The following is a 113,926-nucleotide window of genomic DNA, read 5'->3' on the forward strand; positions in this document are numbered from 1 at the left end:
CTCCAGCGCAAACAGCACTTCCTTCGTGCGGCCCCAGTTGCCCGCGCCCGCGCATTTCAGGTGGGACACCACCACCGGCACGCGGGCGTGCTGGGCGATGTCGAAGGCTTCCTGCATGGCGTCAAGAATGGCCGCGAATTCAGAGCGCAGATGCGTTGTGTACAGCGCGCCGAATTCGTCCAGCGCTTCGGCCAGCAGCTTGACCTCGTCCGTGTCCGCCTCGATGGCGGAGGCGTAGGCCAGGCCCGTGCTCAGGCCGATGGCGCCATGTGCCAGCGCCTCGCGCAGTTGCTCGCGCATGGCCAGCACTTCGTCGCGGGTGGCGACCCGGTCCAGGCGGTCCATGTGATTGCTGCGCAGCGCGGTATGGCCCACCAGCGCGGCCACGTTGACCGCGGGCCGGGCCGCTTCGATGGCGCGCGTGTAGTCGCTAAAGCTGGGGTAGGCAAAGTCCTCGCGGCTACCCAGCAGGTTCATCGGGTCTGGCGGTTCGGCGCGCAGCGACACGGGCGACGCGCTGATGCCGCAGTTGCCCACCACCACGGTCGTCACGCCCTGCGACAGCTTGGGCAGCATGCCCGGCGTGCGGATGACGTTGGTGTCGTCGTGCGTATGCACGTCGATAAATCCGGGGGCCAGGGCCAGGTCGGTGCCGTCGATGATCTGGCGGGCTTGCGCGCCGGGCAGGGCGCCAATGGCTTTGATGCGGCCATCGGCCAGGGCAACGCTGGCGCGGTATTCGGGGCCGCCCGTGCCGTCCAGGACACGGACGTTGCCGATAAGGGTGTCGTACATCTTGGGTTCCAGGTTCAATCGCCCAGCGGTAAACGGTTGGGACCGCCGCGATGCTCGTCCAGCGCCAGCTTGATGCGGCGCAGCCGTTCGCGGTTTTCCTCTTGGTTCAGCATGGCCAGTTCGGTCGATAGCAGGTCAATGGCCAGCATCATCGCGTAGCGCGATGCCGAGGGTTTGTAGATGAAGTCGGTTTCGTCCGTGCGGATGGGCAGCACCACGTCGGCCAGCTTGGCCAGCTCGGACGTGGCGTCGGTAATGGCGACGATGCGGGCGCGGTACTGCTTCACGATGCGCGCCGCCCCGATGATTTCCGGCGTCAGGCCCGATGCCGACAACACCAGCACGGCGTCGCGCTCGTCCAGCGTGGCGGCCACCATGCGCAGCAGCACGGCGTCGCTGTACACCGCGATGGGGTAGCCCAGCCGCACCAGCCGCGATTGCACTTCCTGCGCCAGCACGGCGGACGCGCCGCCCATGCCGAACACGTAGATCATCCGTGCGCCATCCACGATGGCGGCCGCCTGTTCGAAAAGCTGCTCGGTAAACGTGGGCAAATGCGCGCGCAGCGTGCTTTCGATGTCGGCGTAGATGCGCGCGTAGAAGGTGCTTTCCTCGGCCGGCGCGCTGGGGTCAAGAAAGCGGCTGCCCACCGTGCTGGCCTGCGCCAGTTTCATTTTCAGGTCGCGGGTGTCGTCGCAGCCCACCGTGCGCGCAAAGCGGGAAATCGTGGCGATGCTGACGCCGGCCTTGGTGGCCAGTTGGTCCACGGTGGCGCTGGCGCTCCAGATGATGTCGTCAAGAATGGCGTCGGCCACCTTGCGTTCGGTCACGCTCAATGCGTCCCGCCGACTGCGTATCTGGAAGACGATGTCGCGGATGATGTTCATGTGGGGTTCCTGGGTCGGATCGTTTGGTGCAGTGGCTAGGCTGCCAGCTCGGGGGCGTCAAGGCGCGTACAGGCCACAAAGTGGCCCGGACCCACTTCCACCGCTTGCGCCTCGATGGTGGCGCAGGCGTCGGTGGCGTGGGGGCAACGTGTGCGGAACACGCAGCCGGACGGCGGATTGATCGGGCTGGGGATGTCGCCCTTGAGCAGAATACGCGAACGCGGCGCACGCGGATCCGGTACGGGCGCGGCCGACAGCAGCGCGCGAGTATAGGGGTGGCGCGGGCGTGCGTAGACTTCGCTGGTGGGGCCGCGTTCCATGACACGGCCCAAGTACATCACGACCACTTCGTCGCACAGGTAGTCCACCACGGCCAGGTCATGGGCTACGAACAGCATCGTCAGGCCCAGGTCGCGTTGCAGGTCTTGCAGCAGGTTCAGCACCTGCGCCTGCACCGACACATCCAGCGCCGACACGGGTTCGTCCGCCACGATGAAGTCGGGCTCAACCGCCAGGGCGCGTGCAATGCCGATGCGCTGGCGCTGGCCGCCCGAGAATTCATGCGGATAGCGGCGACTGTGGTCCGCGTTCAGGCCCACGCGCTCAAGCAGTTCGCCGATGCGGGCCGAACGGCGGTGTTGCGCCAGCTTGTGCGTGTCCAGCGCCTCGCCCAGGATCTCGGCCACCGTCATGCGGGGGTTGAGGCTGGCGTAGGGGTCCTGGAACACAATCTGCATGCGGCGGCGCCACGGCAGCATCTGCTTTTCGTTCAGATGCGTGATGTCCTGGCCGTCGAACAGCAGGCGGCCGGCGGTGGGCTTGAACAGGCGCAGCAAGGCGCGTCCCGTCGTGGTCTTGCCCGAGCCGGATTCACCGACCAGGCCAACGATGGTGTTGCGGGGCACGTCAAAGCTGACGCCGTCCACCGCGCGCACGACGGGCGCATGACGCGCTTGCGACGTGGGGAAGTGGACTTTCAGATCTTCAATGCGGACCAGCGGGTCTTCGGCCCGCACGGTGGCTTGGGGGCTAGTCATATCGGGTTCACCTTGATGCAGCGCGCGCGGTGTTCAGCCTGCACGGCCACCAAATCGGGCACGGCGGCGCGGCAATCGTCGGCTGCCATGTCGCAGCGCGGCGCGAACGTGCAGCCGGCCGGTAGCGACAGCACGCTGGGCACGTTGCCCGGGATGGCGCGCAGGCGCTCACCGGAAGCCAGCAGCGCCGCCGTGGGCAGACAGGACAAGAGGCCGCGGGTATACGGATGCGTGGGCTTTTCGAACAGGTCGTACACGCCCGCGTCTTCCACCACGCGCCCGGCGTACATGACCGCCACGCGATGCGCGATTTCCGCCACCACACCCAGGTTGTGCGTGATGAACAGAATGCTCATGTTCATCTCTTTTTGCAGCCGGCGCAGCAGGTCAAGAATCTGCGCCTGCACGGTGACGTCCAGCGCGGTGGTGGGTTCATCGGCGATCAGCACCGCCGGGTTGCAGGCCAGTGCCAGTGCAATCATCACGCGCTGGCGCATGCCGCCCGACATCTGGTGCGGGTATTCATTGACGCGCCGGTCGGCGGCGGGAATCTCCACGCGTTCCAGCATTTCGCGGGCGCGCTTGATGGCTGCCGCGTAGGATCCGCCTTCGTGCTGCAACACGGCTTCGGCGATCTGGTCGCCCACCGTGTACAGCGGGTTCAGGCTGGTCATGGGCTCCTGGAAGATCATGGCGATTTCCGCGCCGCGTATCTTTTGCAGGGTGGCGGACGACGCATGGGCCAGATCATGCTGCACGCCCTGGCGGTCGCGGAACAGGATCTTGCCCGCTTCGATGCGGCCCGCCGGCTTGGGCAACAGGCCCATGATGGACAGGCTGGTCACGGATTTGCCGGATCCGGATTCGCCCACGATGGCTAGCGTTTCACCGCGGGCCAGGTCGAAGGTGACGCCGTCCACGGACTTGGCGATACCGTCGCGGCTGTGGAACCAGGTCTTGAGCCCTTCCACGGACAGCACGACGTCTCGGGTGCTTGCCGTCATGATTACAGCTCCTTGCGCAGGCGCGGGTCGAGTACGTCGCGTAGTCCGTCGCCCACCAATTGCAGCGACAGCACGGACAGCACAATGGCAATGCCGGGAAAAACCATGATCCAGTCGGCCGAGCCCATGTATTGCTGGCCGGCGTTGATCATGGTGCCCCAGGTGGGAATGTCGGGCGAAACGCCCACGCCCAGGAACGACAGGCCGGCTTCGGCCAGAATCGCGTAGGCGAAGATGAACGTGCCTTGCACCAGAATGGGCGACACCAGGTTGCGCAACACGTGCACGGTGACGATGCGCCAGGTGGGCACGCCCAGCGCGCGGGCGGCTTCCACGAAAGGCAGTTCGCGGATCACCAGCGTCGAGGCGCGCACGATGCGGGCCAGGCGCGGCGTGTAGACGATGCCCAGCGCAATCACCACGTTGATCAGCGACGGCCCCAGCGCGGCCACCAGCGAGATCGCCAGCAGGATGTCCGGGAAGGCCATCATGGCGTCGATCAGGCGCGACACGAACTTGTCGGCCGAGCGGAAGAAGCCGGCGATGAGGCCCAGTGCAATGCCCAGCACGCTGGACACGATCACCACCGAAAAACCCACCATCAGCGACAGGCGGCCGCCGTAGATGACGCGGCTGAACACATCGCGGCCGAAGTCGTCGGTGCCGAACCAGTGCGCGGCGCCCGGCGCTTTCAGCCGGTTCATGATGGACAGCTTGAACGGGTCGTACGGGCTGACCCACGGCGCCAGCAGCGCGGCGGCCACCAGCACGATGATCACGATCAGGCTCAACAGCACGGTCTTGCGCGATACCAACAGGCGCAGCACCTGCCAGCGGTCGGCGCCGCCCGAGGATTGGGGAGAAGTTGCAATAGCCATATCAGTAGCGCACCCGTGGGTCGACCAGCAGGTAGAGCAGGTCGATGATCAGATTGATCAGGACGTAGATGGCCGCGATGATCAGCAGCGCTCCCTGGATGACGGGATAGTCGCGGCGCAGCACGGCGGACACCACCAGGCTGCCCACGCCGGGCAGGCCGAACACGGTTTCGGTTACGACGGCGCCGCTGATCAAGAGCGCGGTGGTAAGCCCCAGCACGGTCAGGATGGGGATCAGCGCGTTGCGTACGGCGTGCTTCAAGATGACCTTGCTTTCCGGCAGGCCCTTGGCTCGCGCGGTACGCACGTAATCGTCGCGCAGCACGTCCAGCATGCTGGCGCGGATGAAGCGAGTGATCAGCGCGGAATTCACCAGCCCCAGCACCACGGCGGGCAGGATCAAATGCGACAGGCGCGTGGCCAGCGATGCGTCCGGACCGCCATAGCCCGACACCGGCAGCCAGCCCAGCTTGACCGAGAAAATCTGCATCAGCAGCAAGCCCAGCCAGAAGCTGGGCACGCTGGAGGTAAACATCGAAAACGACAGCACCGACTGGTCCAGCGTGGTGCCGCGCTTGACCGCGGACAGAATACCCACGGGCAGCGCGATGGCGCTGGCGATCAGCAGCGACATCAAGGTCAGCAGTATCGTGGGTTCGGCGCGGTCGGCCAGCGCCGACAGCACGGGCTTGTTCATGAAGATGGACTGGCCCAGGTCACCCTGCACCAGCTTGCCCAGCCACGACACATATTGCAGCGCCATGGGCTGGTCCAGCCCCAACTGCGCGCGCAGCGCCGCGATGTCCTGCTGGCTGGCCTGCGGCCCCAGCATCACCGCGGCCGGGTCACCGGGCGTGACGCGAATAATGACGAACACAATGGTCGCGACGATAAACATCACAGCCACCAGCCCGACCAAGCGGTTTAAAAGATAACGCAACACGATAAAGTCCTAAAAAGCGTCATTCGACACGGCGACTGGTTCGGCACGGCGGCTCGTAGGATGGGTGGAGCGCGGCAGGCCGGTAATCAGAACAACGACGTCCATCGCGCGTAACCCATCAAGCAGCGGTGATGTTGTGGCCAAAGCCGTTAAGAACCCACCGCTGCTTGATGGGTTGCGCGCGGCAGGCAATCGGGTTCTTGCCCAGGGCATGCCGCGCTTCATCCATCCTACTTGGGGCTTTTCCAGGCGTTCCAGAAGAACGGCCAGGGGGCGGGCTTGGTGCCTTGCAGCGACGGCGAGCGTGCGGACTGGGCGTTGAAGTCACCGACCTTCACGAACGGCACCTCCTCATACACGGCTTGCTGCACGTCGGCCCAGCGCTTGATGCGTTCTTCCTGCGTGCGGGCCTGGTTGAAAGCGTCCATGACCTGGGCGCGACGCGGCGTATCCCACCAGCCCGGCGCATCTTTCGACGGGAAGTCGATCAGCGCGGGTTCCGGCAGGAACACGCTGTGGGTGATGAAGATGTCCCACACGGCGGGGTCTTGGCGGCGCTGCGTCAGCGTGGCCCAGTCCACCACCTGCATGTCCACCGTGAAGCCGGCGGCCTTCAGGTATTCCGCGGCCACCAGCGCCATCTTGTAATGGAACTCGTACTGCTGGCTGGTCAGGATGCGGATCTTCTTGTCGGCTACGTTGGCGCCGTCCAGCAGCTTCTTGGCAGCGGCGGAATCGGCCTTGTTGTAGACCTTGCCGCCCAGCGACGTGGCCCACGGATAGCCTTCCGGATACAGGTCGCCGTTCAGCTTGTAGAAGTCCTTGTTGCCGAAGGCGGCGTACAGCATGTCTTCTTCGTTCAGCGCCAACTGCACGGCCTGGCGCACGGCCAGGTTGGACATGATGCCTTGCTTGGTGTTGAGCACCAGACGCGGCCAGCCGAAGGGCTTCAACATCACCGGATCAGAACGGCCCCCCTTGAGCTTTTCCAGCGCTTCCACGGGCAGCGAATCGACGTAGTCGAACTGGCCGGCGGCAGCGGCTTCGGAACGGGTGTTGGCGTTGCTGACCGGCACGAAGCGGATTTCGTCCAGGTACTGCTTGCGCGCGCCGCCATAACCGTCGGGCTCGCCCTCGCGTTGCTTGTAGCCGTCGAAGCGCACCAGCTGGATGTATTGGTCCGGCATGCGGGCCTTCAACTGGTAAGGCCCCGTGCCGACGAATTCGGTCAGCACCGGCGCGATCTTGCTCTTGGGCATGATGACGGCCGCGGCGTTGTTCAGGGCCAGCAGGGCGGTCAGCGGCGCATAGGGTTGCTTCAGCGTGATGCGGATGGTGTTGGCGTCAGGCGCTTCAATGCTGCTGATGACCTTGGCCGCGCCCTTGCCGCGCGTGGCGGTTTCGGTCCAGCGCTTCAGAGACGCCAGCACGTCTGACGAATCCATCTTCGAACCATCATGGAAGGTGATGCCCTGGCGCAGCGGGATCGTGTAGACCAGGCCGTCGGGGGTGACGTCCGGCATCTTCTCGGCCAGCAGCGGTGTCAGGTTCCACTTGGCGTCGAAGGTGTAGAGCGTTTCAAAGAAATGCTGCGTCAGGATCCCCACCAGGTCGGCGGTGCTGCTCATCGGGTCCAGCGTGGGGGGTTCACCGATGGTGGCGACGGATATCGTGCCCCCCTTGACCGGCGTGGCACTCAGGGCGGGGGAGGTCAATGCGGTCAAGCCAATAGCGCCGGCCGCGAGCAGGCTGGTCAGCCCACTGCCTCGCCGGGAGGGTCGGAAGTTCATGATTCTCTCTCCAGAGGGTCAAAAACAGGTTGTCGCGTGATTGGGTATGCGCCGGGATCCCGGTGTGTTTGCAGCAGCCCCCTCGGGCCAGGCGCGGTGCGGCGTGCGGGGGCGTTCTAGAAAAAGGTTTCAGCGACGTCGGTGACGCGGTATTGCTCGTCCACCAGCAGCACCTGGCGCCACTTGTCGAATGTCAGGCAGGGGTGGGAAATGTCGAAGGCGATCATGTCGCCGACCTGGATGTCGTCGCCGTCGGCGATCTGCATGAAGGCATGCTGGTCCATCATGGCGGTCAGCTTCCACGCTTGCGGCGCCGCGCTGGGCGTGTCTTGGTCGGGCCGCGTCAGGTCGGGCCGCGTCAGGCCGGGCCGCGTCAGGTCGGGTCGGAAGTGCAGGGCGGGCGTGGGCAGGCCGGCGTCAAACGCGGCGTCGCGCTTGCCCAGGGCAATGATGGCGCGGCCGGGTTCGGGCAGTGATTGCACATAGGCCCAGACCTGCAAGGCGGGCAAGAGGCCCGGTTCCATCTTTTGCGCCACGGGGTTGTGGGCGTTGATGCGTTCAGCCGCCGAGCGGTAGACGCCCACGTCGTGCGACAGGTAGCAACCGGGGCGCAGCACCACTTCCAGCGGCGCGCCGATATCCAGTTGCGAGAATTCCTCGGCCACCACGTCGAACCAGGCCGAACCCGCGCCAGAGATGAGGGCAGGGCCGTTCTTGCGCAGGCGGCCGGCGGTGGCCAGCCCGCGCAGGGCATCGGTGGCGCGGCGCAGGAAGGCGCGGATGGCGCTTTCTTCCTGCAATACGCCTTCATAGACTTCAATGCCGGCCAGTGCCAGGGCGGGCCAGCGGCCGATTTCTTCAACCACGGCCTGCAACTGTGCGTCGTCGCGCACGCCGGTGCGTCCGCCCGTGGGACCGAGTTCGATCAGCACCGGCAGGGTCAGGCCCTGTTCACCGAAGAACTTGCCCAACTGGGCGGCGTTGGCGGGCGAATCGACAATGCAGAAGAAGGTGAACGCGGGGTCTTGCAGCAGGCGCGCAATGATGGCCATGTTGGCGCGGCCCACCAATTGGTTGGCCATCAGCACGCGGCGGATGCCGTGTTGATACGCGGCCAGCACTTGCGGCGCGGTGGCCAGTGTGATGCCCCACGCGCCGTTGTCGATCTGGCGCTTGAACAGGGCGGGGCTCATCGTGGTCTTGCCGTGGGGCGCCAGCTTGACGTGGTACGCCTCCATGAACTGCTGCATCCATTGCAGGTTGTGGCGCACGCGCGCTTCGTACAACACCGCCACGGGCAGGCTGACGTCTTCGTTCAGCAGGTTCCAGTTCAGCGCGGCCACACCGGCCGTCGTACAGGACTCGGGGAACGCGCCCAGGCCTTTGCCGTTCACATCCAACAAGGCGGCGGGGGAAGATGAATTCGTCATGGCGGGCGCTCGGGTCTGGAAAATATTTACGTGAAAGTTTGTTTTTTTCATTATCGTGAAAGAAATTTACAAGCGGCAGCTAGGGCTTACCCGTAGGCTGCGTCAGGGGCAGGTTGGCGCGACAATAAGCAGTTCGCGAAATCACCGCGCTCCATGAAGGAAAAGCCATGTTGAAAGTCGCTTTGGGCCAGTTCGCCGTGAGCCGGGTCTGGGAAGAAAACGCGCAGGTCTGCATTGACCTGATGGAGCGCGCCCGCGCAGGCGGCGCGGGGCTTTTGGTCTTGCCCGAAGGCATCCTGGCCCGCGACATTACCGACCCGCAAATCGTGCTGAAAGCGGCTCAGCCGCTGGACGGCCCTTTCATGACCCGGCTGCTTGAAGCCAGCCGTGGTTCGTCGCTTGCCACCATGATGTGCGTGCACGTTCCAACAGGCGAAGGGCGGGTCTGGAATACTTTGGTTACCGTCCAGGACGGCCGCATCGTGTCGCAATACCGCAAGTTGCACCTGTATGACGCCTTCACGATGAAGGAATCCACCAACGTCACGGCCGGCACCGAGCTTCCGCCGTTGCTGGACATCGCCGGCCTGCGCGTGGGGCTCATGACCTGCTACGACGTGCGCTTCCCTGAATTGGCGCGCCGCCTGGCGCTGGACGGGGCCGACCTGCTGGTGCTGCCGGCGGCCTGGGTGCGCGGCCCGCTGAAGGAAATGCATTGGGAAGTGCTGGTTACGGCACGCGCGCTGGAAAACACCTGCTACGTGGCGGCCACCGGGGAATGCGGTGAACGCAATATCGGCTGCAGCATGGTGGTGGACCCGCTTGGCGTGGTGACGGCGCGCGCGGGCGAGGCGCCGGCGCTGGTGTTTGCCGATATCGACCCGGAACGCCTGGCACATGCGCGCAAGGTGCTGCCGGTGCTGGCCAACCGCCGCTTCGCACCGCCCGAACTGGCTTAGGCACGGCCGCTTGCTTCCCGGGGCAAAGGCGGCGGTCATGGTGTAATGCTGACTTGTATTTCTTGCCGTCTTCCCCCATCTGCTGCCAATGAGCAACGATCTCTTCGCGGCCGATCCTGCGCATCGGCCCTATGTGCCCCTGGCCGAGCGCCTGCGCCCGCGTTCCTTGTCCGATGTGGTCGGGCAGTCGCACCTGCTGGGTCCTGACAAGCCGCTGCGCGTGGCGTTTGAGTCCGGCCGTCCGCATTCCATGATTTTCTGGGGGCCGCCCGGCGTGGGCAAGACCACGCTGGCGCGCCTGATGGCTGATGGCTTCGATGCGCAGTTCATCGCCATTTCGGCGGTGCTGGGCGGTGTCAAGGACATCCGCGAAGCCGTCACGGTGGCGCAGGTGGCGCAAGGCCAGGGCCGCCGCACCATTCTGTTCGTGGACGAGGTGCATCGCTTCAACAAGGCGCAGCAGGACGCTTTTTTGCCTTATGTGGAAAGCGGGCTGTTCACCTTCATCGGCGCCACCACCGAAAACCCGTCCTTCGAAGTCAATTCGGCGCTGTTGTCGCGGGCCCGGGTGTACGTGCTGCAATCGCTATCGCCCGAGGAATTGCAGCAGTTGGTCGACCGCGCGGTACACGCGCTGAACGAAGGGCTGGATGACGGCGAAGCCATCCGCATCGAGCCCGACGCGCGCGAGCAATTGGCCGCCTGGGCCGACGGCGACGCGCGGCGCTTGATCAGCGCGGTGGAAGTCGTGGCGGAATCCGCGCAGTCGGCGGGCCGCGACACCGTGGATGCGGCCTGGCTGGAAATATCGCTGTCGCAGAACCTGCGCCGTTTCGACAAGGGCGGCGACGCTTTCTACGACCAGATCAGCGCGCTGCACAAATCGGTGCGCGGCTCCAATCCCGACGCCGCGCTGTATTGGTTCTGCCGCATGATCGACGGCGGGGCCGATCCCAAATACCTGTCGCGCCGCCTGGTTCGCATGGCGGTGGAAGACATCGGCCTGGCCGACCCGCGCGCCACCGACCTGGCCGTGAACGGCGCCGACATCTATGAGCGCCTGGGTTCGCCCGAAGGCGAGCTCGCCCTGGCGCAAGCGGTGGTCTACATGGCGTGTGCCGCCAAGTCCAATGCCGTCTACAACGCCTACAACCAGGCGCGCCAGTTCGCGGCTGAACACGGCAGCGCGCCGGTGCCCATCCACCTGCGCAACGCGCCCACCAAATTGATGAAGCAGTTGGGCCATGGCAAGGCCTACCGCTATGCTCACGACGAGCCGCACGGCTACGCCGCTGGCGAACAATATTTCCCTGATGGACTCAAGCCTTCCTTCTATCGGCCGACCGATCGCGGCCTGGAGGCTAAAATCCAGCAAAAGTTGGCATTCCTGCGCGAGCTGGACGCACAGGAACGCGCCAAGAACCGGTAACGGGCCCTGCCTGTTGCCTTCACTAGAACCTCAACCGACATCAACATGCTAGACCCGATACTGCTGCGCAAAGACCTGCAAACCGTCGTCGACCGCCTCAAGAGCCGTGGCGTGTCCTTCGACACGGAACGGTTCAACGACCTGGAGTCTCGCCGCAAGGCCGTCCAGACCGAAACCGAGTCCCTGCAAGCCCGCCGCAACGCGCTGGCCAAGCAGATCGGTCAGTTGAAGGCCAAGGGTGAAGACGCCAGCGCCGTCATGGCGGAATCGCAGGCGGTGCCTGTCCGCCTGAAGCAGCTGGAAGAAGAGCTGGCTGCCTTGCAGGCGCCGCTTAACGACCTGCTGATGTCGGTGCCGAACTTGCCGCACGCCAGTGTGCCCTTGGGCGAATCCGCCGACGACAACGTCGAGGTCCGTCGCTGGCTGCCGGGCGAAGCGGGTGCCGACGGCAACCCGCCCGCGCTGGCGTTCGAGGCGCGTGACCACGTCGCCATCGGCGAACCGCTGGGCCTGGATTTCGACATGGCCGCCAAGCTGTCGGGCGCGCGCTTCTCGTTCATGCGCGGCCCCATTGCCCGCCTGCACCGCGCGCTGTCCCAGTTCATGCTGGACCTGCAAACGGGTACGCACGGCTACACCGAGTGCTATACGCCTTACATCGTCAACGCATCCACCTTGTATGGAACGGGCCAGTTGCCCAAGTTCAAGGACGACATGTTCGCCGTGTCCAAGGGCGGCGGCGATGACGACCCCAAGGTTGATGCCGCGGGCAACCCTTACGTGCGTGAAGACCAATACCTGATCTCCACGTCGGAAATCACGCTGACCAGCGTGGCGCGCGATACCATCCAGGCCGCCGCCGACCTGCCGCTGAAGCTCACCGCGCATACGCCGTGCTTCCGTTCCGAAGCCGGCAGCGGCGGCCGCGACACTCGCGGCATGATCCGCCAGCATCAGTTCGACAAGGTCGAAATGGTGCAGATCACGCAGCCGGACCAGTCCTACGAAGCGTTGGAAGACATGGTCGGCCATGCCGAGCGCGTCCTGCAATTGCTGGGCCTGCCGTACCGCGTCATGCTGCTGTGCACCGGCGACATGGGCTTTGGCTCGGCCAAGACCTATGACCTGGAAGTGTGGCTGCCTGCGCAAAATACCTGGCGCGAAATTTCGTCGGTGTCCAATTGCGAAACTTTCCAGGCCCGTCGCATGCAGGCGCGTTTCCGTAATGCCCAAGGTAAACCGGAATTCGTCCACACGCTGAATGGATCGGGTTTGGCCGTTGGTCGGGCGTTGGTCGCCGTGCTGGAAAATCATCAGCAGCCTGACGGCAGCGTATTGGTTCCCGAGGCGTTGCAGCCTTATATGGGCGGTTTGACGGTGCTGAAACCCTGACGTGCGCCGCGTCTATCGGCCATATGGCTGATAAGAAAACGGAGCCTTTGGGCTCCGTTTTTTTTTATCATGTCGACATATTGCTGTCGTTTTTGCTCATTATGCTACGCGGGTAAGTGCATGATTTTGATGTGAGCAATTGTGTATTTTTAATAAAAGGGCCGGATAGATGCGGCACAATACACCCGCGTTCTACACGCTTCATTCACTTATATAACAAGGAGTTGTCCATGACTTCAAGAATGATTGGAGATTTTCGTGTGAGATGCTCTGTGGCTCGTGAAGACGAACAGGGCTACCGCGTGCAGATATGGACCCGCCGAGTAGGCGGAACCGCGCCGGAAAAATGCTGGACAGTGCCGGGACAGGCACCGTTCTCAGACTTGCACGAAGCAGAACAGGAAAGCCGTCAATTGTTCCAAGAAATCAATGGTGTGCGTTTTAACGGTGAACCGGAGTTTGCCCATGCGTCCGCATAATGGTTGGTGGCGGGCGTCCAGTGCGCCCCGCAGATGGATTGATCTTGTTCAGGAATCACCGCGTTGGGCGGATGCCAAGCCCAATCAGGTGTCTCAAAAATCCGCCGTTGCGGTGGAGAAGCCGGTACGGGCCCCCGCGGCCTGATAGTCGATCCAATGGGGCACCGGACAATGCCCTAACGGAAAAAGGCCACTCGTAAGAGTGGCCTTTGCTTTTTAACGGCGCCAGTCGCCGTGTCCCTTTCCATGGCCATGGCCACGGTAATGGCCGGGGCCGGGGCCGTAATAACGCGGGGGCGGGCCGCCGCGCCAGTGGGGACCGCCACGGTAATAGACCGGGGCGGGGTAAACCACCGGAGGCGCCACATAGACGGGCGCGGGACGGTAGTACACGGGAGGGGGAGGCGCCACGTAAACAGGAGCGGGCGCCACGTACACCGGGGCGGGGTACACCACGCCGGGCAGGCCGATGGAAATTCCCACATCCACTCGGGCGAAGGCCAGGCTGGAAATCAGCAGACCCGCGGCACCGGCACCAGCAATAAGCCATTTTTTCATGTTGCACCTGCCTGCTGCGCGACACAGCATAGTTGAGTATTCGACGTGCCTATTTTCGGGCTTTTCGGTCAAGGATTCGTAAGCGGCGCACCCTCAATAGCGACAATCCGCAACCGTCCCCTGCCGACAGGCTGGCTTTCTGCTGCGGCGCAAGATAGTGCTTGCGCTCTGGTAGAAGCACACCTGAAATCGATTGAAATGGAGTGGAATCAGATGAAGTCAGGTAGAGACGTTACAGTCAGTCACTATCACGGCGGGTAATGTGGCGCGGTCGCGTCAAATTGCCTGAGCTCCACGGAATTCCACGACCCAGACCCAAGGGTTTGCCGCCCAGGCGTGCGAACCGTAGCGTTCGCACCACATCAACGCAAACGCTGTTTGAAGGGGAACGCCCGGTAATAACGCCGAGGATTGGTACATGGCTTCCGTGCCCTCGGCGCGCGCGTCGGCTTCGGTCAGGCTTTGCAGGCGCTGAATGCGTACCCCCACAATAAGCGCCGTTGCGAATCCATTACCCGCCTCGTCGGTCAGGATAATGCTTTCGCCGATTTTTCCGTAAGGGCACCTGACCCAGCTGGACGTTTTGCGTAATTCGCAGGGGTTATCGCGATTAGGACCCATTGCCACCCAGCGGCCGGAATCGGCGGCGTCCGCATACCAAACCGTCGTGGGTTTGGAGGGTTGGGGCTTCAGAATGCGGCGACTCTGCACTTTCAAGCCAGCCAGGACGGCTTGCTTGAGCGGTTCGCTGAATTGAAGTGACTGCCTTTTCATGGGCCCGCTGTTCTCCTCTCGGTCGGCGTCCGCATACAACGTCCGCGTACTGCGTTTGGCTTTCAACCGATGTGTGACAAATGCACCAGCTAATTCAGATCAGGAGCAGGCAGTATGACGTGTCGAGTTCATGCTGTCAGGCAGGCTGTGTATTTATGTTGTCTTTTTGTACCGCCAGTGTTGTTTGTATACTCGAGCAATGACTACAGACCTGCATAATCTCAAGCCCGGTTACTACTGGTACACGATGGCCAATGACCCGCTGGCCGTTATCCACATCCATGAAGACGGCGGCGCATCGCTGATGGGCTCGGACTACCGCATCGGCGCCGAGGGCGTAGCGGATATGGTCCGCCAAGGCGAACGCTTCTTCTGGATCGAACCGCCACAAGTCTGAACCTTTGGGCTGATACGTGGCCGGCCTTTCGGGCCGGCCGCTTTCGTTCGTCCGGGAAAAATCCATGACCGACCTGCTGTTGAAAAACGTCCGCGTTGTGGCGAACAATGCCGCCGATGTTGTCGATGTGTTGGTGCGCGGTGGGCGCATCCTGCAAATCCAATCGGGTATCCAGGCGCCAGCCGACCTTCCTGTTGAGGATGGCGGCGGCGCCTTGCTGTTGCCGGGGCTGGTTGAAGGCCATACCCACCTGGACAAGACCAACTGGGATTCGCCTTGGTATGTGAATGCGGTTGGCCCCGCCCTGACCGACCGCATAGAAAACGAACGCACCTGGCGAGCCAGTACCGGCCACGACGCGGCCAGCCATGCGCGCGCGTTGGCGCTGGCTTTCCTGCGCGAAGGCACCACCCGCATCCGCAGCCATGTTGACGTGGACACCGACGCGGGCCTGCGCCATTTGGATGGCGTGCATGCCACCCGCGAAGCCTTGGCGGGCCGCGTGGAAATCCAGACCGTGGCCTTTCCGCAATCGGGCTTGTTGGTGCGCCCCGGCACGGCCGACCTGTTGGACCAGGCGCTGGCGCAAGGCGCTGATGTGTTGGGCGGACTGGACCCGTCGGCCATCGACCGCGACCCCGCCCAATCCCTGGATGTGCTGTTCGGCCTGGCCGACAAGCATGGCAAGCCGGTCGACATCCATCTGCACGAGCCCGGCGAACTGGGTGCTTTCACGCTGGATCTGATTTTGGATCGCGTCCAGGCGTTGGGCATGCAAGGCAAGGTGGTCATCAGCCATGCTTTCTGTCTGGGCGGCATTGACGCCAAGCGGCTGGAGGGACTGCTCAAACGGCTGGCGACGCTGGACGTTGCGGTGTTGACCACGGCCCCACCGTCGCGGCCGGTGCCAAGCGTGCGAGCTTGCCGCGAGGCAGGCGTGACGATCTTCGGCGGCAATGACGGCATCCGCGATACCTGGACGCCGTATGGCAGCCCCGACATGCTGGCGCGCGCCATGATGATCGGCCTGCGCAACGATCTGCGCCGCGACGACGAAGTGGAATGGGCGTTTGATTGCGTCACCGGCGCCGCCGCGCGCGCCTGTGGCTTTGCGGACTACGGCCTGATGCCGGGCGCGCGGGCTGATCTGGTGCTGGTCGACGCCAGTTGCGTGGCCGAAGCCGTGGTCACGCGCAAGCCGCGCCGTCTGGTCGTGACCCACGGCGTGGTGGCCGCCCGTAATGGCCAGGACGCCATCGCCTAAGCCTGATCGCGCGTCAAACCCAGCTGCGATTCGGTCAATGCGACGAACGCCCGCATCAGTTCCGAACGCACACCGGCGCGCTGCCAGATCGCGCCCACCGTGCGCACCGGGCAGGGCACCGGCAAGGGCCAGCGCTTCACTCGCGCGGTCGGTTCGCCCATGACGGCCCAGTCGGGCAGCACCGCCACCCCCAGCCCCTCGGCCACCAGTTTCGCAATGGAATCGATGCCGTCCAGCTCGAAGCGCACGTGTGGCCGCAGGTTGTGCGTGCGCAGATAGTCGTCGGCCATCTTGCCGCCCACCACGCTGCGGTCATAGCGGATATAGGGCTCGCGCGCGATGACGGCCAGCGGGTCGCGCACTTTCATGTCGGCGGGCGTCACCAGCACCAGAGGTTCGTGGCGCAGGTCGCGCCAGTCGCAGGTCTTGGGTAATGCAAACAGCGGGTGCACCAGCAGCGCGCCATCCAGCTCGCCGGACAGCACCTTGCTGTAGAGCAGGGTGGTGGGCGCGGGCTCGATGTAGATCTCGATATGGGGATGGCGGGCCACCCAGGTGCGCAGCACGGGCGGCATGATGCCGGTCAGCGCGGTGGGCGTGGCGCCCAGGCGCAAGGGGCCGGCCGGAAGCTCGGTGTCGCTGGCCGCCGAGCGCAGGTCGCGCACATCTCGCAGGATATGGCGGGCGCGCTCAAGAATGCGGATGCCGGCAGGCGTGGGCTTGACCGTGCGGCCAGACCGGGCGATCAGGGCGCTGCCCACGTCGCCCTCCAGCGCGCGCAGTCGCTGCTGCACGGTGGCGGGGGTCAAGCCCTGATGGCGCGCGGCCTGGGCGATGGAGCCTAGCTCCACCACATGCACATAGGTTTGAAGAAAGCGGGAGTCCACGGCGCTTGCCCTTGGTGAAGATGTTTTTTTCGTATTCTAAAGATGGGTGAAGATAATTGTTGTTTTCTTTGGCGGCGGGAAGAATACGTCCAGAGCGATCCGCCCGCGCACGCTGCGCCGGCGTCGCCCGTTGGAATCCCGCCATCAAGGAGCTTGCCGTGCCCATTATTGAATCCATCGACGTTTGCGCCGCCGCGGTGCCCCTGGACAAAGTCACGTCGTTTTCGAACCGCAGCGTGTCCACCCGCCACTACGGCCTGGTCAAGGTCCGTTCCAGCGACGGCGTGGAAGGCATCGGCTTTTGCTACGTGGGCAGTGCCGGCGGCGCCATCTTCGAAGCGGCCGTCCAAAGCCTGTTGGCGCCGGTGCTGCTGGGCCGCGATTCACACGCCGTCGAAGGCCTGTGGCAAGCCATGTACCAAGAGGCGTTGTTGCAAGGCCGCCAGGGCACCGTGATGCGCGCATTGAGCGCGCTGGACATTGCGCTGTGGGACCTGAACGCCAAGACGGCCAGCCTGCCGCTGCACAAATTCCTGGGCGCGGTCGAACTGGAAACCGTGCCTGCTTACGCCAGCGGCGGCTACTACCTGGACGGCAAGACGCCGCAGCACCTGGGCGAGGAAATGGCCAGCTATGTGGACAAGGGCTTTCGCGCCGTCAAGATGAAGACCGGCCGCCTGTCCCCGCGCGAGGAAGAGGCGCGCTTGAAGGCGGCGCGCGAGGCCGTGGGCCCCGACGTCGAGCTGATGATGGACTGCAACAACGCCTGGCAGGACGTGACCCAGGCCATGCAGTACATCCGCCGCTTTGAGCAGTACGAGCCCTATTTCATCGAAGAGCCCTTCGGGCCGGACGATATCGACAGCCACGCCAAGCTGGCGCGGCTGACGCATCTGCCGATCGCCACGGCCGAAATCGGCTATGGCCGCTGGTATCACAAGGAACTGCTCGACAAGGGCGCGGCCGGCATCCTGCAGACCGATGCGGCGGTGTGCGGCGGCATCACCGAGTGGAAGCGCATTGCGGCCACCGCCGCCAGCTACGGCGTGGTGGTCTGCCCGCATTGGTTCCACGACGTGCACGCGCCCTTGGTCGCGGCGACGCCGAACGCGCGATACGTCGAATTTTTCTGGGATGACCAGGTGTTGAATTTCCGCAAGCTGATTGATCGGCAACTGACTCACAAGCAGGGCCGCGTGGTCTTGCACCAAGAGCCAGGGTTGGGCTTCAGCTTCGAAGAGGGCATGGTCGAAAAGTTTGGCAAGTGGGTCCGCATCAGTCGTTGAACACCGGCCGCGGCAAGCGGCGCCTTTTCAAAACAAGCAGCCGGCCTTCGAGGCCGGCGCGAGGAGACAAGCATGCAACGCAGGCAATTCATGACCGGCGCCGCGGCGCTGGGGGCGGCGCTTGTGCTGCCCACGGCGGCAAGGGCGCAGCAGGACATGCCGTCGGGTCCGGTGAAAATCGTGGTGGGCTTTCCGGCGGGCGGCGGCACCGACGTGCTGGCGCGCCTGTTGGGGCAAAAGCTGGGCGTGATGTGGAACATTCCCGTCATTGTGGAAAACCGCGCCGGGGCGGCGGGCGTCATCGCGGCCGAGCAGGTGGCGCGCCAGCCCAATGATGGCAACACGCTGTTGATGGCGCATGTGAACAGCCACGGCATTGCGCCAGGCTTGCAGCCCAAGCTGGCCTATGCGGTGGACCAGGATTTTTCGCCCATCGCCTTGGTGGGCAAGACGCCCACCATCCTGATCGGCGGCGCGTCGCAGCCCGCCAAGACGCTGCCTGACTTGGTCAAGCTGTGTCGCGCGCAGCCAGGGAAGATCGTGTTCGGGTCGGCGGGGGCAGGGTCGGCCCAGCATCTGGCGCTGGAAATTTTCAAGGCGCGCGCCGGCATCGACGTGCTGCATGTGCCGTACAAGGGCTCGGCGCCGTTGATGAACGATCTGCTGGGCGGCCACGTGCAGTATTGCTTTGAAGGCATGACGACGGCCACGCCGCTGGTGCAGTCCGGCAAGGTGATCGCGTTGGCGCAGACCTTGCAGCAGCGCTCAAAGAGCCACCCCACTGTGCCGACGGTGGCGGAACAAGGCTACCCGGGATTTGAGGCCAGCATCTGGTTCGGCATGGTGGGTCCGGGCAAGATGCCCGACGCCATGGTCCAGCGCATGAACCGCGATATCGATCAGGTCTTGGCGATGGCGGACGTGCAGGAAAAGCTGGCGCAAGTGGGCGCGGAAGACGGCGGCGGCAGCGTGCAGCGCTTTGCCGACTTCATGGTTCAGGAACAGCGCAAATACGCCAAGACCATCAAAGACGCGAAGATCATCGTGGAAAGCTGATGCGCGCGCGCTCGTAGCCCGGCAGCGCCGCGCACGGGCGGTCAGCACCGCCGTAGCCCGCCGGACGCGACGCGCGTCAGCCCTCGCGTGCGGTCGCGTTCGGCTCCGACCCTTCCCACCCCGCCATCGCCGAGATCGACCGCGCTTTTTCGCGCAGCAGGCGCGCGGTGTCGGAATCCAGGTCGTCGTCGATGGCGCCCACCGGCCCCATCAAGGTGATGGCCGCCGTCATCTCGCCCAGCATGTCGAAGATGGGCGCGGACAGCGACGTGAAGTGCGGCAGCAGCGCATGGCGGCAGCGGCTGATGTGGTGCTTTTGCACCTCGTCGCGGATGGCCTGCACGTCTTTCGCCGTATAGGAATTGCCGGGGGCGCCGCCCTGGCTTTCGGGAATGGACGAGGCCATCTCGCGGTCCAGCAGGTCGCGGGTCAGGGCGTCCGGCAAATGCGCCAGGAAGTTGCGGCCCAGCGCTGACGACAGTAGCGGCATCACCGTGCCCACGCGCAATTCCAGCAAGGGCCGGCTGCGGCTGCCTTCCACTCGGTACACGATGGTCGGCCCCTTGTTGCCCCACACCCCCAGAAACACGGTATGCCCGGTCACCGCCGCCACCTCGGCCATGATGGGCCGCGCCGTGGTGAACACATCGAACTGCTCCAAGGCCGCCAGCCCCAGCCGCAGTGCGTACGGACCCAAGCCGTAGTGGCCCGTGTCCGCATGCTGCTGCACCACGCCCACCTTCTGAAAACTGACCAGGTAGTAGTGCACGTTGGGCACGGTCAGCTCACAGGCGTCGGCAATTTCCTTCAGCGGTAACGGCCGGCCCGTCTTGCGGATCAGGTCCAGGATGCGAAAGCCCACTTCAATGGATTGAATCCCCCTGCGCGCTGCGGTCGGCGTCTTTTCCGTGTTCTTTTCTACCTTGCCGGCGGGCCTTGCCATTGCTGCCTCCACTGTGTGTTTGGCGGCAGTGTAGCAGCGGCCAACAGGGGCTTGCGGCCGCTTGCCGGACCCGGTTTCGGGTTTCCCCCAGCTTTGTCCAGGCCGGTTTTAAGTTTGATAATAGTTAATGCATACAGCAGTATCAATCTAAAAACACAGGGGAAAGCAAGCATGGAAGCAAATGTGGCAGCCGTGGGGCGCATCGGCGACGCGCCGACGCTAAGCAGGAAAGAGGAACGTCAGGTGGTGGTGGCGTCCACCTTGGGCACCTTGTTCGAGTGGTACGACTTTTTCATCTACGGGACCCTGGCGGTGTTCATGAGCCAGGTGTTGTTCCCGCAGGACAACCCCACGGTGGCGCTGCTGGCCGCCTTGGGCGCGCTGGCTGTGGGCTTCATCATTCGCCCCTTGGGCGCCGTGATGTTCGGCTACCTGGGCGACAAGTGGGGCCGCAAATACACGTTTCTGATCACGGTCGTGATGATGGGCGGGGCCACCGTGCTGATCGGCTGCCTGCCCACCTATGAATCCGCCGGCCATTTGTCGTGGATTCTGCTGCTGACGTTGCGCGTCGTGCAGGGCCTGGCCGTGGGCGGCGAGTACGGCGGCGCGGTGATCTACGTGGCCGAGCATTGCGAGCCCAAGCGCCGTGGCTTGCTGACCGGGTGGATCCAGATCACCTCGTCGGCCGGCTTGATCCTGTCGCTGGTCGTCATCCTGTGCACCCAGGCGTCCATGAGCGCCGAGGACTTCCGCCAATGGGGATGGCGTCTGCCGTTCATTCTGTCGATCGTGATGCTGGCCATTTCGATCTACGTGCGCGCCAAGCTGCATGAATCGCCCGTCTTCACGCGCATGAAGCAGCAGAACCGCCTGTCGAAGAATCCCATCAAGGAAACGTTCGGCCAATGGTCCAGCCTGCGCCTGGTGCTGCTGGCGCTGATCGGCGTCACCGCCGGCCAGGGCGCCACCTACTTCACGGGCCAGTTCTACGTGATGATCTTCCTGCAACAAGCCGTGCAGTTGGACCAGACCAGCGTCTACACGCTGATCCTGATCGGCTTCATCATCGGCGCGCCCACGTTCGTGCTGTTCGGCTGGCTGTCCGACCGTATCGGCCGCAAATGGATCATGATGGCGGGTCTGTTCATCGCCGCCATCGGCTACCACTCGATGTTCGAGGTGCTGTTGAAAGCCGGCAACCCCGCGCTGGCCCAGGCCATGCAGAGCACGCCGGTGCTGGTGCATGCCGATACCAGCGGCGGCGCGTGCGACTTCGGTTTGCAGGCCGCGATGGTCGGCAGCCATGCCGACCACAAGAAAGTGTGCGTGCAGGCCAAGAAATTCCTGGTCGGCAAGGGCATCAACTTTGAATACGCCGCGCCCCTGCCGGGCCAGACCATTGCCATGAGCGTGGGCGGCGTTACCGTCAACGGTTTTGACCGCGCGGGCTATGCCCAGGCCTTGAGCGCGGCGGGCTACCCCGATCGCGCTGACCCCGCCCGCGTCGACCGCGCCACCATCATCCTGATCCTGGTGCTGATGACCGCCGTGGTTGCGATGGTTTATGGACCGGTTGCGTCCTACCTGGTTGAACTGTTCCCGGCCCGCATCCGCTACACCGCGCTATCCTTCCCGTACCACATCGGCGCGGGCATCTTCGGCGGCATCGTGCCCTTTACCGCCACCTACCTGGCGCAGGCCAGTGGCAATATCTTTGGCGGCTTGATGTATCCGGTTGTCGTGATGGTGGTGGTGGGCATCATCGGCAGCTTGTTCCTGCCGAACACCCGCGCCCAAGCCATCGACGAAGACCCCATCCACTAAAAAAGCGAGGAGAAACATGTCCGTGCAAGCGAGTTTCAAGGCCGCCGTCATCCAGGCGGCGTCCATCCCCACCGACAGCGTCGCCTGCGCCAACAAGGCCGCGTCGCTGATCCGGCAGGCGGCCGAGCAGGGTGCCCGGGTGCTGGTGTTTCCCGAAGCCTTCCTGGGGGGCTACCCCAAGGGCAATTCCTTTGGCGCCCCCATCGGCGTGCGCAAGCCCGAAGGCCGCGACGCCTTCGCCAGCTATCACCGGCAGGCCGTGCGGCTGGATGGCGAAGAAGTCGCCATCGTGGCGCAGGCCGCAGCCGACACCGATAGCTTCGTCGTCATGGGCTGCATTGAAGCCGACGGCGGCACGCTGTACTGCACCGTGCTGTACTTCAATGGCCAGCAAGGCCTGGTCGGCAAACACCGCAAGCTGATGCCGACGGCGGGCGAACGGCTGATCTGGGGCTTTGGCGACGGCTCGACGATGCCCGTTTTCGATACGCCCTACGGCAAGATCGGCGCGGTCATCTGCTGGGAAAACTACATGCCCATGTTGCGCATGTACATGTACAGCCAGGGCGTGGCCTTGTACTGCGCGCCCACGGCCGACGACCGCGATAGCTGGATTCCCAGCATGCGCCACATTGCGCTGGAAGGCCGCTGCTATGTGCTGACCGCCTGCCAGCACCTGCGCCGCGACGCCTATCCTGAAGACTTCGAATGCTCGCTGGGCGATGCGCCCGACACGGTGTTGATGCGGGGCGGCAGCGCCATCATCGACCCCTTGGGCGAAGTGCTGGCCGGCCCGGATTTTTCCGACGAAACCATTCTGTACGCCGACATCAACCCCAACCAGATCCTGCGCGGCAAGTACGACTTTGACGTGTCCGGCCATTACGCGCGGCCGGACGTGTTCCAGCTTCAGGTCGACACCCGCGAAAAGCGGGCGGTTTCCGCCGTGTCCACGGCGGTTGCTGGCGGTGTCCAGGAGCCCTGAAACATGCATTTTGATTTCAGCGCCTTGCCTTCGCAGACGGTCTACAAGCTGCTGACCTCGACCGTCACCCCCCGCCCGATCGCGTGGGTCACCACGATATCGGGCGACGGGTGCGTCAATGCGGCGCCGTTCAGCTTTTTCAACGTCATGGGGCACCAACCTCCCACGGTTGCCATCGGCCTGATGCGCCGCGCCAACGGTGAACTGAAAGACACCAGCGCCAACATCATCGAAAACGGCGAGTTCGTGGTGAACCTGGTGCCCGAAGCCCTGATGCAGCAGATGAACCAGACCTGCGCGGACTACCCGCCTGGGGTGGATGAACTGAGCAAGGCGGGGCTGACGGCGCTGCCCGCCGCGCACGTGCGTCCGCCCTTGATCCAGGGCAGCCCGGTGTCTTTGGAATGCGTCAGCCAGGCCACCATCGTGACCGGCCCGCACCAGGTCGTCGTGATCGGCCGGGTGCTGGGCGCGCATGTGGCCGATGCCTATGTGCAGGACGCCGAGCGCGGCTACGTGAACACCGCCGAAATGGGGCTGGTTGCGCGCATGCACGGCAGCGGGTGGTACGCTCGCAGCACGGATTTGTTCCAGTTGGCGAGGCCCACCGAACCCTAGCCGCATGACAGAAAGGAGAAAAGATGATTGCTCGTTGGCGCTGGGCGCTTAAGCAATTGACCAGGCGCCTGTGGTTCAGGGCCAGTCTTTTCTCCTTGCTGGGCGTGGCGACCGCCTTGCTTGCCGTCATCTTCAAGGGCGCCATTCCCGAGACCTTGCCCGCCCGCATCGGCGCCGACGCGGTGGACAAGATCCTGGGCATCATCGCGTCCAGCATGTTGGCGGTAACCACCTTTTCGCTCAGCACCATGGTGGCGGCCTACGGTGCGGCAAGCAGTGGCGTGACGCCGCGCGCAACCACGCTTGTGATGCAGGACACCACCACCCAGAACGCCCTGGCGACCTTCATCGGCTCGTTTCTGTTCAGCCTGGTGGGCATCATCGCGCTGAGCACGGGCGCCTATGGCGCGCAAGGGCGGGTCCTGCTGTTCGCGGTGACGATCGCGGTAGTGATCCTGATCGTCTACACACTGCTGCGCTGGATCGATCATCTGTCGAAGCTCGGGCGCGTCGGCGAAACCATCGACCGCGTTGAAACCGCGACTATCGACGCTATCCGGCACCGCGTTCAGTGGCCTTGCCTGGGCGCAAGCCCGTATCCCGCGTCGGGGCAGCGCCCCGGTTCGGCGCAGGCTGTGGCAAGTGGGCAGACGGGCTACGTCCAGCACATCGACGTGCAGGCGCTGGGCCAGATCGCGCGGGAAAATCAGACCTTGATCTACCTGGATGTTTTGCCCGGCGCCTTCGCCCATGTCGGGATGGTGCTGGCGTGGACGGTGCCCGAGTCCGGCAGCGAACCGGCCGCGCGCGACGCGCTCGACCACGACATCATGGGCGCCATCACCCTGGGCACGTATCGCACGTTCGAGCACGACCCCCGCTTTGGCCTGTCGGTGCTTTCCGAAATTGCGTCCCGCGCCTTGTCGCCCGCCGTCAATGACCCCGGAACGGCGATAGACGTCATCGGCAGGGGCGTCCGAAGCCTGACCTGCTGGGCGCAGCCACCGGCCGAGCAAGAGGAGGTCGAACCCGACTGCCAGCGGGTCTACGTGCAAAGCCTGGACGTGGACGATCTGTTCGACGACTTTTTCGGCCCTATCGCCCGAGACGGCGCGGGCTTGCTGGAAGTCGACATGCGCATGACCAAGGCGCTGTTGAGCCTGGCGGAGATCAACCCGACGCTATTCAAGCCGGCCGCTTCCCGGCATGTCGCGCGTTTGCTCGGGTACGCAGAGAACGCGTTGGGCTTGGATGAAGACAAGCGGCGGCTACGCGAGCTGGCCCTGCCGCTGCTGCGCTAGGGCGCGGCTCGCCGGGCGAGATGGCCCCGTTTTTCGGCGCTCCAGGTGGGCGCAATCTCGCGGTCCGGACCCGATTTAGCAAAGGGACGAGCTTGTGCCAATTCGTTCTCCAGTTCCCGGGATGCGGCGCAAATCGCCGCTGCTAGCATCTGCTCAACCTCGGTGAGAACCCTCGGTTTCGACTTCCCCGCTGGCATCTTTCATCCCTTTGAGCACCATGAATAATCTGAAGCTTGGAACCCGCTTGGCGGGTGGATTCGGCATTTTGCTGGCCATGATCACCGTCATGTGCCTGGTCGGGCTTATCAGCCTGGCCAACATCAATGAATCGGTTGAAACCGTAACCCAACGTTCCCTGATCAAGGAGCGCCTGATCAGCGATTGGGCCCGCAATATCCAGGCCGGCGTTACCCGCACCACCGCCATTGCAAAAAGCACCGACGCCAGCCTGGCGGCGTTCTTCACGGACGAAGCCGCCGCCTCGTCGCGGAATTCCTCGGCGTTGCAGCAGCAGATTGAACCGCTGATCCAGACCTCCGAAGAAAAGCAATTGTGGCAAGGTGTGGGCAAATCGCGCGGCGATTACCTGCGCACGCGCGACGCCATCTTCAAGGCCAAGCAGAGTGGTGACGTGAACACGGCCAACCGCGTCTTCACCCAGGAATTCCTGCCGGCCACGCGCCAGTTCATTGACCAGATCACCAAGCTGTCCGCCTTGCAACGCGCCGAGATCGATGCGCGAGCGGCCGACATTCAAAGCGCGTATCGCACGGCTAATTTCTGGATGATCGTCATTGGCTCGGTAGCGCTGATCAGTGGCTTGCTGCTGGCGGTGCTGCTGACGCGCGGTATTACCCGCCCGCTGTCCGCGGCCGTGCGCGTAGCGCGCACCGTTGCCGCCAATGACCTGACCAGTACCGTCATCGTGAAATCACGCGACGAGATCGGCCAATTGATGCAGGCCCTGGCGTCCATGAACGCCAACCTGGCGGACACCGTCGCGCGCATCCGAACCGGCGTGGACAGCATGGCGTCTGCCTCGGGCGAAATCGCGGCTGGCAACGCGGACCTGTCCTCGCGCACCGAACAGCAGGCCGCGTCCCTGGAAGAAACCGCGGCGTCCATGGAGCAGTTGTCGTCCACGGTGAAACTGAACGCCGACAGCGCGCGGCAGGCCAACCAGTTGGCCGCCACCGCCTCGGACACCGCGTCGCGCGGTGGTGCCACCGTGTCCGAGGTGGTCAGCACCATGAGCGCTATTTCGTCCAGCTCGGTCAAGATCGCCGACATCGTGTCGGTGATCGACGGCATTGCCTTTCAGACCAACATCCTGGCGCTGAACGCCGCAGTGGAAGCCGCGCGGGCGGGTGAGCAGGGCAAGGGTTTTGCCGTGGTGGCGGCCGAAGTCCGCACGCTGGCGCAACGCAGCGCGCAGGCTGCCAAGGAAATCAAGACGCTAATCGAAGACACGGTGCACAAGATCAGCCAGGGTTCCATCAGCGCCGAGCGCGCCGGCGCCACGATGCAGGAAATCGTCAGCTCGGTGCAGCGCGTGACGGACATCATGGGCGAAATCGCCGCGGCATCGGCCGAGCAGGCCGACGGCATCGAACAAGTCAACCGCGCGGTGTCGCAAATGGACGAGGTAACGCAGCAGAACGCGGCGCTGGTCGAAGAGGCCGCCGCCGCGGCCGGTTCAATGCAGGACCAGACCGCCGACCTGACGCGCGCGGTCAGTGCGTTCAAGCTGCCGGGGAGTGGGGCGGTGGCGGTTGAGCGGGTCGCGGGCGGTCGAGCCCTGGCAATGACCGGGGCGGTGGCGCTTCGGGCTTGATCCTAATCCCAGTCAGTAGCGGATGCCTTGCCGAACGAGGCGCGCTAGGCTATTCGCGTTGCCGTTGTAGGCGTCGATTGACGCCCGGATCATTTCGGCCTGGCTAATGCCAGTCCAGTCGATGTCGTAGCCTGCGTTGCGCGCCAGTTGCCCGATAAACTCACGCTGAGTTCGTCCATTGCCTTCGCGAAAGGGATGCAGCACGTTGATTTCGCCAAGGTAGTAGGCCGCGCGCTGGCTGAATTTTTCGACGTCGAGATCTTGCAAGTGACGCTCTTTCGCAAGTTGCTGAAATAAACGCCGGCCGGCGCTGTCGATCATCAAGTGACGAGCAAACATCGTGTCGCCCTTTTGAATCTCGCCTTGTCGGATTTCACCTGCCCAGTCGTAGACGTCTCCAAACAAGCGCCGGTGGATTTGCCGCAGGTGCGACAGGTCGAACTTGCCGTCAACGGGCTGCTCACGCAATTTGGCGGCCTGCAAAAAAGACAGGCTGGACTCGGCCTTGTCGAGTGCAGCCTGATCTTGGATGCCCAGAAGGTTGCGGAGTATGCCTGTCCCTTTGTCCAGGTACGGGTCTCCGTCCTGCCCGGTGTATTTCATCTTGTCGACTGATTCAGGCCGAGCCGCGCCTTGTATTCGGCGATGGCGTCATCAAGGGATTTTTCGCCCGACGCCCACATCTCGGCGTCTTTGATGACCTGCGCGTCCGGTTCCAGGCCTTCCATGCGTTGGCTGGCCAGTGCGCTGTTCACGACGGCGCGGCGGGCAACGACTTCCTGCTCTGCAATCATGGCTAGTCCTGTGATAAATGAATGCGCTATTTTACGCCGTGGTGCAAAGCGTGGGTGTGTGTTCAGAGGCATGATGGTGTCTCTGCTCAAGGTGCTTGGTGTGTGGAGTGAAAACTACTGTCAAACATTGAGCAAGGACAAGGCGATCCGTCGACTTTTAACGATTGTGGCGGTCGTATGGCTGATTACAGCCCCTGCTGCGGATTTAATGCGAGAGACCGAAGCCGAGTATTTGAACCAGTGCGCGCATAGTCTGAGATAGTTGTTATCGATGGGAGAGAGCGTCTAGGAGCGGATGGCAGACTGCATCGCGCTTCGTAAATATGTGGTGGACCTAAGGTTGCTGGGCGTTGGTCCGGCTTACGCTTAGCCCTTTTACGACAGGATTTCCAGGAATGGATTCTTGTCCACGATGGCCGCTTGCAACTTCTTCTTTAGAAGCTCGACAAGATCACCTTGGCGTTGCAATAGCATTACAAACTCTTGCAACGAACAGAGGAACATCGTTTTTTGGGAAAGTGCGTTCCTGCATTCCGCCACTACAGAGGTCGCATAACCATTCGTTGCGATGAAAATTCCATGAGCGTTTGCGCGCATGAACAAGCGGCTTAGGTGCGGTGAAAATTCCCCTATGCCTACTGGTGCGTTAAGCCACTTCATTTCGACAAGGTGAAGTTGTCCGTTCAACTCGATTACACCATCGATTTGTTCGACGACCACGGAGGTGTCGGGGTCTCTGCGGCGAAAGTCTTCGCGAACATGAATACCGTAGACGCGAAATAGGTCATTCAAAACTGCTTCAAGCAGCTTCCCTCGTTCCTGCGGCTTTTCGTCCATTCCAAATAATGCGAAAAGTCGCTGGCTAACGCCTTCAAGCTTTGTTCGCTTTTCTGCGGTCGCGGCGCGTTCTGCTTGTTGCTTAGCCACGCGCGCTTCGCGTTCGGCATCCCGTTCCTGTTTCATCCGGGTGAACGAGTCTTTGGCATCGACGGCCTCGCGAACGCTCGCTACCAGCCCTTTGGCCTTGTATTGGTCCGCAGGCCAACATGTCTCGAAGCTTTCAAACTCTACGACGCGTTTAACGATTTCACGGCGAACGCGTAGCCCGCTATCGCCGCGCGTGTTTACTTTTGCCAGAATGTTCCTGACGATTTCGTATTTGTTGACTGAGCTTGGGGCGGTCCGGACGGCGTCATCCATTTCCCGTAAGTCTGCTTCATCGACTCCGGCGCTTCGAAGAAATAGGACCACCTGTTTTTTGCCTCGGCATAAAAGCGGGATGGTATCGACAAGAAGGGTCAGCAGGTCATGCGGGTAGTGGAACGCCTCAGCCATCTCTTGTCCTTTGTCAGTCCTAGTCGCCGATGCCTCATTATCGCGGGCTTTTTTCGTTACGTTGCCCGAACGGGTAAAAACACGGGTAGTCTGACCAAGAAAAGCAAAAGGCCCCTTTCGGGGCCTCTGCAAAGCACGTAAGTGCTTGAATACTTGGCGGAGAGGGTGGGATTCGAACCCACGGTACGGGGATACCGTACGCCTGATTTCGAGTCAGGTACATTCGACCACTCTGCCACCTCTCCGTGGCTGGGTTCCAAAACGGTGATGTCTACATTGGCGATTTCTCGGCCTCTGTGTTCAGTCACTTCAAGATCCCTGGTCGGAAGGATCTTCGTTGTTGGAGCAGCGAAGCCCGCAATTCTACAGGAATTTTTTCCTGTGTGTAAAGGGGGTGAAAAAAATTATTGAAAGGGTGCATCCCGCACTTCCGGCGGCGTCGATCTTTGCCCAGAATTCGCCCATCCGGGCTTCGCGCTTCCTGGCCTACCCCCTTTCAACGCGGCATTCTTGCTTCATGGACCTGATCCTTATCCTCTTGCTTGCCGCCGTGCTGTGCGTGCCCATCACGCAGCGGCTGGGGCTGGGCGCCATTCCCGGTTACCTGATCGCAGGGGTGCTGATCGGGCCGTCCTGCCTGAAGCTGGTGACCAATGTCGACACCATGATCAACGTGTCGCAATGGGGCGTGGTGATGATGTTGTTCATCATCGGGCTGGAGCTGTCGCCCAGGCGGCTATGGGCCATGCGCAACGAGGTCTTCCTGGTTGGAAGCCTGCAGATGCTGGTCTGCGGCTTGTTGCTGGGCTTGGTGTTTGGCGCGGCGCTCAGGCATCTGGCCGGGATGGAATGGCAGGCGGCGGTGTTGTGCGGGCTGTCGCTGGCCTTGTCTTCGACGGCGGTGGCGTTGCGGCTGTTGGATGAGCGCGGCTTGACCCGCACGCCGCTGGGCCGTTCGGCCTTGGGCGTGCTGCTGTTTCAGGACATGGCGGCCATTCCGATGCTGGTGGCGGCGGGCTTGCTGGGGTCTGAGGGCACGTCCGCCCCGTCTTTCAAGGAAGCGCTGATCGCCGTGGCGGTGGTGGCGCTGGCTTACCGGCTGCGGCTCTTGGGCTGGGCCGCCAAGGCGCAGTTGAATGAACTTTTTACCGCGGCGGCCTTGCTCATGGTGGTGGGCGCCGCGCAATTGTTCGACTACGCGGGCCTGTCGGCGGGCTTGGGCGGTTTTCTGGTCGGGGTGTTGATGGCGGAGTCCCGCTATCGGCACGACCTGGAAAAGGCCATCGACCCGTTCAAAGGGCTATTGCTGGGCCTGTTCTTCCTGGCGATCGGCATGTCCGTCAACCTGAAGGTGGTGGCTAACCACTGGACGTTCATCATCGGCTGCGTGGCCGCCTTGCTGGCGATCAAGGCGCTGGTCCTGTATGGATTTGCGCGCTTCATGGGCCTGCCGCGCTACCACCGGCTGCTGTTCGCCATGGTGCTGGCGCAGGGGGGAGAATTCAGTTTCGCCATCTTCAACGAAGCCTGGGACAACCACTTGATCAGCCTGGAACATCGTGACGTGCTGTCGGTGGTGGTCGCCATATCCATGGGCGTGGTGCCGGTGTTGATCAAGTTGTTGGAACGCGTGCCGGAGAGCCGTGGCGGCATGGCGGATCTGCCTTCGGCCACGGATGCCGGGTCTGGCTCGGACTCGTCCGACAAACCACCAAGCGCTTGACCCCGCTGCCCGTGGGGTCATGACAAGATTACCGTCAGGTCGGGCGGCTACACTTGACCTCGTTTCGCTTTTCGTCCCTATGCCAGACCACAGGAGAATGCTCATGCTCAAAGGAAAAGTTGCCCTTGTCACCGGTTCCACCAGCGGTATCGGCCTGGGGATCGCCACCGCCTTCGCCCAGCAAGGCGCTGATATCGTCCTGAATGGTTTTGGCGACGCCGCCGCGATCGAAAAAGAGCGCGCGGGTTTGGCCGAGAAGTACGGCGTGAAGGTGATCTACGACGGCGCCGATCTGTCCAAGGGCGATGCTGTCCGTGGGCTGGTTGAAAACGCGGTGCGCCAGTTGGGCCGTATCGACATCCTGGTCAACAACGCCGGCATCCAGCACACCGCGCTGATCGAAGACTTTCCGGTTGAAAAGTGGGACGCCATCTTGGCGCTGAACCTGTCGGCCGTGTTCCATGGCACGGCGGCCGCGCTGCCGCACATGAAGAAGCAGGGCTTTGGCCGCATTATCAACATTGCCTCGGCGCACGGCCTGGTGGCCTCGGCCAACAAGTCGGCCTATGTGGCGGCCAAGCATGGCGTGGTGGGCTTCACCAAGGTCACGGCGCTGGAAACGGCCGGACAGGGCATCACCGCCAACGCCATCTGCCCGGGCTGGGTCCGCACCCCGCTGGTGGAAAAGCAGATCACCGCCATGGCTGAAAAGAACGGCGTTGACCAGGAAACCGCCGCGCGCGAACTGCTCAGCGAAAAGCAGCCGTCGCTGCAATTCGTGACCCCGGAACAGCTTGGCGGTACCGCCGTGTTCCTGGCATCCGACGCCGCGGCGCAAATTACCGGCACGTCGGTTTCGGTCGATGGTGGCTGGACGGCGCGTTAATAAAGGAACTCTGGAATGTTGTTTTTGCTTTCCCCCGCCAAGAAGCTGGACTACGACTCGCCCCTGCATATCGAGACGCACACCCAGCCGCTGTTCGTGGATCAGGCCGCCGGCCTGATCAAGGTGCTGAAGACCAAGTCGGCGGAAGACATCGCTGAATTGATGAGCCTGAGTCCGGCGCTGTCCGAGCTGAATGCGCAGCGTTACGCGCATTGGAAGCGCAGCTTCACCCAAGCGAATTCCCGTCAGGCCGTGTTGGCGTTCAACGGCGATGTGTACGAAGGGCTGGATGCGTCCAGCCTGTCGGCCAAGCAACTGGATTGGGCGCAAGAGCACGTGGCCATCCTCAGTGGCTTGTACGGCGTGCTGCGCCCGTTGGACTTGATGCAGCCGTATCGCCTGGAAATGGGTACGCGTCTGGAGACGTCCAAAGGCAAGAACCTGTATGAGTATTGGGGTTCGACGATTGCCGATTATCTGAATGAGCGTCAGGCGGGCAGGAAGGCGCCGGTGATCGTCAATCTGGCGTCCGAGGAATATTTCAAGTCGGTCGACTTGAAAACGCTGAAGGCGCGCGTGGTGCAATGCGTGTTCCAGGACTGGAAGAACGGCGCCTGGAAAATCATCAGCTTCCACGCCAAGCGCGCGCGCGGGCTGATGGCGCGCTACGCCATCCAGCATAAGGTTGCCAAGCCGGAAGGCTTGCAAGGCTTTGATCTGGAAGGCTACGCCTATGACGCATCGGTTTCAACGGAAGACAAGCTGGTGTTTCGGCGTAAGGTGGGGTGAGTGTGATGGGTTTCGCGCGATCGGCGGTGTGTTCTTGCCGGGGCCGATCCGCGCTGCACCCATCCTACGTTTCGGGGCAAACTGGGGCGGTCGTGATGGGTTCCGCGCGATTGGTGGTGAGTTTCTTGGTTGGCGCTAACTCGCGCTGCACCCATCCTACGTTCCGGGCAAATTGGCATGATCGTAGGATGGGTGTGGCGCGAGATTGTCTAAAAAAGAAAGAAACCGCTCAACGCGCGAACCCATCAAGCAGCGCTGAATTCTTAACAGGATCAGCCACAAGCTTACGGTTGTCTGATGGGTTCCGCGCGATCGGCGGCATCTTCTTGCGCACGCCAACGCGCGCTGCACCCATCCTACCTATTCAACCGCATCATTCACGCTGCCGCCGCCACGGGCGGGGCATGCGTGGGGTCGGCCAGCGCTTGTAGCTCCTGGCGGATCATGTGTGCTGCTTTCAGCATCTGTTTCAGTGGATAGGCCAATGCCGCCTGTTCGCCTGCCGTGTCGAATTGCGTGGGCAGGGTCGTGGCGATCTGGGGGCGCTTTTCGTCCAGCAGGTCGACCATGCCGTTCAGCGCCAACTGCACCGCTTCAGGTGTTTTGGGTAGCGCCGCCAGAATGGGTATCGCCGCCGTGATCTGCGAGGCCAGAACGTGGTTCTGGATCAGCAGGTTATTCAATTCCGGCACGCTGAGCTGATGCGATTTGGGTTCGCTCATCATGCGGTAGAACGCTTCGGCGAAATTGCTGAATGCAATGTGCACGTTCTTGCGCGCCAGGCGCCAGGCCAGATCGGCATCGATGACGGCGGGGGTGTCGGCGGCGGTGGTGGCGTTTGTTGCGCCGTTCGCGGCTGTATTCGTACTCGCAGTCGCGCCCGCATTCATGGCAGGCGCCGCATTCGTCTGCATGGCTTCTACGTAGCGCAGCCCGGCCAGCAAGTATTCCCGGTTGGCGCGGGTGGCGGCGGCGGCCAGCGGTTTCAGATAACGTGCTTCCCACCACGGCAGGATGTAGCTGCAGATCAGCGCCAGCGCGCAGCCCAGCAATGTGTCGATGGCGCGTTCGCCAATCACCGCCATCGACACCGTGCCCGGCGACACGAAGTGGAACACCAGCACCACGAAGAGCGTGTTGAAAATGGCGCTGGCCATGTAGTTCAGTTGCACCAGGCTGTTGCCCATGATGCAGGCGCCCAGCAGCACGGCGAACAGGATCTCGGGGCTGTCGGTCAGGTTGAACAGCAGCAGCGCGCAGATGCAGCCGATCAAAGTACCGCCCAACCGCCAGCCATTGCGCTGCCGCGTCAGCGCGAAGCCGGGCTTCATGATGATGACGATGGTCAGCATGATCCAGTAGTTGTGCGCGGAAAATTCCGGCGACAGCCAGCGGCTGGCCAGCGTCATGGCAATGGCGGCGGCCGCCGTCACGCGCAGCGCATAACGGAAGTGCGGCGAATCCAGCCGCAGGTTGCTGGTCAACAGCCCAAAGCGGAATTCCTGGCGCGAGATAAAGCGCGTCAACGACTTGTTGATGCGCAGCACGTCGGTGGGCTTGGCGTCCGGCGATGCCGCCGTGTGGTCGGCCAGGCGGTCGACAATGCGGGCCGAATTGCGCAGGCGGCGCAGCACCTGGATGATCAGCGCCAGCATCTCGGGTTCGCGCTCGCCCAGACCTTGCTGCTTGAGCTGTTCAATTTCGTATTCGATGGCGCGCAGCTCCGCCTTGGCGCTGCTGCGGTACTGCACCTGGCGACCACGCGACACGTCCAGTGCAATGCGGTTGAGTTCCAACGACATCTTCACCAGCGCGTCGCGCATGAACATCAGGCAGTCGTTGCCGGCCAGCGTGCGGCGCAGCGCGGCGTAGTCGGTGTGGGTGGCGACCAGCGTGTCCAGCAGTTGCAGCATGTCGACGAACATGTTCCAGATCATCACGCGCTGACGGTCGCCCACGCCCTTGCCTCGGGGCAGGGCGCGCAGCACCATGTCGCGCGCGGCCTGGTGTTTTTCCGTCATGACAGACTGGCGTTGGATCAGGGTGCGATAGGCCTCGTCCAGGTCGGCCGTCTCGTCGTAGAAGGCGGCGCGGGCGGCCACGTAGTCGGCCGTGGCGAACAGCGCCACCGACATGGCCTGCTGTTCCTCGCGCAGCCAGAACAAGCGCGAAAATCCCAGGCTGAACACTACATAGAAAAGCGCCCCGCCCAAGGTGGCGACCGCGTGCGCGAAGACTTCGTGCGGCTGTAGCGGCGAATGCATCGTCAAGGTCATCAGCAGCAGGCCGGCAAAGCCGATCAGCCCGCCGCGCTTGCCGAACACGGTGAACATCGAATAGACGAAGCACTGTGCAATCACCACCAGCCAGATCAGGATGGGGTTCGTGGATGCGAGCCCCGTGATGATGACGGTAACGGTGCCCAGCGCGGCCCCGCCCAGCATTTCGTTGGTGCGATGACGCTGCGGGCCGCCCGGTTGGTCGATGATGGCCAGGCACTGCGCGCCAAAGGTCGCGACCAGCCCGGTGGTGTAGTTACCGAACAGCCCGCCCAGCACCAGCACGGGCAACAGCATGCCAACCCCCTGGCGCACCCCTCCGAAGAAGTAGTGGCTGTAGAGGAAACGGCGAATGCTGGCAATGCGCAAATCCATGGGACGGAACTGGGTTCGGGACGACGCAACAAGTATAGAGACGCTGGTGGAATTTTTGGGGTCGGATGGTTACAGGACTTTCCCTGTCAGACCGGCTGCATCGCGCGCGCAACGGTCGTTTCACGTCGATTTGCTACCTTTGACGCAACGCGGTAAATTCCACCTCTTGCGCCGGTCTGCCTATCCGATACCGGCGCGTTGAGGCGGATGGTACGGGTCACCTCCCCAGCCATCCTGCCGCAGTGATACTTGCTGTTGGCCGCGCCACAAGCGTGTGTTGCCAAAGCTTCCATTTCGACCTCCAGCGTCCCCAAGGGGCGTTTGCACTGCGTTCTGTCGAGCGTGTGCCGGGTCGGCAGGGTGTCCGGGTGGCGTGGCTCCGTGAGCCGCTAAGCGCCGGATCATGTTGTCGTAGCCGGTATGGGTTCCGTTGCCGCCGTATCCGGGCGAGCAGCAGTCAGGGTTGCAGGGCCGGTACTGAAAGGAAATAAACATGGAAATGAATGGCGCCGATATCGTCGTGCGCTGCCTGGCCGATGAGGGCGTGGAACACGTTTTCGGCTACCCCGGCGGCGCAGTGCTTTACATCTACGACGCGATCTTCAAGCAAGACAAATTTCAGCATATCCTGGTTCGTCACGAGCAAGCCGCCGTGCACGCCGCCGATGCCTATTCGCGCTCGTCGCAAAAGGTTGGCGTCTGCCTCGTGACCAGCGGCCCGGGCGTGACCAATGCCGTCACCGGCATCGCCACCGCCTATATGGATTCCATCCCCATGGTCATCATCAGCGGGCAAGTGCCCACTGCGGCCATCGGCGAAGATGCGTTCCAGGAATGCGACACCGTCGGCATCACGCGCCCCTGCGTCAAGCACAACTTCCTGGTGCGTGACGTCAAGGACCTGGCCGAAACCATGCGCCGCGCGTTCTACATCGCGCGCACGGGCCGTCCCGGCCCGGTGCTGGTGGATATCCCCAAGGACATCACCGTCGCGCAGTGCAAGTACACGCCGCCCAAGGGCGAGATCTCGATGCGTTCCTACGCGCCCGTCAACAAGGGCCACCAGGGGCAAATCAAGAAAGCCGTGCAGATGCTGCTGACCGCCGAACGGCCCATGATCTACACGGGCGGCGGCGTCATCCTGTCGAACGCCGCGCCCGAGTTGAACAAGCTGGTGTCGCAACTGGGCGCGCCGTGCACCAGCACCCTGATGGGTCTGGGCGGCTACCCGGCCAGCAGCGGCCAGTTCGTGGGCATGCCCGGCATGCACGGCACCTACGAAGCCAATATGGCGATGCAGCACTGCGACGTGCTGCTGGCCATTGGCGCGCGTTTCGATGACCGCGTGATCGGCAACCCCAAGCACTTCGCGCAGAACGCCCGCAAGATCATCCATATCGATATTGATCCGTCGTCGATCTCCAAGCGCGTGCGCGTGGACGTCCCGATCGTGGGTAACGTCAAGGATGTGCTGGCTGACCTGTCCGCCCAATACGAAGTGGCGGCCGCCGAGCACAAGCCCGCGTCCATCACCAAGTGGTGGGAGCAGGTCGAGACCTGGCGCGGCAAGGAATGCCTGAAGTTCGCCAACTCGGACGAAGTCATCAAGCCGCAATACGTGGTGGAAAAGCTCTGGGAAGTGACGGGTGGCGACGCCTTCGTCACGTCCGACGTGGGCCAGCACCAGATGTGGGCGGCCCAGTACTACAAGTTCGACAAGCCGCGCCGCTGGATCAACTCCGGCGGCCTGGGCACCATGGGTGTGGGGCTGCCGTACGCAATGGGCGTGCAGATGGCCAACCCTGGGCACGACGTCGCCGTCATCACCGGCGAAGCGTCAATCCAGATGAACATCCAGGAACTGTCGACCTGCCACCAATACCGCCTGACGCCCAAGATCGTCTGCCTGAACAACCGTTTTCTGGGCATGGTCCGGCAATGGCAGCAGATCGATTACGGCTCGCGCTATTCCGAGTCCTACATGGATTCGCTGCCCGACTTCGTCAAGGTGGCCGAGGCCTATGGCCACGTGGGTCTGCGTATCGAGCGTCCGGCGGATGTCGAACCCGCGCTGCGCGAAGCCTTTGGCAAGCACAAGGAACGCCTGGTTTTCCTGGACTTCATCACCGACCGCACCGAAAACGTGTGGCCGATGGTCAAGGCCGGCCGTGGGCTGACCGAAATGCTGCTTGGCTCTGAAGACCTGTAAGGAGGCCACCATGAAGCACGTGATTTCCGTCCTCCTCGAAAACGAACCCGGCGCGCTGTCGCGCGTGGTGGGTCTGTTTTCCGCGCGGGGCTACAACATTGAAACCCTGACCGTGGCGCCCACCGAGGACGCCACGCTGTCGCGCATGACCATCGTGACCACCGGTTCCGATGACGTGATCGAACAGATCACCAAGCACCTGAACCGCCTGGTGGATGTCGTTAAAGTGGTGGACCTGACCGAAGGCGCGCACATCGAGCGCGAGCTGATGCTCGTGAAGGTGCGCGCCGTGGGCAAGGAACGCGAAGAGATGAAGCGCATGGCGGATATTTTCCGCGGCCGCATCATCGACGTGACCGACAAGTCCTACACCATCGAATTGACCGGGGTGCAGGAAAAAGTACAGGCCTTCCTGGAGGCCCTGGACCGCAGTGCCATCCTTGAAACCGTACGCACCGGCGTGTCCGGCATCGGACGCGGTGAACGGATTTTGAAGATTTGACCGGCCTTCCAGGCCACGCCACACCCTACATCTGAATTAATCGAATATCCAAAATACTGGAATCTGGAGCACAACCATGAAAGTTTTCTACGACAAAGACTGCGATCTGTCCCTCATCAAAGGCAAGACCGTTGCCATCATCGGCTACGGTTCGCAAGGCCACGCGCACGCGCAAAACCTGCATGAATCGGGCGTGAAGGTCATCGTCGGCCTGCGCAAGGACGGCGCTTCGTGGAACAAGGCCGCCAACGCTGGCCTGGAAGTCAAGGAAGTGGCTGACGCCGTGAAGGCCGCCGACATCGTCATGATGTTGCTGCCCGACGAGAACATCGCCTCGGTCTACAACAAGGAAGTGCACGGCAACATCAAGGCCGGCGCCGCCCTGGCTTTCGCCCACGGCTTCAACGTCCACTACGGCCAGGTCGTGCCGCGTGAAGACATCGACGTCATCATGATCGCCCCGAAGGCCCCCGGCCACACGGTGCGCAACACGTACAAGCAAGGTGGTGGCGTGCCCCACCTGGTGGCCGTGTACCAGGACAAGTCGGGCGCCGCGCGTGACGTGGCCCTGTCGTACGCCAGCGCCAACGGCGGCGGCCGTGCCGGCATCATCGAAACCAACTTCCGCGAAGAAACCGAAACCGACCTGTTCGGCGAACAGGCCGTGCTGTGCGGCGGTACCGTCGAACTGATCAAGGCCGGTTTCGACACGCTGGTGGAAGCCGGCTACGCGCCCGAAATGGCGTACTTCGAATGCCTGCACGAACTGAAGCTGATCGTTGACCTGATCTATGAAGGCGGCATCGCCAACATGAACTACTCGATCTCGAACAACGCCGAATTCGGCGAGTACGAAACGGGTCCGAAGATCGTCACCGACGAAACCCGCAAGGCCATGCGCCAGTGCCTGACGGACATCCAGACCGGCGAATACGCCAAGAAGTTCATCCTGGAAAACACCGCCGGCGCCCCGACGCTGACCTCGCGCCGCCGCATCAACGCGGAATCGCAGATCGAGCAAGTGGGTGGCAAGCTGCGCGCCATGATGCCCTGGATCGCCGCCAACAAGCTGGTGGACAAGTCCAAGAACTGATCGGCGCCCGGCGCGGGCTGGTCCCGCGCCCCGTCCGGCAAGACGGCATGCCTCCAAAGGGCATGCCGTTTTTTATTGCCTTTTCCCCAGGCACGGCACTTGCTCTGTCCCGCAAGCGGGGCCATATGAGTTAACCTTTCACAGTCCGTTGTAAGTTATTGAGACCATGCCCAATTTTTCCATGCGCGATTCCGAGAACCGCCACCGAAGTATCTACTTGCTGCCCAACGCATTCACCACCGCTGCGCTGTTTGCGGGGTTCTATGCCGTGGTGCAGGCAATGAATGATCGCTTCGAAGTTGCCGCCATCGCCATTTTCGTGGCCATGGTGCTGGATGGCATGGATGGCCGGGTGGCTCGCCTGACCAACACGCAGTCGGCATTCGGTGAACAATATGACTCCTTGTCCGACATGACGTCCTTCGGCGTGGCGCCCGCGCTGGTCATGTACGAATGGATTCTGAATGATTTGGGCCGCTGGGGCTGGCTGGCCGCCTTTGTCTATGTGGCAGGCGCCGCGCTGCGCCTGGCGCGGTTCAACACCAATATCGCCGTCGTCGACAAACGTTATTTCCAAGGCTTGCCCAGCCCGGCCGCTGCCGCGCTGGTGGCGGGTTTTGTCTGGCTGGCGGTGGACAACAAGCTGCCCATTCACGACAGCCTGATGGCCTGGGTGGCGTTCACGCTGACCATGTACGCGGGCATCACCATGGTGTCCAACGCCCCGTTCTTCAGCGGCAAGAGCTTTGCGCTGGGTCGCAGCGTGCCGTTCTGGGGCATCTTGCTGGTGGTGGCGGTATTCGTGTTCGTCTCCAGCGACCCCCCGGTTGTGCTGTTCGGCCTGTTCGTGCTGTATGGCTTGTCGGGTTGGGTCATGTGGGGCTGGCGCTGGAACAAGGCGCGCCGCCTCACGCAAGAGCGCCGCAGCCATTCGTCCTGATCCGCTGACCGCTGCTTCAAATCGCAGCCGAAAAAAAAACCCGCCAAGTAAATATTGGCGGGTTTTTTGTTGGTGGCGAATTCAGCGCCACATGAACCTGTCGTCGTCGTACATGGGGTCGGGGCCGGGATGGAAGTGCGTCACCTTGCTGCCGTCGCGGCTCATGTAGACGTACATCAGCGAATTCCACACGCCGTTTTCCTTGTACCGATACGACCACACGACTTCGCGCTTCTCGCCCAGGCCCGTGACATCGATTTGGGCGGGCGGCCCGAATTCGCAGCGCACGCGGTCGGGGCCCCAGTCGCCGGTTTCCAGCACTTTGAAGTGCGCATCCGTCAGCAGCGGCAGCACCTGGCCCACGCGACCGTCCGTGCCCACGTTGGTGCCCCAGGCGTATTGCCCCATGGGTTGTTGCGTCCAGATCACCCGGCGCCCGCCGCCGGCTTGCGGGCATTCGAAGTTGGGCTGGCCGAATTGGGTAAGCACTTCGCCGTAGGGGGTGCCTGGCGGGATCTGGGTCATGTTGGCGCAAGCCGCCAGGCTGGCGATCGCCAGGGTAGCCAGGGCCGCGCGCGCGGGTCTGAAATATTTAGACATGTATTTGCTCCTCAAGGGTGCCGCTCGGGCGCTGCGGGCCGGTGCCGCCCCCAAAACCACCTGTGGGGTAATTCTAGCGAATCAGCTATAATCGCCGAGCTTTATCAAGTGTATTGATTTTGCAAGATGCTTTGCGCCGGCAGTCCGGCTGCGGAGTGACCCCCAAGCCGTAAGCAATTCGTGTGTGGTGGGCCATTCTGGCAGCTATTGAAGCAGCAGTGAGAAAGCAAAAACGCTTATCGCCGGAATTCACGCAAATTTTTTCCAAACCACGTCAGGGCACCTCGGCCCTGTCGCATGTCCGAAGAGGTCATCAATGTCTGTAGCTGACATCAAGAAATCCGATATCGTTGCGCAATTCCAACGCGCTCAAGGCGATACCGGCTCCCCCGAAGTTCAGGTGGCTCTGCTCACCGCCCGTATCAACGAACTGACTGGTCACTTCAAAGAACACATGAAGGACCATCACTCGCGCCGCGGTCTGCTGCGTATGGTCAGCCGTCGCCGCAAGCTGCTCGACTATCTCAAGGGCCGCAATCCCGATTCGTACCGCGCTCTGATCGAAAAACTCGGTCTGCGCAAGTGATCGACGGGGCTGGCTCCCCATGACGCAACCGTGGTCGGTGCGACGTATTGTCGCAGCGGCCACGGTTTTTCATTTGTAAGGAATAATCGTCATGTTCAACAAAGTGACAAAATCGTTCCAGTACGGCCAGCACACGGTCGTCCTGGAAACTGGCGAGATCGCTCGCCAGGCCTCCGGCGCCGTTGTGGTGTCGATCGAGGACACCGTTGTCCTGGCCACCGTTGTGGCTTCCAAGAAGGCCAAGCCGGGTCAAACGTTTTTCCCGCTGACCGTCGACTACATCGAGAAGACCTACGCTGCCGGCCGTATTCCGGGTGGGTTCTTCAAGCGTGAAGGCAAGCCCTCCGAAAAGGAAACGCTGACCTCGCGCCTGATCGACCGTCCGCTGCGTCCGCTGTTCCCCGAAGACTTCTACAACGAAGTCCAAGTGGTCATCCACACGCTGTCGGTCAATCCCGAGATTGATCCCGACATCGCCGCGATGATCGGCGCATCGGCTGCGCTGGCCATCTCCGGCATCCCGTTCAACGGCCCGATCGGCGCCGCGCGCGTTGGCTACATCGATGGCCAATACGCCCTGAACCCGACCGCATCGCAACTGAAGTCGTCCAAGCTGGACCTGGTGGTTGCCGGTACGGAAAACGCCGTGCTGATGGTGGAATCGGAAGCTCAACAGCTGTCCGAAGAAATCATGCTGGGCGGCGTGGTCTACGGCCACGAGCAAATGCAGGCGGTCATCAACGCCATTCACGAACTGGTGAAGGACGCTGGCAAGCCCGATTGGGACTGGCAAGCGCCGGCCAAGGACGAAGCCCTGATCGCCGCCGTGACCGCGGCTGCCCAGGAAGGCCTGAACGCCGCCTACCAGATCCGCGAAAAGCAAGCCCGCACCGCCAAGCTGCGTGAAGTGTCGGCTGACGTGTCGGCCAAGCTGGCTGCCGCCGCTGCCGAAAAGGGCGAGTCCGCCCCTGACGCCGTGACCGTCGACAACATCATGTTCTCGCTGGAATCGGCCATCGTTCGCGGTCAGATCCTGAACGGTGAACCGCGTATCGACGGTCGCGACACCCGCACCGTGCGCCCCATCAGCGTGCGTCTGGGCGTGCTGCCCCGCGCACACGGCAGCGCGCTGTTCACCCGTGGTGAAACGCAAGCGCTGGTCGTGGCCACGCTGGGCACCAAGCAAGACGAGCAGATCATCGACGCGCTCATGGGTGAATACCGCGACCGCTTCATGATGCACTACAACATGCCTCCGTTCGCCACCGGCGAAACGGGCCGCATCGGTGTGCCCAAGCGCCGCGAAATCGGCCACGGCCGTCTGGCCAAGCGTTCGCTGATCCCGCTGCTGCCGGCGCCGGAAGACTTCCAATACACGATCCGCATCGTGTCGGAAATCACCGAGTCCAACGGCTCGTCGTCGATGGCTTCGGTCTGCGGCGGCTCGCTGGCCATGATGGACGCCGGCGTGCCGGTCAAGGATCACGTGGCCGGTGTGGCCATGGGCCTGATCCTGGACGGCGGCAAGTTCGCCGTGCTGACCGACATTCTGGGTGACGAAGATCACCTGGGCGACATGGACTTCAAGGTTGCGGGCACCGAAAACGGCGTCACCGCACTGCAGATGGACATCAAGATCCAGGGCATCACCAAGGAAATCATGCAAGTGGCGCTGGCGCAAGCCCGCGAAGGCCGCCTGCACATCCTGACCAAGATGAAGGAAGCGCTGGACGGTTCGCGTGGCGAGCTCTCGGCTTTCGCCCCGCGCATGCTGACCATCAAGATCAACCCCGAGAAGATCCGCGACGTGATCGGCAAGGGCGGCGCCACCATCCGCGCGCTGACCGAAGAAACCGGCACGCAGATCGACATCTCCGACGACGGCACGATCGTGATCGCCAGCGTCGACGAAGTGCAGGCCAAAGAAGCCCAGCGCCGCATCGTCGAACTGACCGCCGACGTCGAAGTGGGCCAGATCTACGAAGGCTCGGTCCTGCGTCTGCTGGACTTCGGCGCCATCGTGCAAGTGCTGCCGGGCCGCGACGGTCTGCTGCACATCTCGGAAATCGCCAACTACCGCATCGCGAACATCAATGATGTGCTGAAGGTCGGCCAGCAAGTCCGCGTCAAGGTCATCGAGGCCGACGACAAGGGCCGCCTGCGCCTGTCCATCAAGGCAATCGGCGGTATCGAAGCGCAGCAACCCGCTGCCGCTCCGGAAGCTGCCCCCCAATCGGAACCGCAAGCTGAATAAGCTGGCAGGCTGATTGAACGAAGAACGGCGCCGCAAGGCGCCGTTTTTTTTGGGCCATGACCGCCTTTCCTGTAAAGTCTTGCGCCAGACGGAGGGAAAAACGGATGATCCAAGCATGACGGGCTGGGCGGCTGGCGCCACCGCCGTGGCGCTGCTTGCCGCGCTGCTGACTGGCTGCATGAGCAGCCCCGGTCCGGGCCAACGCGGCCCCAAGGGCGAAGCCATGTCCGCCGACCAGTTCGGCCAGACCGACTTCAATCGTACGGTCACGCTGGAAGTGCGCGACAACCTGGACAGCCTGTATTTGCTGCTCGACAAGCTCTACCGCCGCAATCCCCGGGAATGGCGCAAGACCGGCGTGGCGGACCATAAGACCGCTGTTGACCGCGTCAAGCACGCCATCGAAGTCCGTGTTCCGCCCAGCGACCTGGCCGGCCTGCGAGACATCCAGATCCTGGCCGTGTCATTGGACCCGAACTACACCGGCGACCGCGTCGGCGCCTTTATCTATGGCCTGGCCGACACCCTTATCGCGGCGCACAACGGCAAGACCCGCCTGTACGCCACCGACGCGCTGGATGGTCAGCGGGTCTACAATGCCGCACGGAACGTCGAGGCGGCCGCCTGGCTGCTGGCGTCGCGCCGCAACAACCAGGGCGAGCTGCTTTTGCTGGCGAACGAAATCTCTCCCACCGCCACGAACCTGAGCTTCGAGCGCGAGTTCGGCGCCATCATCGGCCGGCTGGACCTGATCGCCAACCTGCTGGGCGAGAATTCGCGCCGCATTGGCATCAACTATGCGCAGGGTCTCCTGCTGTTCAATTTCTTGCCTGTGCGCTAACAGGATCTTCCCATCGTGATCGATATTGTTTCCATCCAGACCGCCCGCGACAACTTGCGCGGCCAGGTGCTGAAGACCCCCTTCACCCTGTCGCGCACGCTGTCCGACATCTTCGGCGCCGAGATCTGGCTGAAGTTCGAGAACCTGCAATTCACGGCATCGTTCAAGGAACGCGGCGCCCTGAACCGCATGTTGACCTTGTCGGACGATGAGCGCGCCAAGGGCGTGATCGCCGTGTCGGCCGGCAACCACGCGCAGGGCGTGGCCTACCATGCGCAGCGCATGGGCGTGCCGGCGGTGATCGTGATGCCGCGTTTCACGCCCACCGTCAAAGTCGCCAACACGCGCCGTTTTGGCGCGGAGGTGGTGCTGGCGGGCGACACGTTCGATGACGCCAAAGCGCACGGCTACGAGCTCGCGCAAGCGCGCGGCCTGATCATGATCCACCCCTACGACGACGAAGCCGTCATTTCGGGGCAGGGCACCGTGGCGCTGGAAATGCTGGAAGACCAGCCGGATCTCGACACGCTCGTGATCGCCATTGGCGGCGGCGGCCTGATTGCAGGGATGGCCACGGCGGCCAAGGCCCTGAAGCCCGGCATCGAGATCGTGGGCGTGCAGACCGAACGTTTTCCGTCCATGTACGCCGCCGTCAAGGGCGTAACCATGCCGCAGGGGCAATACACCATCGCGGAAGGCATCGCGGTGAAGTCGCCAGGCGCCTTGACCCAGCCGATCGTGAGCCAGTTGGTTGACCACATCGAACTGGTCAGTGAAAGTGATATCGAGCACGCCATCGTCGTGCTGCTGGAAATTGAGAAGACCGTGGTCGAAGGCGCGGGGGCCGCGGGCCTGGCCGCACTGCTGCGTGCGCAGGAAGCGGGCAGCGATCGTTTCAAGGGCAAGCGCATCGGCCTGGTGCTGACCGGCGGCAACATCGATCCCCTGATGTTGGGCGAACTGATCGAACGCGGGATGGTGCGCGCCGGTCGTCTGGCCCGCATCCGGGTTGACCTGCGCGACTTGCCGGGCGCTCTGGCGCACGCTACCAAGCTCATCGCCGACGCGCAGGCGAACATCACTGAAGTGCACCACCAGCGCGCCTTCACTTCCCTGCCGGTGCGCAATGTGGAAGTGGACTTCGTGCTGCAGACGCGCGGGCCGGAACATATTCTTGAAGTCATCGACGTGCTGAACGCCGCGGGCTTCGCGGCCAGTAACCACGACCATTGATGGCGGTGGCTCAATGCCGCGCACAGATCAAGCCCGTCTCGACCGCAGACGCCCGCACTTTGCGGGCGTTTTCGTTGCGTCCGCGCCCTCCAGTCGGAAGTCGTTGCAAAAAAAAGTGCAACACGCGCAATGCCCGTTTAACTTTTTTTTCCGATCAGGGAACTTTTTTTGTTGAGGCAAACACCCCCATGGCGCCTGGGCTGAAAGCAATTTGAAGGAATTCTGTAAGCCGCCATCTCGGCCAGGAGGGAACAATCTGTCCACTATTTGACCTAGGGATATCCCGGAAAAAGTTATGGTTCCCCCGGATGTTCGATATGTCGCCATGCGATTTAGCATCTCCCACTTCGCTTTTCCGCCTGCCGATTCTTGTGGGCGGGAAGGCGTTGAGATATGCGCGCGCCACTTTTTCCAGCGATGTTCCGGCGCGTCAGACTAGGGAGACTGCAGCTTGATAAGAAACAGACAGGACTTTTGGTCCGGAGCCATGTTTATTGCTTTAGGGGGGGCCTTTTCCGTACAGGCCACCGAATATTCCATGGGAAGCGCGGCCCGCATGGGACCGGGATATTTCCCGTTCTGGCTCGGCATCGTGCTGGCGTTGATGGGCGCGGTTGTGCTGATCAGCGCACTGGCCAAGAAGGCCGAGACGACCACAATCACTCGCTACGATTTCCGCATCCTCTTCCTGGTGATCGGTTCGGTCGTGTTCTATGGTTTCGCGCTGCGTTACCTGGGGCTGTACATCTCGGTATTCCTGCTGGTTCTCATCAGCAGCCTTGCCAGCCATGAATTCAATTGGAAAGTCGCGGTCGCCAACGGCCTGTTCCTCGTGGCGTTCTCCTACCTTGCGTTCATACGCGGCCTGGGTTTGATATTTCCGCTGTGGCCCAGCGCTTTCGGCAACTAGGAAACAACAATGGAACTTCTACAAAACCTGATGCTGGGTTTCTCGGTGGCGTTCACGCCGGAAAACCTCAGCTATGCATTCCTGGGTTGCCTGTTGGGCACGCTGGTCGGCGTTCTGCCGGGGCTGGGGCCTGTTCCCACCATCGCCATGTTGCTCCCCATCACGTATGTGTTGCCGCCCACGGCCGGCCTGATCATGCTGGCGGGCATTTACTACGGCACCCAATATGGCGGTTCGACCACGGCCATTCTGGTGAACTTGCCGGGTGAGACATCCGCGGTGGTGACGGTGCTGGACGGCCACCAGATGGCACGCAATGGCAGAGCGGGCGCCGCGCTGTCGCTTGCCGCCATTGGCTCATTCTTCGCCGGTAGCGTGGCCACCGTGCTGATTGCCGCGTTTGCGCCACCCTTGGCGGAAGTGGCATTTGCCTTCGGCCCGGCGGAGTACTTTTCGCTGATGGCATTGGGGCTGATCGGCGCGGTCGTGCTCGCTTCCGGCTCGCTGCCCAAGGCCATCTGCATGATCTTGCTGGGTTTGCTGCTGGGCATGGTGGGTACCGACGTCAATTCCGGGGTCGCTCGCTACGACTTCAGCATTCCGGAATTGCAGGACGGTATCGACTTCGCGATCGTGGCCATGGGTGTTTTCGGCCTGTCGGAAATCATGGCCAACCTGGAGCAGAAAGAGAACCGCGTCGAGATTACCGACAAGGTGGGTTCGTTGTACCCCAGCCGCCAAGAGTTCCGCGAAGCGGCGCCCGCCATCGTCCGGGGCACCGCCCTGGGTTCGGCGTTGGGTATCTTGCCCGGCGGTGGTTCGGTGTTGTCGGCGTTTGCTTCGTACACGCTTGAAAAGAAACTGTCGAAAGAACCCGAGCGTTTCGGCAAGGGCCACCCAGCCGGCTTGGCCGGCCCTGAGTCCGCCAACAACGCCGGTGCGCAGACCTCGTTCATTCCCTTGCTGACGCTGGGTATTCCCGGCAACGCGGTGATGGCGCTGATGGTGGGGGCAATGACCATCCACAACATCCAGCCCGGCCCGCAGGTGATGACCAGCCACCCCGAACTGTTCTGGGGCCTGATCGCCTCGATGTGGATCGGCAACCTGATGCTGGTGATCCTGAACCTGCCGCTGATCGGCATCTGGGTGAAATTGCTGCGCGTGCCCTACCGCATGCTGTTCCCGGCCATTCTGGTGTTCTGCACGATCGGGGTGTATTCGCTGAACTACAACGTGTTCGACATCTTCATGTTCGCCATCTTCGGCGTCATCGGATATGTGTGGAGCAAATTGGGTTGCGAGGGTGCGCCGCTGCTGCTGGGCCTGGTTCTGGGTCCCATGATGGAAGAAAACTTCCGCCGGGCGCTCTTGCTGTCGCGGGGTGATTTCAGCACCTTCGTCACGCGCCCGCTGTCGGCGACGCTGTTGGCGCTGGCCGCCATCCTGCTGGTGCTGGTGATGTTGCCGGCCCTGCGTAAGAAACGTGAGGAAACGTTCGTCGAGGTCGACTGACCACGGGGAACAAGATTGGCTCCGGGCCTGGTGCGGCGCAAGCTGCCCAGGCTCGCTTTTTTTAGTCTGATTGGCCGACACGTGCCGCATGTCAGCCTGGGTTTCAGTTTTCTTTCAGGTTTCTTTCAGCTTTTTTTACAACTGAGTTCACGCGTCACCAGGCTCTTCAAGCCATATAGACGTTCACGATGCAAGATTGTGGGCAGCGGCAGCGGCTCGCGGTCCAACGCGACGTAGTCGGCCGGAATCTGCGCCACCGCCTCGCGCATGCGTGCCGGGTCGGCCTGCCACCATTGCACCAGCATGCGGTCCGGGTTGTAGACGTCCAGCCCCTGGCGGCGCAATTCCGAACGGTTGAAATCCTTCAGGTTCCAGGTCAGCACCTGCACCACGGGCGGCTGCTGCAAGCCGCAGCGCGCACGCCGCGCCAATCCGGCCGCAATCACATGGAAGTCCTTCGGATCGCTATAGCGCAACGACGCTTCGTACACTTGCGTGTCGACCTCGTTGGCCTGGGGAAAGCTCGCGTTCATCTCGGCCCAGAACTCGGCCAATACCTCGGGCGGAATATCCCAGATGCGCGCGGCGTTGCGCCGCCATTCCTCACCGATGCGTTCGGTCCAGACGGGCGTGAATACGCCGGCCTCGGCCAGGCGCAACAACAGCCGGCGCAGGATGCCGGACATCAGGACGCACGCGTCCAGGACGATGAAGGGGGCGGGGGCGGGTTGGATGGTCAAGATACGTTCGAGCACCGGCGCGTACGGGAAGAGCGAGCACCGCCGAGGGATGCGGCCCGCAGTCGTCCGGAGAAATTAATAGGAGGCGAGCGCAAGAATAAAGGTTTTTGCCTTGATGCGCCCTGGCCGCTCCCCGACAGGGGAGGCCGCATCGCCCTTGGGCCGCTGCGTGACGCGCGGGCCGTCGGGCGAAGGGGGGCAAGCTCTTGCGGTTAGCGCTTCACGCTCAGTGCGGGCGCAGCGAGCAAGGCTTCCTGGGTCTTGATCAGTGCCGCCTGCGTTGACCGACGGGCGGCCAATCCGAAATCGCGGATGAACTCGCTGTACTCCGCTTCTCCGGCTTCCATCACCGTGATGGTGGCGTCACCATTGTTTGCGGTGCCGCTGACCTTGGTGATCAAGTTAGTGGTGAAGCGAGTGGGAGGCCATGTCACGAAACTGGATGACGATGAGTCCGTCACCAGCGTCGGGACAACCACATAGTCGACGTTATCCGCCGCCGTGGGTTCAGGCGTTTTGATCTTGATGACGTTCGTAAACACATTGCTGAGCATCTTGTAGAACGCCGTCTCGATCTCTTTATAGGGCTGGTAGGTGACTTTGTCGCCACCGCCTCCCGGTGTTTTTACGGTTTTTGCAAGATCCGCTTCGGCGATGTAATAAGCAACGTTGGCGTTAATGCGCGGGGTATCTGCCGGCGCTTCGATTTTGGCGAGGTCTGGAGAGATCGTGATTTTGTGGGCGCAACCGGACGCAACCGCCGCAACGATGGATAACGCGACCAAGCGAATTATTTTATTCAGCAGCATGGCCGGTCTCACTTCAGAGCGTTGAGGAATGCGGGATCGCTGAACACGTCAGTGATCAGTTTGCTTACCAGGTTGCGATATTCCTCAATGGCGCGAGGCAGCGCGACCGCCGCAACGAACGACGACGGCCATTCGTGTTTGGCCGTTTTGACTTGGTCGTACTTGACCGTGCCTGCATGGGTGACGATGAACCGAGCCTCGACGATACCGGTACCCGTGCCCATCGGCACGCTCATATCGTTCTTCAGCAGCGTGCCGGACACCTCAACAGACGATTGATCGGAATACTTTCCAGCCAGTGTCAGTTCCTGCTTCAGCGCTTCAGCAAGGTAAGCGCTGTAGCTGTTGTTATAAGGCGAGCTTAATTTCGAGCCGCGCAGAGAGATGGGATTGGCGTTTTCCTTGCTCGGCTCGCTTTTGAATTCGCCCACCTTCGCGGTGAAATCACCTGCTTTTTTCAGTGCGGTCACATTATCCATGGACGCCTGATAGGGCGGTGCGACCATCGAGCAACCGCTCATCGCAGCGCAAAGGACTGCGACAGACAAGACTTTATTCACGACCAATCACCATCATGTTATTCGGAGGAAACCGAATCTAACATTCATTTACTTTTTATAATAAAAGGGTAAACCCTGATTGGTTCTCGCCAAGGGGAGAGAATGCCGGGATGTCTTATTTTGGGGATTGGTCTGCGCAAGAACCGGCAAGATTTGCCGGGGCGCTGTGGTGCCCGAGACCGGAATCGAACCGGTACGGCCTTGCGGCCGAGGGATTTTCTTACCACTTCGGCTTTCGCCGCCAGCGCGGGTGCGCTGTTCGTGGTCTGGAGCACGCCTTCACCATAGCCTTGCGGCCGTAGGTGCCCGCCGTCTGCTCTCTACACCTTCCCCGGCTTTTCAATCGGGGCTTGGCTCGGCGTTGGCTCGGAACAGGTCCAGGGCGTTCGCCGAGTTTGACGGGCTACACCTTTGGAGTTTCCCCCAAAGGGCTCAAATTTTTTAAGTCCCTTGTGTCTACCAATTTCACCACTCGGGCAATGCGCGGTCCTTTGCAAGGGCCGGCAGCGGGCGTGACTATAACATCCCGCCGTGCGCGCCTTCGCTACTTGCGGCCGAACAGCCGGCCAAGAAAGCCGGCGGGTTTGGCGGCGGCCGCTTCCGCTTCCAGCGCGTTCTTCATCGACAGCTCTTGAAAATAGGGTTTGCCGTTTTGCTGGTAGGACGCGGAAGCCTGGCGGTAGGCCACGGCGGATTCGGCGTGGCGCTTCATCTGGCCGTAGATCCTGCCACGCGCAAACAGCGCCCAGCTGCGATAGTCGGGGTCCAGCGCCAGCAGGCGGTCGCAGGCCGCCAGCCCTTCGTCATGGCGCTTGGCGGCGATCAGTGCATTGATGCGTTCGGCGTGAAGCGGGCCGCTGTCGGACCAGCGTTCCAGGGCAGTGTCGGCATAGGCCACGGCCTCGTCGGCGCGGTCCAGGTGCGTCAGCGCTTCAATGCGGACGCGGCGCCATTTCAGCCAGTCGGGGTCCAACGAGATGGCCACTTCCGCCAGCGGCAGCGCTTCGTCGTGGCGTTCCAGGTAGTTCAGCATGTCAGCCGCGTTGCCGGGCAGGAAATCGTCGCCGGGCGCGAGTTCATAGCCTTTCAGGTAGTACGCCAGCGCGGCTTCCCAGTTGCGCTGGTCGCGCTGGGCGTTACCCGCCACGAACAGCAACTGGGCGTCGCCGCTATCAAGCGGGTCCAGGCCCAGCAGCGCCTGTTCGGCCAGCTCCGGTTTGCCGCCGCGCACGTATTCGCGGGCTTGTTCCTTGCGGCCTTCCCAGCCGGTGTCGGACAGCGCATCCAGATGGCGCCACAGGGGCACGGCTTCGTCCGCGCGACCCAGCCGGTGCAGCGAGCGCGCCTTGCCTTCCAGCGGCCAGTCCCAGTCGGGTTCGCGCCGCAGCAGGCTGGTCCATTCTTCCACGGCGTCGGCGTCGCGCCCCATGGCTTGCAGGCAGGACGCGCGGTTGTGCTGGATGGCGTTCTCTTCGCCCAGGATGGCGCGGGCGCGGTCGAACATGGCGATGGCGTTGTTCAGGTCGCCCAGGCGCCGGTAGTTGTTGCCGGCGTCGTACAGAAAGCCGCCATTGTTGGGCGCCAGGGCGACGGCGCGCTGGTGGTAGAGCAGGGCATCCGCGTAGCGGCCGGCGTTGTGCAGGTTTGAACCGATATAGCAATGCGGTGCGGCGGCGGCCGAGCGGATCTGAGCGGCTCGGGTCCAACTGGCGATGGCGTCATCCAGCCGGCGATCGTTGATCAGCAGGTAGGCTTCGGCCATCAGCAAGCCATAGTGGGACGGCGCGCGTTGGCGGGCGTCGCGCAAGGCGCGCCAGGCTTCCTGTTCGTCGCCTTCGTCGTAGCGCACCACGGCCTGTACGGCGATGGCGTCGCTGCATTGCGGGTCCAGCGACAAGGCGCGGGCCACGTCGGCGTCACGTTGGGCGTAGGCCTTGCGTTGGGCGTGGCAGCGCGCGCGCAAGGCCCAGACGGTGGCGGATCCGGGCGCTTCGCGCACGGCCTGTTCGCACAGGGACAGCATCTTCGGCAGGTCGCTGCCGTCTTCGGCGCGCTGGATGGCTTCGATCAAGGCGGACATGCGTGGGGTTCCGTCGTGGGGGGTTTATCTTTTACCGGGCGCGCAATGGCAGGAAATGCTGACCCGATCAAGGCGGCTTATCGCGCGAAGGCGCTGGCGTCGTGGCGGCAAGAGTAGGTGCGGTCGCTGGCGGGGATGTCGTCGCTGCCACATTGCCACCGCCGCACGCCGCCGCCCTTGCGTTCGGCGCGCAGTTCCGGCACGTAGACCAGATGCTTGCCCGCCAGACTGGGGGCGCCGTCGGCACTGGGCGTGCCGGCAATCGTGAAGCGCAAGACGCCGTTGACGGGGTTCATCTCTACCTTCGAAAAGCCGCTGCTTTCCAGCGACTGCGCGCTGATGCCCAGGTCGTCCAGGCTGGCCGGAAATTTCTGCGTGCGCCGATAGTGGTTTTCCGCGAGCCGGCGCACGGGGTCGGATACCAGGTCCAGGCGGTTGATATCCGCGTGTAGCGGGTTGTCGCTGTTGCTATCGCCGGTGGCGTTGACGCCAATCACGATGCCCACCACGACCAGCGCCAAAATGCCGAACACGGCAAACAGGAACTTGCCCGCGCCGGTGACCGAGGGGGCCCGGGCGACAGCTGCGTGCATCGCGCGCGGGTTCGCATCGCGCGTGACCACGTGCGTGCCCGCCAAGGCGTTGTGCATGGCCCGTTCGCCAAAGATCATCTGCTGCAAATGGTGGAACAGGCCGGGCAGCAGCAGGTTCACCGTGTACTTCAGGCTATGGCGCCACAGAGAGCGAAGCAGGCCCGGAGCCTGGCCCTTGCGATTGACCACCCGCTGCTTCAATACACGCTTGCCCGGCGAACCGTTACCCCAGGCATCCATGAAAGCGGGCAGGAACCAGCCGATCAAGCCGGCGGCAAAGGCAATCAAAAAGGGCGGTTTGTTGCCGGTCAGGCCTTCGTAGGTCAGTTGGGCGGCCATGATCAAGACGATCATCCCCACCGCCATGACGATGGCGTCGATGGCGCTTGCGCCCAGCCGGGCCCAGATGTTGGGAAACACCTGTGCGTTGTTATGAGCGGACTGGGCTGGGGCCTTGGACGCGGGGGCTTTTGATGGTTTGTTTTTTGGTTTGCCGGGCGCAGGCGCGGCGGGGACGGGCAAGGGCGCCTGGCAACTGAAGCATTGCGTATTGGAGGCGGGGTTTTGCCAATTGCAGCGGGGGCATTGCATGGAAACAGGGATCCTGGTGATGCCGGGGCCGTACAACAACGACCGGAGCGCGGATGATACTCAAGTCTTGCGCTAGGGAAAACCCGAATCACCGCGCCGACGAACAACGCGGGACACTCTCGGCCATGAAGCCCGCCCAAGCCCCCTCAAGCCACGCCCGCGATATTGATCCCATCTCGCTGCGCTTGTTCTTATCTGCCCTGGAAGAAGGCAGCCTGGCGCGAGCCGCCGCGCGCGAGAACATCGTGCCGTCGGCGGTCAGCAAGCGCATGTCGGAAATGGAGGAAGCGTTTGGCGTGCCGCTGCTTGAGCGCGGCGTCAAGGGCGTGCAGGCCACGCCGGCCGGCAACGCGCTGGCCACGCATGTGCGTCGGCTGTTGCAGGACGTGGAACAGATGCACCGCGAGATGGCGAGATTTGCGAGCGGTGTGCGCGGGCGCGTGCGCCTGGCGGTCAGCGTGGCGGCCTTGTCGGGTGACTTGCCCGCACAGATCCAATCGTTTCGCCGGGCACACCCCGAGATCGACATCCTGCTGCAAGAAGACACGACGCAAGCCGCCTTTCGCGCCGTGCTGGAAGGGCTGGCGGACGTGGCGGCGGGGTCGGACTTCGGGCATGACGGCTTGCAGGTGTTTCCCTACGGGCATTGCGAACTGGCCGCTGTGGTGCCGGGCCAGCACGTGCTGGCCCAGCGCGAGACGCTGGATTATGCGCAGTTGCTGCCTTTCGAACAGATCGAACTGAACCGTGACAACGGCATCAGCAGCGTGTTCGAGCAAACCGCGCAAGCCATGGGCGTGACACGGCGCATCAGCGCTCGTGTCAGCGGGCACGAGACGATCTGCACTTTGGTCGCGCGCGGCATGGGCGTGGCGGTGGTGCCGCTGTACCTTAAGGCGCGCCACACTCATCTGGATATCCGCTTCATTCCGCTGACGGGGCCGTGGTCCAGCACGCCCTTGAGCATCGCCGTGCGGGACCCGGATGCACTGGCGCCTGCCGCGCGAACCTTGCTGGCGCATCTGGGTGTGCTGCCGTTGGGCTGAAGGTGAGCAGGCCCGGGCCTAGCTGCTTAGGGGCCTACCTGATCAGGGGCCTACCTGCTTAGGGGCATACCCGGACGTTCCGAAACGAGAATGCCCCGGTGCTGAAAGACCGCTACCCGCGATGCGCCGACGCCCGCGATCATGCTTGCATCTTCACCGGCCAACAAGGACATCCCGATGAGCGCAGCACCGCCTTCACCCTTCATGGACAGCGCTGAATTGCCGTTGCGCGGCATCAAAGTGCTGGAACTGTCGCACATGATCATGGGACCGGCCGCGGGCTTGTCCCTGGCCGACCTGGGCGCCGACGTGATCAAGGTGGAACCGATAGACGGCGATCGCACGCGTCGGCTGAAGGGCTCGGGCAGCGGCTACTTTCCGGTGTTCAACCGTAACAAGCAAAGCTTGGCGATTGACCTGAAGTCGGCACAAGGCCAGGAGCTGGTGCGCAAACTTGCGCTGCAAACCGACATGGTGGTGGAGAACTTCCGCGACGGCAGCCTGGCGCAGTACGGGCTGGACTATGAATCGCTGTCGGCCGAAAACCCCAGGCTGATCTACGTGTCGCTCAAGGGCTTTCTTTCCGGGCCTTACAAGCACCGGACGGCGCTGGATGAAGTGGTGCAGATGATGGGCGGCCTGGCCTACATCAACGGCGGCGCCGACACACCACAGCGGGTGGCCGCGTCGGTCAACGACATCCTGGGCGGCACGTTCGGCGTGGTGGGCGCCTTGGCCGCGCTGCACGATCGCCACGCCACGGGGCGCGGTCGCCACGTGCGATCCGGCTTGTTTGAAAACAATCTTCTGCTGGTCGCCCAGTTCATCGCGCAGTATCAGTTGACCGGCACCGCGCCCAAACCCATGGGCGCCGAGCGCAAGCCGCCATGGGGCGTGTACGACGTGTTCGAAACCGCCGATGGCCGCGTGTTCGTGGCGGTGGTGGGCGACGCGCAATGGCGCAACTTCGCACAGAAATTCCTGCCGCCCGAATGGGCCGCCGACCCGCGCCTGGCCACGGCGGTTGACCGCGAAGCCGCGCGCTCCTGGCTGGTGCCGGGTGTGGGTGAAATATTGAAATCCTGGAAGACGGACGATCTGTGCGCCGCGCTGGAAGCGGCCAACCTGTCTTACGGCCCGATCCGCCAGCCCCACGACCTGCTTGATGACGCCCATTTGACCGCTGGCGGCGCGTTGCTGAAGACGCGGCTTCCCGATGGCGCCGAGATATCGGCCGCGGCGCTGCCGCTTGAATTCGACGGTCGCAAGGCCGGCAAACGCATGGATCCGCCTGAGCAGGGCGGCCATACGCACGCCATCTTGCAGGGGCTGGGGCTGGACGCGGCGCGCATCGACGCCCTGCGCGCCGCCGGCGTGATTGCATGACCGGGCCGTAGTGCCCGGAACCCTGTCGAGGCGGCGTCAGACCGCCAAGACATCCATCAAAGAGGAGACAACATGATCCGCAAATTCGTCGCGCTGACGCTACTGGCCGTGGCCTGCACGGCCCAAGCCGAAACCTATCCCAGCAAACCCATCCGCATCATCATCCCGTCCACCCCAGGCGGGGGCACCGACTACATCGGTCGCCTGATGAGCACCCAGTTGCACGAATTGAATGGTTGGACGGTCGTGCCCGAAAACAAGCCCGGCGCGGGCACGGCATTGGGTCTGGCCGAGGCGGCCCGCGCACCGGCGCAAGGCTATGACCTGGTGATCGGCCAGTCGGACAACGTCACGCTGATTCCGCTGCTGATGAAAGTGGCCTATGACCCCATCCGGGACCTGACGCCGGTGGCGCTGGTGGCCACCACCCCGATGGTGCTGCTGGTGTCGCAGGCCTCGCCCTACAAGACGCTGCCTGACGTAATCGAAGCCGCAAAGAAAGCGCCCAACCAGATTTCCTACGGTACGTCGGGCACCGGGGGCGGTGTGCACATCGCCATGGAAATGTTGCAGCACGAAGCCGGCTTCAAGATGCAGCACGTGCCCTACAAGGGCTCGGCGCCAGCGTTGGCGGACCTGATGGGCGGGCATCTGCAGTTTGCGGGATCGTCGATTTCGTCGGCGGCCGCGTTGATCAAATCGGGCAAGGTCCGTGCGCTGGCGGTGACTTCGCCCAAGCGTAATGCCGCGCTGCCCAACGTGCCCACCGTAGCCGAACTTGGCTACAAGGATTTCAGCGTGGTGACTTATTACGGCGTGCTGGCGCCAAGCAAGACGCCCAAGGACATCGTCCAGCGCCTGAACGCCGATTTCAACAAGCTGTTGGCCAAGAAAGAAGTGCGTGAGGCGCTGGCCGCGCAGGGCTTGGAAACAGATCCCGTTTCCAGCGCGCAATTCGCCTCGCTGATTCAGTCAGATATAGGCAAAGCCAAGCAGACGATCAAGAGCGCGGGCATCGTGGTCCAGCAATGAACGCAGGGGTATCGACAAGGGGTGGCCTATGAGCCAGGAAGTCAGAATTTGCGAAGTGGGTCCGCGCGATGGGCTGCAGATGGCGCGGGGCATGATGGCCACTGCCGACAAGCTGCGGTGGATTGGCCAACTGGCCGCGGCCGGCCTGCGTGAAATCGAGGTGGGCAGCTTCGTGTCGCCAAGGTTGGTGCCGCAGATGGCCGATACGGGCAGCGTGTTGCCCGATACCCTTGGGATTGATGGGCTGACCGTCTGCGCGCTGGCATGCAACTTGAAAGGCGCCATCGCCGCTTACGAGGCCGGCGCGCACGTGGTGGCGTTTCCCATTTCGGTCAGCGACACGCACAGTCGCGCCAATGTGGGCAAGGGCACGGATGCGCAGGTGGAGATGATGGCGTCCATCGTGGACTGGGTGCGCGCGCAGCCGCGCCCCATGCGGATCGACGCGGCGGTCGCCACCGCGTTTGGCTGCTCGCTGGAAGGCCCCGTGCCCGTTCGTCGGGTGGCCGACGTGGCCGCCGCCGTGGCGCGCACGGGCGTTGACGAAATTGCATTGGCCGACACGGTGGGCTACGCGCACCCCGCGCAAGTTCGCCAGGTCGTGCGCGCCACCCAGGACGCAGTGGGCGCGCGGCTGAGCAAACTGCACCTGCACGACACGATGGGGTTGGGGCTGGCCAATGCGCTGGCCGGGCTGGACGAGGGCATCCGCGCGTTCGACGCCTGCCTGGGCGGGCTGGGCGGTTGCCCGTTCGCGCCGGGGGCGTCCGGCAACATCGTGACGGAAGATCTGGTGTTCATGCTGGAAAGCATGGGCTACCGCACGGGCGTGGACTTGCCTCGGCTATTGGCCGCGCGCGCATTGCTGGCGCAGGCCCTGCCACAGGAAGCGCTACGCAGCGGCGTGGCGGCGGCAGGCATTCCGAAGACATTTCGGGCCGGTATGCCGGGGTAGTGTGGGAATTCGGGGAGGGCAGCCGCGCCGTCAGGGCGTGTCGGCTGCCATCGAGGGTCTGGCGGAAGCGGTGAGATTCGAACTCACGAACGGTTGCCCGTTGCCGGTTTTCAAGACCGGTGCAATCGACCACTCTGCCACGCTTCCGGATGATGCTGTGCCGCGGGTCAGGCGGCGGCGTTACGGCTGTGGGGCGATTCGGCCGTCAGGCAAACATTCTGCCAAAACCAAAACGCGAGATGCCGTAAAGGGCGCAATAATAATCTATTTGCTGCAAAGGAGGCACGCGATGCATGCTGTAGAAATCTCCCGCCCCGGCGGCCCCGAGGTCCTGGTCCCCGTAGAACGTCCCACGCCCGAGCCTGGCGCGGGTGAAGTTCTGATCAAAGTCAGCGCCGCCGGCATCAACCGCCCCGACGTGTTCCAGCGCAAGGGCAACTACGCGCCGCCGCGCGGCGTGTCCGATCTGCCGGGCCTGGAAGTGGCTGGCGAAATCGTCGGTGGTGACGTGGCCGACAGCGGCTTCGCCATCGGCGACAAGGTCTGCGCCTTGGTGGCCGGCGGCGGTTACGCCGAGTACTGCGTTGCCCCCGTCGCGCAATGCCTGCCCATCCCCAAAGGCTTGTCCGACATTGAAGCGGCCGGTTTGCCCGAAACCTACTTCACGGTCTGGAGCAATGTGTTCGATCGCGGCCGCCTGTCCGAAGGCGAGATCCTGCTGGTGCATGGCGGCGCAAGCGGCATCGGCACTACGGCGATCCAACTGGCGCGCGCGATGGGCAATAAAGTCTATGCCACCGTCGGCAGCGATGACCGGGCCCGCGCCGTCGAAGCGCTGGGCGCCGAAAAGGGCATCAACTACAAAACCCAGGATTTCGTGAAGGAAGTCATGGACGCCACCGACGGTAGCGGCGTGGACGTCATCCTGGACATGGTGGCGGGCGACTACATCGCGCGCGACATGCAGTGCCTGGCCGATGACGGCCGTATCGTCATCATTGCCCAGTTGGGCGGTTCGCGCGCCGACGTGGACACCTCGCAGGTGATGCGTCGCCGCCTGACCATTACGGGATCCACCTTGCGTCCCCGTCCGGTCGCCTTCAAGGGCGCCATCGCGCGCGCCCTGCGCGAGCAGGCCTGGCCCTTGTTGGAAAAAGGGGCCATCAAGCCGATTGTGCACGCCACCTTCCCGCTGGCCGAGGCCTCCAAGGCTCACGCCATGATGGAAGGCGGTGAAAACATCGGCAAAATCATCCTGACGATGTAAGAATCGCGCGGCGTTCGGCGTATCGCCGCGCAACAGGATACAATCTCGGGTTTCGCCTGGAATTTTTTCCAGGCAGTCCCGTGCGCGGTTGCATCATCCCCCCGGGACTCACCCACTCTGACACCTTGCCATGACTTCAGTCGAAAACCGCGCCCGCCTTGTGCTGGGCAACTGGAAGATGCACGGCAACCTGGCCGAGAACGCCGCGTTGCTGACCGAGCTGCGCGCCGCGGACGCCGCGAGCCACTGCGAGATCGGTATCTGTGTTCCGTTTCCCTATCTGGCGCAAGCCGGCTCGGCCCTGACCGGAAGCAGCGTGTCCTGGGGCGCGCAAGACGTCAGCGCACACGAAAAAGGCGCCTACACCGGTGAAGTGTCCGGCGCCATGTTGAAAGAATTTGGTTGCCGCTGGGCATTGGCCGGCCACTCCGAGCGCCGCGTGCTGCACGGTGAAACCGACGAAATCGTGGCTGCCAAGGCGCAAGCCGCGCTGGCCGCTGGCCTGACCCCGGTGGTCTGCGTGGGTGAATCGCTGGCTGATCGCGAAGCCGGCAACACGTTGGCCGTCATTGAACGCCAATTGAAGCCGGTGTTGGCGCTGGGCGCGGAAGCCGTGTCGCGCATGGTGCTGGCCTACGAACCCGTCTGGGCCATCGGCACCGGCCGTACCGCCAGCCCCGAGCAAGCGCAGGAAGTTCATGGCGCCATCCGCGCCGCCTTGCGCACGCTGGGCGCGGCGCAGGTTCAAGTTTTATACGGCGGCAGCGTAAAAGCTGCCAACGCCGCCAGTTTGTTCGCCATGACTGATATCGACGGGGCCCTGGTCGGCGGCGCGTCGCTAGTGGCTGAAGAATTTTTGCGTATTGCCGCCATCTAAGTTTCCGTTCCGGAGTCTGTAATGCCCTTGATGCTTAAACTTTTGCTGGCCGTCCAAGTGATATCGGCGCTGGCTATCATCGTTCTGGTCCTGCTGCAGCAGGGCAAGGGCGCCGACATGGGGTCCGCTTTCGGTAGCGGCTCGTCCGGCAGCCTGTTCGGTGCCACCGGCGCCGCCAACTTCCTGTCGCGCGCCACCAAGTGGGCCGCCGTGGTCTTCTTCGCGTCCACCGCCGGCCTGGCCTATGTCAGCCACAAGGGCACCAGCGGCCCCGCCGTTGATTCGGGCGTGATGCAGAACTTCCCGGCCGACCGCTCCGTGCCGCAAGTGCCGGGCGCAGCCCCCGCCGCACCGGGCGCAGGTAGCTCGTCGGTGCCTGGCGCGGCTTCGGTTCCGGCTGCGCCTGCCGCGCCGGCCAAGTCCGACGCGTCGGTGCCGTCGGCCCCGGCCGCACCGGCTGCCGCTGAAAAGCCGGCTGAAACGCCCGCCAAGTAAGTCAGGGCATGCCCAAAAAGGCCGGCGAGCAAACGCCGGCTTTTTTTTGCGCAGGCCAGATCGCTGCGCATTGCTAGCAGGCTTCCGGCGCCAACAAATTCCATGCTAGAATGCTCGACTTTCTGGCCTTGCCTACGGGGAAGCCAAGAAAACTGGTGAAAGCCGACGTGGTGAAATTGGTAGACACGCTATCTTGAGGGGGTAGTGGCGAAAGCTGTGCGAGTTCGAGTCTCGCCGTCGGCACCAAGAATTTGTCCAGGGCTGCCCTGGAAGTAAGAAAGCTAAAAAGCCCGTAAGAATCAAAATCTTACGGGCTTTTTGTCGTTCGCTCTTGCCCGCTGCCTTGCTTGACGAGCGGGTTGAGGGGTTGAGGGGTTGAGGGGTTGAGGGGTTGAGGGGTTGAGGGGGTGACGGGGTTCAGGGAGTTGACGAGGTTAGCGTTCCTGGCGGCGGCTGAGGCCCGCAGCCGCCAGCATCAGCGTCAGGCTGACTGCGACGGCCACCGCCGCCATCGCCATGCCTTCTCCCACCGATCCCTGCTCGAACTGCCGCCAGACGAAGATCGATACGGTCTGCACTCCGGCGGGCGCCAGCAGCAGCGACGTCACTAGCTCGCGCGACGCGACGGCGAACACCATCAGCATCGACGCCGCCAAGCCGGGCAGCACCAGCGGCAGGACGATGCGCCGCAGCGCCAACGCCGCGCTGGCCCCGTGGACGCGCGCCGCCGCCTCCAGGTTGGCGCCGATCTGTGCCAATGCCGCGCCGACATAGCGCACAGGGTAGGGCAGGAGCAGGCAGGTATAGGACAGCAGCAGGATGGCCCAGGTGCCGTACGGAGTTACCGGCCAGAACGGCTGATTCCACGCAAGGATCAGGCCGACGCCGACCACCACGCCAGGCAATGCGGCGGGCAACATGGCCAGCGTGTCGATAAGCGCGGCCCCGCGCACGTGACGCCCCGCGACGCACCAGGCCGCCAGCAACCCCACGGCACCCGCAAGCAAGGCCGTCCCGCTCGCCAGCGACATGCTGGTGGACAGGGCCTCCCACGCTTCGCCACGGGCATCAAATAGCGCGGCGAAGTTGGCCAGCGTCAGGTTGCCGGCCGACAGCCCACCCGACACGTTGCGCGTCAGCGCGGCGGCCAGCATCGAGGCCAGCGGCGCGGCCACCGCAATCAGCGCTACGGCGCTGAACAGCAGCAGCACCAGCGCGCGCCATGGGCCCAGTTCGCCGCGCGCCAGTGGCGCGGGCTTGCCGGTCGTGGTTTCGAAGCCGCGCCCCGCCAGCGCGGCGCGTTGCACGGCATAGGCGGTCATGGCCAGCGCCACCAGCACCAGCGACAGCAGCGAGGCGCCGGGCAGGTCGATTGGCCAGTCGGCTAGCCGGCGTTCGATGGCGGTGGTGAGCACGGCGACGCCCGACTGCGCGCCGAGCGCCGCGGGGACGCCGTATTCCTCGATGGCGAGCGTGAAGGCAAGCAGCAGGCTGGCTGCGATGGCGGGCAGCGCCAGCGGCAGCGTGACGCGCAGGAAGGCGCGCCAGGGTCCGGCGCCGAACACGCGCGCCACGTCCGCCATCCGTGCTCCGGTGGCCGCCATGCTGCGCGAGACGGCGAAGTACACGACGGGAAAGATCGCCAGGCCCATGGCCAAGGTCACGCCCGTTGGCGAGAACAGCAGCGGACCCAGGTTGAAGCCCGTCAACTGTTCAAGATAGCCGCGAGGCTGCAGCGCCATCGTCCACGACAAGGCCGCTATATAAGGCGGGAGCAGGAAGGGCACCAGGAACAACAGGTCCCACAAGCGCGCCAGCGGCACGCGGAACAGCCCGCGCAGCGCACCGAGCGGAATGCCGATGGCCGCGCTTACGGTGGCGACGCCCACGCCCAGCTTCAGGGTCCCGCCGACCAGGCCCAGCGTCGCGGGATTGCCCAGCGTGTTGGGCCAGGCGCCGAACGGATCGCGCAGCGAGCCTTCTGCCAGATGGGGAAAGACGGCTTGCAGCGTCACAAACGCCATGGGCAATGCGACGAGCACCGCCAGTGCGGCCAGGGTGGTGGCCGCCAGGAGATAGATGCTTTTCATGGATGGGATCGGATGCCGGACCGGCCGGCACCCCGGCCTGTCAGTGTTGGCCGAAGACGCGGCCGAAGCGGGTCAGCACGTCGGCCCGGCTGGCGCCGGATTCGGCTGCTGCCTCAGGCAGTAAGGCCAGATCCTTGAACACCGGCCGCTTGGCTGCGACGTCCTGGCGCGCAGGCATCAGCCAGGCATCCGCCACAGCGCGCTGGCCTTCTTCGGACAGCACGTAATCCACGAACTTGCGCGCCTCGTCGGCTTGGCGCGCCGTCTTCAGGATCATCATGGGACGCGGGGCGATGGCGGTGCCGCTGGACGGGAAGATGACCTTCACCGACTCACCCTTGGCCACACTGGCGTACGAGACATAATCCACCGCGCCGAACACCGCCGCCTTGGCGCCTTGCAGCACGGGCGTCAATGCCTGGGCGTTGGGGCCGGAGATGGTCATGCCGTTGTCGCGCAGCTTTTCGAAGAGCTTCCACGCGGCCTCGCCCTGGGCGTTCTGCAGGCCCAACAGCAGGTCGAGCGACGCACCCGACAGGGCCGGGTCCGGCATGGTGACCGCCTGCTTGAAACTGGGGCCGGTCAGGTCGGCCCAGTCGCGCGGCTCCGGCGTGCCGCTGCTTGTGTTCCAGACAATGCCCAGCGCCGAAATACCTTGCGCGACATAGCTGGGCGCCTTGAAGCGTGCTGGCACCTGGGCGGCGTTCGGGCTTTCATAAGCCATCAGCCAGCCGCGCTGGTCCAGGTCATGGGCGGTGTCCCACGATGCGGAGATCAACACGTCGGCGCGCGGGTTGGCCGCTTCGGCCTCCAGGCGCGCCATGACCTTGCCCGTGGTGGCCTGGAATACATCAACCTTGATGCCGGTCTTGTCCTGGAAGCCGGCCGCCAATTGCTTGATAAGGCCGCCCGGTCCGGCGGTATAGACGGTCAGCGCCTTGGCCTGGCCCGAGGCCAATCCGATAGAAAGCGTCATGAGAAGCGTAGCGAGTAGTTGGGAAAAAGGTGCGTATGACATTTAAGCAGAGTCCTTGTTGACTGCCACGAGTTCGGCGATGCGGCCGCTTTCCATGCGGGCGATCGTGTGCGCCAGCGCATGGGCTTCCTCGTGGTCGTGGGTGACGTAGACGGCGGTCGTGCCGAGCCGACGCAGCAGTGCGCCGATCTCGACGCACAGCGTTTCGCGCAGCGTCCGGTCCAGGTTGGAGAGGGGTTCGTCGAACAGCAGCACGCGGGGTCGTGCGACGACGGCGCGCGCCAGCGCCACGCGCTGCTGCTGGCCGCCGGAAAGGTCGGCGGGCCGGCGCTCGGCATATTCATGCAGGCCGACCATGGCGAGGGCGTCGCGCACGAGCGTGGGGCGCGTCTTGCGTGCGACGCCCCGCATCTCGAGCGGAAAGCCCACGTTCTGCGCCACGCTCATGTGCGGCCAGAGGGCGTAGTCCTGGAACACCATGCCCAGGTCGCGGCGCTCGGGCGGCTCGTGGTGGCCGCCCTTGCTGACCACGGCGCCACCGAACCTGATGTCGCCGTGCTGCGGCCGCAGCAGGCCGGCCAGCGCCTTGAGCAGGGTGCTCTTGCCGCAACCGGAGGGGCCGAGCAGCGCCAGGACCGTGCCCGCGGGCACGTCCAGGTCCACTCCGTCCAGCACCGTATGGCCGTTGAATGCGTGCCGTAGGCCGCGCACGGCAATCGCTGTGCCGCCGGCGTTGGAGGCGGGCGCGTTCAAAACCGATGCCGCATGCCGACGTTGAGGCCGAACTGGTTCTTGCCCGGTTCGACGTTCGCGCCATACTTGCCGCCGATCGCGCTCAAGGAGGACTTGTCGTCATTGACGGCGTAGGCCGCCATGGCGTACAGCGTGGTGCGCTTGGACAGGTCGTATTCGTTGCCAAGCACGAACATGGTCGACTTCTGGCCCGTGCCGGCAGCCTGCGCGGCGGGGCAGACGGCGTTGTTCATGTCGTCGCACACCGAATCGTTCAGATGGTAGACGGCGGCCGACAGGCGCAAGTTGCCCTGCGGCTTGTAGCTGACGCCCAGCCACGTCATGTTGTTCTTGTAGCTGCGCTGTGTGAGCTTCTGGTCGAGCCAGCGGTAGCCGGCGTAAAGCTTGACGCCGTCAAAGTCGTACGACAGGCCCGCGACGACGCGGTCTTCACGATTGCCGCTGTTGGCGCCCGCTTTTGGCTTGTCGGCGTTCTTGGCATGGTAAAGCAACGCTGCGTCCAGGCCGCCCGACTTGTAGCGCAGGCCACCGCCCACCATGCGTCCGAGCTTGCTGTCCTCAAATGATTGTTCGTTGTTCCAGCCGGAGCTGTAGTAACCGCCGATAGAGACGGGGCCGAGCTTGCCGACGTACATGACGGCGTTGTCGGTACGGTCCGAGAATGCGGCGTCGGGCCGCTTGATCGAGAAGTTGGCGTTGCCGAACGGGTTGTACTTGCTCATCCAGTCGATCATCAGCGTGTTGTGGCGGCCCAGCGTCAGCCGGCCCCACGTGTTGCTGGAAAAGCCCACGTAGGCCTGGCGGCCGAACAGGCGTCCGCCCTGCAGCGCTGTGCCGTTGCTGGAGCTAAAGCCGTTCTCAAGCACGAAGATGGCCGAGAGGCCGTCACCCAGGTTCTCGGCGCCCTTCAGGCCCCAGCGCGAACCGTTCAGGTTGCCTGCGCTCATGCCCGTCTTGCTGTTGCCGGCGGGACCGTTGTTGAGGTACTGAAGGCCGGTGTCGATCAAGCCGTAAAGCTGGACCGAGGTGGCGGTGGCGGCGAGCGCGGGGGGCGCTGCCAGGAAGAAAGCGGACAGGCAGGCGCCAGCCGCCGCAATGCGGAGTGTCGATTTCATAACGGAAGTCCTCTTTGGGATTCAATCGGAATCGACACTCTAGGGGCGGGTTGCTACACGTCGATGACACGGCCAATCGTTGCGACAGTTCCCGTGGCGCGGGAAGGTCGCCGTCGGAGTAAACCTGACCCACCCCGGCATCAAAACAACCTAGTTTCTGATCTTGATATTTCCCGCTTTGCGTTTGTCCTTGAGCCGATAGCTGTCCCCGGCGATCTGCACGATATGAGCGTGATGCAGCAGGCGATCGAGCAACGGCAGTATTGGCATCGGGCTTGGGCATCAAGGCAGCAATGAAGCTCGGCAATGGGGAAAGGCCGATGCTGGAAACTGATTACGAAGTACGAAAATCTGTGGCTATAAATAACAGCGTGTTACTATTCCGCCCGAATTATGTAACCAAGTATATATCCGGATAAAAGGAAAAACATAATGCGCTGCAAAGGGTGGGTTCGAAGTGGGTTGTTGTGTCTAAGTGTTGTCGTGCTGGCGGGCTGTGCGGGAACGCGGACAGTTGCCGAGAAGGACGCGAGAACCCATTTGGCGGCTTCTGACTATCAGGCTTATGCGGCGCTTTACCTGGATGCCAAGGGGCAACCCACCTATGACCCAGCGAGCCTCTTGGACGCGCTAGAGGCGGGCAAGGCGTTCAACGATGCCGGGATGTGGGCGCTGAGCCGTGACGCCTTTAATGCGGCCGCCAGCCAACTGAACTGGAAGGAAGACACGGTTGACACGCCAGCCGAGGTTGCCAATCTAGTCGGCACGACCCTGACCAGCGGCGCCTTTGGCGCCTACCAGGGCAAGATTTATCAGGGTGCCCTGATTGACTACTACCAGGCCATCAACCACCTGATGCTGGGCGATGAGGCGAACGCACGGGTCGATTTCAATCGCCTGCAAGTTCGGCAGGGCAATGCTGCGAGCCAGCTCAAGGCCTATGCGGACTCGGTCAACGCGTCGGTGAAGTCGGACCTGGCCGACGAGAACGGTGAAGCCTCCAAGAAAAGCCTGGGCGAGGTAGGCCCCAAAATCGCGGACGGCGTCAAGGACCTGCCCAGCGGCCTGGTCGCGGCAAAGATCCGGTTGTCGGCGGGTGATGCGATGAGCGCCGTGTTCCGCGCGACGTCGTCGTCGGTGTCGGACAAACGGTTGAACCTGTCGAAAGACATGCTGAAAAGCGCCAATGCTGCGAGCGCCACGCGTGGCGGCAATGCCGTTCTGGCCTATCTTGGCCACGAACTGCGGCGCGGCAAGGGCCTCTTGAAAAACAAGGCCATCATTCTCTACGAGGACGGTGTGGGCCCCAGCTTCAAGGAATTCCGGATTGATCTTCCCTTGTTCATCGTCAGCGACAAGGTCACCTATACCGGTATGGCTTTGCCGCAATTTGTGCGCGGGCAAGCCGCGTATGGCAGCCTGCGGGTAGGCTCCGGCAAGACACAACAGGAAACCGCCGTCCTGACCGACCTCAATGAAGTGGCCGGGCTGGAATTTGATGCGGGCTACAAGGGTGTCGTGGCCAAGGCGGTGATTTCCACCGTCGTCAAGACCGCCGCGCAGGCGGGCGTCAATAATCAAATCGACAAGCAGAAGATGGACCCCCTGCTTGGCGGCCTGTTGAAACTTGGCACCGGCGCGGCCCAGTACGCCTTGACCAAGGCCGATGTTCGCGCCTGGGCCAATTTGCCCGATACGCTGCAAATGGTCGTGGTCGACCGTCCGAAAGACGGTCTCCTGACGCTGACGGGCGGCGTGCAGGGCGCGCCCATTGCCCAGATTCCCTTGCAGGAAGACGTCAGCACGCTGGTGTTGGTCAAAGCCTCCGGCACCTTGGGAAAACCCGCTGTCTACGTGCAGCCCCTGCCGGCCCAGCAACCGGTTGCCCAAGGCGTGGCGACGGTGCAAGTCGCCCGCGGCATGTGACATGAAATATCGATACAGCGTTTGCGCCAGCGCCTTGCTGATGGGCCTGGCTGGCGTATCGGCAGCGCAGGCGCCATCCCGTGTGGTCATGTGCGACATGACCCTGGCGCCTGAATCCGCCTTGCAAGTCCAGGACGATGCCAGTCGCGAAGGCGCCGTGGTCGAGGGCGTCACGTTGATCGACCTGCCCAATGGCATGAAGGCCGTGCAGTTCTCAATACGCAACGCGCGGAACCCCAAGCCGTTCGGCACCATTCTGCGGGTTCGCTACACCGTCCAATGGTTTGACGATTGCGGTCGTCGCATCGCCAATGGCGCCCAGGTCCTTGATGGCCTGGCGCTGGACCCGCAACGACAGGAACTTATCCAGTCCACGGCCATGGCCCCACAAGCCACGCGCGCCTTTGTGCGTATCTACGTTGAAAACTGAATATCAAGAATCCATGAAAAAAATATCTCTCATCGCCGTCTTGGCCATGTCCCTGGCCGGTTGCCAGAATATGGCGGTGGTCTCCAGCAACCCCAATGGGGATCTCAGCCGTACCGGCCAGCCGGGCCTGGTGTCCTTCGGTCTGCAGAGCACCGATTTCGAGTTCGCGTCCAAGAAAGCCGTTCAGGAATTCCTTGAATCGCCTTATTCGAAGAAGCCCGGGGGCGGGCGCTGGGTGGTGCAGATGGGCGAGGTGGTCAACGACACGACGTTCCGCATCGACACGGCCAGCATGACGTCGCGCATGAAGATCGCCCTGACCAAGACCGGGCAGTTCATCTTCACGGGTGCGACGGGCACCGAGCGTACCGACTACGTCAAGAATTCCCGCCAACTGAGCAAATCCAAAATGTTCAACCAGAAGACCGTGGCTCGTAACGGCACGGTCGTCGCCTCCGATCTGGAAATGCTGGGCGGCATCCGCCAGCGCACGGTCGTCGACGGTGCGCAAAAGCAGCAACAACTTGAATATGAATTTGATTTCCGCGTGGTTGAACGTGATACCGGCCTGGAAATATTCCAATCCCTGATTCCCATCGAAAAGCTGGGGCCCAATCAGAACTTTGCTTGGTAAGGGGCGCGGACATGTGCAAATTCACACCGATCGTTTTGGCCTTGTCTCTGCTTGCAGCAGCTCCGATGCACACTGCAATGGCTCAAGCTCAAGCGCAGCCGGCCGCCGGCACGCAAGCCGTACCGGCGCCTGCGCCCGTGCCCGCTCAGGCCTCGGAAGCGCTTCTGGACAAGGCAACCGGGGCAAATGCCATGGGTGATGAGCCCGTTCAGAGCTATGCCGACTGGATCTCCGAGTTCGAAACGCAGTTCGGCCAGACCATGGGCGAGGCTCAGGATGGGCGCGTGTTTTATGCAGGCTGGGCGCCGATATCGAGCGACAGCGCGGCTGATCCGCACTACGGCACGCAACTGGCGCTGGCCTACGAACGCGCGATGTTCGACATGCAAGCCGATTACATCCTGGCAAACTACGGCCGCTTGAAGGCCAAGACGATACTCACGCACTTCGAGGATCAGTCCAGCAACAAGGACGCTTTCGATCCTGTCGAAGTGGACGAGGCGGTCAAGGCCGGCGGTGGACGTCTGGAAGCGCTGCTGGACAAAAGCCTGACGCTGCTCGACAAGAAGCTCGACAACGAATTGGTCAAGGAAGGGGTCCCGCCGGCAGATATCCAGAAGATGTCGGTGGAGCAGAAGAAGAACCTCTACAAAGACAATTTGAACAAGAGCGTATTGAAGTCCGCATATCAAAATATGCAAGGGCTGGTGCCGGTTCAGACGCGCATCTTCCCGCAAACAGCGAATGGCAAAAAGACCATGGTGGTTGCGGTGGTTGCGGTGCAGTCCGAGAAAACCCGGCAGTTTGCGCAGGACATCGTACGCAAGCGTCCCTCGTTGGTGAAGGGCGATCCCAAGCTGCTCAAGGACATCTTGCCGGCGAACGAAAAGGGATACCTGAACGAGATCGGCCTGCGGTTTACCTACGATGAGGCTGGCCGGCCCATGCTGTTGTCCTATGGCCGCACGTCGGTTCCGATGGACCCCAGTTGGAGCGCGTCACGCGCGATTCGGGCTCAGCAGACCGCCCAGCGCATCGCCCAGTCTCTGGCCGAGGCGAACATCGTCGCGTTCACCAACAACAATATTCAGATTTCCGAGAATACGGACGTCGGCGACACCAATGAAGAGTGGGCCAGCAAGATCACCGAGATCGATGCCGGCCGGGCAGGCGAGAGCCAGCAGATCAAGGAACAGATTGCCGACACCATTCAGAAGTTCTCACGGGCAGGTACGGCGACGGCGAACGGGGAGCTGCGCGGCACCACCATCGTGAAGCGCTGGAGCGCTCAGGATGCCAATGGGGTGGAACACGTTGGCACCGTGGTCGGCTGGACTTACGGCCAGCTTGACAATGCCAACGCCATTGATGCGCAGGCGCGCGGCAAAGCCAATGGACTGCAACAAGGCGCCGCGAAGGCCTCGGCCGGCGACCAGGCCCGGACGTCGAAGCCCATCAATAGCAAGAATGACTTTTGACGGCCGCCAACCCTCGCTACAGGACCACCCCATGAGAGCCGTTCTTTCATTTTTGACCCTTTCCTTGATTCTTTGCCTGAGTCTGGGTTCGTTTGCCAGGGCGCAGGTAACTGAAGCTTCCGTAACGGCGGACGGTCAGGGCATGAGCCGCGACGACGCCATTCAATCGGCGCTGGTCAACGCGGCGGGGCAGGCGTTTGGCGTGCGCCTGTCCGCGCAATTCGTAACCCAGAACATGTCGGTCGATGCGTCTGTGGATAACGAAGACCATTCTGTTGTCGTCAGTGCTTTGAACAAGAATATCCGCCAGACGCTCAATACCCCGCAGAACGCGCCGATACTGGGCTACGACGTCAACAACGTGGTTCAGAATCCCGGGCAGGGCTGGGAAGCCAGCGTTACGCTGCGCTACGCCAAGTACGAACGTCTGGGGGCCGACAGCAATCGGCGCAGCGTGGTGGTGGTCAGCAACAGCAAGCAATTTCGTCAGCCGTTGATCCAAACCGTCGGCGAATCCCTGGTTGGCACGCGTCGTTTCGATGTGCTGAACCGAGAAAACGACAAGCTCTTCCAGGATGAGAAGGAATTCATCCTGGGGGACGCCGCGGCCAACCCCGAAGTGGCGCGACTGTCGCAGGCGAGCGGCGCCGACTACCTGGTGGTGGCGCAGTTGCAAAGCTTGAACGTCAGCAACAACCGCCGTGAAACGATCGTGATGACAGGCGAAGTCCTGGTCAATAGCGCCGCCAGCGGGACGCTGCAATTGCAAGTGATCGAGTTCTCTTCCCGAAAAATCAAATGGTCGGGATCGCAAAAATTCGGTGGCACCTATCCGGGGGCCACCAGTGTCGGCGCCGACACGCTGCAAAAGTTGATCGGTGGGGCAGCGGACAAGCTGGTCAGCCGCATGGTTGATGCGATCTATCCGATGCAAGTGATCAAGGTGATGGGCGACACAGCCATCATCAATCGGGGCGAAGGCGGTATCTCTGCGGGCGAGACCTATGCGGTATTCCAGGTAGGCGAAGATCTGCGTGATCCCCAAAGCGGGGAATCGTTGGGCGCCATGGAAACCGAAGTGGGGCTGGGCAGGGTCACGGAAGTCAAACCCAAGTTTTCCTTCCTGAAAATGGCATCCGGTACGCTGACCGAAGGCGCTAATTACATCGTGCGCAAGACGGATAAAAAGCCTCCTGTCGCGGCGGCTCCAAAGGCCGCGCCCAAGCGGGCAGCGGCGGCAACAAGCAAGCCTGCGGCGCCTGATCGCGCGAATGTGTTTCTAAACAATTGAGCCGCCATGGGGACAAGGGGCTGGTATAAAGACCCTTGTCTTTTCAACGTAGGCGAGCAAATGTCGATTCAATCATTGGCCCGTTGCGGCGCGGCGCTGGCGCTTGTCGCGATGGGTTCGGGGTGTTCTTTAGTTGGACTTGGAGATTCCCGCAGTAGCGAGTGTCAGTGGTACCGCAGCAGTTGCATGCACGAAGGGTCTTACGATCCCGGCGAAGAGGACTACGCGGAAGAGGAAGCAAAACGCCTCAATCAGGAATCGTCCGACCGCTTGCGCCGCAGTTCGGGCGATTGATCCGGTGATTGATCCAACGATTGACCCTGCCATGGGCCGCGCGCGGTTCAGCTCTCCAGATAGTGGCTCCGCAAGGCGTCCACGTCTATCTGCAACACATCCCTCAGGTAGCGGTCCATGCCGCCGAATTCCTGCTTGATCGCCTGCACCGAGGCGTCCAGGTAGGCGGGCGCAACCTCCAGCAGAGGCATCATCACGTCTTCCGTGACGCCTTGCGCGGTGGATTTGGCCAGGATGTCCTGGAAGAATCGGGCGTTGCAGTGATTCGATTCCAGGTAGTTCGACACGATGTCGTCATGCGCCACGCCTAGGGCCGACAACAGCAGCAGCGACGCGAAGCCGGTGCGGTCCTTGCCGGCGGTGCAGTGAAACAGCAGGGTCTTGCCAGTCATCGCCGTTTTCAGGAAGCCCCCGAACGGCTTCTGGTAGCGCGAGGGAAATTCGCGATAGATCTCCACCATCATGGTGGTGCTGAAGCCTTGCGTGGCTTCGCGCAGGCGTGGCAACAACACGGCCATGGCCATATTGCCGTCCAGCACGGGCGACGCAATCCAGTGAAAGCGCTTGCCGAAGTGCGCTTCGTCCTGGGCTTTTTCAGGCTCAGCGCGAAAGTCGATGACTACTTCCAGGCCTAACGCGCCCAGCCGGTCCAGATCGGCGGCGCTGGCCCGGCCCGGGTTGCCGCTGCGAAAGAGCTTGCCCGTGCGCAAGCGCCGCCCGTCAATGCCGGTCAGCCCGCCAAGGTCGCGCGCATTGTGGACCTTTTCAAGGGGCAGGCGGCGTTGGAGCGCGGCCTGTGTGGCGACAAAGCTTTCCGTGTGCGGCTTGGCTGTGGGCATGGCGACCTGGGGCAAGATTGAGTCGGAACGATCGTATCACCGCCATCCGACTCACATCGCGCGACGTGCTATCCGCCCAACTTTCCTAGCAAGCCGATCAATTGCCGCTTTTCCGCCGTGTCCAACTGATGGCTGATACGGTCGTCATGCGCCTGGACAGCCTGCGTGATGTCGGCCAACACCCGGCTGCCGTCGGTTGTCATCGTCAAAGAATAGGCACGCTTGTCGTGTTCCACGTCCAGCCTTTCCACATACCCCAAGCCTTGCAGGTGGTTGACGATTTGCACGGCGCCTGACCGGGCAATGCCCAGGATGCGCGCCAGGTCGGTGAGCTTCAGGTTGGCATTGGCCGCGATCAGCGTCAGGGCGGAAAAGCGTTGCGGCGTGATGTCCCAAGGGGCAAGCGCGGCAAGAAAGTCTTCATAGATGACGATCTGCGCGCGCCGGATGGCGTAGCCGACCAGACCGTCCAGCGCGCCGTACTGGATGCCGGGCACATGGGGTTCAAATTGCTCGCCGCGGGCGGCGGGTCGGCGGGGGCGTTGGGATGCGGCTCTGGACATGGGGCGGGTGGTGGTTCGGGGCCTTGGTGCCGGGGGCCTCAACACTAATGCAGTCGGGGGCGTCGCGCCACCGGGTTACGGGAAATCCCCGGGGTGCGAAGAGTATCGGATTTTTGTTATGTTGCATAACAAATAAAACCAGGAGTAGACATGCAAATCGTCATTGCCGGGGCCGGCATCGGCGGTCTGACGCTTGCGCTGATGTTGCATCGGCGCGGCATCGATTGCCGCGTGTATGAAAGCGCGCAGGAACTCAGGCCCCTGGGCGTCGGCATCAATCTGCTGCCGCACGCCGTCAGTGAACTGGAACAGCTAGGGCTGATGCCCGGCCTGGCCGAGCGCGCCATCGAAACGTCACAACTGCACTACTACAACAAGCTTGGTCAGCCGATCTGGCGCGAGCCGCGCGGGCTGCAGGCGGGCTATCCCCTGCCGCAGTTTTCCGTGCATCGCGGTGAATTCCAGATGATGCTGGCGCAAGCCGTGCGCGAACGCCTGGGCGAGGGCGCAATCGTTACCGGCATGGTGCTGGAATCCGCCGAGCAGGACGCAAGCGGCGCCACCGCCGTGTTTCGGCGACGGGCGGACGGAACGGCGCATCGCGTGCGCGGCGATATCCTGGTGGGGGCGGACGGCATCCATTCCGCGTTGCGCCGGCAACTGCATCCCGTGGGTGATGAACCCCGATTTTCCGGGCGCATGCTGTGGCGCGCGGTGACCGAGGCCCCGCCGTACCTGGACGGCCGCAGCATGTTCATGGCGGGGCACCAGGACCAGAAGTTCGTCTGCTATCCCATTTCGGAACCCATGCGCCGCCAAGGGCGTTCGCTGATCAACTGGATCGCGGAACTGTCGGTGCCGGACGCCGAACTGCCCGCCACTGACTGGAACCGCCAGGTCGACAAATCCGTGTTCGCGGATCGTTTTGCCGACTGGCGCTGGGACTGGATCGACATTCCCGCCATCATTGATGGCGCAGAGGCCATCTACGAATTTCCGCTGGTGGACCGCGACCCCTTGCCGCGTTGGACGCGAGGCCGCGTTACCCTCTTGGGCGACGCGGCGCACCCCATGTATCCCATCGGTTCAAACGGTTCGGCCCAGGCCATCCTGGACGCGCGGTGCTTGTCGGACGGGTTGGCGCAGGCGGTCGGCGGCAGCGCACGCACGCTTGACATTGCACTGTTGGAATATGAGGCCGAACGCCTGCCGCGCACGGCCGGCATCGTATTGCGCAACCGCTTGAACGGCCCCGAGCAAGTCATGCAGATGGCCGAAGAACGCGCGCCGCAAGGCTTTGCGGACATTCATGACGTGATCACGCAACAAGAGCTGGCGGCGGTGTCGCTGCGCTACAAACAACTGGCGGGGTTTGATCCTGCCGCCTTGAAGAAGAGCCGGGAGACAACACCATGAGCCAACAGGACGCATCGGCGGACGCGCTGGCGCCGCACTTGGAACATGTGACGACGGTCATCGTCGAGGTGGGCGCGCCGCAAGAGGTAGGCGACACCCCGCAGGGCCGCCGCCGCGTCATTCCCATCACGGGCGGCACGGCGGACGGCCCACGCTTGCGCGGCAAGGTGCTGCCGGGCGGCGCCGATTTCCAGATCATCCGGTCCGCCACGTACACCGACATTCACGCCCGCTATGTGATCGAAACGGCGGACGGCGAACGTATTTATGTCGAAAACACCGGCATACGCACGGGCCACGCGGAGGACATCGCCCGCCTGGTCCGGGGCGAACCCGTGGACCCCGCACGCATTTATTTCCGCAGCTATCCGCGCTTTGAAACCGCATCGCCGGGCTTGGCGTGGATGAACGAAAGCCTCTTCATCGGCACGGGTGCGCGCTATCCCGACCGGGTTGAGCTGCGCTTCTACCGCATTTGCTGAACCCGCGGCATCCGCTGCGGCATGAATATAAAAACGACTCGGAGACAACCATGACATCAACGCTGCGCCGCCTGTTGGGCGGTTTCCTGCTGTGCCTGCCCGTCGCCGCGATGGCGCAATTTCCCAATGGCCCCGTGCGCCTGAACGTGGGCTTTCCACCCGGCACGGGACCGGACATCGTCGCCCGTACGCTGTCGCAACACATGGGCCCGTTGCTGGGCGAAAGCGTGGTAGTCGAAAACAAGGTGGGCGCGGGCGGGCAGATTGCCGCGCAGACCGTGGCGCGCAGCCCCGCCGATGGCCAAACGATCTTGCTGGGCGAAGTCGGCTCCATCAGCATTTCGCCCGCCACGTACCGCAATCTGAATTACGATCCGCCGCGTGATTTCGCGCCAATCTCCGAAGTGGTGCGTGCTGACTTCGTGCTGGTGGTGCCGGCGGATTCTCCGTACAAGGACTTGAAGGCCTTCGTTGAAAGTGGCAAGAAGGCATCGGACAGAATCAACTTCGCCACCTTCGGCGCAGGCACGCCCGGCCACTTTGGCGCGGAGCTTTTCGCGCGCGAAGCAGGCATGAAGATCGAAGCCATCCATTACCGTTCAACGGGTGATGCGGTGTCGGGCCTGGTGTCCGGCGCGGTGCAGGCGGCGTTCGTGACCACGGCGCTGGCCGTGCCGCAGGTGCAGGGCGGCAAGATGCGCGCGCTGGCCATTACCGGCGCGCAACGTTCGCCCGCCCTGGCTTCGGTGCCCACCTTTGCTGAAGGCGGCTTGCCGGATGTCAATTTCGGGGCGTGGTTTGCCTTGTTCGCGCCCGCTGGGACGCCGGACGCGGTGTTGAACCGTTTGCAGAAAGACAGCGCCGCCGCGCTGCGCCAGCCTGCCGCGGTACGCACCCTGAGCGAAGCCGGCTTCGTCGTCGTGGGTTCCGACCGGAAGGCGTTGCAAACCTTGTTGTCCGCCGAATCCAAGCGCTGGTCAGACGTGGTGAAGGCCACGGGCTTTCGGGCGGATTGATCGGCACGGTTACGCGGATACCTTGCTGAAGTTGCGCTGATGTGGCGCTGGTTCGTCGGCTTGCCCAAGAGCAAGCGCCACATGCCGCGATCGCGTCTCTGCCGTCGCGTGTCAGGGCGCGACCGGCGCTTCGGCCTGATAGGCCGCATGCAGCAGGGCTAAAAATTCCGGTGCGTCCGGCATGGCCGTATCGCCGATCCGGTTCACGGCGATGCCGGGCGTCCACGAATTCATCACGACCGCGCCGCGTAGCGTCGGCAGCGTGTCCAGCTTCACGGACTGCACCCGCTGCGCCACGCCCCTTTTTTCCAATTGCCGTTGCACGATGCCCATCGTCGTGCCGGTAAGCATCGCGGCGTCCGGCCACACCACGGCCTGTCCGTCCCAGAACGCCAGGTTCCAGATTGACGCCTCGCTCAGGCGCCCATGCCGGTCCACGAATGCCGCATCGTCGGCGCCCTGCGCCACGGCCTGGCGCAACAGATAGGTCTTGGCGACTTCGCCGACGTGCTTTACAGACGGCAGCATCCGTTCATGCTGCACTGCTGTCAGCGCAAGCGGGCCGGTTGGTCCCGATGACGGCGGTCCCGTCCGCACCAAGATTTCCGGCCGCACATCGGCCCCCGCCACCGTGAATTCACCGGCTGGCGAATACACGGTCAACACCAGCGATACATCGGCCGGGCCGGCCTGGATGGCGGACCGCAGCGCATTCAGCAGGACGGCGTCCGGTAATGCCTGTCCAAACATCTGGAGTGACGCCGCGTGCAGGCGCGCCAAATGCAGGTCCAGGCCTCGAACCTGTCCGTGCCGCACTTGCATTGCCGTGAAGTGGGCATAGCCGGCAAACGCAAGCGGACTCAAATCTGAAACGGTAGCGGGCAGGCCGTTGCGGTGCACGACATAGGACGGCGGGTTGGCAGGCATGAACAGGCTCCAAAGTAATCATCAAGTTTTGCCACTATGCGGGATTGCACGTACCTGAGGAAACGAGTTAATTTCGCCAGATCATCAAATTTGGCTTGAAGATAATGTCTCGCATGCTTCCAGGTACCCGGGCACTGAGAACGTTTGAAGCCGCGGCGCGCCACTTGAACTTCACGCGTGCCGCTGACGAGGTCGGGCTGACGCCCGCCGCCGTCAGCTATCAAATCAAAGAGATCGAAGAGCAGTTGGACGTTGTGCTGTTCACGCGCACCAGCCGCAGCATCCAACTGACGCCCGCGGGCAGGGTGCTGTTCGACGCGGCCATCGACGCGCTGGACACCCTGCAACGCGCGGTGGCCAAAGCCCGGCGCTTGAGCCGGGGGCGGACGACACAGTTGCGGCTGTCCTTGGGCGCGCGTTTTGCCACGCACTGGTTCTTGCCCCGCTTGTCCGAGTTTCGCGCCGCGCATCCCGGGCTGGAGTTGACGTTCGACATCAGCGACGCTGTGCGCGACTTCGAGGCCGACGACGTGGACGCAGCAGTGCGCTTCGGCGCGGGCGTGTACCCGGACGCCATCTCGCATCGGCTGTTCCATACCGTGGTCGTTCCCGTATGCAGTCCGGCCTTGCTTGAGGCCGGCCCCGCCTTGACGTCGCCCCGCGACCTGTTCAGCCGCACGCTGTGCTACGTGGATTGCAAGCCCGGCGGCATCGTCTGGCCGAACTGGCCGATGTGGATGGCTGCTGCCGGCATCGATGATTTTGACGACAGCCGTAGCGTCGCATTCACCGAATCCAGCCACGTGGTGCAAGCGGTGATCGATGGCGGGGCGGTGGGGCTGGTGGAATGGGAACTGGTTGAACGCGATGTGCGCGCGGGCCGCCTGGTCAGATTGTTTGACGTCGGCGTGCGCGTAGCGCCCGAGTATGCCTATCACCTGGTGTACCCGGCAGGCAGCGATGCAGATCCACGGGTCTGTGCGTTGCGGGATTGGATGCTGGAAATCGTGCAGGCGGAGCACACGGAGATTGCGCCGTAGACAACACCATTCGCGGCATTGGTTCCATCAATAGAACAGTTTGTTCCGTCCGAAATCGGCGGTTTTGATGCTTGCGCTAGTGCAAGCGTCACGGTCCTGCCGTTAGAATTCCTTCCCATATCACCCCCTATCTACCAGTCGAAAGGTCAAAGTCACATGAGCAACGCTTATCTCGACGCACTGAAAAAGCGCCGTACGCAGTATTCGCTGGGCCGCAACGTGTCGGCCTCCAAGGAAGAGCTGGCTGCCCTGATCCAGGACGCGATCAAGCACAGCCCGTCGTCGTTCAACTCGCAAAGTTCGCGCGCCGTCATCCTGTTTGGCGAGGAAAGCGTGAAGCTGTGGGACCTGACCATTGAGGAAGTGCGCAAGGTGGCGCCGGCCGAAGGTTTCGACAAGACCGAAGCCAAGCTCAAGAGCTTTGCTGCCGGCGTTGGCACCGTGCTGTTCTTCGAAGACCAGGATGTGGTGCGCAGCCTGCAAGAGAAGTTTGCCCTGTACGCCGACAACTTCCCGGTGTGGTCGGAACAGGCGGGCGGCATGGCCCAACTGTCGGTCTGGTCGACCCTGGCCAACGCCGACGTCGGCGCCAGCCTGCAACACTACAACCCGCTGATTGACGGCGTGGTGGCGCGTGAATGGAACGTGCCCGCGTCGTGGAAGCTGCGCGCGCAAATGCCTTTCGGCTCGAACGAAAACGACTTTGGCGACAAGCCCTTCATGGACGACGCCGAGCGTTTCCGCGTGGTCGGCTGATCAGCCTGAATCGGGCGGTGCACGCCGCCTGAGGATTCCCGCGCTATCAACCCGCACTTGCCCGACAGGGACGTGCGGGTTTTTTCATGTCGCGCGATCGGCAAGCGGGTGTTCCTGACGTGCATAATGGTCGCTTGACCTGCCCGGGTCGCAGGGGCCGGGCACGCCCTACCGCGCGGCAAGCACCGCGCGTTTCGAGGAGACACGTTATGGATCCGATACTTGCCGGACTGTCGAATTCATTGCCTCAAGCCAAGACGGTTGAGCAATTGACCCGCCCGCTGCTGGATATGTTGGGCAGCGTCACCGGGCTGGAATCCACCTACCTGACCGCCATCGACCTGAAAGCCGATTTGCAGCATGTGCGTTTCGCCCGCAACGTGGGCCAGATGCAGATTCCCGAAGGACTGTCGGTGCCGTGGTCGGACACGCTATGCAAACGGGCGTTGGAAGAAGGGCGCATGTGCACAAGCGATGTCGCCGCCTGTTGGTCGGATTCCGATGCCGCCCGCCAGTTGGGCATCCAGACCTACGTGAGCGCGCCCGTGCGCACGGACGAAGGCATGTTGCTTGGCACACTGTGCGCGGCCAGTGCGAAACAACATCAGATCCCGCCGCAGGCCGAGGCCGTGTTGAAGCTGTTCTCCAACGTGATTGCCAATTTTCTGGAACGTGAAATGTTGATGGAGCAGTTGCAGGCCGCGAATGTTCGACTGCTGTCCTACGCCCTGACAGATCCGTTGACGGGCCTGCCCAATCGCCGCGCCCTATACGAAGAACTGGAACGGCTGGAAAAACGCGCGCTGCGCGAAGGCGGCAGCGTGTTGGTCGGTCTAATTGACCTGGACGGGTTCAAGGGTATCAACGACACCTACGGCCACCAGCAGGGCGATGTGTTCCTGCAAGAGATTTCCCGGCGATTGGCCAGCACCCTGCGCACGTCCGACATGCTGGGCCGCATCGGCGGCGACGAGTTTGTGCTGATCGGCCCCGGCCCCGTCATCGAACGCGGCAATATCGGCCCGGGCGGCGAGGCGCAACGCGGCGAAGCCGAAGACGCCGCCCGCGCGCTGGAAGAACGCGCTACGGCGGCCACCATCGGCCGCTATCAACTGGGCGATGCGGCCGTGCTTTATGAAGGCGCCAGCGTCGGCGTGGTGGCGGTCGACCCGCGCGGCCTGGACGCTGAAGCCGCGGTCCGTCTGGCCGATGCACGCATGTACGACATCAAGCGGGCGCGCAAAGGGGCGCGGACGATACATTGAGGGCTTCTTCAAGCGCATGCCGGCGCACGGAACGCCGTTCCCCCAATTCGTAGGATGGGTGAAGCGCGAGATGCCAGTGATAAGAACGCCACCGCCTCAACGCGCGCAACCCATCAGGCAGCATCGCGGTTCTTTTAATCTTCCGTCACAACGCAACGTCTGTTTGATGGGTTGCGCGCGTTGAGGCGCTTGGGTTTTTGCCTTGAGTCTTTCGCGCTTCACCCATCCTACGCCGTGCCCATCATCGATACCCGCGCTCTGCCGCCGACCACTTCAACGTCTTGCGCCACTTGCCGCCTTGCTGGCGCCGCGGGCCTTGTCCAGCGAGGGCACGGTGGTGTCCGCCCATGCTGAAGGCTCGTGCAGCGCGCAGGCCAACAGGGGGGACAACAATAGCGAGGCGAGTCGGATGCGCATGGGTCGGGAGCGGGTCTCGGTGAAGGAAGTCGGCGCAGGATAGCCCGGGTGCCCGTTTCAGAGCGTTGAACTCTGTTTCTATTCTGTAAGTGGATTTCATGCAGAATGGCGCGCTGCGCTTTCGGCACTAGCCGCAAAGCCAAACCGGCAGCCCTTGCAAGAGAGAAGAATGCAATGACATTGGCACGTTCCGCATGTTCCGCACGTTCCACGTATTCCGCAGGTTTCGCAGTAAAGGGCCTGTTCCTGGCCGGCGTTTTCGCGCTGTCCGCGCCGGCGATGGCGATCAATTGCGCCAAGGCTGGCACCGCCGTCGAAAAGCTGATCTGCGCCGACAAGGCGACGGTGGCGGCTGATGCCGGACTTAACCGCGCTTACCAGGCGATCTTGAAGCAGGCGCCGGACGACAGCATCCGCGCGATGCTGGTCGCCAGCCAGAAGCGGTGGCTTGAAGCGCGTGACCGCGCGCTGGACCGCCTGCTCACGGACCAGGACGCCGTGCCGGATGACAAGACCGCGGGCGAGATTGCGCGCGAACTGATCGAGAACCGCCGCGCGCAGTTCCAGGAAGCCGGCAAAGGGTCCGCCACGCCCACCATGATTCGCCGGGCGGTTCAGCAGCAGTTCCAGTCCCAATTCACGGGCGGCGCGTTCGCGGGCTATTGGACGTCTTGCGACGTGCTGCCGCGTGATTACGTCGACTACGCCTGCTTCGCGATTCGCCACTACCAGAACAACGACCGCGTGTGCTCGGTGGACGAATCCTGGGCGTCCGGGGCGGTCTACACCAAGCGCTACGTCGCCAATGTGGTTAACGGCAAACCGCGAGTCATCGCGTCCTGCTCGTTCAATAGTGCCGACGAAGCCTGCGCCACCGTCGGCGATACGAAGGCGAATTGGAACCGGGAGCCGGAAGCGCCGAAATATGTGTATGCCGACACGCCCTTGCCGAAGGTGGATGGCGAAATCGATGCGTCGGACGATGCCGAGTGGGTGCAGGCCTGCCTGACGGACCCGGCGTATCCGCCAGGGCAATAAGCCAGTACCGGGTTCAGTCCACCTTCCAGCCCCACTTCTTGAAGATCGCTTTGCCGTCATCCGAGGCCAGGTAATCCACAAACGCCTGCGCCTGCGGATGCTGCTTGCCACGTTGCGTCACCACGGCGCCCGCGTCGCGATAGATGCGGTACGGTTGTTCGACCTCCACCATGCTGGCCAATGCCGGGTTCGACACCTGCCAGATATTCCAGATCAGCCAGGCGTCGATGCTCTTGTCTTCCGTCCATTGCGTGCGCGCCATGGCGCTGTTGGCGGCTTCGGGCAAGACCAGGTTGGCGCGGAACGCGCGCACCGTTTCAATGTTGCCCAAGCGGCCCGCCACGTCTTCCCACAAGCCTGTTTGCCCCGCACCCGCCACGGCCATCACCTTGATGCCGGGCTTCAGCAAATCCTTGAAGCCGCTGATGCCCTTGGGGTTGCCCGGGCGCACCAATATCGCTGACGGGCGCAGGTACAGCGTGCGTGCGTCGCGGAGGTCGAACACGCCGGGCAGGGCGCTGGCAAAGCCGCTCATCATGTTCTCGGCACCGCTGAACAGCACGTCGGCGTCTTGCTTGGCTTTGCCTGCCCAAGCGGGCGTGGGTCCGGCGGTAATGTGGACCTTGACGCCATGCGACCTGCCGAACGCTTCGGCGGCTTCCTTCATGGCGGGGGCTGGGCCACCAGGGCCGTAGACATTCAGGTCCTGTGCGGCCCACGCAGTCGAGACCGACAGGAAGGCCAACGCGGCGAGGCCGCGGGCATAGGCTGTTAACGACTTCATTGCATGACACCTCATTCAAGTTCCGCCGAATTGCGGCGTGCCATTCGAACAGACGACGCGCATCGCGTGAATATTCCCTTTCACCTGCAAATCTTTCTGTTTTGAGAGGGGGGAGGCGTCTTCGCGTTTTAAAATCCCGCATTGCAGATTTTCGCTGCCGGCGTCGGCCAGCGCGGAACCGAACCGAGAGATATCGATGGATAAGCGACAAGACCTGGAACCACAGGTGATCCAGGAAGGCGCGGCGCAGGCCGGCACGATGCAGACCGACGTGGTGCACACCACGCGGTTGAACACGTCAGACGCCATCATCATCGACATCGACGCCGACTCCACGCTGGGCTACGCCTCGATTCAGAACGCGGTTCCGATCGTTCGGACGTTGCGCGTGACGAATCGCTCGGCGCACACCTTCGAGAATATTGAAGTCCGCCTCCGCTGCAACCCCGCTTTTGCCCAACCGGTGACGCTGCGCTTTGACCTGCTGGTGCCCGGAGAAATCCGCCGGATTTCCCCGCTGGACCTGACGCCTGACCACAGCTACGTGGCCGACTTGCAAGAAGCCGTGCGCGCCAGCATCGACGTGGTGGTGCAGTCAGGCACGCAGGAAATCGGTCGGGCTTCACAAGCGATTTCCGTGCTGGCGTACGACCAATGGGCCGGCACGCGCGCCTTGCCGGAATTGCTGGCGGCGTTTTCCATGCCGAATAATCCGGCCGTGGATGGGCTGATTGGCAAGGCGTCCAAGCTGCTGCGCGCGCAGCACGCCGATCTGCAGATGAACGGCTACCAGTCCAAAAGCCGCGACGTGGTGTGGAAGCAGGTGTCCGCCATCTACAGCACGCTGGCCGCCGAGTCGTTGCATTACGCCGAGCCGCCCGCGTCTTTCGGCGTGGACGGCCAGAAGATCCGCACGCCGGATCGCATCATGGACGCACGGGTCGCAACGTGTCTGGACCTGGCGATGCTGTTCTCGTCCTGCCTGGAGCAAGCCGGCTTGCGCCCGGTCATCCTGATGAAGGACGGGCACGCCTGGGTGGGCGTGTGGTTGCATCAGGCCTGCTTTGCCGACCCGTTGACGGACGACGTGCAGGCGGTAAGAAAGCGCGTGGACAGCGGCGAATTCCTGGTTTTTGAAACGACCGGCATCGCGCAGCATCTCAACTTCCGGCCGTCGTTGCGGCGCGCGCTGGAGCAGGGCGCGGCGCATTTGCGCGAAGAGAATACCTTTCGCTACGCCATCGACGTGCATCGCGCGCGTGAATTGCAGATCAAACCCTTGCCGTCGCGTGGGGTGTCGGTTGCGCCGACAGATGCGGATGACGCCGAGCTACCCGCCGCCATTGAACCCACCCCCGACCTGCCGCCTCTGGACCCCGAGTTCGTGATCAACCTGGAGCCCGCCGACGACACGCCGGAAGGCCGGCTGGCCAAGTGGAAATCGCGCCTGTTGGACCTGACGTTGCGCAACCGTCTGCTTAACTTCAAGCTGACCAAGTCCACCTTGCCGCTCGTCGTGCCGGACCTGGCCCGCCTGGAAGACGCCATTGTCGATGGCAGCGAATTCCGCATACGCCCGTTGCCCGCCGCCTTGATGGACGGCAGCGACCCGCGCATGGCCGAGGTGCATGTGGGCCGGGGCGGCCGCGCACCGCTGGACGACATGGCGCTGGACGCATTGGGCAACAAGGAATTGATTGCGCGCGTCACGCAGGAAGCGCTGGACGCCAACCTGCTGACCATCTTCGGCGCGGCGCGCACCGGGCAGGAAGAGGGCGGCGCCAACACGCTGTACCTGGCGATGGGCATGCTGCGCTGGACCGAAAGCCCTGGCGCGGAAAGCGCGCATCTGGCGCCGCTGATTCTGGTGCCGGTGTCGTTGCAACGGCAGTCGGTGCGCAGCGGCTTCCGGTTGGTGCGCCACGACGACGAGACCATCATCAACCCCACGTTGTTGCAGATGCTGCGCAACAACTACGAGCTGCGCATTCCGGGCCTGGACGTTCTGCCCGCCGACGACAAGGGCGTGGACGTAGCGCGCGTGTTGCAGGCGTTCCGGCTGGCCGTGCGGGAAATCGCGGGTTGGGAGGTGCTGGAACAGGTGCATCTGGGGATCTTCTCGTTCACCAAGTACCTGATGTGGAAAGACCTGCAAGACCGCACCGAGCAGTTGAAAGCCAACCGCGTCGTCAGGCATCTGATCGATCACCCCGGGCAGGCGTTTGCAAAAGAACCGTTTGATCAACGCTTTGATCGCCTGGACGACAGCTACAAGCCCGAAGACCTGTTGACGCCGCTGCTATCCGATTCGTCGCAGTTGAAGGCGATCTGCGCGGTGGACGCGGGTCGCGATCTGGTGCTGGAAGGGCCGCCGGGCACGGGCAAGAGCCAGACCATCACGAACCTGATCGCGCATCTGCTGGCGCGCGGCAAGACGGTGTTGTTCGTCTCGGAAAAAATGGCCGCGCTGGAAGTGGTGCATCGCCGTTTGGCCAATATCGGACTGGGCCCGTTCTGCCTGGAACTGCACTCGTCCAAGGCTCGAAAATCCGAGGTGCTGCAACAGCTTGGAAAGGCGCTGGACCACAGCGGCCAGCGCACCGGCGATGATTGGGCGCGTGAAGCCGAGCGCCTGACCGTGCTGCGCCAGGACTTGAACGGTTTGGTCGACGCGCTGCATCACACGCATGCCAACGGCCTGACGGTGTATGACGCCATCGGCACCTGCATCCAGAACGCGGGCAAGGAGCCGTCGCCGATGTTCTGGGCCGACGCGCAGGCGCATCAAGTCAAAGACCTGGCGCAACTGCGCGAGACCTCGCGCCGCATGTCGACCTTGTCCAAGGAACTTGGCGTGTTGCATGGCCATCCGCTGGCGCACATTGGCATGGCCGAATGGAGCCCCAGTTGGCAAGACGCGTTGTTGGCCGCGGCGCAGGCGCTGGAGCAAGCGGTGGCAGGCTTCCAGGCGCAGGCAGAGGCTGCGGGCGAGGGGCTTGGGTTACCGGCGCAAGGCTTGAGCCTGGATTCCTATGCACATCTGGATCAGTTGATCGACGTGCTGCTTGCCGCGCCCCAGGTGCCTGCGGGCCTGGCCACGCAAGCACACGACCCCACCGCCCGCTTTCAGGTGCAGGCGCTGGCCCGCCACGGTTTGGCGCGCAACGCGCATTGGGCGCAGGTGGGCGCGCAATGGAACGCGCAGTTGGCCGAGCTTGATGCCAATACGCTGAAAGCCGAGTGGCTGTCCGCATGTTCGGCATGGTGGCCGAAGTCTATCTTCGCCAAGGGCGGCATCCGCAAGCGGCTGGCGAGGTATCGCACGGATAGCCAACGCCCGGACGAGGCCGCGATTACCGCGATGCTGACGCCCTTGGCCCTGGTGAATATCGAAGACCGCGAACTGGCGGTGCTGAAGGCAGACGCGCAGCGTTTGCTGCAAGAGAGCTACACCGGTCTGACAACAGATTGGGAACAGGTCCAGCGCCATGAGCAATGGGCGGCGCGCTTTGCCGATGCGGTCACGCAGGTGGCGGGCGATCCCATTTCCGCTGCGGACTTGCGCACGCGCCTGCAAGCGCTGGTGGGTGAAAACCGCGCCTTCCTGCAACCGGGTTCACCGCTGGGCAAGGCCTTGCTGGCGTATCGCGATGCGTGGCGCGTCCTGCAAGATCGGTTGGCGGAAGTCGATGCCTTGGCCAAACCCACCGAGGCACTGGCGGGCGCATCGGACGCCAACGGTGCTCTGGAACGCATTCAGGGCGTGCTGGCGGGCTGGCGCCATAACAAGCAGTTCTTGATGCCGTGGTGCGTATGGCGTCAGGCGCGCGAGCAAGCCATTGCGTTGCAACTGCAAGGCTTGGTCGCTTCTCTTGAGCAGGGCCGTGTTCCGTTGGAGCAGATCGAGGCGCATTTTGAGTTCAGCTACCGCAACTGGTGGGTGAAGAAGGTCATCGACCATACGCCCGTATTGCGCGCGTTTTCCAGTGCGGACCACGAGCGCAAGATCCGCGAATTCCGCAATGCCGACGACCGCTTCCAGAAGCTCACATCCGCCTACATCTCCGCCGTGTTGGCTGGCAAAGTGCCCGATGGCAATGGCGTGCTGGTCAGCCCGGACAGCGAACTGGGCCTGCTGCGCCGCGAACTGCAAAAGAAGACGCGCCACGTACCCGTGCGCCAACTGATGCAGCGCTTGCCCTCACTGCTGCCCAAGCTCAAGCCTTGCCTGCTGATGTCGCCCTTGTCGGTGGCGCAATATCTGGACGCCGGTCATTCGCAGTTTGATGTCGTGGTGTTCGACGAAGCGTCGCAGATTCCGGTGTGGGATTCGGTGGGCGCCATTGCGCGCGGCCAGCAAGTGGTGGTGGTGGGCGATACCAAGCAGTTGCCGCCCACAAGCTTCTTCAGCAAGTCCGCGCCAGAAGACGATGGCGTGGGTGACGATGGCCAGGTCGAAGATCTGGAGAGCATTCTGGATGAATGCCTGGGCGCCGACATGAACCGTCTGCGTTTGCAGTGGCATTACCGCAGCAAGCACGAAAGCCTGATCACGTTCAGCAACGTCACCTATTACGACTCGCAGTTGATCACCTTCCCGTCGCCCGTCACGGATGACGTGGCCGTGCGCCTGGAGAAGGTCGCGGGTATCTACGACCGGGGTGGCAGCCGCACCAACCGCCGCGAAGCCGAAGCCATTGTGCAAGGCATCGAGCAGCACTATCTGGACAAGTCGCGCCGCCGCCAAACCTTGGGCGTGGTGACGTTCAACCAGCCGCAGCAATCCCTGATCGAAACCCTGTTGGATGCCCGCCGCCGCGCCAACGCGGAACTCGACAAGGCGATCTCGGCGCAGTCCCGTGAACCGCTGTTCATCAAGAACCTGGAGAACGTGCAGGGCGACGAACGCGATGTCATCTATTTCTCGATCACGTTCGGCCCGGACGCCGCCGGAAAGATGACGATGAACTTCGGGCCGCTGAACGGCGAAGGCGGACACCGCCGTCTGAACGTGGCGATCTCCCGCGCGCGCGAAGGCGTGGTGATCTACAGCACGTTGATGCCGGAACAGATAGACCTGTCGCGCGTGCGCGCCCGGGGTGTGCGCGACTTGAAGCACTACCTGGAGTTTGCGTTGAAAGGGCCGCGCGCCTTGGTCGAGCAGTCGCTGCCGACCGGCCGCGAGCCGGACAGCCCGTTTGAAACTCAGGTCATCAAGGTGCTGCGCAATCATGGCTGGGTGGTGCACCCGCAAGTGGGCTGCTCCGGCTACCGCATTGACATGGGCGTGGTGGACCCGCGCGCGCCGGGCCGCTATCTGATGGGCATCGAGTGCGACGGCCGCGCGTATCACTCGGGCGCTACTGCGCGCGATCGCGATCGCTTGCGTCAGGTGGTGCTTGAAGGATTGGGCTGGCGCTTGCATCGGGTGTGGTCCACCGACTGGTGGATCAACCCTGAACGAGAGGTGGAGAAGATCCTGGCCCGCTTGAACGCGGAGCTGGAACGCAAGGTCGAGGACGAGCCCGAGGTGGAGGACGCAGAGGCTGAAGGCGAAGCCGAAGCCGAAGCCGCTATTGCAGCCGAAGCCGCAATCGAACCCGGAGCCGCAGCCGCTACCGAACCCGAAGGCGTCGTGGAGTTTGTGATCACGACCGAAAAGGGCGATGCCGCGTGGGCGTCGGCGGACAGCGCGAAAGTCAGCGCGGAAGTCAGCGCATCCACGGGCGGCATCGCGACCTATCAACTGGCCGACCTGAGCACTGCCGCCGGTGACCCAGACGCCTTCTACAGCCGTGCCAACAACGCGCAATTGACTGAACAATTACGCCTGGTCATCGACACGGAAGGCCCCATCGCCGAGACCGTGCTGCACCGTAAAGTCGCCCGAGCCTGGGGCCTGGAACGCACAGGCGTCCGGATCGTTGAACGCTTGCGGACATTAACGCCAATGGAAGTCGGCCAGACGGATGAAGCCGAGGCCACCTTCTATTGGCCCGCCGACGTCACACCCGAAACCTGGAACGGCTTTCGCGGCGCAAGCGACGACGATGCCACGCGCCGCCGCGTGGATGATGTCTGCATCCAGGAGCTGGCGAACGGCGTGCTGCACGTGCTGGCCATGACCGGCAACGCGCCGAAAGCGGATGTGATCAAGTCAGTGTGCCGAATGCTGGGCATGTCGCGTACGTTGGCGGATGCGGAAGCACGCATCGCACACGCAATAGCCGGCCTGGCGCAGCGGGGAGTGGTGCGGGAAGAGATGGGGATGTTGCGGGTGGGGTAGGGACTGCGCGCTCTCGGGACCGGGCCTGTCCCGGGCGCGAAGGTTTCAGACTGTAAGCTCGCACCGCGTGCAGGCTCGCCTGGCAAGATTTTGAAACCCTCTGCCCCGCGCTGCGCCTGATCCGTCCATACCGCGGACGTAGAATGCCGCTTTTGATCAGTGCCATACGGCTCATAGGAACGAACCATGAAAAAAATAATCCTACTTGCGTCCGCATGCGCCGCGCTGCTACAGGCTTGCGCTCCCGTTTCCTCTCCCAGCGAAGGATCGTCCTCCATGCCCACTTCTACCGCGACGTCGCCCGCCAGCCAACTGAGCTTGCCCGCGTACTACTGGCGCCTGGTTTCCGCCACCGATGCAGCCGGCAAGTCGATTCCGACCTTGCAAGCGGGCGTTGAGCATCAGTTGCGCCTGGCCTTCACGAAGGATGCCTTGAATATCCGGGGGGGCTGCAATACGCAGTTTGGCGGTTATCGCTATCAGAATGGCGTGCTGCAAGTGGATAACCTGGCGTCCACGATGAAGGCTTGCGAGCAGAGTTTGATGCAACTGGATGCCGAGATCAACGAGCGCCTGAAAGGCGATCTGCGCGCCACGATGTCTGGCGATGCGCATGAACCCGCGCTGGAGCTCGTGGGCAAGGACGGCACCGTGTTGAAGTTCGTGGGTGAGCCCACGCCCGAGACGCTGTACGGCAGCGCGGGCCAGATCATGTTCCTGGAAGTGGCTGCCAAGAAGGCCGAGTGCAGCCATCCAATGATTCCCAGTTACCAGTGCCTGATGGTGCGCGAACGCCGCTACAACGAAGCCGGTGTGCAGCAGCCGACGCAGGATAAATGGCAGCCGCTGTATCAATCCATCGAAGGGTTTGAGCACCAGGAAGGCGTGCGCACCGTGCTGCGCGTGAAGCGTTACGACTGGAAGAATCCGCCTGCTGATGCGCCGTCCAAGGTGTATGTGCTGGATATGGTGGTGGAGCAGGACGCGTCGAAAAAGTAAGCGCAAGGACGTCAATGAAAATGCCGGGCCGTGTAAGCGGCCCGGCTTTTTTTCGTGTGTCGCTCTTCGGTTTCATGACGGCTTGAGCGTTGGCGGATAGGCCCGGCGTGTTCTGAACCAGTGAGCTATCTCGATCGACGGTGCTAGCGACCCCGCGAATGCGTCCTACATAAGGGGCTACAGGCTCGCAGGCGCTCAAAGCGCTACCCATAATGGCCGCATCAAAACAGCCAGGCCGACATGAGCCAGAGGCAAGGAGACCCGATGCAGCCCACTATGCACTCCAACTTGCAGCCCAACTTCCTGCTATTCATCACGGATCAGCAGCGCGCGGATCACGTGGGTAGTTACGGTAATGCCCTGCTGCAAACTCCAGCGCTGGATGCCTTGGCCGCGCAGGGGTGGTCCGCCGACCGCTTCTATGTCGCGTCCCCGATCTGCATGCCCAATCGCGCCACCTTGATGACGGGCCGCATGCCCTCGACGCATGGGGTTCGCCACAACGGCATTGCGCTATCCCAGCGCGCAACAACTTTCGTTGAACGGCTGCGTGACGCCGGTTACGCCACCGCGCTGATCGGCAAATCGCATTTGCAGAACATGACGGGCATGGGCCCCGCCTGGCCCCCGGCAAACGACAACGTTGCGCGGGGTGAAGCGTGGCGGCCCGAGCCCGGTGACTACGACCAGGAGTGGGGGCCAATGTGGCGCGATCACCCAGGCCATGATGTGAAGACGCCGTTCTACGGGTTCGACACCGTGCGCTTGGCGCTTGATCACGGAGACCAGGTCGGTGGCCATTACGCACGCTGGCTCGCCCGCGAGCATCCGGAAGCGCGGCGGCTGTGGGGGCCCGAGCATGCTTTCAGCACGCCGGAATTCGTGCTGGCCCAACACGGGCAGGCGTGGCGCACGCGCGTTCCCGAGCAATGCTCCACCACCGCCTACATCGGTGACCAAACCATTGCGCAACTTCGCCAGCACGCCAAGGGCACAGCCCCGTTCTTCATCCAATGTTCATTTCCCGACCCGCACCATCCCTACACGCCGTCTGGCAAGTATTGGGATCTGTATCGGCCCGATGATGTGGCGCTGCCTGAATCGTTTCACGCCAGCCGGGGCGCCCATCATCACCCACCCCCGCACGTGGCATGGCTGTATCGGCAGCGCGACCTGAACATGGCGGTCAAGCACACGCCGGCCGTGTTCGCCTGCACCGAACGCGAAGCCCGGGAAGCGATTGCGCTGAACTGCGGTTCCATCAGCCATATCGACGCGACGATCGGCCGCGTCATGCAGGTGCTGCGCGATACGGGCCTGGACGAGAACACGGTGGTCATTTTCACGAGCGACCACGGCGACTTCCTGGGCGACCACCAGTTGTTGTTCAAAGGCCCAATCCACTACCAGGGCCTGATCCGCGCGCCGTTCATCTGGCGTGATCCGCAAGCCGGGCTGACGGCCGCGCGCAGCCAGGCGTTGTGCGCCACGACCGATATCGCCGCCACCGTGCTGGCGCGCGCGCGGCTGCCCGCCTACAACGGCATGCAAGGCCAATCCTTATTGCCGTTGATGTCGGGCGCCACTGACACGTTGCGCGATGCGCTGCTGATCGAAGAGGAAGGCCAGCGCACGATGTTCGGCTTTCCCGGCCGCACGCGGATGCGAACGCTGCAGACATCGCGCCACCGCTTGAGCGTGTACGCCGACGCCGATTGGGGCGAGCTGTACGACCTGCACGAAGACCCCCACGAACTGCGCAATCTATGGCACGACCCCGCCGCCGAGGCTCGGCGCGGTGAACTGCTGATGGCGCTGTCGCGAACGATGATCCGCTACGCGGAAACCAGCCCGAACCCCACGGCAATTGCCTGACGCATTCGCCAGGTCGGCGGCTTGCCAGCCGCCGCCACACCGGAGAGCACCATGTTCAAGTCTTCGCGGTTCTTGTTTTGCACGGCGTCATTCATTTGCACGGCGTTGTTCATTGCAAGCGCTTCTGTCGCCGCTACGGCCGCCGCGGCACCGGCCGCCGCCGCTACGGCCGCCGCGGCACCGGCCGCCGCCGCTACGGCCGCCGCACCCAACACATACCCCACGCGTCCCATTCGGCTGATTGTCAATTCCTCGCCGGCGGGTCCTTTGGATATCTGCGCCCGCGCCATTTCAATGCATGCCGGCAAGCTGTTGGGCCAGACGATCATCGTGGAAAATCGTCCGGGCGCATCTGGCAACATCGGCGCCAAGGCCGTAGCCAATGCCGATCCGGACGGCTACACACTTCTGTTGACCCTGGACACGCTGATGACCGTCAACCCGCACGTCTTCAGCGAGCAGGCCGAAGACTTTACCCTAAACCTGGAGCCGCTCAGTATTGCCGGCAGCTTCGGATTGGCGCTGGCCGTTCGCCCCGATCTGGGCGTGGCCACAATGGAAGAATTCTTGCGCTTCGCCAAATCGAATGTCATCACTTATTCGTCCGCGGGCTACGGCAGCCCGGGAAATCTGGCCTTTGAAAAGCTCAAGCTGAGCCTCGGCTTCGAGGTGGCGCATGTGCCTTTCCGGGGCAGTGCGGGCGCCGTCAATGCCTTATTGGGAGACCAGATCCAGGCCGGATTCCTGGCCGCGTCGGCAGTGCAGCCGCACGTCAAGGCAGGCAAGATGCGTGCATTGGCCGTTTCGTCACGCGAACCCGACCCTGGCTTGGCCGGTGTTCCAGCGATGGCGCAGGTGGGTGTGGAGTCCTTGAAGGACTTTGAAGCGGCCTTCGCCTTTCTTGTCATGGCGCCCCGAGGTCTGCCGGCCGATGTCGCAGCGAAGTGGGACGAAACCTTGGCACAGGTCTATGCGTCGCCGGAGTTTCTGGCCAGCATTGCCAGCCTGGGCATGCGCGCGCCATTTTCCGGCCACGCTGTCGCGAAAGAGTGGGTGCAAACCCAGGCGGGTAGTTGGGCCGACGTGATTGATTCGGCGGGGATCAAGGGCCAATAGCAGAACGCAGCGCGCTCAGGGAACGCAGCGGCAAAACACCAAGAGCACATCGCCCGATGGCGGCAGACCGGCACGTTCCCGCTACCGGCCTTGACCGCCATGCCTATCCGCCACGCTCACCATTTGCCTTGATTCTGCGATGGCGTCTGCATCGGGGTTGTGGCATTGGCAGGATGCACCGTGTCCACATACTTCCTATAGCTGGCGACATATGCCCCACTGTAGATGTCGGGCGTCTCGTCGCCTTCCCATTTTTGCTCGACGCCAGCCTCCCGCCAGGCGGCCAGGTCGCGCATGACGTCGTCGTGGCTTTTCGGGACATCGGGCGTTTGCACGGCGGTCGCGGGGGCGACGGCCTGCTGCGCAAAAGTGGGGCCAGACAGCAAGCCGGCGGCCAGCACCACCGGGACGAACACTCGGAACGAAAGGACAGTCTTCATGAATGACTCCTTGATCACGATAGCAATCCCTCTCCCTCATGGCTTCGGACTCATCGTAGGGCGGCTGGGTGCCCATCGCATACCCAAAATTGATTACGCCTGGCTGATCCCCCGGGACGGCTACCGGAGCGCATACCGCGTTTGCGCTACAGCAGGGATGCCAGCCGCACCAATTCCGCCTGGCGGCTGCATTCCATTTTGCTCAGCAACGAGGCGACCTGCTTGCGCACGGTCAGCACCGATGACTGGCGCAGCGTCGCCACTTCTTCCACGCTGTGGCCAGCCGCCAAACCCGCCAGCACGGCGGCTTCGGCATGGGTGATGTCGAACACGGCTTTCAGCTTGTCGACGTCGGGTTTGCAGAATGCGCTTTTGCGGCGCAAGCGCACCAGCAGCAAGCGGCCACCCAGCAGGCTTAGCGCGTCGGGCGCGGTGCTGATATCCATCCAGTCGAATTCGCCCCAACCCGCGGCCGTGGCCAGCGAGCGGGTCTGGCCGTCGTGGAAGGTGGCGACGCAATAGACGTCGAACAGACGCTGGCTTTTGGCGTCGGCGTGGCGCAGCCTGCCGCCGCGCACGATCCAGCCGCGAGCATCTTCCACATATTGCCGAGCGAGCGCCGAAATCCTGTTGACCATGGACTCCTGGTTGATCAGCAGCACCGCTTCGTTGACTTCCGAAAAGGCGCTTTCCACTGAATTCCAGCCGATGGTCAAGGCCTTTTGGCGCTGTGCAAGCTGGCTTTGCAACAGGCGGAAGTACCGGGCGAAGTCGCCTGTCTGCAGGCGCGCGCTGGCTTTGGCATCGATGGTGGAGCGCTGGAAGCCGATGGACGCATGCAGCACGGAGTTGGACTCGACGATCAGCGAAATGATCTGCGCCATGCGGTGCTTGACCATGAAGTCGGCGTAGAACTCCGTGCGCTGCAGTTGGGCGCTGCTGTACATGCGGGCGGTGTCCAGCCAGGTGCCGGCGGGCGCCGTGCGCGAGTCATGTTCCAGGACGTCATGACGGTAGTAATGCCCTTGGTAGTCCGCGAAGCAGGCGTCGGAAAAACCGATGGCGGACAGGTTCGACAGCTTGTTGCGCGCGTCGAACACGATCAGCGTGCCGCTATCGGCGCCGACCAGATCTCGCGCTGTGCGCAGGATGTCATGCCAGGGCGGGTTGGGGTCGGTCAGGTGGTGCACGGCCTCCATTGCGCGGGAGAAGACAATCTGATGCTTGAGCATGGTGTGTCCCCAACGTGGCCGTCGGCCCGAGCGGAAATTATGCCCGCGAATTTGCGATCATTGCGCAACATACATGCCTAATCCTGGCAGCGGAGCAGGATTAATGAACCACCTGATGCGTGTGCACCGGGATGGTTCCATCAGGGCGCGGGCGCATCGCCCGGCGGCAGGATCGCGGCCCGCCATAAATCCAGGAAATGCCGCTTTTTCAGCGTATCCAGGTACACCAGCAATCCCACGCCCAGCGCCATGGGGCGGATGCCCGCGGCCGGAACGACCGAGGCATTGACGGGCTGCATGCCCGATTGCTTGGCCAGCATTTCCTGCCCTCGGGGCGAGAGCAAGTAGTCGAGCAACAGCGCGCCAAGGTCGCCGCGTGGCGCCTGCTTCGGAATGATGGCGGAGCGCGACAGCATCAGGGTGTAGTCCTGCGGATAGATGATGGCCAGCGGGGCGCCCTGGTCGATGCGGTGCCGGGTGTAGGACTCCAGCAGGTTGTACGCCAGCGTGATATCGCCGCGTTCCAGCTTGTCCAGAGCGTCTTCGGTGGACTCGTGAGTGGTGACGCCATTGCGGCCGAACGCGGCCAGCAAGGCGCCGGCCATGCTGTCCAGGCGCGTGTCCTGCGTGGCGGCCAGATAGCCGATGCCGCTGCCTTCCACGTCGTAGGTCGAAATGCTGCCGGCCAGCGGCCGGTCGGGCGCTTGCAGCAGGGACAGCAGCGCGCGCCGCGTATGAGGCACGCGCGCGGCGTCGAGCTTGTCCGTGTTGTAGACCATGACGATGGGGTCGGTGCCGATGCTGAAGACTTCGTCGCGCCAATTCGCCCAGGCGGGCAGGGCGCGCGTTTCCGGCGACACGTGACGTTGTGCATAGCCGTCGTTGACGAGCTTGGTCTGCAGGTCCATCGCGCTGCTGATGATCAGGTCGGGGCCGCGCCTGGCGGTGGGGTCCTGGCGCGCGCGCTCGACCGCGTCCTGGTAGAGCTGCTGCGTGGACAGCTCGGTGTATTCGAGCCGCAAGCTTGGATTCAAACGGGTGAAATCTTCCAGCACGCCCTTGAACACCTGCACGCTGTTGGACGCATGCAGGACCAGCACGTTCTTGCTGTCTTCGGGCCCAAGCGTCAGGCCGTCGCGGCTGACTTCGGCGGCCGTCACCGTCGTCATGGCGGCAATCCACAGCAGGGCGAGCGCGCCAAGCAGCGTGCGGACCCACATCAGCGCGCTACGCATCATGGCGGCCTGCCGGCAAGGTGATGACCGCATCCAGTCCGCCGCCCACGCGGTTGCTCAAGCTGAGTTTTCCTTGGTGGATGTCGACAACGCGCTTGACGATGGACAGGCCCAGCCCCGCGCCAGGGGTGCGTGGGTTGGGGCCGCGCGTGAAGCGTTCGAACGCGGCGTTGGCCAACGCGGGGGGAATGCCTGGCCCGGGGTCGGCGACGGTGATGCGCCAGCCATGCTCGTGCGCGTCAAGCGTGATGTCGATGTGACCGCCAGCGCGGGCGCCGTGTCGCAAGGCGTTGTCGATCAGGTTCTTGAAGGCTTCGCGCAGCATCAGGTTGTCGCCCAGGATAGTTGGCGCTGGGCGGCCGGGTTCCCGATCGGGCTCGGTGTCCGGCAGGTGCAGGCGCACGTCGGGCTGAGGCGCGGCTTGCGGCACGGTGTCATAGGCGGCTTGGCGCAGCAGTTCGGCCAGGTCGACGAGCTGGAACTGCTTGACGTTGCTGCGGTGGATGACGCTGGCGTCGCTAAGCAGTTGGTTGACCAGCCGCGACAGTTTTTCCGCGTTGCGCAATACCGCCAGCAGGCTGCGGCGCTGTTCGTCGGGGTCGTCTTCGTCCAGCGCCACTTCCATCTGTGCGTGCAGCGCGGCAAGCGGTGTGCGCAACTGATGCGCGGCTTCGGCGATGAACAGGCGCAAGGTGTCCAGGTTGTCGGACAGGCGGGCCATGAAGCCATCCAGGGAATGCACCAGGGTGTCCAGTTCCTCGGGCACGGGCGCCGCGATGGGGTGCAGGTCGGACGCGCTGCGGGTGGCCAACTCGTGTTCGATGCGTTGGATGGGCGACAGGGATCGCTGCAAGCCCCAGTAGGCTAGCGCCAGCGCTGCACTCGTGAAACCGATCAGCGCCAAGGTGCCTTGCCAGAGAATGCTGTCGGCCAGCGCGTTGCGGGCTTCGCGGGTTTGCGCGACCTGGATCACGGCGGTCTCGGTGCTGCGCGGCCCGGCGATCTTGCGTTCCATCCAGGCCACGCGCACGGGTTCGCCCTGAAAACGGGTGGTGTACAGCCGAGGCGTGTCGATGGCGTCTGTGTTGTCCGGGGCAGCGGGCAGGTCGGAGTAACCGGAAATCAGCAATCCCGCTGTGCTCGCCACGCGATAGAACACGCGGTCACGCGGCGCCTGCTCCAGCAATGCCAGCGCGGCGTAAGGCATGTCCATCTGCCATTTGCCTTGCACCAGTTGCAGGCTGTCGGCCATGGACAGGACGGACGCACGCAGCAACTGGTCGTACGTAGTGTCCGCGGTTTGCTGGGCATAGCCGCGCACCAGCAGGTAGAGCGCAGCCAAACCCACGGCGAACAGCGTCAGCAGCATTGCCAACAGGCGGCGTCGTATGGAAATGCGGCCAAGCTTCACGGGCTAGTCCTGCGGCGTGCCGGACGCGGGGTTGTCCGACGGGGCGGTGGACGTCAGCAGGTAACCGGTGCCGCGCTGCGTTTCGATACGTAGCGGCGAGCCTTCCAGCTTGCGACGCAGCCGCGCAATGTAGACCTCGATGGCGTTGGGCGCCGCGTCGTCGTCAAAGGCGAAGAGCTTGTTGGCGATTTCGGTCTTGCTGACGGCGCGGTTCATGCCGGCCAGCAGAATTTCCAGCAAGCTGTATTCGCGCTTGGGCAGGTCGATGCGCTGTCCGCGCAGGGACACGTGGCGCGCGGCGCTGTCGATGACAAGTTCGCCAAAGCGCAGGACGCCAGCGGCTTGGGCGCTGGGTCGGCGCAGCAAGGCGCGGCAGCGGGCTTCCAGCTCGCGGAAATCGAAGGGTTTGGCCAGATAGTCGTCGGCGCCGGTATCGAGCGCATGGACGCGGTCTTCGATGTCGATGCGGGCGGTCAGCGCCAATACCGGTGTCTTGCTGCCGCGGTCGCGCAGGCGGTGCAGGATGTCAAACCCCGACATGCGGGGCAGGCCGATGTCCAGGATGACGAGATCGAAGGTTTCGTATTGCAGCACGCCGTCGGCGCTCAGGCCATCGCTTTGCAGATCCACGGCATGGCCGAGACGGCGCAGCCGGCGGACAAGGGCGTCGGCCAGATCCTCGTCGTCTTCGATCACCAGGATGCGCATCGGCTGATTGTAGCTGCGTCGAACGCGGGCATTTTCCCCTGGGGCGGTTGCCTCGAGGGCCCACATAAGCTCGATCGGGCATGGAAAAACGACAGGTTCCAGACAGCTTTTCTTCCTAGTCTTCGGCACCTGCCTCCCTTGCTGGAGGCGGCGCCACACATAACAACGACTAGTCGGAGATACCCCTCATGCTGTTGACCCTACTTGGCTTTGGCATGGTGATCACGTTCATGACGTTGATCATGACCAAGCGCCTGTCGCCCTTGGTTGCCCTGATTCTTGTCCCCATTATTTTTGCGTTGCTGGGCGGCTTTGGCGCCGGCATCGACAAGATGATGCTGGACGGCATCCGCAAGATTGCGCCCACCGGCGTGATGCTGATGTTCGCCATCCTGTATTTCGGGGTGATGATCGACGCCGGCCTGTTCGATCCCATCGTTGGCCGCATCCTGCGCGCCGTGAAGGGCGATCCGCTGAAGATCGTGGTGGGCACCACGGTGCTGGCGCTGGTGATTTCACTGGATGGCGATGGCTCGACCACGTACATGATCGTGGTGGCCTCGATGTTGCCGCTGTACCGCCGTCTGAAGATGAACGCGCTGTCCATGACCTGCCTGGCCATGCTGGCCAGCGGCATCATGAACCTGACGCCGTGGGGTGGGCCGACGGCGCGTGCCGCCAGCGCCCTGCATGTGGACGCGGGCGACATCTTCATTCCGCTGGTGCCGGTGATGGGGGTGGCGATCGTGGCGCTGTTGATCCTGGCCTTCTTCCTGGGCCTGAAAGAACGCCGCCGCCTGGGCGTGCTGTCGCTGCCGGAGGGGGCGTCGATGCATGCCGGCTACGACGAAGACGGCCCCAAGAACCTGCCTGAAATCGAAGTCGACCACGACCTGCGCCGCCCCAAGCTGCTGTGGGTGAACGCCGGTTTGACGCTGGCGCTGATGGTCAGCCTGGTGATGGGCGTACTGCCGCTGCCGGTGCTGTTCATGATCGCGTTCGCGGTTGCCCTGATCATCAACTATCCGAACCTGGCCGAACAACGTCGCCGCGTTGCGCAGCACGCGGGCAATGTGCTGTCGGTGGTGTCGCTGATTTTCGCGGCGGGCATCTTCACGGGCATTTTGTCTGGCACGGGCATGGTGGAAGCCATGTCGCGCAGCCTGCTTGCCGTGATTCCGGATGCGATGGGCCCGTATCTGGCCGGCATTACCGCGCTGGTCAGCCTGCCGTTCACGTTCTTCATGTCGAACGACGCCTTCTATTTCGGGGTGCTGCCCATCCTGAGCGAGGCGGCGCAGGGCTATGGCATTTCGGCCGTTGAAATGGCGCGCGCGTCACTCATCGGGCAACCCGTGCATCTGCTGAGCCCACTGGTGCCGTCCACTTATCTGCTGGTGGGTCTGGCCGGTGTGGAATTTGGCGACCACCAACGCTATGCGCTGAAGTGGGCGACGCTGGTCTGCATGGTAATGCTGGCGGCCGCCCTGGCGTTTGGTCTGTTCCCGTTTGTGGGTGCGGGTGCTTGATACGCGGCGCTGCCGCACATTGATAAAGGAAGGGTCATGGCTTTGCGTATCGCTTATGTCACCAGCGGAATGGGCCACACGGGCACGGCGATCTGCCAGGCGCTGCATCAGGCGGGACACCGCGTGGTGGCCGGTTGCGGCCCGCGTTCTTCGCGTCGGGATAGCTGGTTGAAGGAACAGAAGTCCCTGGGCTACGACTTCGTCGCGTCCGAGGGCGACGCCACCGATTGGGCATCAACCGAGGCGGCGTTCGCGAAAGTACGCCGCGAGGTCGGCGAGATCGACGTGCTGGTCAATAACGCCGGGTCGATGCTGGACATGCGCTTTCGCCAGATGGGCTATGCCGACTGGGCCGCGGTGCTGCGCAGCAACCTGGATACGCTTTTCAACAGCACCAAGCAGGTGGTCGACAGCATGGCCGACCGCGGCTGGGGGCGCATCATCAACATTGGGTCGGTGGCGGCGGAAAAAGGGCAGATCGGCCAGATCAATTACGCCACGGCCAAGGGCGCGGTGATCGGCTTCACGCGGTCGCTGGCGCAGGAAGTGGCGGCGCGCGGCGTCACGGTGAATCTGGTGTCGCCAGGCTTCATCGCCGACGACACGGTGAAGGCCTTTCCGCCCGCGCTGTTGGACCGCATCGTGGAAAGCGTACCGGTCGGACGCCTGGGCACCGCCCACGACCTGGCCGGGCTGTGCGCCTGGCTGGCCTCCGACGAGGCCGCCTTCGTGACGGGCGCCAACTACGCGATCAACGGCGGCGTGTATATGAGCTGAAGGCGGGGGGCGGGTGTGGGCCTGTCTGCTAGTCGCTGAATCTAGTGCGTCAATGCCAGATGAGCGATGTAGCCAGATCGGCTTTCGCCCGCCGCACGCGCTTTGGCGTCGATCCTTGCAAGGATTCGGCGGGGCAGCGTGATGTTGATGCGTTCGATGGTGTCGTCCATGACGGCCGGATCGATTTCAACGATGGCCCAAACCCAGCCCGCGAATTCCGGATTCGCTTGGTGACCCGCAATGCTGGTGGCAACGGGCACGGGGGCGCCACTATCCAATGCGGTTTCAATCCACAGTTCGATCGCTTCTTTCGCGTTCTCGATAGCTTCGTCTATGCCTGAGTCGGCGGCGGAAAAGCAGCCTGGCAGATCCGGCACGACGACGCCCCACGCTTGCGTCTCGCTGCCGGGTTCAATGGCGATTGGATATTTCATGAGTTTCCTTGGCGAGCCATGTGCGGACCAGTGGTCCAGCGATACCGGGCTACTTCAGGCCGGCTTGCGTCAGCAGCTTCGTAACCAGTCCGATTCCCAAGTCTTTCTTGGGGTGAGGCACGCTGATATGCCCGGCTTTTTGCGGGTGGACGAAAATGTGATGCGAGCGTTTCGCATGTCGGAATACCCAGCCCGCTTGGCGAAGCTGTCTGATGATCTCGCGGCTGTTCATGATGTGTACCATACACACCAAACAATTGGGAAGGGGCCAAATGGGTCGTTTATCGGACCCAGTTACACGAATCGGCGCTCACGGGGGGCGATCCTGGCCAGGATTAATTCGCGAGCAAGGTCCCTATGCAAAAATGCACCGTTTTGAATTTCAACAGGGAGCGGTTCGATGCAAGCTAAGTGGTTCGCGGTGGCAGGCGCGGCGGCTGTGTTGGGGCTGGCGGGATGCGGCAAGAAAAATGAATACCCCGAGAGTGTTCGCCGCGTGACCTATAGCGCCTGCGTGGAAGGCTTCAAGAAAAGCGCGGGTGCGCTGCCCGATGTCGACACGCGTGCAGAGGCCTATTGCAATTGTGTGCTGGACGGCTTGCAAAAGTCAGTGCTTCTGAAGGACTACACCGCCTATGACCGCATGCTGGTCACGAACGAAAAAAGCGCGGAGCGCGATCGGATCGAGGCATTGGTCAATGGCGTCGTGAATATGTGCGTGGCGCAGCAGACGCAAAAGTAGTGCTGCTTCTTGCCGGGGACGCCTAGCGGCCCAGCTTCATCGACACATCCGTATGCGTGCCGCGATCCAGATCCGCGCCCAGGGGCTGATCCCATTCGGGCAGGTTCAGCAGTTCCTTGCTGACTTCGCCCGCTTCGATGCGGCGCGCGATGTCTTCCAGCAGCAGCGTGCGGGTAGCAAAGCCCTTGCCTTGCAGATCGCGGGCAAAGAGCCGGTACGTAAGGTTGGGTTCTTCGCCCTTCATGACGCCCAGGTCCAGGATGCGACCTTGCTCATTGCGCATCAGCAAATGCCCGGGCCGCGCATAGATACGGTAAATACGCCATGGCGAAGCAATGGCGGCGTGGTTGCGCTTTGGCTCCCGCCTGGGCTCGCCTCCCTGGGCAGGGCGCGGCGCTGAAGGCAGCAACTTGACGCAGGCGTTGGCGAATTTGGCGATTGACCTTCGGATCGCGCTCACGCTGGAACCGAGATCCGCGTGTGTGCGAGGAAAGACCGTTGTGTGCTGGGGAGCGCGCGCGCGTAGCGCTTGCGGTGGTGGTGCATGGCCATACTCCTGTATGGCGATACGGCGAGGTGACGCGCGTTCAAGCACCATTGCGCCAGCATACGCGCTTTATCGTTCGGGTATACGCTTATCCAGGCTTCGTTACTCAATAGGCAATGCCAAGGGATCTTCCCAGACCCTTATTACGCAATGATTTCATTAATAAGCGTTTATTTTTCGCGTAACTGATGCTTGCGTGGTAATTGGAAACGCCGATTGACATTACCCACCCCTGCACCCATAGTGGACAAGAAGCTTTTCGAGCATCGTGATTTTCGTCCGGTCTTGCTCCCCCTGGGGCGCTTCATTGTTCGCTGTCCTTTCCTTGATAGGCTCATCTTCGCGGGCAACGCCTGCATTTAAAAAAGGAATGAGATTATGGAAACCGGAATCGTCAAATGGTTTAACGATGCGAAAGGATTTGGCTTCATCATGCCCGAGGACGGCGGCAAGGATTTATTCGCGCATTTCTCGGAAATCGTTAGCGAAGGGCATAAAGTGCTGATGGAAAACCAACGCGTCAGCTACGTCACCGCTCAAGGCGCAAAAGGGCCTCACGCCACGCAAATTCGCGCTCTGTGAATAAAGGCCCGTTGGGCCTTTAACGTTTGGCCTTTAAATACTGAAGGGGCTTTTATGTTGCACAACAATATGGTTTACAAGGGCTATCGGCTTACCGCCAATGTTTCCCGGATAGCAGTCGGGGGCAGCGGCCGGCCCGCGTTCACCGCAACGGTAGCGGTTGAGCTGGCGGCCGACCAAGACAAACTTAACGAGCATCATGCCGTGCCGCTGTTCGAATCAGGCGGATTTGTCTCCAGCCCGGGCATGGCAGTGGATGCCGCGATCAATCATGGCCGGCTTGTGGTTGATTCACATGCCAGGCCGTCTTGATATGCCGCGGCATCGCGCTGCGTACCGGCCAGTCAGGGCCGCCCATTTGGGCGGCCTTTTTGTTGGCGCGTGCTGTGCGTGCGATGGATTCGGTGCATTTGCCGTGCACTGGCATGCCGCGGTGGTGGGCCACGCGGGATAGCGCATCGGTCCACGGATGACAAGAAAACGCGCCGCCGCCTGTAAACTCTGGGCACCTTCATGGGCTCGGGAGATGCTTGATGGCCGGCAGCAGTTTCTTTGCATTGTTCGATGACATCGCGACCATTCTGGATGACGTTTCCGTCATGACCAAAGTCGCGGCCAAGAAGACGGCCGGCGTGCTGGGCGATGACCTGGCGTTGAACGCGCAGCAGGTGAGCGGGGTACCGGTAAACCGGGAACTGCCCGTGGTGTGGGCAGTGGCCAAAGGCTCGTTCATCAACAAGCTGATCCTGGTGCCGTCGGCGCTGCTGATCAGCGCGTTCGCGCCCTGGGCGGTGACGCCGTTGCTGATGCTGGGCGGGGCGTTCCTCTGCTACGAAGGCGTAGAGAAACTGGCGCACAAATTCCTGCCGCATGGCGAGTCTGACGAGGGCAACCACGCGGCGCGTGCGCAAGCCCTGCAGGACACAGCGGTCGACATGGTTGCGTTTGAACGCAACAAGATCAAGGGCGCCATTCGGACCGACTTCATCCTGTCGGCCGAAATCATCGTCATTAGCCTCGGGGCGGTGGCGGGCGCGGATTTCACGCGCCAGGTGGCGGTGCTGTCCATCATCGCCATTGCGATGACGGTCGGCGTGTACGGCCTGGTGGCCGGCATCGTCAAGCTGGACGATCTGGGTTTGCACCTGAGCCAGAAGCGCACGCAGGCGGTGGCGTGGCTGGGCCGGGGCATCGTGGGCGCCGCGCCCTATCTGATGAAGACCTTGTCGGTGGTTGGCACCGCCGCGATGTTCATGGTGGGCGGCGCCATCCTCACGCACGGCATTGCGCCGGTGCACGCGGCCGTCGAACACGCCGCGGCCGCGGTGGGCGGCGGGGGTGTGGTGCAGGCGTTGACGGCCACCGTTCTCAACGCCCTGTTCGGCATTGTGGCCGGCGCTGTGGTGCTGGGCGTGGTCAGCGTCGTCAAGCGGCTGTTCAAGAAGAGCTGAAGCCGAGTGCAGTTCTAACAAGACAAAGAGCCAAGCCCCCGCGCCTCAAGCGTTGGGGCCTGTGCGGTCAAGCCGCGCTGATCACAGCAACCCGCGCTGTCAGGGCGCTTGCGCCGCCACTTCCGGTGCACGCGCCGGAGAACCCATGGCCTGGAACAGCGCGGCCGTTTCCGTCAGCCGGGCATTCGCGTATTCCAATTCACGCAGCCGTGCCGCCACGTAGTGTTCTTCCGCCGCGAACTCGGTGTATGGCGCCAGCGCACCCAAGCGTACGCGGCTTGCCGTGTTGCGGTAGGACTGCTCGGCCGCGCGGCGCGAGGCCTCGGCTGACGCCAGTGCCTGCCCGTCGGCGTCCAGCCGCGCCAAGGTATCGGCCACGTCCTGGAATGCAGTCAGCACAGTCTGCTTGTATTGCAGCACCGACGCCTCGTAACGTTCCTTGGCCGCGCGGCGCTCGGCCAACAAGGCGCCGCCATGGAAGATGGGCTGAGTGAGCGATGCGCCGATGGCCCAGATGGAACCGGCGCCCGACAGCGCCGCTGGCCAACTGAAGCCGCCCTTGCCCATCGAAGCGGACAGCGACAGGCTGGGGAATAGCTGCGCGGTGGCCACGCCTACGTCGGCGGCAGCGGCTTGCACCACCGCGTCGGCCACCAGGATGTCAGGGCGCGAGGCCAACAATTCCGAGGGCACCACCACCGGCACCTGTGCCGGCACCGCCAGCGTGCTGAACGCCAGGTCGTCCGGCGCCTGATCGGGGCTGCGGCCCAGCAGCACCGCCAGCGCATGGCGCGTGGCTTGCCATTGCGCGCGCAGGCCGGGCAGCGAGGCCTCCAACGTGGCGGCATCCTGGTCGGCATCCAGCGCGTCGTTCTGCGAGGCCGACCCCAGTTCATAGCGGCGCTGCGTATCGCGCGCCACCTGGCGCAGCAACACCACCTGCTTTTCGGTCAGCGCGACCCGTTCGGCCAGTGATGCCGACCTGATGGCGCCGGTGACGATATTGCCGGCCAGCGCGCGCCGCGCGGATTCCAGCTGGAAGGCCTGCTGCTCGACTTGCGCCGCCAACGAGGCATTGGCAAAGCGCGCCGCGCCGAACAGGTCCAGGTCATAGCTGGCCTGAACCTGGCCGGTGAAGACGTTGTAAAGCGCGGTGGGTTGGGGCAGGTCGGGCATGGTCAGCGCGCGGTTGCGCGTGGCGCTGGCGCCTGCGTCCACCGACGGCAGCAGTGACGAATTCACCTGCGCGCGCAACTGTTCGCGCGCGCCAGCCAGGCTGCGTTCGGCTGCCGCCAGGTTGGGGCTGTTGGCCAAGCCTTCCTGCACCAGGGCGTTCAACGCATCGGAACCATAGCGCTTCCACCATTCGGGCACGGGCCGCGCACCCTGTTCAAAGCGCTGCGCCACGCCTTGTGCGGCAGCGCCCTGGGCGGGCGTCGGTTCCACGCCGTACTGGGCAGGCGAGGCCACGGCGGGCGGCTTGCTGTCTGGCGCGAAAGCGCAGGCGCTCAAGGCCAGCAGGAAGGGCAAAATCATGGGCAAAGCCAAGGGCCGGGCCAGCGGCTGCTCGCCAGGGCGGGCGGAAGGGATCGCCGGGGTCGGACGGGTCGGGTGGATCGGGTGGATCTTCATCCTCAGGCTCCTCGTTCCAGCGTGTCGGCGGCGTTGGCGCCGGGCGGAACCCCTTCGGGCTCGTCGCGTTCGTCGTGCCGTACGCGGAACCACGCCGCATACAGCGCGGGCAGGAAGAACAGCGTCAGCACCGTGGCGCTGGTGATGCCGCCCATCAACGCGGTGGCCATGGGGCCGAAGAAGTTGCTGCGCAAGAGCGGAATCAGCGCCAGCACGGCGGCGGCGGCCGTCAACACAATCGGGCGGAAGCGCCGCGCCGTGGCGCCCACAATCGCATCCACGCGCTTGTGGCCGTTCAGGATGTCTTGTTCGATCTGGTCAACCAGAATCACCGAGTTGCGCATGATGATGCCGAACATGGCAATCACGCCCAGCATGGCCACGAAGCCGAACGGCTTGCCAAACAGCAGCAGCGCCGCCACCACGCCGATCAGGCCCAGGGGCGCGGTCAACACCACCATCAGCACGCGAGAGAAGCTTTGCAATTGCACCATCAGCAGCGTCAGCACGGCCACCGCCATCAACGGCATCTGCGCGTTGATGGACGATTGGCCCTTGGCGCTTTCCTCGACCGGCCCGCCAACCTCGATTCGGTAGCCCACCGGCAGGTCGGCGCGGATGGCGTCCAGCTTCTTGTTGATGGCATGGGTGACGTCGATGCCCTCTGCGCCGCTCGCCACGTCGGCTTGCACGGTGATGGTGGGCTGGCGGTCGCGTTCCCAGATCACGCCGTATTCCAGGTCGTAATGCACCTGACCCAGGCTGCCCAGCGGCACGGGGCCGTTGGGTGTGGGCATGGACAGCGTGGCCAGGCGCGCGGGGTCCACGCGTTCATCGCGCGGCGCGCGCAGGCTGACGTTGATGAGCTTGTCGCGTTCGCGGTACTGCGTCACGGTATAGCCCGACAGCGTCATCGCCAGAAAGTCCGAGATGTCGTTGGTGCTGATGCCCAGTTCGCGCGCCTTCTGCTGGTCAATCTCGAAACGCACGGAACGTTCCGAGGGTTCGTCCCAGTCGAACTGTACGTTGACCGAGCGGCTGTCGGCGCGGACTTGCGCAGCCACTTTTTCCGCCACCGCGCGCACTTCCGGAATCTTGTCGCCACTGACGCGGAACTGCACGGGGTAGCCCACGGGCGGTCCGTTTTCCAGCCGGGACAAGCGGGTGCGGATGGCGGGAAATTGCTCGCGCAACATCGGTTGCAGCCAACTGGCGAGCTTTTCGCGGTCTTCCACGGAATGCGCGGTAATGACCAGTTGGCCGAAGTTCGGCGTGGCCAGTTGCTGGTCCAGCGGCAGGTAGAAGCGCGGCGCGCCGGTGCCCACGAAGCTGACCGCATGGTCTATCTCGGGGCGGCCTTCCAGCGCTTTCTCCAGACGCTCGACCTGGCGCAGCGTGGCCGCGAATGACGCGCCTTCCTGCAGGCGCACGTCCACCAGCAGTTCGGTGCGGTCCGAGCTGGGAAAGAACTGTTGCGGCACGAACTTGAAGCCCGCCATCGCAATGACGAAAATCACCACCGTGCCCGCCAGCACCCAGAAGCGGCGGTCCACGCACCATGCCACCCAGCCGCGCAGGCGCTGGTAGAAACGGGTGTTGTAGATGTCGTGTTCGTGGTCGTGCGGTAGATGGGCTTCGCGTTTGCGTTCGGGCAGCAGCCGGTAGCCCAGCAGCGGAATCAGCACCACGGCGGCAAACCACGATGTGATCAGTGCAATGGCCGATACCTGGAAGATCGAGCGCGTGTATTCGCCGGTACTGGACTTGGCCAGCGCAATCGGCAGAAAGCCCGCCACGGTAACCAGCGTACCGGTCAGCATGGGAAAAGCGGTGCTGGTGTAGGCAAAGGCGGCGGCGCGCGCGCGGCTCCAGCCTTGTTCCAGCTTCACTGCCATCATTTCCACGGCGATGATGGCGTCGTCCACCAGCAGGCCCAGCGCCAGCACCAGCGTGCCCAGCGACACCTTGTGCAGGCCGATGCCGAACATGTCCATGAACAGCGCCGTGATGGCCAGCACCACCGGTATCGAAATCACCACCACCATGCCGGTGCGCACGCCCAGCGACACCAAGCTGACGAGCAGCACGATGGCTACGGCCTCGGCCACCGATCGCAAGAACTCATCCACCGAATCCGACACGGCGTCCGGCATGCTGGACACTTCAGTCAGCGTCAGGCCAGCGGGCAGTTGCGCCTTCAACTTTTCAAACGTCGTGTCCAGCGATTCGCCCAGGCGCACCACGTCCTGGCCAGGCTGCATGGTGATGCCGATGCCCAGCACGGGGGCGCCCTTGAAGCGCATCTGGTCGATGGGCGGGTCGTCGTAACCCCGGTGGATGGTCGCAATGTCGCCCAGCCGGATCGACTTGTCGTTCACCCGGATCAGCGTGTCCGCCAGCGCGCGACTATTGCCGTACTGCCCGGTGGGCCGCACGAAGATGCGATCGTCGGCGGTGGTAAAGGTGCCGGCGCCCGCTACCGCGTTCTGCGTATTGATGGCTTGCGCAATCTGCTGTGGCGACACGCCCAGCCGGCTTAGCTGTGTGTTGGAGATTTCGATGTAGATGTGTTCGGTCGGGTCGGCAAAGTAGTCGACCTTGGCCACCCCCGGCACCCGCAGCAGCACGGTGCGCAGGCTGTCGGCGTAGTCGTGCAGTTGCGCGGGCGTGAAGCCGTCGCCGTGCAGCGTATAGATGTTGGTGTAGACGTCGCCGAATTCGTCGTTGAAGAACGGGCCTTGCACACCTTGCGGCAGCGTGGCCTGGATGTCGCCCACCTTCTTGCGGATCTGGTACCACTGGTCGGCCACCGTGTTGGCGGGCGCCGAGTCTTTCATGGTGTAGAAGATCAGCGATTCACCAGGGCGCGAATAACTGCGCAGGAAGTCCGTGTTGGCGGTTTCCTGCAGCTTCTTGCCGATGCGGTCGGTGACTTGTTCCTGCACCTGCTGTGCGGTGGCGCCGGGCCACAGGGTCTTGATGACCATCACGCGGAAAGTGAAGGGCGGGTCTTCGGACTGGGCCAGCCTGGAATACGACAGCACGCCGAACAGCGTGACCAGCGTAATCAGAAAAATCACCAGGGGCTGGTGGCGCAGCGCCCAGGCCGACAGGTTGAATTTGCCTTCGTTGTGTCCGTGGCCGGGCTCGTGGCCAGCGTCTTCGGCGTTGGCGCTCATGATGCAAAGTCCTCGGGGTGCAAGGGCGCCACGGGTCGAACTTTTTCACCGGCCGTGACGGTGTGCACGCCTTGCCAGACGACACGCTCGCCCGCTTGCACGCCGCCTGACAGCGTGACCGTGCGTGCGTCGTAGCGCAGCACTTGCACGCGGCGCAGTTCCAGCGTGTCTTCTTGCGGTTTCACGACCCATACGGCGGGTTCCTTGCCGTCATGGAACAACGCCGTGGCGGGCACGGTGTAGCTCGCCTGGCGCGTCGCGCCGGGGTTGTCAAAGCTGATGTTGGCGGTCATGCCCAACCGCACGTCCGGCGACGGCGATTCCAGCGTGAGCTTGACGCGGTAGGTGCGGCTTTGCGGGTCGGCGGCGGGCGCGATCTCGCGCAGGACGGCAGAGAAAGTCTGGCCGGGCAGGGGCCCCAAGGTGACGCTGGCGCGCTGCCCCAGCGCCAGGCTGGCCAACAGGCCTTCCGGCACGTCGCAGATGGCGTCGATGTCGCCCGCCCAGGCCAGTTGGTAAACGGGGGTTCCCGCGGCGACGTTCTGGCCCGTGTCGGCCTGTTCGGCGGTGATGACCCCCGCCTGGTCGGTTTTCAGCGTGGTGTATTCAAGCTGATCGGCCGACAGCGCGGCCTGTTGCGCGGCCTGGTCGCGTTGCGCCAAGGCGGCGGCGTAGGCATTGCGTGTCTGTTCCAACTGATTCGTCGCGATGAGATTTTCGCGTGCCTGGGCGCGGTCGCGCTCCAATTGCTGGCGGGCATACGTCAACTGATGCTGTGCGGCCGACAACTGGGCCTTGGCGGCCGCGGCGTTCTTGGCGGCGTCGGCGGGGTCCAGCTTGGCCACGATCTGCCCGGGTACGACGCTGTCGCCCAACCTGACCTTGCGTTCAATGATCTTGCCGCCCACGCGGAATGACAGCGGCGTGCTGTAACGTGCCTGGACTTCGCCCGGCAAGGTCCACGCAGGCAGGCGTTCGTCGGCTTGGGCCGGCATGGCGACGACGGGGCGCGGGGCGGGGGCGGCGGCTTCCTTGCGGTCGCAGGCCGATAGGGCTAGGGTCGATGCCAGCGCGGCCGCTAGTGCCAGATGGCGAGTCCGGGCCCAGCGAAGTGCAAAGACGGGGGCAGACGCCGCGTCGGCGGCCAGAGCGCGCACCGGCGAAGGCAGGCGGGAACCAGGGAAATTCACGAAACACCTCGCGGCGCGAAGAGAACAAATAGGGGAGTCAATTCCAATACGGCCTGAATTCTAATGCGGTTATGTATTCAGATACAAGAATGTATTTGGCGTGATGCCCAGTGCTAAACTTCCGCCATGTCAAAAGTCCGCCTCACCCGTGAACAGAGTCGAGACCAGACGCGTCAGCGTCTGCTTGACGCTGCGCAATCGGTTTTTCTCAGCAAGGGTTTTGTGGCTGCCAGCGTCGAAGACATCGCCGAACTGGCGGGTTACACGCGCGGGGCCTTCTATTCCAATTTCGGCAGCAAGTCCGAACTTTTCCTGCAACTGCTCAGGCGCGATCACGAAAAAGTGATGGCCGACATGCGCACCATCTTCGAAGAAGGCGAATCGCGTTCGCAAATGGAAGCGCGCGTGCTGGAGTACTACAGCACGCATCACCGCGAAAACGATTGCTTTCTGCTCTGGATGGAAGGCAAGCTGCAAGCGGCGCGCGACCCGGACTTTCGCGTGGGTTTCACCGATTGCCTGCGGGAATTGCGCGCGGCCACCACTGAGTACGTGCGCCAGTTTTCCGCCCATGTCGGCACGCCGCTGCCGCTGCCCGCCGAACAGTTGGCGGTGGGCTTGCTGGCGCTGTCGGACGGCATGCAATTCAGCTACGCCTTCGACCCGCAAGGGGTCAGCCTGGAAATGACCGAGGCCGTGTTGGCGGGCTTTTTCCGCCGCGTGGTGTTTGGCGACGCCATGCCCGAGCGGGCGGGGGACGGGCAGGTGGATCACCCGGATAGCCAGTCAGCGGACAGCCGATCAGGGCGCTGAAAATCGGCTGATGCGCCGCCTTGATTGCGCGGTGCTCCATTTTTTAAGATTGTCATCTTCCCGCTGGCCGTGATAGTAATACCGGCGGCGTGCAGTCGGACTGAGGGGGGTTGCGCGCTGGATATTTCAACCCTCGGGCGAAAGGAGCGGCTGCATGACTTCAGAAACCCGACCATCCACCATTAACCGCCCTGTGTTTGTTCCGGCGGCCGTTTTCACGCTGCTGCTGGTCGGGTTCGCGATCCTGGCACCCAAGCAGGCGCAGACTCTGTTCGATGCGGTGCAAGGCTGGATCATGGGCAATGCCAGTTGGTTCTACATCCTGGTCGTTGCAATCATCTTGCTGGCCGTGGTGTTCCTGGCGGTCAGCCGGTATGGCGACATCAAGCTGGGGCCTGATCACAGCGAACCCGACTACCGTAATTTCACCTGGTTCGCGATGCTGTTTTCCGCGGGCATGGGTATCGGCCTGATGTTCTTCGGCGTGGCCGAACCGGTGATGCACTTCATGTCGCCGCCCGTGGGCGAAGGCGGCACCGCCATCGCCGCGCGCGAGGCCATGAAGATCACCTTCTTCCACTGGGGCCTGCATGCCTGGGCCATCTATGCCGTGGTGGCGCTGGTGCTGGCCTTCTTCAGCTATCGGCATGGTTTGCCGCTGACGCTGCGCTCGGCCTTGTATCCGCTGATCGGCAACCGCATTCACGGGCCGATCGGGCACGCGGTCGACATCTTCGCCATTCTTGGCACGGTGTTGGGCGTGGCGACCTCGCTGGGGCTGGGCGTGGCGCAGATCAACAGCGGGCTGAATCACCTGTTCGGCGTGCCGGTAGGGGTGACGACGCAGATCATCCTGATCATCATCACCTGCGGGTTGGCGACGATATCGGTGGCCAGCGGGCTGGACAAGGGCATCCGCATCCTGTCCGAAACCAATCTGGTGCTGGCCGCGGTGCTGCTGCTGTTCGTGCTGGTGGTGGGGCCTACCGTGTTCCTGCTCCAGACCTTCGTCCAGAACACGGGCGCGTATCTGTCCGACATCGTCAACAAGACCTTCAACCTGTACGCCTACGAGCCCACCGACTGGATCGGCGGTTGGACGCTGTTCTATTGGGGCTGGTGGATTGCGTGGTCGCCCTTCGTGGGCATGTTCATCGCACGCATTTCGCGCGGGCGCACCATCCGCGAATTCGTCACCGGCGTGTTGCTGGTGCCCGCTGGCTTCACGCTGTTCTGGATGACGGTGTTTGGCGACACGGCCATCCACATGATTCTGGTGGACAAGGTACAGGGCTTTGCGGAAGTGGTGGACGCCGACTCGTCATTGGCCTTGTTCGCCTTTCTTGAGCAACTGCCCTGGAGCGGGCTGCTGTCGATCATTGCCATTGCGATGGTGGCGGTTTTCTTCGTGACCTCGGCTGACTCGGGGGCGCTGGTGGTGGACCTGCTGGCATCGGGCGGATCAGACCGCACGCCGGTATGGCAACGCATCTTCTGGTCGCTGCTGATGGGCGCGGTGGCTATCGCCCTGTTGCTGGCCGATGGCCTGAAGGCCTTGCAGACCGCCACGATCGCCAGCGCGCTGCCGTTCTCGGTCATCTTGCTGCTGTCCCTGTGGGGCTTGTTCAAGGCGCTGAAGCTGGACGCCACCAAGCGCGGCATCCGCTACCAGTCCTTGACCTTGTCGCGGCCCGCGCGCGGCGGGCAGTCGTGGGAACGCCGGCTGCGCAACATGGTGATGATGCCGCGCCGTTCGCATGTGCAGCGCTTCATCAGCGACGTGGTGCGGCCTGCCTTGGAAGACGTGGCTGACGAACTGCGCAAGCAGGGCTACGCGGTGGAAGTGCGCGAAAACGAAAACGATGGCAGCGCCGTGCTTGAGGTTTCCCACGGCGAGCATCTGGACTTTTCGTATGCCGTGCAACCCGAGGCCTTCGTGCGCCCCAGCCTGACGCCGGATGAGGCCGCCGACGAGGAAGAACGCAAGTACTTCCGCGCCGAGGTGCATTTGCGCGAAGGCGGGCAGGACTACGACATCATGGGCTGGAGCCGCGACGCGGTCATCGGCGACATCCTGGACCAGTACGAACGGCATCGGCATTACCTGCATATGGTTCGAACCTGACCTTCGGCCGCGTATCGACCGTGGCCCCCAGCGCCCTGACGGGCGCCAAAGCCCTAAAACCGCCAGCTACGCCTGGCGGTTTTTTTATTGCCGATAGCGTGCCGCTATCCCCTGCATTGCATCAGCCACTTTGACGAAGCACGCCAAATCATGGATTATCCAAGCTTATTCTTTGATAAATAAAAGAGAGAATCATGAAGGCGAAATCCGGGGCATGGGCGGCAAGCGCCATCGTGCTGGTGTTGGCAGTGGCGGGCGGGCTGGCGTGGAAGTACGGCCAGGCTTCGCAGCAGGACGTATGGGCGATGGCGCCCGCCAAGGTGGCCGTGGCGCCCGCGGTGCAGGCGGCATTTCCCATGGGCTTGAGCGGAATCGGGTCATTGGAGGCCACGCGCCAGGTGCAGGTGCCGGCGGAAGTGGACGGCCGCGTCACGCAGATTCTTTTCACGGCGGGCCAGCAGGTCAAGGCCGGCCAATTGCTGGTGCAGATGAACGATGCGCCCGAGCAAGGCGAACTGGCGCGCCTGCAAGCCCAGGCCCGCAATGCCCGCGCCTTGCTGGAACGCACGCGGCGCCTGTTGCCGCAACAGGCAGCCACGCGAGAACAGTTGGAGCAGGCGCAGGCGGACTACGACCAGGCTGCCGCCGACATCAAGCGGGTGCAGGCGCTGATCGAGCAAAAGCGCGTCAAGGCGCCGTTCGACGGCGTGCTGGGGGTGCGCCGCGTCAACCTGGGTCAATTCACCCGGGCGGGCGACGCGCTGGTATCGCTGACGGACGCCTCTACCGTGTACGCCAACATCACCTTGCCCGAACAGGCGTTGGGCGTGGTGCGTACCGGGCAGCCGGTTTTGGTGACGGTGGACGCCCATGTCGGACGTGAATTCGCCGGCCAGGTGACGACGGTAGAGCCGCAAGTGGACGCGGGATCGCGCACGGTGCGGGTGCAGGCCACGTTGGCCAATGCCGACGGAGCGCTGGCGGCCGGCATGTTTGCGCATGGCCGCATTGGCCTGCCCGACCGCCCCAACGTGATCACCGTGCCCGAAACCGCCGTCAGCTACAGCGCCTATGGCGATTCCGTGTTCGTGCTGGCGCCCTCCAAGACCGGCCAGGAAGGCGCCGCCACCACCGTGCGGCAAGCCTACGTCAAGACCGCCGAGCGCGTGCGCGGCCGGGTGGTCGTGACCGACGGGCTGGAAGCGGGTGACCAGGTGGTGACGTCCGGCCAACTGCGCCTGCATAACGGCGCGGCGGTTGAAGTCATTTCCTCCGATACCGTGGCGCCATCCGTGGCGCAAGCTGATTGACGCGGCGGAGGCAAACATGACTTTCACCGATCTCTTCGTGCGCCGGCCGGTGCTGGCCCTGGTGGTCAGCACCCTGATCCTGCTGCTGGGCATCAAGGCGCTAAGCGGTCTGCCGGTGCGGCAGTATCCGTTGACCGAAAGCACCACTATCACCATCACCACGCAATACCCGGGCGCATCGCCCGAGCTGATGCAGGGCTTTGTCACGCAACCCATTGCGCAATCCGTGGCCACGGTGGAAGGCATCGACTACCTGTCGTCGTCGTCCACTCAGGGCCGCAGCGTCATCACGGTGCGGATGAAGCTGAACGCCGATTCCAACAAGGCCATGACCGAGGTCATGGCCAAGGTCAACGAGGTCAAATACCGGCTGCCGCAAGACGTCTACGACCCGGTGCTGGTCAAGTCCGCGGGCGAGGCGACCGCCGTGGCCTATGTGGGCTTTTCCAGCACCACGCTGTCGTTGGCGGCGCTGACCGATTATCTGTCGCGCGTGGTGCAGCCGCAGTTGTCGTCGATTGACGGCGTGGCCAGCGTGGAACTCTACGGCGGCCAAAAGCTGGCCATGCGCGTATGGCTGGACCCGAACCGCATGGCGGCTCGCGGCATTTCGGCGGGCGAACTGGCAGAGGCGCTGCGGGACAACAACGTGCAGGCGGCGCCGGGGCAGGCCAAGGGGCTGTATGTGGTGTCCAACATCCAGGTCAACACCGACCTGGTGAATGTGGCGGAATT

102 protein-coding genes, 3 tRNA genes and 1 pseudogene (2 of these 106 cut by a window edge) are annotated in these 113,926 nt (G+C 63.3%); 61 read left to right on the top strand and 45 right to left on the bottom strand.

Features of this window, described 5'->3' with window-relative positions; translation table 11 throughout:
* The 8 genes from WBR68_RS02195 to WBR68_RS02230 form a co-directional block, all read right to left on the bottom strand.
* Nucleotides 1–795, bottom strand: partial view of an N-acyl-D-amino-acid deacylase family protein gene (locus WBR68_RS02195; RefSeq protein ID WP_230693421.1) — the 5' portion only. 696 nt of this gene lie to the left of the window's left edge; the window shows 795 of its 1,491 coding nt (coding positions 1–795); it begins with the start codon at nt 793–795; the stop codon falls past the left edge of the window.
* Nucleotides 796–809: 14 nt separating this feature from the next.
* Nucleotides 810–1,682 (bottom strand): MurR/RpiR family transcriptional regulator, encoded by an 873-nt coding sequence (locus WBR68_RS02200; protein ID WP_230693422.1) that lies wholly within the window; start codon nt 1,680–1,682, stop codon nt 810–812.
* 35 nt (nt 1,683–1,717) lie between these two features.
* Nucleotides 1,718–2,719, bottom strand: coding sequence for an ABC transporter ATP-binding protein (locus WBR68_RS02205; protein ID WP_230693423.1), 1,002 nt, complete (start codon nt 2,717–2,719; stop codon nt 1,718–1,720).
* On the bottom strand, nt 2,716–3,723 hold the full coding sequence (locus WBR68_RS02210) for an ABC transporter ATP-binding protein (protein ID WP_230693424.1): 1,008 nt from the start codon (nt 3,721–3,723) through the stop codon (nt 2,716–2,718). Before WBR68_RS02210 ends, WBR68_RS02205 begins: the two co-directional genes overlap by 4 nt.
* A gap of 2 nt (nt 3,724–3,725) precedes the next feature.
* The gene (locus WBR68_RS02215; protein ID WP_050447197.1) at nt 3,726–4,601 is read right to left on the bottom strand and encodes an ABC transporter permease; all 876 of its coding nucleotides are present in this window, start codon (nt 4,599–4,601) and stop codon (nt 3,726–3,728) included.
* Between the two features lies 1 nt (nt 4,602).
* A complete protein-coding gene (locus tag WBR68_RS02220) occupies nt 4,603–5,544 on the bottom strand; it encodes an ABC transporter permease (protein ID WP_046803377.1) in 942 nt (313 codons plus the stop codon).
* Between the two features lie 230 nt (nt 5,545–5,774).
* On the bottom strand, nt 5,775–7,334 hold the full coding sequence (locus WBR68_RS02225) for an ABC transporter substrate-binding protein (protein ID WP_230693425.1): 1,560 nt from the start codon (nt 7,332–7,334) through the stop codon (nt 5,775–5,777).
* A gap of 116 nt (nt 7,335–7,450) precedes the next feature.
* On the bottom strand, nt 7,451–8,764 hold the full coding sequence (locus tag WBR68_RS02230; protein ID WP_230693426.1) for an amino acid deaminase: 1,314 nt from the start codon (nt 8,762–8,764) through the stop codon (nt 7,451–7,453).
* Between the two features lie 167 nt (nt 8,765–8,931).
* On the opposite strand from WBR68_RS02230, the gene WBR68_RS02235 reads away from it, so the two are divergent.
* From WBR68_RS02235 to WBR68_RS02250, 4 genes are all read left to right on the top strand, one after another.
* Nucleotides 8,932–9,723, top strand: coding sequence for a deaminated glutathione amidase (locus WBR68_RS02235; RefSeq protein ID WP_083447384.1), 792 nt, complete (start codon nt 8,932–8,934; stop codon nt 9,721–9,723).
* Nucleotides 9,724–9,811: 88 nt separating this feature from the next.
* Entirely contained in the window at nt 9,812–11,152 is a 1,341-nt protein-coding gene (locus WBR68_RS02240; RefSeq protein WP_127183679.1) for a replication-associated recombination protein A, read from the top strand.
* A 45-nt stretch (nt 11,153–11,197) separates the two neighbouring features.
* On the top strand, nt 11,198–12,544 hold the full coding sequence (serS, locus tag WBR68_RS02245; RefSeq protein WP_230693427.1) for a serine--tRNA ligase: 1,347 nt from the start codon (nt 11,198–11,200) through the stop codon (nt 12,542–12,544).
* A 230-nt stretch (nt 12,545–12,774) separates the two neighbouring features.
* Nucleotides 12,775–13,023 carry a hypothetical protein gene (locus tag WBR68_RS02250; RefSeq protein ID WP_082134366.1) on the top strand — a complete coding sequence of 83 codons (249 nt, stop codon included), beginning with the start codon at nt 12,775–12,777 and terminating at the stop codon, nt 13,021–13,023.
* A 216-nt stretch (nt 13,024–13,239) separates the two neighbouring features.
* On the opposite strand, the gene WBR68_RS02255 is transcribed toward WBR68_RS02250, so the two are convergent.
* Nucleotides 13,240–13,581: a virulence factor gene (locus WBR68_RS02255; protein WP_083447383.1), complete on the bottom strand. Its 342-nt coding sequence runs from the start codon at nt 13,579–13,581 to the stop codon at nt 13,240–13,242.
* A 276-nt stretch (nt 13,582–13,857) separates the two neighbouring features.
* A complete protein-coding gene (locus WBR68_RS02260; RefSeq protein WP_050447317.1) occupies nt 13,858–14,355 on the bottom strand; it encodes an ASCH domain-containing protein in 498 nt (165 codons plus the stop codon).
* Between the two features lie 199 nt (nt 14,356–14,554).
* On the opposite strand from WBR68_RS02260, the gene WBR68_RS02265 reads away from it, so the two are divergent.
* The gene (locus WBR68_RS02265) at nt 14,555–14,752 is read left to right on the top strand and encodes a hypothetical protein (protein ID WP_082134365.1); all 198 of its coding nucleotides are present in this window, start codon (nt 14,555–14,557) and stop codon (nt 14,750–14,752) included.
* Nucleotides 14,753–14,816: 64 nt separating this feature from the next.
* Nucleotides 14,817–16,016: an amidohydrolase family protein gene (locus WBR68_RS02270; RefSeq protein ID WP_127183681.1), complete on the top strand. Its 1,200-nt coding sequence runs from the start codon at nt 14,817–14,819 to the stop codon at nt 16,014–16,016.
* Here WBR68_RS02270 and WBR68_RS02275 read toward each other — a convergent pair.
* The gene (locus WBR68_RS02275; RefSeq protein WP_127183682.1) at nt 16,013–16,903 is read right to left on the bottom strand and encodes a LysR family transcriptional regulator; all 891 of its coding nucleotides are present in this window, start codon (nt 16,901–16,903) and stop codon (nt 16,013–16,015) included. The genes WBR68_RS02270 and WBR68_RS02275 overlap by 4 nt on opposite strands.
* Nucleotides 16,904–17,061: 158 nt before the next feature.
* Between WBR68_RS02275 and WBR68_RS02280 the strand changes: the two genes are divergently transcribed.
* Nucleotides 17,062–18,189, top strand: a complete 1,128-nt coding sequence (locus WBR68_RS02280) for a mandelate racemase/muconate lactonizing enzyme family protein (protein ID WP_127183683.1) — start codon at nt 17,062–17,064, stop codon at nt 18,187–18,189.
* Between the two features lie 72 nt (nt 18,190–18,261).
* Entirely contained in the window at nt 18,262–19,245 is a 984-nt protein-coding gene (locus tag WBR68_RS02285; protein WP_230693428.1) for a Bug family tripartite tricarboxylate transporter substrate binding protein, read from the top strand.
* Nucleotides 19,246–19,321: 76 nt separating this feature from the next.
* Here WBR68_RS02285 and WBR68_RS02290 read toward each other — a convergent pair whose 3' ends face one another.
* The gene (locus tag WBR68_RS02290; RefSeq protein ID WP_050447188.1) at nt 19,322–20,188 is read right to left on the bottom strand and encodes an IclR family transcriptional regulator; all 867 of its coding nucleotides are present in this window, start codon (nt 20,186–20,188) and stop codon (nt 19,322–19,324) included.
* Nucleotides 20,189–20,359: 171 nt separating this feature from the next.
* On the opposite strand from WBR68_RS02290, the gene WBR68_RS02295 reads away from it, so the two are divergent.
* The 5 genes from WBR68_RS02295 (at nt 20,360) to WBR68_RS02315 (ending at nt 26,753) form a co-directional block, all read left to right on the top strand.
* A complete protein-coding gene (locus WBR68_RS02295) occupies nt 20,360–22,015 on the top strand; it encodes an MFS transporter (protein ID WP_050447187.1) in 1,656 nt (551 codons plus the stop codon).
* A 16-nt stretch (nt 22,016–22,031) separates the two neighbouring features.
* Nucleotides 22,032–23,000 carry a carbon-nitrogen hydrolase family protein gene (locus WBR68_RS02300; RefSeq protein WP_230693429.1) on the top strand — a complete coding sequence of 323 codons (969 nt, stop codon included), beginning with the start codon at nt 22,032–22,034 and terminating at the stop codon, nt 22,998–23,000.
* A gap of 3 nt (nt 23,001–23,003) precedes the next feature.
* Complete coding sequence (locus WBR68_RS02305; protein ID WP_050447185.1) at nt 23,004–23,618, top strand: flavin reductase family protein; 615 nt, start codon at nt 23,004–23,006, stop codon at nt 23,616–23,618.
* Nucleotides 23,619–23,641: 23 nt separating this feature from the next.
* Nucleotides 23,642–24,919 (top strand): DUF2254 domain-containing protein, encoded by a 1,278-nt coding sequence (locus tag WBR68_RS02310; RefSeq protein ID WP_230693430.1) that lies wholly within the window; start codon nt 23,642–23,644, stop codon nt 24,917–24,919.
* Between the two features lie 217 nt (nt 24,920–25,136).
* Nucleotides 25,137–26,753, top strand: a complete 1,617-nt coding sequence (locus WBR68_RS02315) for a methyl-accepting chemotaxis protein (RefSeq protein WP_230693431.1) — start codon at nt 25,137–25,139, stop codon at nt 26,751–26,753.
* A gap of 12 nt (nt 26,754–26,765) precedes the next feature.
* On the opposite strand, the gene WBR68_RS02320 is transcribed toward WBR68_RS02315, so the two are convergent.
* The 4 genes from WBR68_RS02320 to WBR68_RS02335 form a co-directional block, all read right to left on the bottom strand.
* The gene (locus WBR68_RS02320; protein WP_050447182.1) at nt 26,766–27,356 is read right to left on the bottom strand and encodes a Fic/DOC family protein; all 591 of its coding nucleotides are present in this window, start codon (nt 27,354–27,356) and stop codon (nt 26,766–26,768) included.
* Nucleotides 27,353–27,547, bottom strand: a complete 195-nt coding sequence (locus tag WBR68_RS02325; RefSeq protein ID WP_050447181.1) for an antitoxin VbhA family protein — start codon at nt 27,545–27,547, stop codon at nt 27,353–27,355. The genes WBR68_RS02320 and WBR68_RS02325 overlap by 4 nt, the downstream gene beginning before the upstream one ends.
* Before the next feature lie 375 nt (nt 27,548–27,922).
* On the bottom strand, nt 27,923–28,882 hold the full coding sequence (locus WBR68_RS02330; protein WP_050447179.1) for a hypothetical protein: 960 nt from the start codon (nt 28,880–28,882) through the stop codon (nt 27,923–27,925).
* 154 nt (nt 28,883–29,036) lie between these two features.
* A tRNA-Ser gene (locus WBR68_RS02335) sits at nt 29,037–29,127 on the bottom strand.
* Nucleotides 29,128–29,399: 272 nt separating this feature from the next.
* On the opposite strand from WBR68_RS02335, the gene WBR68_RS02340 reads away from it, so the two are divergent.
* The 3 genes from WBR68_RS02340 (at nt 29,400) to yaaA (ending at nt 32,280) form a co-directional block, all read left to right on the top strand.
* Nucleotides 29,400–30,605, top strand: a complete 1,206-nt coding sequence (locus WBR68_RS02340; protein WP_230693432.1) for a cation:proton antiporter domain-containing protein — start codon at nt 29,400–29,402, stop codon at nt 30,603–30,605.
* A 103-nt stretch (nt 30,606–30,708) separates the two neighbouring features.
* Nucleotides 30,709–31,491: a 3-hydroxybutyrate dehydrogenase gene (locus WBR68_RS02345; RefSeq protein WP_050447178.1), complete on the top strand. Its 783-nt coding sequence runs from the start codon at nt 30,709–30,711 to the stop codon at nt 31,489–31,491.
* Between the two features lie 15 nt (nt 31,492–31,506).
* A complete protein-coding gene (gene yaaA, locus WBR68_RS02350; protein WP_230693433.1) occupies nt 31,507–32,280 on the top strand; it encodes a peroxide stress protein YaaA in 774 nt (257 codons plus the stop codon).
* 377 nt (nt 32,281–32,657) lie between these two features.
* On the opposite strand, the gene WBR68_RS02355 is transcribed toward yaaA, so the two are convergent.
* A complete protein-coding gene (locus WBR68_RS02355) occupies nt 32,658–34,934 on the bottom strand; it encodes an FUSC family protein (protein ID WP_230693434.1) in 2,277 nt (758 codons plus the stop codon).
* 493 nt (nt 34,935–35,427) lie between these two features.
* On the opposite strand from WBR68_RS02355, the gene WBR68_RS02360 reads away from it, so the two are divergent.
* The 4 genes from WBR68_RS02360 (at nt 35,428) to pssA (ending at nt 39,678) form a co-directional block, all read left to right on the top strand.
* Nucleotides 35,428–37,143, top strand: coding sequence for an acetolactate synthase 3 catalytic subunit (locus tag WBR68_RS02360; protein WP_050447175.1), 1,716 nt, complete (start codon nt 35,428–35,430; stop codon nt 37,141–37,143).
* Nucleotides 37,144–37,153: 10 nt separating this feature from the next.
* The gene (ilvN, locus tag WBR68_RS02365; RefSeq protein ID WP_050447174.1) at nt 37,154–37,645 is read left to right on the top strand and encodes an acetolactate synthase small subunit; all 492 of its coding nucleotides are present in this window, start codon (nt 37,154–37,156) and stop codon (nt 37,643–37,645) included.
* 76 nt (nt 37,646–37,721) lie between these two features.
* The gene (gene ilvC / locus WBR68_RS02370; protein ID WP_046807014.1) at nt 37,722–38,738 is read left to right on the top strand and encodes a ketol-acid reductoisomerase; all 1,017 of its coding nucleotides are present in this window, start codon (nt 37,722–37,724) and stop codon (nt 38,736–38,738) included.
* Between the two features lie 166 nt (nt 38,739–38,904).
* Nucleotides 38,905–39,678, top strand: coding sequence for a CDP-diacylglycerol--serine O-phosphatidyltransferase (gene pssA, locus WBR68_RS02375; protein ID WP_050447173.1), 774 nt, complete (start codon nt 38,905–38,907; stop codon nt 39,676–39,678).
* A gap of 81 nt (nt 39,679–39,759) precedes the next feature.
* Here the strand turns inward: pssA and WBR68_RS02380 are convergent, their stop codons facing one another.
* The gene (locus WBR68_RS02380) at nt 39,760–40,278 is read right to left on the bottom strand and encodes a hypothetical protein (RefSeq protein ID WP_050449603.1); all 519 of its coding nucleotides are present in this window, start codon (nt 40,276–40,278) and stop codon (nt 39,760–39,762) included.
* Nucleotides 40,279–40,594: 316 nt separating this feature from the next.
* On the opposite strand from WBR68_RS02380, the gene rpsO reads away from it, so the two are divergent.
* The 6 genes from rpsO to WBR68_RS02410 all read left to right on the top strand — a co-directional run bounded on the left by rpsO (nt 40,595) and on the right by WBR68_RS02410 (nt 47,617).
* Nucleotides 40,595–40,864, top strand: a complete 270-nt coding sequence (gene rpsO, locus WBR68_RS02385) for a 30S ribosomal protein S15 (protein ID WP_006223612.1) — start codon at nt 40,595–40,597, stop codon at nt 40,862–40,864.
* A 91-nt stretch (nt 40,865–40,955) separates the two neighbouring features.
* Nucleotides 40,956–43,118: a polyribonucleotide nucleotidyltransferase gene (gene pnp, locus WBR68_RS02390; RefSeq protein WP_050449604.1), complete on the top strand. Its 2,163-nt coding sequence runs from the start codon at nt 40,956–40,958 to the stop codon at nt 43,116–43,118.
* Nucleotides 43,119–43,233: 115 nt separating this feature from the next.
* A complete protein-coding gene (locus WBR68_RS02395) occupies nt 43,234–43,959 on the top strand; it encodes a hypothetical protein (protein ID WP_050449638.1) in 726 nt (241 codons plus the stop codon).
* A 15-nt stretch (nt 43,960–43,974) separates the two neighbouring features.
* Complete coding sequence (locus WBR68_RS02400; RefSeq protein WP_050449605.1) at nt 43,975–45,192, top strand: threonine ammonia-lyase; 1,218 nt, start codon at nt 43,975–43,977, stop codon at nt 45,190–45,192.
* A gap of 487 nt (nt 45,193–45,679) precedes the next feature.
* Entirely contained in the window at nt 45,680–46,102 is a 423-nt protein-coding gene (locus WBR68_RS02405; protein ID WP_050449606.1) for a tripartite tricarboxylate transporter TctB family protein, read from the top strand.
* A 9-nt stretch (nt 46,103–46,111) separates the two neighbouring features.
* The gene (locus WBR68_RS02410) at nt 46,112–47,617 is read left to right on the top strand and encodes a tripartite tricarboxylate transporter permease (RefSeq protein ID WP_050449607.1); all 1,506 of its coding nucleotides are present in this window, start codon (nt 46,112–46,114) and stop codon (nt 47,615–47,617) included.
* 125 nt (nt 47,618–47,742) lie between these two features.
* Here WBR68_RS02410 and WBR68_RS02415 read toward each other — a convergent pair whose 3' ends face one another.
* From WBR68_RS02415 to WBR68_RS02435, 5 genes are all read right to left on the bottom strand, one after another.
* Complete coding sequence (locus WBR68_RS02415; RefSeq protein WP_230693493.1) at nt 47,743–48,303, bottom strand: PIN domain-containing protein; 561 nt, start codon at nt 48,301–48,303, stop codon at nt 47,743–47,745.
* Between the two features lie 266 nt (nt 48,304–48,569).
* Nucleotides 48,570–49,166 (bottom strand): hypothetical protein, encoded by a 597-nt coding sequence (locus WBR68_RS02420; protein WP_230693435.1) that lies wholly within the window; start codon nt 49,164–49,166, stop codon nt 48,570–48,572.
* A gap of 8 nt (nt 49,167–49,174) precedes the next feature.
* On the bottom strand, nt 49,175–49,726 hold the full coding sequence (locus WBR68_RS02425) for a hypothetical protein (protein WP_050449639.1): 552 nt from the start codon (nt 49,724–49,726) through the stop codon (nt 49,175–49,177).
* Between the two features lie 544 nt (nt 49,727–50,270).
* Nucleotides 50,271–51,806, bottom strand: a complete 1,536-nt coding sequence (locus WBR68_RS02430) for a tetratricopeptide repeat protein (protein WP_230693436.1) — start codon at nt 51,804–51,806, stop codon at nt 50,271–50,273.
* 77 nt (nt 51,807–51,883) lie between these two features.
* Complete coding sequence (locus WBR68_RS02435; RefSeq protein ID WP_230693437.1) at nt 51,884–52,819, bottom strand: RDD family protein; 936 nt, start codon at nt 52,817–52,819, stop codon at nt 51,884–51,886.
* A gap of 296 nt (nt 52,820–53,115) precedes the next feature.
* Here WBR68_RS02435 and WBR68_RS02440 point away from each other — a divergent pair, with 296 nt between their 5' ends.
* The 4 genes from WBR68_RS02440 to WBR68_RS02455 all read left to right on the top strand — a co-directional run bounded on the left by WBR68_RS02440 (nt 53,116) and on the right by WBR68_RS02455 (nt 57,409).
* Entirely contained in the window at nt 53,116–54,036 is a 921-nt protein-coding gene (locus tag WBR68_RS02440) for a LysR family transcriptional regulator (RefSeq protein WP_230693438.1), read from the top strand.
* Between the two features lie 177 nt (nt 54,037–54,213).
* The gene (locus tag WBR68_RS02445) at nt 54,214–55,422 is read left to right on the top strand and encodes a CaiB/BaiF CoA transferase family protein (protein ID WP_083447545.1); all 1,209 of its coding nucleotides are present in this window, start codon (nt 54,214–54,216) and stop codon (nt 55,420–55,422) included.
* A gap of 72 nt (nt 55,423–55,494) precedes the next feature.
* On the top strand, nt 55,495–56,454 hold the full coding sequence (locus WBR68_RS02450; protein ID WP_230693439.1) for a Bug family tripartite tricarboxylate transporter substrate binding protein: 960 nt from the start codon (nt 55,495–55,497) through the stop codon (nt 56,452–56,454).
* 28 nt (nt 56,455–56,482) lie between these two features.
* On the top strand, nt 56,483–57,409 hold the full coding sequence (locus WBR68_RS02455; protein ID WP_127183694.1) for a hydroxymethylglutaryl-CoA lyase: 927 nt from the start codon (nt 56,483–56,485) through the stop codon (nt 57,407–57,409).
* A 59-nt stretch (nt 57,410–57,468) separates the two neighbouring features.
* Here the strand turns inward: WBR68_RS02455 and WBR68_RS02460 are convergent.
* Nucleotides 57,469–57,556: transfer RNA gene (locus tag WBR68_RS02460), tRNA-Ser, on the bottom strand.
* A gap of 142 nt (nt 57,557–57,698) precedes the next feature.
* On the opposite strand from WBR68_RS02460, the gene WBR68_RS02465 reads away from it, so the two are divergent.
* The 4 genes from WBR68_RS02465 (at nt 57,699) to WBR68_RS02480 (ending at nt 60,294) form a co-directional block, all read left to right on the top strand.
* A complete protein-coding gene (locus WBR68_RS02465; RefSeq protein WP_050449615.1) occupies nt 57,699–58,676 on the top strand; it encodes an NAD(P)H-quinone oxidoreductase in 978 nt (325 codons plus the stop codon).
* Between the two features lie 130 nt (nt 58,677–58,806).
* Nucleotides 58,807–59,553, top strand: coding sequence for a triose-phosphate isomerase (gene tpiA / locus WBR68_RS02470; protein ID WP_050449616.1), 747 nt, complete (start codon nt 58,807–58,809; stop codon nt 59,551–59,553).
* 21 nt (nt 59,554–59,574) lie between these two features.
* Nucleotides 59,575–60,048 carry a preprotein translocase subunit SecG gene (gene secG, locus WBR68_RS02475; RefSeq protein ID WP_230693440.1) on the top strand — a complete coding sequence of 158 codons (474 nt, stop codon included), beginning with the start codon at nt 59,575–59,577 and terminating at the stop codon, nt 60,046–60,048.
* 161 nt (nt 60,049–60,209) lie between these two features.
* A tRNA-Leu gene (locus tag WBR68_RS02480) sits at nt 60,210–60,294 on the top strand.
* Between the two features lie 188 nt (nt 60,295–60,482).
* On the opposite strand, the gene WBR68_RS02485 is transcribed toward WBR68_RS02480, so the two are convergent.
* From WBR68_RS02485 to WBR68_RS02505, 5 genes and pseudogenes are all read right to left on the bottom strand, one after another.
* On the bottom strand, nt 60,483–62,138 hold the full coding sequence (locus WBR68_RS02485; protein ID WP_230693441.1) for an ABC transporter permease: 1,656 nt from the start codon (nt 62,136–62,138) through the stop codon (nt 60,483–60,485).
* Between the two features lie 40 nt (nt 62,139–62,178).
* On the bottom strand, nt 62,179–63,114 hold the full coding sequence (locus WBR68_RS02490; protein WP_198158229.1) for an ABC transporter substrate-binding protein: 936 nt from the start codon (nt 63,112–63,114) through the stop codon (nt 62,179–62,181).
* 42 nt (nt 63,115–63,156) lie between these two features.
* A complete protein-coding gene (locus WBR68_RS02495) occupies nt 63,157–63,867 on the bottom strand; it encodes an ABC transporter ATP-binding protein (RefSeq protein ID WP_230693442.1) in 711 nt (236 codons plus the stop codon).
* The gene (locus WBR68_RS02500; protein ID WP_230693443.1) at nt 63,864–64,982 is read right to left on the bottom strand and encodes a porin; all 1,119 of its coding nucleotides are present in this window, start codon (nt 64,980–64,982) and stop codon (nt 63,864–63,866) included. The genes WBR68_RS02495 and WBR68_RS02500 overlap by 4 nt, the downstream gene beginning before the upstream one ends.
* A 150-nt stretch (nt 64,983–65,132) precedes the next feature.
* Nucleotides 65,133–65,237 (bottom strand): annotated as a pseudogene (locus tag WBR68_RS02505) (ATP-binding protein); the annotation flags it as partial.
* A 285-nt stretch (nt 65,238–65,522) separates the two neighbouring features.
* Between WBR68_RS02505 and WBR68_RS02510 the strand changes: the two are divergent.
* The 6 genes from WBR68_RS02510 to WBR68_RS02535 are packed head-to-tail and all read left to right on the top strand — an operon-like array spanning nt 65,523 to nt 71,035.
* A complete protein-coding gene (locus WBR68_RS02510) occupies nt 65,523–66,908 on the top strand; it encodes a hypothetical protein (RefSeq protein WP_050449622.1) in 1,386 nt (461 codons plus the stop codon).
* Nucleotide 66,909: 1 nt separating this feature from the next.
* Entirely contained in the window at nt 66,910–67,338 is a 429-nt protein-coding gene (locus tag WBR68_RS02515) for a hypothetical protein (protein ID WP_230693444.1), read from the top strand.
* Between the two features lie 13 nt (nt 67,339–67,351).
* On the top strand, nt 67,352–67,972 hold the full coding sequence (locus WBR68_RS02520; protein ID WP_164741221.1) for a penicillin-binding protein activator LpoB: 621 nt from the start codon (nt 67,352–67,354) through the stop codon (nt 67,970–67,972).
* A gap of 11 nt (nt 67,973–67,983) precedes the next feature.
* Nucleotides 67,984–69,450 carry a DUF6844 domain-containing protein gene (locus WBR68_RS02525; protein ID WP_230693445.1) on the top strand — a complete coding sequence of 489 codons (1,467 nt, stop codon included), beginning with the start codon at nt 67,984–67,986 and terminating at the stop codon, nt 69,448–69,450.
* Nucleotides 69,365–70,741, top strand: a complete 1,377-nt coding sequence (locus WBR68_RS02530) for a hypothetical protein (RefSeq protein ID WP_127183698.1) — start codon at nt 69,365–69,367, stop codon at nt 70,739–70,741. Before WBR68_RS02525 ends, WBR68_RS02530 begins: the two co-directional genes overlap by 86 nt.
* 60 nt (nt 70,742–70,801) lie before the next feature.
* Nucleotides 70,802–71,035 carry a hypothetical protein gene (locus WBR68_RS02535; RefSeq protein ID WP_050449641.1) on the top strand — a complete coding sequence of 78 codons (234 nt, stop codon included), beginning with the start codon at nt 70,802–70,804 and terminating at the stop codon, nt 71,033–71,035.
* Nucleotides 71,036–71,082: 47 nt separating this feature from the next.
* Here WBR68_RS02535 and WBR68_RS02540 read toward each other — a convergent pair whose 3' ends face one another.
* Nucleotides 71,083–71,874 (bottom strand): tyrosine-protein phosphatase, encoded by a 792-nt coding sequence (locus WBR68_RS02540; RefSeq protein WP_230693446.1) that lies wholly within the window; start codon nt 71,872–71,874, stop codon nt 71,083–71,085.
* A gap of 68 nt (nt 71,875–71,942) precedes the next feature.
* Nucleotides 71,943–72,437, bottom strand: coding sequence for a MarR family winged helix-turn-helix transcriptional regulator (locus WBR68_RS02545; RefSeq protein WP_050449629.1), 495 nt, complete (start codon nt 72,435–72,437; stop codon nt 71,943–71,945).
* A 150-nt stretch (nt 72,438–72,587) separates the two neighbouring features.
* Between WBR68_RS02545 and WBR68_RS02550 the strand changes: the two genes are divergently transcribed.
* From WBR68_RS02550 to WBR68_RS02560, 3 genes are read left to right on the top strand one after another with little or no spacing between them, the layout of a single operon-like run.
* Nucleotides 72,588–73,853 carry a flavin-dependent oxidoreductase gene (locus tag WBR68_RS02550; protein WP_230693447.1) on the top strand — a complete coding sequence of 422 codons (1,266 nt, stop codon included), beginning with the start codon at nt 72,588–72,590 and terminating at the stop codon, nt 73,851–73,853.
* The gene (locus WBR68_RS02555; RefSeq protein WP_230693448.1) at nt 73,850–74,335 is read left to right on the top strand and encodes a DUF3237 domain-containing protein; all 486 of its coding nucleotides are present in this window, start codon (nt 73,850–73,852) and stop codon (nt 74,333–74,335) included. Before WBR68_RS02550 ends, WBR68_RS02555 begins: the two co-directional genes overlap by 4 nt.
* 50 nt (nt 74,336–74,385) lie before the next feature.
* A complete protein-coding gene (locus WBR68_RS02560; protein ID WP_050449632.1) occupies nt 74,386–75,351 on the top strand; it encodes a Bug family tripartite tricarboxylate transporter substrate binding protein in 966 nt (321 codons plus the stop codon).
* 111 nt (nt 75,352–75,462) lie between these two features.
* Here the strand turns inward: WBR68_RS02560 and WBR68_RS02565 are convergent, their stop codons facing one another.
* A complete protein-coding gene (locus WBR68_RS02565; RefSeq protein WP_230693449.1) occupies nt 75,463–76,278 on the bottom strand; it encodes an aminotransferase class IV family protein in 816 nt (271 codons plus the stop codon).
* Nucleotides 76,279–76,382: 104 nt separating this feature from the next.
* Between WBR68_RS02565 and WBR68_RS02570 the strand changes: the two genes are divergently transcribed.
* From WBR68_RS02570 to WBR68_RS02585, 4 genes are all read left to right on the top strand, one after another.
* Complete coding sequence (locus WBR68_RS02570) at nt 76,383–77,318, top strand: LysR substrate-binding domain-containing protein (protein WP_230693450.1); 936 nt, start codon at nt 76,383–76,385, stop codon at nt 77,316–77,318.
* A 156-nt stretch (nt 77,319–77,474) separates the two neighbouring features.
* Complete coding sequence (locus WBR68_RS02575; protein WP_230693451.1) at nt 77,475–78,074, top strand: nitroreductase family protein; 600 nt, start codon at nt 77,475–77,477, stop codon at nt 78,072–78,074.
* Nucleotides 78,075–78,283: 209 nt separating this feature from the next.
* Nucleotides 78,284–79,339: a sensor domain-containing diguanylate cyclase gene (locus WBR68_RS02580; protein ID WP_127183702.1), complete on the top strand. Its 1,056-nt coding sequence runs from the start codon at nt 78,284–78,286 to the stop codon at nt 79,337–79,339.
* Between the two features lie 591 nt (nt 79,340–79,930).
* A complete protein-coding gene (locus tag WBR68_RS02585; protein WP_230693452.1) occupies nt 79,931–80,794 on the top strand; it encodes a lysozyme inhibitor LprI family protein in 864 nt (287 codons plus the stop codon).
* Nucleotides 80,795–80,807: 13 nt separating this feature from the next.
* Here WBR68_RS02585 and WBR68_RS02590 read toward each other — a convergent pair whose 3' ends face one another.
* A complete protein-coding gene (locus tag WBR68_RS02590) occupies nt 80,808–81,578 on the bottom strand; it encodes a substrate-binding domain-containing protein (RefSeq protein WP_230693453.1) in 771 nt (256 codons plus the stop codon).
* A 196-nt stretch (nt 81,579–81,774) separates the two neighbouring features.
* Between WBR68_RS02590 and WBR68_RS02595 the strand changes: the two genes are divergently transcribed.
* The 3 genes from WBR68_RS02595 to WBR68_RS02605 all read left to right on the top strand — a co-directional run bounded on the left by WBR68_RS02595 (nt 81,775) and on the right by WBR68_RS02605 (nt 90,738).
* Complete coding sequence (locus WBR68_RS02595) at nt 81,775–87,864, top strand: DUF3320 domain-containing protein (protein WP_230693454.1); 6,090 nt, start codon at nt 81,775–81,777, stop codon at nt 87,862–87,864.
* Nucleotides 87,865–88,140: 276 nt separating this feature from the next.
* Nucleotides 88,141–88,863 (top strand): META and DUF4377 domain-containing protein, encoded by a 723-nt coding sequence (locus WBR68_RS02600; RefSeq protein WP_230693455.1) that lies wholly within the window; start codon nt 88,141–88,143, stop codon nt 88,861–88,863.
* Nucleotides 88,864–89,127: 264 nt separating this feature from the next.
* Entirely contained in the window at nt 89,128–90,738 is a 1,611-nt protein-coding gene (locus WBR68_RS02605) for a sulfatase family protein (protein ID WP_230693456.1), read from the top strand.
* On the opposite strand, the gene WBR68_RS02610 is transcribed toward WBR68_RS02605, so the two are convergent.
* The gene (locus tag WBR68_RS02610; RefSeq protein ID WP_230693457.1) at nt 90,699–90,986 is read right to left on the bottom strand and encodes a hypothetical protein; all 288 of its coding nucleotides are present in this window, start codon (nt 90,984–90,986) and stop codon (nt 90,699–90,701) included. The two genes, WBR68_RS02605 and WBR68_RS02610, sit on opposite strands and share 40 nt — an antisense overlap.
* 19 nt (nt 90,987–91,005) lie before the next feature.
* Here WBR68_RS02610 and WBR68_RS02615 point away from each other — a divergent pair, with 19 nt between their 5' ends.
* Complete coding sequence (locus tag WBR68_RS02615; protein WP_230693458.1) at nt 91,006–91,854, top strand: Bug family tripartite tricarboxylate transporter substrate binding protein; 849 nt, start codon at nt 91,006–91,008, stop codon at nt 91,852–91,854.
* 116 nt (nt 91,855–91,970) lie between these two features.
* On the opposite strand, the gene WBR68_RS02620 is transcribed toward WBR68_RS02615, so the two are convergent.
* The 5 genes from WBR68_RS02620 to WBR68_RS02640 all read right to left on the bottom strand — a co-directional run bounded on the left by WBR68_RS02620 (nt 91,971) and on the right by WBR68_RS02640 (nt 96,880).
* A complete protein-coding gene (locus WBR68_RS02620; protein ID WP_050448517.1) occupies nt 91,971–92,294 on the bottom strand; it encodes a hypothetical protein in 324 nt (107 codons plus the stop codon).
* 146 nt (nt 92,295–92,440) lie between these two features.
* Complete coding sequence (locus WBR68_RS02625; RefSeq protein ID WP_050448518.1) at nt 92,441–93,526, bottom strand: LuxR C-terminal-related transcriptional regulator; 1,086 nt, start codon at nt 93,524–93,526, stop codon at nt 92,441–92,443.
* 140 nt (nt 93,527–93,666) lie between these two features.
* Entirely contained in the window at nt 93,667–94,764 is a 1,098-nt protein-coding gene (locus tag WBR68_RS02630; RefSeq protein ID WP_370641175.1) for an ABC transporter substrate-binding protein, read from the bottom strand.
* A complete protein-coding gene (locus WBR68_RS02635; protein ID WP_255695836.1) occupies nt 94,754–96,130 on the bottom strand; it encodes a sensor histidine kinase in 1,377 nt (458 codons plus the stop codon). Before WBR68_RS02635 ends, WBR68_RS02630 begins: the two co-directional genes overlap by 11 nt.
* A 45-nt stretch (nt 96,131–96,175) precedes the next feature.
* Entirely contained in the window at nt 96,176–96,880 is a 705-nt protein-coding gene (locus WBR68_RS02640) for a response regulator transcription factor (RefSeq protein WP_230693460.1), read from the bottom strand.
* A gap of 188 nt (nt 96,881–97,068) precedes the next feature.
* Here WBR68_RS02640 and WBR68_RS02645 point away from each other — a divergent pair, with 188 nt between their 5' ends.
* Both WBR68_RS02645 and WBR68_RS02650 read left to right on the top strand, forming a co-directional pair.
* Nucleotides 97,069–98,409 (top strand): CitMHS family transporter, encoded by a 1,341-nt coding sequence (locus tag WBR68_RS02645; RefSeq protein WP_269747742.1) that lies wholly within the window; start codon nt 97,069–97,071, stop codon nt 98,407–98,409.
* A 36-nt stretch (nt 98,410–98,445) separates the two neighbouring features.
* Nucleotides 98,446–99,186: an SDR family oxidoreductase gene (locus WBR68_RS02650; protein WP_230693461.1), complete on the top strand. Its 741-nt coding sequence runs from the start codon at nt 98,446–98,448 to the stop codon at nt 99,184–99,186.
* Between the two features lie 41 nt (nt 99,187–99,227).
* Here the strand turns inward: WBR68_RS02650 and WBR68_RS02655 are convergent, their stop codons facing one another.
* Together WBR68_RS02655 and WBR68_RS02660 are read right to left on the bottom strand one after the other, a co-directional pair.
* On the bottom strand, nt 99,228–99,620 hold the full coding sequence (locus WBR68_RS02655) for a type II toxin-antitoxin system HicB family antitoxin (RefSeq protein WP_230693462.1): 393 nt from the start codon (nt 99,618–99,620) through the stop codon (nt 99,228–99,230).
* 49 nt (nt 99,621–99,669) lie between these two features.
* Entirely contained in the window at nt 99,670–99,852 is a 183-nt protein-coding gene (locus WBR68_RS02660) for a type II toxin-antitoxin system HicA family toxin (RefSeq protein WP_230693463.1), read from the bottom strand.
* Between the two features lie 168 nt (nt 99,853–100,020).
* On the opposite strand from WBR68_RS02660, the gene WBR68_RS02665 reads away from it, so the two are divergent.
* The gene (locus tag WBR68_RS02665) at nt 100,021–100,362 is read left to right on the top strand and encodes a hypothetical protein (RefSeq protein WP_127183709.1); all 342 of its coding nucleotides are present in this window, start codon (nt 100,021–100,023) and stop codon (nt 100,360–100,362) included.
* Nucleotides 100,363–100,384: 22 nt separating this feature from the next.
* On the opposite strand, the gene WBR68_RS02670 is transcribed toward WBR68_RS02665, so the two are convergent.
* Nucleotides 100,385–100,822 (bottom strand): hypothetical protein, encoded by a 438-nt coding sequence (locus WBR68_RS02670; RefSeq protein ID WP_050448525.1) that lies wholly within the window; start codon nt 100,820–100,822, stop codon nt 100,385–100,387.
* Between the two features lie 465 nt (nt 100,823–101,287).
* Between WBR68_RS02670 and WBR68_RS02675 the strand changes: the two genes are divergently transcribed.
* The 3 genes from WBR68_RS02675 (at nt 101,288) to WBR68_RS02685 (ending at nt 102,942) form a co-directional block, all read left to right on the top strand.
* Nucleotides 101,288–101,491 carry a cold-shock protein gene (locus WBR68_RS02675; protein ID WP_050448526.1) on the top strand — a complete coding sequence of 68 codons (204 nt, stop codon included), beginning with the start codon at nt 101,288–101,290 and terminating at the stop codon, nt 101,489–101,491.
* A 54-nt stretch (nt 101,492–101,545) separates the two neighbouring features.
* Nucleotides 101,546–101,803, top strand: coding sequence for a hypothetical protein (locus tag WBR68_RS02680; RefSeq protein WP_083447485.1), 258 nt, complete (start codon nt 101,546–101,548; stop codon nt 101,801–101,803).
* 221 nt (nt 101,804–102,024) lie between these two features.
* Nucleotides 102,025–102,942, top strand: a complete 918-nt coding sequence (locus tag WBR68_RS02685; RefSeq protein WP_127183710.1) for a DUF808 domain-containing protein — start codon at nt 102,025–102,027, stop codon at nt 102,940–102,942.
* 99 nt (nt 102,943–103,041) lie between these two features.
* Here the strand turns inward: WBR68_RS02685 and WBR68_RS02690 are convergent, their stop codons facing one another.
* The 3 genes from WBR68_RS02690 to WBR68_RS02700 form a co-directional block, all read right to left on the bottom strand.
* Complete coding sequence (locus WBR68_RS02690; protein ID WP_230693494.1) at nt 103,042–104,478, bottom strand: efflux transporter outer membrane subunit; 1,437 nt, start codon at nt 104,476–104,478, stop codon at nt 103,042–103,044.
* Nucleotides 104,479–104,576: 98 nt separating this feature from the next.
* A complete protein-coding gene (locus WBR68_RS02695) occupies nt 104,577–107,753 on the bottom strand; it encodes an efflux RND transporter permease subunit (protein ID WP_230693464.1) in 3,177 nt (1,058 codons plus the stop codon).
* A complete protein-coding gene (locus WBR68_RS02700; RefSeq protein ID WP_370641176.1) occupies nt 107,750–108,901 on the bottom strand; it encodes an efflux RND transporter periplasmic adaptor subunit in 1,152 nt (383 codons plus the stop codon). Before WBR68_RS02700 ends, WBR68_RS02695 begins: the two co-directional genes overlap by 4 nt.
* A 168-nt stretch (nt 108,902–109,069) precedes the next feature.
* On the opposite strand from WBR68_RS02700, the gene WBR68_RS02705 reads away from it, so the two are divergent.
* The 4 genes from WBR68_RS02705 to WBR68_RS02720 form a co-directional block, all read left to right on the top strand.
* Complete coding sequence (locus WBR68_RS02705; protein WP_230693465.1) at nt 109,070–109,756, top strand: TetR/AcrR family transcriptional regulator; 687 nt, start codon at nt 109,070–109,072, stop codon at nt 109,754–109,756.
* A 154-nt stretch (nt 109,757–109,910) separates the two neighbouring features.
* Nucleotides 109,911–111,881 (top strand): BCCT family transporter, encoded by a 1,971-nt coding sequence (locus WBR68_RS02710; protein WP_050448531.1) that lies wholly within the window; start codon nt 109,911–109,913, stop codon nt 111,879–111,881.
* Between the two features lie 194 nt (nt 111,882–112,075).
* Nucleotides 112,076–113,191 (top strand): efflux RND transporter periplasmic adaptor subunit, encoded by a 1,116-nt coding sequence (locus tag WBR68_RS02715; protein WP_050448532.1) that lies wholly within the window; start codon nt 112,076–112,078, stop codon nt 113,189–113,191.
* Nucleotides 113,192–113,207: 16 nt separating this feature from the next.
* Nucleotides 113,208–113,926, top strand: the start of a protein-coding gene (locus tag WBR68_RS02720; RefSeq protein ID WP_050448533.1) for a MexW/MexI family multidrug efflux RND transporter permease subunit. The gene runs 2,383 nt beyond the window's last position; 719 of the gene's 3,102 nt are visible here — the first part of the coding sequence; it begins with the start codon at nt 113,208–113,210; the stop codon falls past the right edge of the window.

It is taken from the genome of Achromobacter sp. JD-1, from assembly GCF_038594925.1.
Classification (GTDB): Bacteria; Pseudomonadota; Gammaproteobacteria; order Burkholderiales; family Burkholderiaceae_B; genus Achromobacter; species Achromobacter spanius_C.

Bases quoted from the DNA above. Each gene is read 5' to 3' on its own strand.
- WBR68_RS02200 (WP_230693422.1), bottom strand. From the start codon at position 1,682: ATGAACATCATCCGCGACATCGTCTTCCAGATACGCAGTCGGCGGGAC.
- WBR68_RS02205 (WP_230693423.1), bottom strand. From the start codon at position 2,719: ATGACTAGCCCCCAAGCCACCGTGCGGGCCGAAGACCCGCTGGTCCGC.
- WBR68_RS02210 (WP_230693424.1), bottom strand. From the start codon at position 3,723: ATGACGGCAAGCACCCGAGACGTCGTGCTGTCCGTGGAAGGGCTCAAG.
- WBR68_RS02215 (WP_050447197.1), bottom strand. From the start codon at position 4,601: ATGGCTATTGCAACTTCTCCCCAATCCTCGGGCGGCGCCGACCGCTGG.
- WBR68_RS02225 (WP_230693425.1), bottom strand. From the start codon at position 7,334: ATGAACTTCCGACCCTCCCGGCGAGGCAGTGGGCTGACCAGCCTGCTC.
- WBR68_RS02230 (WP_230693426.1), bottom strand. From the start codon at position 8,764: ATGACGAATTCATCTTCCCCCGCCGCCTTGTTGGATGTGAACGGCAAA.
- WBR68_RS02235 (WP_083447384.1), top strand. From the start codon at position 8,932: ATGTTGAAAGTCGCTTTGGGCCAGTTCGCCGTGAGCCGGGTCTGGGAA.
- WBR68_RS02240 (WP_127183679.1), top strand. From the start codon at position 9,812: ATGAGCAACGATCTCTTCGCGGCCGATCCTGCGCATCGGCCCTATGTG.
- serS (WP_230693427.1), top strand. From the start codon at position 11,198: ATGCTAGACCCGATACTGCTGCGCAAAGACCTGCAAACCGTCGTCGAC.
- WBR68_RS02250 (WP_082134366.1), top strand. From the start codon at position 12,775: ATGACTTCAAGAATGATTGGAGATTTTCGTGTGAGATGCTCTGTGGCT.
- WBR68_RS02255 (WP_083447383.1), bottom strand. From the start codon at position 13,581: ATGAAAAAATGGCTTATTGCTGGTGCCGGTGCCGCGGGTCTGCTGATT.
- WBR68_RS02260 (WP_050447317.1), bottom strand. From the start codon at position 14,355: ATGAAAAGGCAGTCACTTCAATTCAGCGAACCGCTCAAGCAAGCCGTC.
- WBR68_RS02265 (WP_082134365.1), top strand. From the start codon at position 14,555: ATGACTACAGACCTGCATAATCTCAAGCCCGGTTACTACTGGTACACG.
- WBR68_RS02270 (WP_127183681.1), top strand. From the start codon at position 14,817: ATGACCGACCTGCTGTTGAAAAACGTCCGCGTTGTGGCGAACAATGCC.
- WBR68_RS02285 (WP_230693428.1), top strand. From the start codon at position 18,262: ATGCAACGCAGGCAATTCATGACCGGCGCCGCGGCGCTGGGGGCGGCG.
- WBR68_RS02290 (WP_050447188.1), bottom strand. From the start codon at position 20,188: ATGGCAAGGCCCGCCGGCAAGGTAGAAAAGAACACGGAAAAGACGCCG.
- WBR68_RS02295 (WP_050447187.1), top strand. From the start codon at position 20,360: ATGGAAGCAAATGTGGCAGCCGTGGGGCGCATCGGCGACGCGCCGACG.
- WBR68_RS02300 (WP_230693429.1), top strand. From the start codon at position 22,032: ATGTCCGTGCAAGCGAGTTTCAAGGCCGCCGTCATCCAGGCGGCGTCC.
- WBR68_RS02305 (WP_050447185.1), top strand. From the start codon at position 23,004: ATGCATTTTGATTTCAGCGCCTTGCCTTCGCAGACGGTCTACAAGCTG.
- WBR68_RS02310 (WP_230693430.1), top strand. From the start codon at position 23,642: ATGATTGCTCGTTGGCGCTGGGCGCTTAAGCAATTGACCAGGCGCCTG.
- WBR68_RS02315 (WP_230693431.1), top strand. From the start codon at position 25,137: ATGAATAATCTGAAGCTTGGAACCCGCTTGGCGGGTGGATTCGGCATT.
- WBR68_RS02320 (WP_050447182.1), bottom strand. From the start codon at position 27,356: ATGAAATACACCGGGCAGGACGGAGACCCGTACCTGGACAAAGGGACA.
- WBR68_RS02325 (WP_050447181.1), bottom strand. From the start codon at position 27,547: ATGATTGCAGAGCAGGAAGTCGTTGCCCGCCGCGCCGTCGTGAACAGC.
- WBR68_RS02330 (WP_050447179.1), bottom strand. From the start codon at position 28,882: ATGGCTGAGGCGTTCCACTACCCGCATGACCTGCTGACCCTTCTTGTC.
- WBR68_RS02340 (WP_230693432.1), top strand. From the start codon at position 29,400: ATGGACCTGATCCTTATCCTCTTGCTTGCCGCCGTGCTGTGCGTGCCC.
- WBR68_RS02345 (WP_050447178.1), top strand. From the start codon at position 30,709: ATGCTCAAAGGAAAAGTTGCCCTTGTCACCGGTTCCACCAGCGGTATC.
- yaaA (WP_230693433.1), top strand. From the start codon at position 31,507: ATGTTGTTTTTGCTTTCCCCCGCCAAGAAGCTGGACTACGACTCGCCC.
- WBR68_RS02355 (WP_230693434.1), bottom strand. From the start codon at position 34,934: ATGGATTTGCGCATTGCCAGCATTCGCCGTTTCCTCTACAGCCACTAC.
- WBR68_RS02360 (WP_050447175.1), top strand. From the start codon at position 35,428: ATGGAAATGAATGGCGCCGATATCGTCGTGCGCTGCCTGGCCGATGAG.
- ilvN (WP_050447174.1), top strand. From the start codon at position 37,154: ATGAAGCACGTGATTTCCGTCCTCCTCGAAAACGAACCCGGCGCGCTG.
- ilvC (WP_046807014.1), top strand. From the start codon at position 37,722: ATGAAAGTTTTCTACGACAAAGACTGCGATCTGTCCCTCATCAAAGGC.
- pssA (WP_050447173.1), top strand. From the start codon at position 38,905: ATGCCCAATTTTTCCATGCGCGATTCCGAGAACCGCCACCGAAGTATC.
- WBR68_RS02380 (WP_050449603.1), bottom strand. From the start codon at position 40,278: ATGTCTAAATATTTCAGACCCGCGCGCGCGGCCCTGGCTACCCTGGCG.
- rpsO (WP_006223612.1), top strand. From the start codon at position 40,595: ATGTCTGTAGCTGACATCAAGAAATCCGATATCGTTGCGCAATTCCAA.
- pnp (WP_050449604.1), top strand. From the start codon at position 40,956: ATGTTCAACAAAGTGACAAAATCGTTCCAGTACGGCCAGCACACGGTC.
- WBR68_RS02395 (WP_050449638.1), top strand. From the start codon at position 43,234: ATGACGGGCTGGGCGGCTGGCGCCACCGCCGTGGCGCTGCTTGCCGCG.
- WBR68_RS02405 (WP_050449606.1), top strand. From the start codon at position 45,680: ATGTTTATTGCTTTAGGGGGGGCCTTTTCCGTACAGGCCACCGAATAT.
- WBR68_RS02410 (WP_050449607.1), top strand. From the start codon at position 46,112: ATGGAACTTCTACAAAACCTGATGCTGGGTTTCTCGGTGGCGTTCACG.
- WBR68_RS02415 (WP_230693493.1), bottom strand. From the start codon at position 48,303: ATGTCCGGCATCCTGCGCCGGCTGTTGTTGCGCCTGGCCGAGGCCGGC.
- WBR68_RS02420 (WP_230693435.1), bottom strand. From the start codon at position 49,166: ATGCTGCTGAATAAAATAATTCGCTTGGTCGCGTTATCCATCGTTGCG.
- WBR68_RS02430 (WP_230693436.1), bottom strand. From the start codon at position 51,806: ATGTCCGCCTTGATCGAAGCCATCCAGCGCGCCGAAGACGGCAGCGAC.
- WBR68_RS02440 (WP_230693438.1), top strand. From the start codon at position 53,116: ATGAAGCCCGCCCAAGCCCCCTCAAGCCACGCCCGCGATATTGATCCC.
- WBR68_RS02445 (WP_083447545.1), top strand. From the start codon at position 54,214: ATGAGCGCAGCACCGCCTTCACCCTTCATGGACAGCGCTGAATTGCCG.
- WBR68_RS02450 (WP_230693439.1), top strand. From the start codon at position 55,495: ATGATCCGCAAATTCGTCGCGCTGACGCTACTGGCCGTGGCCTGCACG.
- WBR68_RS02455 (WP_127183694.1), top strand. From the start codon at position 56,483: ATGAGCCAGGAAGTCAGAATTTGCGAAGTGGGTCCGCGCGATGGGCTG.
- WBR68_RS02465 (WP_050449615.1), top strand. From the start codon at position 57,699: ATGCATGCTGTAGAAATCTCCCGCCCCGGCGGCCCCGAGGTCCTGGTC.
- tpiA (WP_050449616.1), top strand. From the start codon at position 58,807: ATGACTTCAGTCGAAAACCGCGCCCGCCTTGTGCTGGGCAACTGGAAG.
- secG (WP_230693440.1), top strand. From the start codon at position 59,575: ATGCCCTTGATGCTTAAACTTTTGCTGGCCGTCCAAGTGATATCGGCG.
- WBR68_RS02485 (WP_230693441.1), bottom strand. From the start codon at position 62,138: ATGAAAAGCATCTATCTCCTGGCGGCCACCACCCTGGCCGCACTGGCG.
- WBR68_RS02490 (WP_198158229.1), bottom strand. From the start codon at position 63,114: ATGACGCTTTCTATCGGATTGGCCTCGGGCCAGGCCAAGGCGCTGACC.
- WBR68_RS02500 (WP_230693443.1), bottom strand. From the start codon at position 64,982: ATGAAATCGACACTCCGCATTGCGGCGGCTGGCGCCTGCCTGTCCGCT.
- WBR68_RS02515 (WP_230693444.1), top strand. From the start codon at position 66,910: ATGAAATATCGATACAGCGTTTGCGCCAGCGCCTTGCTGATGGGCCTG.
- WBR68_RS02520 (WP_164741221.1), top strand. From the start codon at position 67,352: ATGAAAAAAATATCTCTCATCGCCGTCTTGGCCATGTCCCTGGCCGGT.
- WBR68_RS02525 (WP_230693445.1), top strand. From the start codon at position 67,984: ATGTGCAAATTCACACCGATCGTTTTGGCCTTGTCTCTGCTTGCAGCA.
- WBR68_RS02530 (WP_127183698.1), top strand. From the start codon at position 69,365: ATGGACTGCAACAAGGCGCCGCGAAGGCCTCGGCCGGCGACCAGGCCC.
- WBR68_RS02535 (WP_050449641.1), top strand. From the start codon at position 70,802: ATGTCGATTCAATCATTGGCCCGTTGCGGCGCGGCGCTGGCGCTTGTC.
- WBR68_RS02540 (WP_230693446.1), bottom strand. From the start codon at position 71,874: ATGCCCACAGCCAAGCCGCACACGGAAAGCTTTGTCGCCACACAGGCC.
- WBR68_RS02545 (WP_050449629.1), bottom strand. From the start codon at position 72,437: ATGTCCAGAGCCGCATCCCAACGCCCCCGCCGACCCGCCGCCCGCGGC.
- WBR68_RS02550 (WP_230693447.1), top strand. From the start codon at position 72,588: ATGCAAATCGTCATTGCCGGGGCCGGCATCGGCGGTCTGACGCTTGCG.
- WBR68_RS02555 (WP_230693448.1), top strand. From the start codon at position 73,850: ATGAGCCAACAGGACGCATCGGCGGACGCGCTGGCGCCGCACTTGGAA.
- WBR68_RS02560 (WP_050449632.1), top strand. From the start codon at position 74,386: ATGACATCAACGCTGCGCCGCCTGTTGGGCGGTTTCCTGCTGTGCCTG.
- WBR68_RS02565 (WP_230693449.1), bottom strand. From the start codon at position 76,278: ATGCCTGCCAACCCGCCGTCCTATGTCGTGCACCGCAACGGCCTGCCC.
- WBR68_RS02570 (WP_230693450.1), top strand. From the start codon at position 76,383: ATGTCTCGCATGCTTCCAGGTACCCGGGCACTGAGAACGTTTGAAGCC.
- WBR68_RS02575 (WP_230693451.1), top strand. From the start codon at position 77,475: ATGAGCAACGCTTATCTCGACGCACTGAAAAAGCGCCGTACGCAGTAT.
- WBR68_RS02580 (WP_127183702.1), top strand. From the start codon at position 78,284: ATGGATCCGATACTTGCCGGACTGTCGAATTCATTGCCTCAAGCCAAG.
- WBR68_RS02585 (WP_230693452.1), top strand. From the start codon at position 79,931: ATGACATTGGCACGTTCCGCATGTTCCGCACGTTCCACGTATTCCGCA.
- WBR68_RS02590 (WP_230693453.1), bottom strand. From the start codon at position 81,578: ATGAAGTCGTTAACAGCCTATGCCCGCGGCCTCGCCGCGTTGGCCTTC.
- WBR68_RS02595 (WP_230693454.1), top strand. From the start codon at position 81,775: ATGGATAAGCGACAAGACCTGGAACCACAGGTGATCCAGGAAGGCGCG.
- WBR68_RS02600 (WP_230693455.1), top strand. From the start codon at position 88,141: ATGCCCACTTCTACCGCGACGTCGCCCGCCAGCCAACTGAGCTTGCCC.
- WBR68_RS02605 (WP_230693456.1), top strand. From the start codon at position 89,128: ATGCAGCCCACTATGCACTCCAACTTGCAGCCCAACTTCCTGCTATTC.
- WBR68_RS02620 (WP_050448517.1), bottom strand. From the start codon at position 92,294: ATGAAGACTGTCCTTTCGTTCCGAGTGTTCGTCCCGGTGGTGCTGGCC.
- WBR68_RS02625 (WP_050448518.1), bottom strand. From the start codon at position 93,526: ATGCTCAAGCATCAGATTGTCTTCTCCCGCGCAATGGAGGCCGTGCAC.
- WBR68_RS02630 (WP_370641175.1), bottom strand. From the start codon at position 94,764: ATGATGCGTAGCGCGCTGATGTGGGTCCGCACGCTGCTTGGCGCGCTC.
- WBR68_RS02635 (WP_255695836.1), bottom strand. From the start codon at position 96,130: ATGCTGCTGACGCTGTTCGCCGTGGGTTTGGCTGCGCTCTACCTGCTG.
- WBR68_RS02640 (WP_230693460.1), bottom strand. From the start codon at position 96,880: ATGCGCATCCTGGTGATCGAAGACGACGAGGATCTGGCCGACGCCCTT.
- WBR68_RS02645 (WP_269747742.1), top strand. From the start codon at position 97,069: ATGCTGTTGACCCTACTTGGCTTTGGCATGGTGATCACGTTCATGACG.
- WBR68_RS02650 (WP_230693461.1), top strand. From the start codon at position 98,446: ATGGCTTTGCGTATCGCTTATGTCACCAGCGGAATGGGCCACACGGGC.
- WBR68_RS02655 (WP_230693462.1), bottom strand. From the start codon at position 99,620: ATGAAATATCCAATCGCCATTGAACCCGGCAGCGAGACGCAAGCGTGG.
- WBR68_RS02660 (WP_230693463.1), bottom strand. From the start codon at position 99,852: ATGAACAGCCGCGAGATCATCAGACAGCTTCGCCAAGCGGGCTGGGTA.
- WBR68_RS02665 (WP_127183709.1), top strand. From the start codon at position 100,021: ATGCAAGCTAAGTGGTTCGCGGTGGCAGGCGCGGCGGCTGTGTTGGGG.
- WBR68_RS02675 (WP_050448526.1), top strand. From the start codon at position 101,288: ATGGAAACCGGAATCGTCAAATGGTTTAACGATGCGAAAGGATTTGGC.
- WBR68_RS02680 (WP_083447485.1), top strand. From the start codon at position 101,546: ATGTTGCACAACAATATGGTTTACAAGGGCTATCGGCTTACCGCCAAT.
- WBR68_RS02685 (WP_127183710.1), top strand. From the start codon at position 102,025: ATGGCCGGCAGCAGTTTCTTTGCATTGTTCGATGACATCGCGACCATT.
- WBR68_RS02690 (WP_230693494.1), bottom strand. From the start codon at position 104,478: ATGATTTTGCCCTTCCTGCTGGCCTTGAGCGCCTGCGCTTTCGCGCCA.
- WBR68_RS02695 (WP_230693464.1), bottom strand. From the start codon at position 107,753: ATGAGCGCCAACGCCGAAGACGCTGGCCACGAGCCCGGCCACGGACAC.
- WBR68_RS02705 (WP_230693465.1), top strand. From the start codon at position 109,070: ATGTCAAAAGTCCGCCTCACCCGTGAACAGAGTCGAGACCAGACGCGT.
- WBR68_RS02710 (WP_050448531.1), top strand. From the start codon at position 109,911: ATGACTTCAGAAACCCGACCATCCACCATTAACCGCCCTGTGTTTGTT.
- WBR68_RS02715 (WP_050448532.1), top strand. From the start codon at position 112,076: ATGAAGGCGAAATCCGGGGCATGGGCGGCAAGCGCCATCGTGCTGGTG.